Source organism: Belliella filtrata (genome assembly GCF_022549775.1).
GTDB classification, from domain to species: domain Bacteria; phylum Bacteroidota; class Bacteroidia; order Cytophagales; family Cyclobacteriaceae; genus Belliella; species Belliella filtrata.
In genome coordinates, this window is the sequence record NZ_JAKZGP010000010.1 from 1 (window position 1) to 98,331 (window position 98,331).

The following is a 98,331-nucleotide window of genomic DNA, read 5'->3' on the forward strand; positions in this document are numbered from 1 at the left end:
GATAAACCAACTTTAAAGCTGATTTTCGTACATTAACATACAAATACGCGTCAATACGCTACAAAGGAGCACAAGACTCCAAATACTTGAATATTGGTCAGTAAATAATGTACCTGAGTAGTTACAGAGTAGTAAATGTTTTCATAACATTTAATATTATTTATTGAGTAACCTAAAGTGTTTAGGTGCAATCTAACTAAAAAATAACTATAATAAATAGTTAAATCAAGATTGCATTTAAACATAGTTGGATTTAGTCAAGCTATGGCTATAATTAGAGGATGCAATCCCCTAACCAAAAACCTCCTAAATACAACTAAAAACTAAAACAACCACTTCATAAAATCCACCAATAAGCATACTTTTCCACCTACCACGCCCTTTATCCATTAGAGGTCTTCAACACCATAAATGCACAAGGCACCCACTGACCTCACGGTCACTATCGGCGACCCTAATAGGTGAATGCATCAATTAGGGCATACCGATAGTAATCGGAAGCATGGGATTTTGGCTAGTGGGCTAAATGTTACCTGCCTTTTTTTTGCTCGACTTTTTCAATACCCTATAATTACAAGCTCTATTTTCTCTATATTCAACTCTATGCTCGGAAAGAAGTTGAACAATTATTCCCATTGTTTCTTTTTCATTTAGACCAATTTTTTCTCCTAAGTCAATCTCATTATGTCGACCATTATCTACTTTAAGTAGGTTATAATATCTATTTTTATTTTCCATCATGTAGTTTGTTTTTTTACTGCAATCATCATGTGTGGGCTAAAGGGTAAAAGATAACTGTCATTTTCTGTAATTTGTATTAGTTCCAATAGTGGTCTTTGTTTTTTGTCATCCATCATATTGGTAAAGTAATCTTTGTCTAACCATGCCATACCTTCAACTGCATAAGTATTTAGATAGGTTAATTCCTGATTTAAAAACTCCTCTTTAAGCTGATCAGGTTTATGGTAATATGCCTCAGCCAAAAGCCATGGGAATTCATCTGGTGGGTTATGAACTCCTGTTGTTAATTCCTCTTTACACATTTCAAAAAATGGCTTCTTGTGAATTAATCCATTGAGAAGACCTACCAAAGTTGATGCGGTATAATTAATCGCAAAACCCAATATAATTCCGCCATTTTTTAAGACTCTTTTAGCTTCGGAGATGGTTAAATCTCTGTCTTCCACTTTTTGAAGGTGATAAAGAGGTCCGTGTAAAATAATGAGGTCTGCAAAATTGTTGGGAAATTCCAATTTTCGCGATTCCCCCATGTGTACAAAAAACTTGTTTTTCAATTTGTGCGCCCTCTTTTGAGCCAATGTAATATGTTTGACAACTGGTTCTACCAAATGAACCTGATGTCCTCTTTGGGCAAGCCATTCTGCGTATTTCTCTGTTCCACCTCCGATATCAATGATTTTTGAAGCTGGGAATGGGATATACTTATCAATGAGTAACTTAATTCTTTCAAACTCAAATACTCCCATTCCTTTATCAAGCCTAGTCTCTTCTGACGCTTTATTATAGAACAACTCAATGTTTCTGCTTATTAACTGTTTACTTTTCATTTTTAATCACTGTTGTATCATCACAGTAGAAATGCATAGCATTTTATACAATGACAAAGCAATCGATGTATAATCGATAACTATTGGTTAAAATTTTATGAAATAACTGGATATAATCATCTGCGCATTAAAAAATCGGATGATTTAATGCCTCATTTATTACTCGTTTTCAGAGTTTATCCTTAAGAGAAGGACACAGATAATATGTTGTATTAGTAAAACAGAGTTTAAAGATAGAAATAATTGACTGAAACTTTTCAAGATATTGGATTTAATTGAAGATTATAGGGCAAGAAAAGGGGGCTCTCACCTTCCCACAAAATTCACATAATTGGGAAAAGCTGCGCTTGAGTTCAATTGCAGTAGGTTAGACCTGCTTAATCTCTTTTCTTTTTATAGCATGATTGGAAAAGCAACTAAACTGATTTTCCTTTTCGGACCTGTTTTTATTTTATAGAAAGAAAATGCAAAAAGATCTATTCGGTTGCCATTCAACCTACCTATCCTGCAAAAAATGATTCTTTTGCCTTTTCAATTAATTTGTTAGGAATATGTTGTTGTGTACTTTGCCCTGTGAGAGCCCTCAACATATCACTTAAATAATTGAAGGAACATTCATTTTTTCTGCAAAATCGAGCCCCAACCAAACGTTTTCATTGATTTAAAAATTAACTTATAATTGGTTAACTGCCCTTCTTACCTATTCAATCAAAAAAGGTCAAGCTCTTCGATTTCTTAAAATTGCTTTTAAATAAGCCATCTGGATTTTATACTATTTTTAAATTCATTAAAAAGAGACCTATAGGTGCTTTGCTTGCTTAAACTAATAAGACTATAACATGAAAAAGACCTAGAATATGCCATAAATAAGCAGAAATAGAAACAAACAATTCCAATTTATTTTGATTTCATGGATTAATGCCTAATATTTAAACCCATAATTCAGTTAGTAGCCCATATTCATTGTATGTCAATTCAGGAAGAGAAAGGTAAGACGCTGTGGAGTGAGATAAAAAAGGGCAATAAAATTGCCTTGTCCACACTATATAATGACCATTTCCAAACGCTGTATGAATATGGATATAGGATTTATCATGACAAAGAACTGGTTGAGGATTGTATTCAGGAGCTTTTTATAAGACTATGGTCAAAGCGGGAAAGTATTCAAATAAGGGGCTCCATAAAATCCTATTTACTAGTATCTATCAGAAATGCCATATTCAATGAAGTCAAAAAGTCTGAAAAATTTTTCCCAATTTCTCAAGAAGAAGTTCAATTGAACTTTAAGGTAGATTATACTGTAGATAGCGAGTTTTTTAAAGATCATCTTCAAGATGATCAGATCACAAAACTTTTGGAAGGCTTTAATAAACTGACAGGTCGCCAAAAAGAGATGTTGTATCTCAAATTTTTTGAGGGAATGAGCCAAGAAGAGGTTGCCGATATCATGGGTATAACTGTAAAAGCATCCTATAAACTGTCTGCAAGGGCTTTGGCAAACCTAAAAGACCTGATGGGAATATCAGCACCACTCCTATTAAGCATTTTAGAATATTGGAAAAGAGTATAGATTAAAAAAACCTGTATTAAACAAATATTTTATTGTTTTTTACATTATTTAAAGAATAAATAACAAATAGAACTATTTCCAATTTTTAAACTAAAAATCTATCAAATTTCATTTTTCTGACCAAAAATAAAATAAATGATACCACATTAATTTACTTATATTAGAATTTATCAAAAAAAGCTACAAATTTTACCTCATAATAAGAATTATGAAAAAAATTTATTTTTTAAAAAATTAGAATTTTATTTTAAAACAGGACTCATAAAAGTATATAATATCTAATATTAATTAAAAACATTGAATATATACTGTTAAATAACCAATCAATGATTTTATATTTTACAATATTAAAAAAATATCAAATGATCATGGGGTAATTTCACGGAACTCAATGTCCTATTATTGATCATTAAATCAAATAAAAAGTGAGCAAACCCAAAGAAGCTTATTTGTTTCAAGACTTTATCGATGACCCTACATTCATAGCTTGGGTAAAAGAGGCATCCATACAAGTGCCAGACGCCTGGTCAAGTTATGCTCAAACTAATCCTGATAATATTAAGGAGCTAGAAAAAGCAAAAAGATACATCCAAGCAGCCAATGCTTTTAAGAGAATTGAGCCTGAACCTCATAGCAAGAAAAAGATATGGGAAGCTATAAATTACAAGACTTGGCAAAGTGATCAAAAAACACAACAACATAAATTGTTAAAAAGAAGCGTTTTAAAAATGGCTGCAATTTTTGTTGCTATTATAGGGAGTACGCTCTTAACATATAAAATAGCATCTCATTACAGTAAAGTTGAAGAGTATAGTGCATATGGTGAAATTCGTAAAATATATTTACCTGACTCATCCATTGTCACCTTAAGCGCCAACTCCAGCATAAACTATTACAAGCATTGGACTAAAGACAGAATAAGAGAAGTTTGGGTTGAAGGAGAAGTATTTTTTGATGTCAAGCACCTACACGATGGCCAGGGTGAGCCACAGTTATCAGAACAATTTAAAGTAAATCTTCAAAACCTTCAGATAGCCGTCTTAGGTACTTCATTTAATGTCAAATCGAGAAGAGATATCGAAGAGGTAACGCTAGCTTCTGGTTTAGTAGCTGTTAATGTTTCCCGCAAAGAAGAGCCTATACTACTTTCCAAACCTGGTGAATCCATCATTTTCCATGAAAAAACTAAAACCATGGAAATGATCGAAAAACCAGATACGGATATAGCATGGATAAACCGAATCATCAAATTAGATGACACTCCAGTAAAGGAGTTGCTTGAGGAGCTAGAGGATTTTTATGGCGTTACTTTCCATGTTTTGGATCAGCAAATATTAGATAAAAAAGTAGATGGAGAATTCCCTCTCACCAAAGCTAATGATGTGAGGTTCATCTTATCAAGCATTTTGGAAAAAGAGGTTACAGTCAATAAAAATCACATTACAATCAAATAACTTAATCAACCACCAACACAATTTACTATGAGGAAAATTTACAATTTATGGCTGCTCTTGCTTTGCTTCAGTCTGACAATAGGGTTAGCAGACGCACAAGTTAGAGACTTGCCACTGGAGTCAGCCCTAAAAGAGATCGGGGCACATTATGGCACCAGGTTCGTTTATGACAATGAATTATTGAAAGATAAAAAAGTCAGTCTACCCCAATTTACCAATAGAGATGTAGAAGAAGTTTTAAAGCAAATGCTCTATCCATTGGATTTGGTGTTTTTATATGTTGAAAAAAACCACTACACCATTGTGCGTAACAATGATCAGAGAAGGTTATCACCATCAAAAAATCAACGAGGCAACAACCTCAGTCAATTTCAGACAGTTGAAGCGACAGACTCAATTTTAGACGGTAAAATGTACATCAATGGAAGGGTCACAGATGAACTAGGAGAAGGTTTACCTGGCGCTACAGTTGTAATCAAAGATACAGGTAAAGGGATTGCAACTGACGTTAATGGGCATTTTGCTTTGGTTATCCCAAACAAAGAGGTTCAAATAATTGCTTCTTACATTGGCTTCAAATCTTATGAAACCAAAGTTGGAAATCAATCAAGTTTTGACATTCGCCTTCAACCTTCAGACAGTCAACTGGATGAAGTCTTAATCATTGGTTATGGTCAAAGTACAAAAAAGGAACTCACAGGATCTGTTGGGAAAGTCTCTGCTGAAGTTATTGGTCAACAGCCTATCTCCAACCCCTTAGAAGCACTTCAAGGAAGGGTTGCGGGTGTTTTGGTTACCCCAAGATCTGGTTTTGGAGGAGGTAATTTTGATGTGGTAATTCGAGGACAAAACTCATTACTATCTGGAAGCACCCCGCTATATGTTGTAGATGGAGTACCTTTTTCTCCAAGCACATTGAATCAGTTTGGTGTATTTGGGGCACTTCCACCTGCGGCTGGCTCAGAGAGTCCATTAAACAGTATCAACCCTTCTGATATTTTAAGCATTGAAATCCTCAAAGATGCTGATGCAACAGCCATCTATGGCTCAAGAGGAGCCAATGGTGTTGTACTCATCACTACCAAAAGAGGGAAAGTAGGAAAGACAACTTTTGAAGCAAATGTCTATCGAGGGGCTGGACAGGTAACCAGAAGATTCGATATGCTTAACACAGCACAGTATTTGGAACTAAGACGTGAAGCTTTTGAAAATGATGGGCTTACTCCTACTGCCGCAAATGCGCCAGATTTATTGACTTGGGATCAAAATCATTACACCGATTGGCAAGATTTATTAATCGGTGGAACTGCCAATATCACCGACGTTCAAGCAACCATAAGTGGAGGAACCTCTCAGACACAGTTTAACATCAATGGTGGCTATAGAAATGAAGGAACAGTGTACCCTGGAGATTTTGGAACGGTTAGATCAAGTGCTAGAATGGGTATTAACCACACCTCTGTCAATGAAAAGTTTAATATCAATGCCACAGGAGCTTATAACTTTTTAGTAAACACGCAGGTGCCTTCTGACATGACTACGAACATTTTCTTACCTCCAAATTACAATCCTTACAATGAGGATGGCTCTCTTAATTGGACTACAGGTGTTAGTAATCCTTTGGCTGTATTCAACCGTAGAATGACCAATACGACTAGAAACCTTATGGGTAATGCTGTTCTTAGCTATGAATTGCTTCCCGATCTGATTCTAAAATCAAGTATAGGTTACAATTACATGGATATGGATCAAGTATCCCTTAATCCACTCTCAGCAAGAAATCCCAATCTTCAAAACCAAAGAGGGAGTGCTGAGTTTGGAAACAGTTCTTTTGAAAGTTATATCATAGAGCCTCAAATCTCCTATGCCCGAAAAGTGGGTGATGGACAAATCCAAGTGTTATTAGGCAGCACGTTACAGCAAAATGTCAACCAAGGAACCTACATTAGTGCTACTGATTACTTCAGTGAGGAGTTATTGGAAAACTTATCTGCTGCTGCCACCCGTACTTTTTGGAGTGATGATTACAGTGAATACAGGTATAGTTCTGGCTTTGGAAGGGTCAACTATAATTTCAAAGGCAAATATATCCTTAACGGTACTTTCAGACGAGATGGGAGTTCTAAGTTTGGCCCAAACAACAGGTTTGGTAATTTTGGTGCTTTGGGTGCTGCATGGATTTTCTCGGATGAACCATTTATGTCTGGATTCAAAGCCTTAAGTTTTGGAAAACTTAGAGGTAGTTATGGTACAACAGGCAGTGACACGGGCATAGGTACTTACCAATACATGGCAAGATGGGCAAGTATTTCTCGCTTGACTTATGGAGGACAAAATGGAATTGCACCTTCAAATATTGGCAATCCTTCTTTTCAATGGGAAATGGTAAAAAAATCTGAAATTGCCTTAGAATTAGGTTTTTTAGAAGATAGATTAATGCTTGAAGTTGGTTTTTTTAGAAACATATCGGACAATCAGCTTGTAGGCTTTTCCCTAGCTTCGCAAACAGGGTTTACAAGTGTTACAGCAAACCTACCTGCAAAAGTTTTGAACAGGGGATATGAGATTGGTTTAACAAGTACCAATATTCAAAATAAAAATTTACGTTGGACTACTTCCCTTAACCTCACCTTACCTTATAATGAGCTTTTGGAGTTTCCTGACCTTGAAAATTCCTCGTACAGTGGAACTTATTTATTGGGTCAACCAGTAACTGTTATTCGAGGTTATAGTTACCAAGGGGTCGATCCAGAAACGGGATATGCACAATCTGACTATGTTAATTCTTCTGGTCAGTTTGTCGGGAATTTTGCAACTAGGCCAGCCATAGCTCCAGGGTACCCTAAATTATTTGGAGGAATAAATAATGCAATAAATTTTAAGAACTGGGACATCAATGCTTTCATACAGTTTACTGTACAAGAAAGAAGTCAAATCCCGATCTATACCATGCCTGGTGCACTTTCAAACCAAGGACTAGCGGTTCTAGACAGGTGGCAATCCCCAGGAGACATCACCAATTTCCCTAGGCTAAGTACCCAAAACTCTACTGTAGCTAGGATAACCTTCAACAACTTCACAGCATCAGACGCCATGATTTCTGATGCCTCCTTCCTAAGACTTAAAAATCTTTCTATAGGATATTCCTTTAATCAAGCTTTCACAAATAAGTTAAAGCTTCAGCGTTTGAGGTGGTATGTTCAAGGTCAAAACCTCTTTACCATTACAGGTTACTATGGTTTAGATCCTGAAGTGGGTAGTTTAATTCTTCCTCCAATGAGGGTAGTATCAACAGGTGTACAAGTATCATTCTAAATCCCTCTCAACATGAACAAAAATATCAACACATATAGCCTTAAGCAAGCGCTCTTACTATTGTGCTTTTCAACAACTTTCTTTGCTTGTGAATCATTTCTTGATTTGGATCCTCCCAGAACAAGTGTTGTAGATGAGAATGTATTCAAATCTGCTAATACTGCTGATGCCGCAGTAAGAGGAATTTATCTGCATATGTATAACAGTACCAACACCCCCAACCTTATCAATGGGGCTTACCTATCCCCTGTTCTTGGGATTGCTGCAGATGAATTAGATTACTTCGGTACCGAATTTGACAATTTCAAAAACAACAGGTTAATTGTTTCAGACATTAGTATACAGAATGTCTGGACATCAGGCTACAGGACAATTTACCAAACCAATGCCTGCGTAGAAGGCTTAAGAAATAACAATCAGATCAATGTATCTCAAAGAGATAGGATGTTAGGGGAATCCCTATTCCTAAGGGCTTTGAACTACTATTACCTTGTTAATCTTTGGGGAGCTGTACCATTGGTACTTTCCACAAATTATGAAGTTACAGGTAGTTTACCTAGAACTTCCGTGGATGTCATATATCAACAAATCATTGAAGATTTGACCGAATCTGAATCTCTGCTTGGCGAAGATTATTATGGTACAGGAAAAACACGTGTAAACAAACATGCTGCAAATGCTTTATTGGCAAGAATTTTCCTTTACAGAGGAAATTGGCAAGAAGCATACGACAAAGCTACTACTGTAATCAATGCCAATTATGCACTGCCTGAGACAGATGAGGTGTTTAAGGTAGAAAGTACAGAAGCCATTTGGCAGCTTCAAAACTCTGCTACTCCTACTTCCAATTCCATTGAGTCAAGTAGATTTCTACCAACCAATCAACCTTTGTTTTATGTAAATACTGCCCTAGTAGATTCATTCGAGGAAGGTGACGCTCGCTTATCATGGCTAGGTACTTTCGAACACTTAGGAGAGTCCTACATTTATCCTTTTAAGTATCAAGCAGCTGGTTCAACTCCTAATGGTATTCAAGAGCACTTGGTCATGCTAAGGCTTGCCGAACAATACTTGATTAGGGCAGAAGCTAGCGCACATTTAAACAATTTAAGCGGCGCGATAGGTGATCTCAACAAAGTCCGAGAGAGAGCAGGTATCCCTGCATATACAAGTCTTCCGAGTCAAGAAGTTATCCTTGATTGGATCGCCCTAGAACGTAGAAAGGAGCTTTTTTCTGAACAAGGCCATAGGTGGTTTGACCTGAAGCGAACTGGAAAAATTGCTCAGGTTTTAGGAGACTTTAAAAACACTTCTTGGGATGCAAACAATGAACTATGGCCAGTTCCTCAAAATCAACTGTTGGCTAACCCTAATTTAGACCAAAATCCAGGCTACGGTCAATAATTCAATAAGCATTTTAATTCAATTTAAATATGAAAAAATCAAAAGTAATATATCAATTTTGGGCAATATGCATTATACATTTATTAGGTATTTGTGTTTCATGCGAAGGTACTCACAGCCATCAGGAAGACATCCCTCCTACGCTATCAATAAAAGGCCAATTGAAAATTGAAGTGGATTCTATTCAAGTAACGTTGGTCAAATTCGGTAGTCAAATTGAGGTAATGGATTCTACTTGGGTAAAAGACGGTCAATTTCATTTTGAAAATGATTCCTTCCCTGCAGGAATTTATGCTTTACGAATCCCTAAAATCAACAAGTATCCTTTAATTGCACTATTTGATCAAGTTGAGATTGATATCGACTCAAGTCAAGTAATTATTAAAGGAGGTAACTATCAGGATCATTTGAACGAATGGACAGCTGCTTGGAAAAAGATTCAAAATAATGCTGGGGAAATTTATCGAAAATTGGATAAAGCTACCAATGATAAGAATGAAGAAGGGATAGCATCAGCTCAAGCTGAACTTCGGTCAATTGATAAAACCTTGAGTAAGGAGGTAGAAAGTTTCATAAAGAAATATCCCAATTCTCCGATCAGCTCTTTTGTAATTTACGACAGGTACAGCCAATACAGCAATATCGAAAAGGAAGGAGAATATTTCGCCCTGCTTGATGAAGAAGCCAAAGACGCTGAATTCGGAAAAATGATCTACGAAAGTCAAGCATTAGCTGCCAAATCTGCCATTGGCGTCACACCAGCCTTTGAGCTGGAAGATGCAAAAGGAGAATTGGTTTCTTTTAAAGATTTTAGAGGCAAATATGTATTAGTTGATTTTTGGGCTAGCTGGTGCGGTCCTTGTCGAAGAGAAAACCCTAATTTGGTTGCAGCCTATAACAAGTATCATGAGCATGGATTTGAAATCATAGGTATTTCCCTTGATGATAAAAAAGCGCCTTGGGAGACTGCAATAAAAAAGGATCAACTAAACTGGACCAACCTTTCGGACCTGAAGGGCTGGAACAGCATCGCTGTCAGCTCATTTGGAATCAAAGTGGTCCCTACAAGCTTTCTTTTAGATCCTGATGGAAAAATCATTGCCAAAAATTTACGAGGGGATGCTTTGGAGGAGAAGCTCGAGGAATTGATGGGTAGCGCTTCGTTATAAGCACAATTCAATTGTAAATTATATTGGATAAATCGGAAACATCAGCTAAAACAGCTGCCTAAGACATGCACTTAGGCAGCATATCTCCAAAACAGAAACTTAGTTTGGACTAAATATAGGCTTCAAAGCTGTAGCTGCCTAAATCAAAAAATATTCAAAAACATATCATTACAAAAACTGCATAGCACAAGCTGTAACTACGATACTTTAAAGCAACAATAAACATTGTTGCTTTAATAAACACCTCATCTCAAACTTTCATTTCATTTAAATCTAGTCTCTTGAGCGCAAATCAAGTAAGACTTAAAACACTATTGCCATGATTGTAGATCAACTGACTAATACCATCTGCCTTACCAACGAACTTCAAACAAAATTCAACTATCTCTGGCAATTAGTAGGCAATACGCCTATGCTCGAAATTCAATGTATTTATAAAGATAAACCAAGACGAGTATTTGTAAAATGTGAACAATACAACCTTACTGGGAGCATCAAAGACCGTATGGCCTTATACACATTGCATCAATCTTATAACAATTGTTTGATTAAGCCTAAAGACATCATAATTGAAGCTACTTCAGGCAATACAGGTATTGCATTTTCAGCCATTGGGCGGATACTTGGACATGAGGTGGAGATTATCATGCCCAACTGGCTGAGTAAAGAGCGAAAAGATATCATCAAAAGTCTGGGCGCAAACATCCGCTTGGTTTCAAAAGAAGAAGGAGGCTTTCTGGGTAGCATAGCCATGGCAGAATCAGCATATAACAGTAGGGAAAATGTTTTTCTTCCACGCCAATTTGAGAATGAGTTCAACATTGAAGCACATGAAGTAACTACAGGAGCTGAAATTTTGCAACAGCTAGAAAACCATGGATTGGTTCCAGATGCTTTTGTTGCGGGCGTAGGTACTGGTGGAACGGTAATGGGAATAGGTAAAAAGCTTAAATCCTTGAATCCAAGTATTAAAGTTCATCCATTGGAACCTTATGAGTCCCCTACTCTTTCAACGGGATTTAAAGTTGGAAGCCATCGAATCCAAGGAATATCTGATGAGTTCATTCCAAGCATTGTAAAATTATCGGCTCTCGATCCTGTTTTGAAAGCAAAAGATGGTGACGCCATTATTGTTGCCCAACAAATAGCATCATCTCTCGGCTTAGGTGTTGGCATATCATCAGGAGCCAATTTCATTGGGGCTTTGCAGTTATTAGAAGATTTGGGAAATGATGCTATAGTGGTAACCATTTTCCCTGACTGTAATAAAAAATATTTGAGCACAGACCTTATGAAAGCGGAACCTAAAGAAATGGACTATTTCTCAAACCATTTAAAATTTACTGGATTCAAAAGTATGGGCAGGTTATCAGCTTCAGCAGATAGTCATAAAAATGTCTTTTGAGCACTTTGATTTTACCAGATTAACAAAACATTCCAAATAAGATTCATGGAACAACTAACTACACGCAAGGCCAATCACCTAACGCTAATTATCCTCATTTTCTGCTTGATCACCCATACAGCGCCTAGCTTTGGTCAAATTCATGATCCCGTCAAATGGCATTTTTCAACGCAAAAAGTAGCAGGAGAACAAGATATTTATGAAATAAGCTTTCAAGCCACTATAGCTAAAGGATGGCACATTTACAGTCCTACCATACCTGAAGGAGGGCCAGTTCCTACTCGAATACATATTGAAAGCAACTCAAACTTCGAGTTGGTTGGCAATACAGAGAGTCTATCTAGTGCACTTGAAAAATTTGAAGCAATATTTGACATGAATATTTCCTATTATGACCATGAGGCAATCTTTTCCCAAAAGGTAAAATTAAATGCTGATGGAGCACAAGTTAATGGGTACATAGAATTTATGGCATGTAACGATGAAAACTGCTTGCCACCTGCAGAAACAAACTTTTCAATAGCTCTTGGTGAATCGAGTTTGGACAAGGAAGTACTACAAGACAATTCGTTCTCAACTTCAGGAGATGCTGGTAGTCAAGCACAAAGTGCTGCAAGTGGCGATGAAGAAATCACGGATTTAAAAAACTCCTTATGGGGAATTTTCATAGCGGGTTTCCTTGGGGGCTTAGCAGCACTTTTAATGCCTTGTATTTTCCCCATGCTACCCTTAACAATAAGTTACTTTACAAAAAGCAATGATCAAGGTTCAGCAATAGGCAAGGCTTTAATATATGGGTTTTCTATCATTGTTATCTATGTGTTTTTAGGTCTTGCCATTACGGTAATATTTGGCGCGGATGCAATGAATGCCTTATCTACTAATGGATTCTTCAATTTCTTTTTCTTTTTGTTATTAGTGATTTTTGCAGCTTCCTTTTTTGGTGCTTTTGAATTGACTTTACCATCCTCTTGGGCCAACAAGCTTGACAGAAAGTCTGATCAAGGCGGATTGTTAGGGATTTTCTTCATGGCTGCAACATTAGCCATTGTTTCCTTTTCTTGTACTGGGCCTATCATCGGCACCTTATTGGTTCAAGCCGCTAGTATGGGGGAATATTTAGGACCTTCAATTGGTATGCTTGGTTTCTCAATAGCCTTAGCAGCACCCTTTGCATTATTTGCTATGTTTCCTTCCTTGCTAAAATCCTTACCCAAATCAGGAGGTTGGCTAAACAGTGTAAAGGTTGTACTAGGTTTCTTGGAATTGGCTTTGGCGTTAAAGTTCCTATCCAATGTAGACTTAGCATATCATTGGAATTGGTTTGACCGGGAAGTATTTTTGGTCCTCTGGATTGCAATATTTGGTTTACTTGCCATGTACCTGTTAGGTAAAATCAAGTTCATCCATGATAGTCCTTCTTTAACAGTCTCAACCCCGAGAATATTTCTAAGTATACTTGTTCTGGCATTTACAATTTACCTCATCCCAGGACTTTGGGGAGCACCATTAAAAGCAGTATCTGCATTTCTTCCCCCTCAGCATACTCAAGATTTTGATTTATATACTAATGCTTTGTCATCAAGTCATCATGTTGAGCCTAAATCAAACATACCGAATCTAGAAAGGAAGTATGCTAAATACTTTCATGCTCCATTGAACTTGGATCCATTTTATGATTTTGAAGAAGGGATAGCCCATGCCGCAAAGGTGAATATGCCTGTCTTAATAGATTTCACTGGACATGCATGCGTGAACTGCAGAAAAATGGAAGCCTCTATTTGGTCCGTTCCAGATATTTTAAGGATCATTAAAGAAGAGTATGTATTGATTCAATTGTATGTAGATGACAAAACCATGTTACCCATTCCTGAACAGTTTATATCAGCATATAGTGGGAAAAAGATTAAAAACCTAGGACAAAAATGGAGTGATCTCCAAGCGCAATTATACAATTCTAATGCACAACCTTATTATGTGCTTCTCAACCCCAAAGTTGATAAATTACTTACTCAACCTGTAGGTGCAATTTATGATGCTACAAAATACAAGTCATTTCTAGAAAGTGGATTAGACGCTTTTCAGTAATATACACCCAAATAATGTTTAGCGATGATTAAAGACAGGTAGTGCTACTGCCTGTTTTTTCTTTTGATGTTTCAAGAAATTTCTCATAAATGTATCTTGTTTGAGGGGCTTGAATATTTAATTTTTTTCCTAATCGAATCAATGTTTCTCCAAACAAATCAAATTCATTTTTCTTTCCTTTTATTTCAACATCTCGTTGAAATGATGTTTTTGTTTCAAAGGGAAATTGCTTTGCTTTGTTAAAAGATTTTTCAACAATATCTGAACTTAAAGGTATTTCAAGCTTTTTTGTGATTTTTTCAATTTCAGCCATAACAGATTTTGTAAGCTTGCTTAGTTCGCTATCGGCTAAAATTTCACCTATTGTTTTGCTATATGTTGCTGTAACTAACCCAAATGCTGCAACAAACATATATTTTGACCATATTGAAACATATACATCATCCTCCCAACTATAATCAATATCGGATTCCATTAAAATATCAAGCAATTGTTCAGGATAAAATTCTGGAAACATAGGATCTCTCCCAATAGAAATTTTACAACTTCCTCCTTTTTGATAAATTATTCCAGGACTTTCAATATGAGTCCCGACATACACGCAGGATGGTAAAACAACTCCTATGTTTAAATGCTTCCTAATTCTTTCGTAGATATCAACCCCATTAAGTAAAGGAAGAATAATTGTGTTTTCGTTCGCAATTTTAGCAATATCTTTTGTTGCCTTTTCTAAATCATAACCCTTTACCGACAAAACAATGATATCACAAATTGGCAAGTTTTCGGTAGTGTCTGTACAAAGTTTTGGAACAATTGAAATTATTTCTTCCCCTCCTGCTTTTTTTAATGTTAATCCATTAGAACAAATGGCATCTTTATGACTTCCACGAGCTATAAAATAGACTTCATGTTCATTTTTGAACTTGTTTGAGACCAAGGCTCCGAAATATCCTCCGACACCACCCACACCAAAAAAACAAATTTTCATAATTGTTTAATTTTGTTTGATTAATATTATTGAAGCATTATCATTTCCAAAATTCTGACTAAGGCTAAGAAAATCACTTAATCTAAACTGATTTCGAAGCTTAAGCGCTGATTAGTCAACCCTAATTTACCCATTTCCTTTTTAATCTTCCCATCTAAGCCCAACTACCTTTTCTAAAACTTATCAAACCCAACCCCTCTCCTTATGGATCAGTTTACAGGATCTAGGAAATCAAGGGTTGAATCCAAGACATTATAGAAAATCAAATCTTCAGATATTGGGTTGAGGAATTTATACCTGAACCAAATCAAAATGTCTTAATTACAGGCAAAATACTAAACAACCATCTTCTAAAATCTACCAATTAGCTTATTACCTAACCTAGCACCACTTTCATCCTACGGATGTCTGGCGTAGCCAAACCATACACCTAGATACACACAGCAGCCTCTATTCCGATAATTTTCGCAACAATGATAGAACTTTAAATCAAACAGGTCTTACCGATAGGGATTGGTATTATGGGTTTTTGAAAAGTGGGCTAAATGTAAGCAGTTCATTGTTTCTGGTGTCTTTATACTGTGTCAAATTCTTGCGGATATTTCACCAATCCATTCGTGTTTTTAAGTCCATCAGTTACTAATTCAAGTGCCATAAAAACATTTGTCGGAACTTCGTAAGGTGATTTGATATAATACTTTTCTGCTGGTATAAAACCAAATTTCGGATAGTAATGTTCGTGTCCCAATACAATAACTGATTTGTGTTGCAGTTCTCTTGCTTTATCGAGTCCGTGTTTGATTAGTTGTCCGCCAATTCCTTTGTTTTGAAATTCTGGTCTAACAGCCATCGGTGCAAGTGCTAAACTGTCTGTTTCGCTTTTGTCGTCATTTATAATTTGGATTTTTGTAAACAAAATGTGTCCTACTATTTTATTGCCCAATGTCGCAACCAATGAGAGTTGAGGAATAAATGCCTCGCTCTGTCGTAATAATTCAACAAGATTAGCTTCGCTGTCTTGCCCGAAAGCAAGCTTATTCACTTCAAAAACTGCGTTAAAATCGTTTTTAGTTTCTTGTCTGATATTCATTACGTTCATTTCTTAGTTATTTTTGTGCTACAATGGTTCATCGTTTGACACCGTGTTTTTTTGCTAGCAGTTCTATTTCTTTTTCTGGCAAATCTACTTGACTTAATTGTATTCTACAATCTTCTACACGAGGCAAGTCATTTAGAACGTTGGCTAAATCCATCCGTATCAACAAGGCTTCGGCAATATCAGTAGGTGTTTCGTTCCCAGCCTTACTCAATGCCACATCCAATGTTTTAGCTGCTGCTTTTTCGTCCTCTTTATAGTCTCTAAACCTTATGGCAACTGCTATTGATTTCTGTAATGGTGTTTGGTTTTTGTCGTCAGCTTTCTCCCAAGTTTCCTGATCCTCTTCTCCATAATTAATGAAAATAATGCAATTGCCGGAAATATCGGTCAGTGTAAACCGTGTTGCTCCCGGCTTCATTCTCGAAATTCTCGGTAGTCCCGAATGCGGAATCCTTCCCATATTTTCCTTAAAGCGCTGCCTAAATTCCTCGTACACTTTTTCAGCATCGTGTACCATAATCAAGCAGCCATTGTATAAGTTACGTTCGGCTTCCATTCCTTTCACCCGACCAAAATGCAACTCGAAACCACCGCGCTCTACAACTCCATATTGATAGGGACGAGTTTGTTTATAAGTAATTTCAAAGCCTAATATTTCCCAGAACGAAAGTGATTCTTCGATATCTACACAAGGAAGCGAAGGTATCGTCATCCACTCTTTTTGCTGTTTCAATTGTTCCATTTTTATACTTTTTTGCTCAGTGCAAACCTAAGCACTTTGGCAGGAACGACCATTTTTATATACTTTTTCGTATATAACAAAAAATACCTAAAAGGCTTAAATAGTAATTATTATAAACAGGTATCAATATCAGCTTCTTCCATTAAAAAGATACCGTATTCGGTCAATTGATCTATGACAGGTAAGGCTTTTTCCGCTTTATCGGTTAGTTGATATTCTACACGAGGAGGTTTTTCTAAAAAGGCATGACGTTTAATCATATTTTTTTCTTCCAATTCCCGCAATTGCGTGTACAACATTTTATCCGAAATGTGTGTACAACATTTTATCCGAAATGTGTGGTATTGCTTTTTTCAAATCGCCATAGCGTACCGAACCGTTCCGAAGGCACAGCAAGATTGGAATTTTCCAAGTACCGCCTATATGTGCCATTGCAAACTCAATCGGGTTATAATAAATTCTGTTGTTGTGTAAAAATTCTTTCATAAGTATATCTACTACTGATGTTTAATTATGGTTTCAGTTTTTACAATTACGACTAAAGCGTGGTTAAGTACTAAAGAATTCTTTATTAAATACAATTTTTAAAGCGTTAGGAGACCAACCTATCTTTAATTATGAAAAAACTATTTATGAAAACTGGACAGATAATTAAAGGGCTAAGGTTAATGAAAGGCATCACGCAGGAGGAATTAGCTGCGAAGACGGATATCAAAGTACGAACCATTCAAGGTATTGAAAATGGCGATGTAGACCCACATGCGTACATACTTCAATCCTTTGCAGTAGCTATAGAGGTTGAATTTGCAGTTTTAGCCAACAGTGAGCATGAATTAGATACAGTTGATATAGAAGCCAACAGTAAATGGTTGCCTCTGCTGCACTTAAGCGGCTTGTTCCTTTAAATTCTTCCACCCATTCTGATATGGATATGTAAACGTGATGAGGTCAAAGATATTCGTAAACACGCCATTGATGTGATCAATTTTCAACTGAGCATATCGCTCGACATGTTTCCCTTCGTGATCTTTATCTCACCTTTAATTTTGTTAGCGCTATTCAGTCAGGTTGTTATTTCCATAAACGCTATGAAGGTAACAAGTCATCAGGATTATAAATACCTGTTGAGTATTCGTTTTCTCAAGCAGGAATAGTCTTATCTCCTGAGATTGTTTACATTAACTCACAAACCTTATTACTTATAATACTATGAAAAAACCTATATGTTATTCCTTATCGTGCTTTGCACACTTGCAATTAATTCAGTCAATGCACTTTAGGGCAGTAAACAGTTCGCTGCATTTGAAATAGCAACGCTAATTCAGCAGGAAAAGATTTCATTAATCGATATTTTCGGTAAGTTTCTTCCTGAATTTCCCGACTATGGAAAGTGTATTTTGATTGGAAATTTGCTCAGAACTAAAATAGAGGAATCCCTCAATCAGCGCTTACCGAAAGTGATCGGTACAAGGTCTTTTCTATTTAAGCTAAAAATGGACTGGTTTACTGTCTAACTATTGCCAAAAGATAATAAGACAGAATAGCACAATCCTTTTTAAACTGATTCCACCTTCGGGTTTAATCCCCATTTATTCTTACCATGTTGACCTTCTGTGCAGAATAAGACTAATAGCCAAATTGCACCCACAAGCGGTATTAAGACTACTAGGAACATTCACCCACTTTTCCCAACATCGTGAAGACGTCTAACAGCAACGGCTAACCCAAGAATAAACAATGCTAAGACGTAAAGCCCATACAAAGGTCCATACCCAACGCTTTGCACAGCAATACCCAATACATTGTCCAAAATCATTGCTACACTTGCGAAAATAATATTGAACAATGCAAACATCCAATATTCTGTCCTTCTTGCTCTTCCGGTAAAGTCAGCATACTGTTTTAATACCTTTAAATACCAATCCGACAAATCGGAACAAGTCATCCCAAATGATCACTGCAAGCTTTAATATTTTTCTGGTTCCAATTTCCTTGATTCTAAGTAAGGCAACAATCGTTTCTTCTTTCAATCAATGATTATCCATTGCTATTTGCAATAATTTCAATTTGTTTAGTAAGAACAAAATGGTAGAAATTTGAGTATGCTTCACTTATCAACTCATTTTCAATTTTTTGAATTTCAGTTTCAGTCTCTCTATCGGTTTTAATTCCGGTGGCAATTATAAATTGTTGTTTATCTGCCTCATTGATAAAATCATTATGAAGGAGTTTATATAAATCATCCATATAAGTTACTCTTTTATCTGATTGATAGTTCTTCAGAAACTGCACTAAAAATCCTTCCAAGTCCTCTTGAGGATTAGGAAGGGGAACAATATCAGTATTCCTGAATAAGTCACCAGGCTGTTCTTTGTATTTAAATCTAACAGGCTTCATTAGGATACTTATATCTTTAAGGGTTTTGGATATTGAATATCATTTATAATTGTACTTGAATGAATGCCCATTATTTAAATGCACTATCTATTTTGTGGAACCTCAAAATCATTCTCGTTTTCTGGATTTTTATAGATGCCTATGCGCTAAATTCTTAACATATATCATCTTAATTTCTAACAGGTGCTATATTCAATTTCAATTGAAACTTGTAGTTTATCTCAACATTGAAGTAAATTCAATTAATGGCTTCAACCTTATATCCAAAACAAGGCAAATTCATTCAATCAAAAAAATCATTTGACACCAGTTGTCAAGTATCTTGGTATATGCAAAAGCTTGAAGAGACCTTTTAGATATTGATTCTAGTTTAATGGATTGAAAAAAGTTGAAACAAATTAAAGCATTAAATGAAATTGCACAACAAAGAGGACAGACCTTGGCACAAATGGCGATAGCATGGGTGCTCAATAATGGAAGGATGACAACAGTACTGATTGGGGCTAGTATAGCTGATCAAGTAGTAGCTTGTTGGTGCTATTGAGAATTTTTTCTTTACTGAAGAGGAACCAGCTGCCATAGATCGCTATGCAACAGATGGAGGACTGATTATTTGGGCCAAGTCAGCGGAGTTGGAATGAGTTATGATCATCTCGAGTATAAAACTTACTAAAATTGATATTGAACACCTATAAGCATACCAAGATGCAAACCATAGTTTGTGTCTTGTGTATGCCGCTCGGCAAGTAGATAGCCAGGGATTCTTTTGTTTGGCGCATGATCTACAATGCTGAAATTCATCGAAGGGCCAACAAGAATGCTTAAATGATCATGAATTAATATGCCATGTAGCCACCTAAATGAGCTGATATGGTCATAATTCCCTGCAAAGTCGGTGACCAATTTATTTACCCATTCTAAGTCCATAGTGTAGATTTTTTTATCTATCAAGTGTATTCCGTACCCTAATTCAGGGGCAAATTTGGTTTCAGTAAACCATGGAGCGTATGCCATCCCTACTACGCCATAAGTTTTGCGCCCTCCTGATCGAAATGTTAGTTGAAGATGTGAAAATTCGTCTGTGCTGAGTGAAAGCCGCTTTTTACCATTCTTTATTAGGTTGACAATACCTATTGAATAATCACTTGAATCGGCTATGTTGAGAACACCTGAGAACTGTATTCCTTTTGCTACTTTTGTTCGATTGATAAGGCCACTTACTTGATGTCTAGAACGACCATAGGTTTGATTGTATAGGCCAGAGAGCTGAATTCCATTGGCATCTGATTTTGATACGTTCCCTAATCCTGAGATTTGAAGAACTTCAGACTTACCTGTCAGGTTGTAAAGTCCTGCTACTTGCGCTTGAGCGAGACTATCAGTATGATTAATTAAGCCAGCAACTTGAAAACCATCCACATTTTGTTTTACCCTATTGTAAATTCCTCCAACTTGAAAACCTTTGACGTCTTTATAGACCATATTGGAGATTCCACTTGACTGAAATCCTTGTACACTTCCTCCTGCTGCATTAAAAATTCCTGCCGTTTGGAAACCCATTACATCTCGCTGATTAATGTTAAAGAGGCCTGCTACTTCTGCTCCTTCTACTCCTGCAGTGTATCCTCCCAGCAGGTTTAAGGAAAAATGATTTATCATCTGACTACTGGACATCCCTTGTGAACTTAATCCAGGAGTTAGGGACATTTGAATTGGGCTTTCTGCAAATACGCCACCTAGGTTTATTCGCTGCATGCGTTGCCTAAAGCTGATAAACATCCTGCCAAAGTAGCTGTTTTCAAGTGCTTGTATAGCACTTTCATCTTCAGGAATGAATCGCAGCATTCTCCTGTTGTTGCTTAAGCTAACTTCGATCTCTGGCAATATTACAAATGTGGTATCTCTGTAATCTTCTCTACTTAGTGTCAGCCACACAGCAGGATGAGTGGCTTGTTTGACCTTAAGTTCAAAGTTTCCTTCATGGTCAGTAAGCGTAGAAACAAAACCATTTTTCTCATATACACTCGCAAAGGAAACACCTTTATTTGTTTGTAGATCTGAAACTTTTCCTTTGATACTAAGATGGTTCCTCCCTGTATTGATTGCAGCATCTAGGTCCAATTTCCCGGGGGCATAGCGTATGATGACATACCCAGGCAACTCTTTGAACTCATAAGCGCTACCAAACATCGCCAGAAGTAGGGACTCAAGTTTTACTTTGTTGACTTCATTGGGTAGATTGCTATGCGCTTCCAAGTTGATAAGATTACTTTGGTAAGAAAAATAGAAATTCTGGTCTTTGGCTATTTGGTCAAGCACAGTTCTTACTGTACTTTGTTCCTTTAAGGATAAGGAAATACTTTTTTGTAAGTACCCTTGGGCAAACAGTGGGCATACTGTCAGAAACAACCCAAGGCTGAGAAGGCAAACGACGCTTCCATATTTTGACAGCATGATTTTTCTATGCTTTACTTTATAGTTCAATGTAATATAATCTTACCATTTTCACGCGTGACCTTTATGTTCAAAGTCCTACTGATCACCTCTAGGTTTTCATCTAAAGAATCGTATTTAAGTACACTTGTAATGGTGAGGTTCTGCAACTTTTCTGATTGGATCATGATATTTGTTCCGTAGGCTTCATTCAATACTTCGATCAATCTTGTAAGGGGTAGATTATCGGCCTTAAAGATACGGCTTACATAGTACTGAAACAATTGATCCTCTTGTTTGGATTTTTTGATTTCGCCAGTTGTATGGAGCACAGTTGCTTTTTCTCCTGCCAAAAGGATAACTTCATTAATTCCTGATGCTATATTGACAGATCCCTCACTAACTGATATTGTAGTAAGTGTTTCTGTTTTTTTTACATTGAATGAAGTTCCTAGAACTTTGATTTCGACATCCTCAGTTTGAATAATAAAGGGTTTTTTAGCATTTCTTTTTACTTCAAAGTACGCTTCCCCTTTTTTCAAATCTACCAGTCTTTCTTTTCCAAGGAAGCTTTGTTTATAAGACATGTTTGAATTTTTATTGAGGGTTACGATGGATCCATCGAGTAAAGTCTCCCGAACAGTGTTTGAATCAGCAGTCAAGGCTACAGGAAGGATGCCAGCCCTTCCACCATGTGGTAATAGAGAAACTGCAAATACGCTGACTAGTAAGATGACAAATACAGCTGCTGCAATTTGGAAATAGGGTCGTATAAACTTCCTTGAGTTTCCTTTGGATGGTTTTATTGCCTCGCTCCTATTTATGGTGAATCTTTCCCAGGCTTCATTCACGTCTATTGTACTTTTTGTAGTGAGTTTGGCACTGATCTCCCAAACCTTGCGCATATCTTCAAATTGCTTGGTATGAGCGGGGTTTGATCTTATCCACGATTCAATTTCAGCATTTTGCTTGGGGGTCGTTTCTCTCAACAAATATTTTATTAATATATCCTCATTCATAACCTAGTTCCATTTTGAAATGATGACCAATAAAAGCATTAAGAAATCAGCGAGTTCTATACGGAGCGTTTTTAGCGCTTTAGACATATGTGCTTCCACTGTTTTGACTGAAATATCTAGCCTTTCGGCTATTTCTTGATACTTCAAGGTTTCGAATCGGCTTAACTGGAACACCTCACGACACTTTGCAGGCAATAGTTCTAAGGATTGCTCCAGTTTTTTCATAAGCTCTGTGTCTTGGCCTTCTGATGATTCCATGCCTACTGATGGATCAGACTCCCATTCTCTTTGTTTGATTTCTCTGTGTTTCATTTTGATTTTTTCATGCTTCAGATAATTCATGCAATCATGATATACTGACCTGAAGAGGTAGGATCTAACAGAAACATGAATCGAGACGGTTGCCCTTTTTTCCCATAGTTTCATCATAAGATTTTGTACTACTTCTTCAGCTGATTCAGAATCTTTGATCAAACTCCAAGCATAGGAATGAAGGGGTTGATAGTGGTCTTTGAAAATTTTTTCAAAGACCCCATCATCTGTCAAATCAATAGACTCAATGGGTAAGCGATGATCGTTATTCACAAGCTCTCTTTTTGTCACAGTGTCTAAATATAGGATATCTTTATAAAAATCATTAATGTTTCTGTTTTGTAACTTCTTTAGGGATACTTGAAATTTTGAAAAGGAAAGACATTAGTAAACCCTAATGTGAACCCCTGCAGATAGTCCTACGCTTACTGCATGATGTCCATGGCGACCATTATGCGACCAAATATTGACACCATTTAATGTTGCACCTTGGTTGAGGTGAGTCTGTGTGAAGTTCAAGGAAGGTCCTGCATAAGCCTGTACTTTGTGAGATAAGTTCCAGACTGGATGTATTCTAACACCAGATTTGAAATATTCTGATTGTCCAAAATTACCAGCGTAAAGGTTAAACGCTTCAAGCTCTAGGGTAAAGATAGGCGTAGAAACCCATCTATATCCAAAGCCTGCCTCTAAAACCACTGGTAAATCTTGTAGCCATACATTCGTTCCAATTCCTATGATTCCATAGAGTTTTTTACTTCCAGACCTAAAACTCACTGTTGTCGATAAGTTTTCATCAGTACCCAGACCGATTCTTCTTTCTCCGGATTTTATTATGTTGATGATCCCGAGAGGATAATCACTGCTGTCGGCAACATTTAGCAGACCTGCAAACTGTAGTCCACTTACTTTGTCTGCCTTGTTGATCAAGCCTGATATTTGTGAGCCTTTGACTTCCTTTGCTATATTGATAAGTCCTGCAAGTTGTAATCCTTTTATATTTCCAGTCTTATTTACCAGACCACTCACTTGAAGTCCTTGTACAGTACCAGAGACATTGGCAATACCTCCGATTTGAGTTCCTGCTGTATCTTGAGCTAGATTCACCACACCAGAAACTTGCAGGGGGCTATTAGTTGATGAGCTACTAAGTACGCCTGAAATCTGAGTGCCTTTATTTGCATTTTGAGCTCTTCCCATCACGCCAGCGATTTGTATTCCCTGCATCGTTCCAGAAACATCCGACCACACTCCGGCTATTTGTGCCCCTTTGGTGTTTCCTTTTACAATTCCTGCAATACCATAGATACCCAATCCTTGTTCACCAGCACTAAGTCCCGTCAAAGCATGTATGCTTAGGTTATTATAATAGTCTAGAGCATGTTTTCCATGAGTACTGATGGGATAAAAAATACCAAGATGAGCTGGGCTGTATTGTTGTGCAGTGATGGGTGAGCTAAATGATAGAAACCCTAGTAATGTTAGTGCTAGTAATTGTAAGTTTAAGTTTCTCATAGATTTTAACTTTAAGAGGTGTTTTAAATTGTTGTATGAAATAGTGTTTTAACTGTTTGCTGATGAGTGTATTTTGATGATTTTTGGGACGCTGTCTTTTCCTTGTTATTATGATGACAAGTGATCACCTGTTTACCCTTAGTCTAATTTTTATATTTTTTTACATAGGGTATATGCTGACTCGATTGTCATTATTGTGTATGGTCAAATTGGACGTAACAGAGATTCTTAAAAAATTTGAAGTTTTAACTAATACAAATGAGTAAAACAAGAAAAACAGCTCTTATCACAGGAGCAAGTAAGGGACTGGGCAGAGCCCTGGCAATTGAAGCTGCAGCAATCGGATTTGATCTGATTTTAGTTTCATTACCTCAATCAGGCACATACTTGCTAGCTGATCAAATCGAGCAAACCTACGATGTTTCAGTCAAGGTATTTGAGATAGACTTATTAGATGCTGAAAGTATAGACCTGTTGGCTTCTTATACAGATCAGCTTCCATCACTAGAAATGCTAATCAATAATGCTGGATGTGGAGGATCAGGAGCATTCGAAACCGCTTCTGTAGCATACATTGATAAAGTGCTTCAATTGAATGTTATCACCATGACATTATTGACAAGAAAACTGATTCCTGCATTAATGAGGTCTTCTAAGAGGTCTTACGTGATGAATATCTCGAGCATTGCGGCATTTGCACCTATTGGGTATAAGCATGTCTATCCTGCATCTAAAGCATTTGTCTATGCCTTTACACTTGGGCTAAGAGAAGAATATAGGAATGCTGGAGTTTCTTTTTCTACTGTTCATCCTGGACCAATGCTAACAAACTCAGATTCCTGTCGTAGAATTGTAAAGCAAGGAAATATTGCTCGATTCTGTTTAGAAAGTACCACTAAAGTAGCCCAGACCTCTCTTCAAGCCACTTTAAAAGGTAAAGCGGTAATAATACCAGGATTGGGGAATAAACTCACCTACTTATTTATGAAGTTGCTACCCAGTGGGATAGTCAAAAAGCTTATTACCCAGGGGGTGAAAAAGGAGATCGATATTGAAAATGAACCAATTAAAGGAAACTGGAACGCTCAAACAATTCCAACATGAAAAAAGTATTGGTAACTGGTGCGGCAGGCTTGTTGGGTTGTAATGTAGTCAGGGCATTAATAGCTGCTCAATATAAGCCCGTATGCTTGGTAAGGAAATCAACGGATGTCAGTGGACTCAATGGTCTGCCTTGTGATATGGTATATGGAAGTGTAGAAAATCATCATGAGATCCTCAGTGCAATGAGCGGTTGTGAGGCAGTGATTCATGCGGCATCTATTTATGTAGATCCAAAAAATGACTATTCAAATTTTGAAAAAATCAATATCGAAGGAACTAAAAACATGCTTAAAGTTGCTTCAGCGTTGAAGGTCTCTAAATTTATTTATATCAGCACAGCCAATACGCTTAGTCCGGGGGATAAAGTATCTCCAGGAACTGAATTGAATGATTTTAAGGACTTTCATCTTAGATCACATTATCTCAATAGCAAATACTTAGCAGAGCAGCTGGTCTTGGAGCATGTTGTGAGAGATGAACTGGATGCAGTGATCATACATCCTACTTTTATGTTAGGCAGCTATGATATCAAGCCTAGTTCTGGGAGGATTTTGAGTCATGGCTTGGGTAAAAAAATAATTTTCGCACCTCCAGGTGGGAAAAATTTTGTCCATGTGATGGATGTAGCTACAGTTGTTGTACGTTCACTTCATGAAACACTCGCAGGAGATAGGTTCCTTGTTGGTGGAGAAAACCTTAGCTATAAAGAGTTCTTTAATATTCTATCTCATCAGGCTCAGCAAACTAGCAGGATTGTCTGTATTCCGCGTTGGTTATTTTTAACTGCTGCATGGATTACTCAAATACTAAAAAACAATAAATCAGAATTTAACCTTTCTAGTGCTAGGGTTCTAGGGAGAGGAAATTACTACTCAAGTACAAAAGCAAGTAAATATTTCAAATATCAACCTACGCCAGTTACTTTGGCTGTCGGAGATGCTCTTGAATGGTTTTCAGGTAAACTTAAGAACTCTGAATAGCAAGGATGCTACTTTTGAGCAATCTTATTCAATACCAAGTTCTAAAGAAAAATGATGGCGCTATAGTTGCAAATTATCTTGTGAGATTGGTTAGTTCATGATATTCTTCGTGTTTCTTGATTTGGAATTCTAGTCAATGGTGGCCATTGTTCCAGAAAGTTGATGATTGATTTTATTCGTCTCTTAAAGAATGCACAGGGTTGTTAAGAGCTACTTTTAGCGTTTGAAAGGTAACGGTGAGTAAGGCTATCGCCATTAATCCCAGGGCAGTGAACAAATAAACGCCCAATTCAAGGTGGATGTGATAAGCAAATCCTGACAGGTAGCTTCTTGCTATATACCAAGCTATCGGGAGACCGATAAGCAAACCAATGGAGGTTAGTGTAGCGAAATCTTTGGAAAGTAGCACCCATAATTGACTAGTAGAAGCACCAAAGATTTTTCGTACTCCCATTTCCTTGATGCGTTTGGCTGCAGTAAAGGAAGCAAGACCAAAAAGCCCCAAGCATACAATGAGCATTGCTACGATGGTGAAGCCTACCGAGAGTTTACCCATAACTTTTTCCATGTGATACGAGCTTTCAAAAGCTTCATCTAAAAACCTATAGTTAAAGGGGTGATCAGGACTGATCTTCTTTAAGGTTTTATCGATGTGGTTTAGAATTTCATCAGTATCATATCCAGCAGTAGTCTTAATGTAATAATGAAAGCCCACATCTGTAGCATATAGGAATACCATAGGCTCTATATCTTCTCTTAAACTGTTGTTGTGAAAATCTTCAGTTACACCGATCACTTGTCCCGTACCTTGCCATACATCCAATTCCATTCCAATAGCGTCATCGGCATTTATACCCATCAATTCAGTGGCTTTTTGGTTAATGAGATACATTGATGTTTGAGGTGTTCCCATTGAAAAGTTCTTACCTGCTACCAAAGGGATATCCATTGTAGATAAGAAGTCACTGTCGCAGCGTAGAAGTTTGAAGAATGCAGTACTGCCTTCTGGTTTTCCTGCCCAAGAGATCTCATCAGTAGTAATTGGTACAGTTAAAATATCACTACCAGCGAAACCAGCACTTTGTATTCCTGGGAAGTTCAATAACTCCTGTTTGAAAATCTCAGGATTGCTCAGAACCTCTTGTTGAGGATCAATGATGATAATGTTTTCCTTAGTATACCCGAGGTCTTTTTTGGTAATGTAATCAAGCTGTTTGTATATGGTCAAGCTACAAACTATTAAAGTAACAGATGACACAAGTTGAAATATTACTAGAGATTTTCTCAGGTTTGCTCCTTTGAGTAAACTTGAATAGTTTCCTTTCATTATAGCCACAGGTTTGAAAGAGGAAAGGAAAAAGGCTGGGTATACTCCGGCAAGCAGTCCACAAAGTAAGGTAAGTAATACACTACCAAGCAGAAATAAGTGATCTAACGCTCTCCAAGTAATGTTTTTACCAGTGATCTCATTAAATGCAGGCAAGAGCAATTTGACTAGGACTAATGAAATAGCAAGTGCCATAAATGATAAGATAACTGCTTCTAATAAAAATTGGATAACTAATTTTGCCCTACCTGAACCTATTGCTTTCCGAACACCTATTTCTTTTCCTCTTGTAGAAGCTCTAGCCGTAGCGAGATTGGTAAAATTTATACTTGCCATCACCAATATGATCAATCCAATCAATCCGAATAGAACTAAATTTTCTACTTTTCCTCCTGCTTCATGACCATTTTTGAATTTGGAAAATAGTCTTGTTCGCGAATATTGAAACAAAAATGGGGTACTGTTACAGTCAGGACAATTTTTGGAAATCAAGTTGGAAAGCTTGAGGTTAGTGCTTACTGCATCATTTTCTGATTGCAGAGTCACGTAGGTCCGTGTTCCACCACTTTTCCAATGATCTGCCCAAGGATTCTCTGTAAGAAAGGATTCAAATGGAAGTACAAAGTCAAACTGCAAAGATGAATGAGTAGGAATGTTAGAAAATACTTTGTCGACAGTTAGGAGACTTTTATTTACTTCCACAAACTTCCCTATGGGGTTTTGATCACCAAAAAGCTTGTTTGCTAATTTTTCAGAGATGGCGATTGTACTTTGATTTTTACTTATGTCACTGTTGCCACCTTTGGAATAGGGAAAACTAAAGATGTCGAAGAAGCTGGGTTCAGCATAGATTCCATTTTCAAGGAACAAGTTTTCTTCGAACTTAATTTGTAAGTCCGTACTCATGCTAGTTCGGGCAATTAATTCAATTTCTGGGATCTCTTGCGAGATAGCTTCAGCCAATTTAGATGAGGTGGCTCCATGTGTTCTGATGTCTCCGTCAGGATAAGTGTTGTTGATCATTACGGCATATATTTGATCAGATTTGGAATGAAATCTATCAAACTTCCATTCATCAAGTATCCATAACATAATCAACATGCATGTCGCAAGTCCTATTCCAAGTCCTAAAGTGTTTATTAAAGTGTATCCTTTGTGTCGAACAAGGTTTCGAAAAGAAGTTTTAAGGTAGTTTTTTAACATATTACAAGCCCTATAGATAAGCAAATTATGAATTGGTGCCAAACTTTAACTAGCACATTGACTTGAAACTCCAATTCCATTCCTGTTTTAACATACTGATAATCAGTAAGAAATAGTTTTTTCTGTTTGTAAGGCCGTTCTGTGGTGAACAATAACGTCCGCAAAGGGGCATTTTTATTCTATTTTCAATATGCATTTTAAACTAGATATTATCATTAGGCTTTAAATGCAGGCTCTATTTTGTGGAACCTCAAAATCATTCACGTTCTTTGGATTTTTATAGATGTCTATATGCCAAACTCCTAACATACAACATTTCAACTTCTAATAGGTGCTATATTCAATTGAAACTTGTAGTTTATCTCAACATTGAAGCAAATTAATTAAATGGCTTCAACCTTATATTCAAAACAACTCAAATTCATTCAATCAAAATAATCATTTGAAACCAGTGGTCAAGTATCTAGGTATATGCAAAAGCTTGAAGAGCTATTTTAGTTATTGAATCTATTTTAATGGGTTGAAAAAATTAAAACACCTCTCTCCTACCAAGCAAGCCCTTTACGCTAATGATGTTAATCAACAAGCCTTAAACCTAAACGAATGCCACTACATACCTTTCATATTCCAAATTTTATTAATTTCCTGGTTTAAGATTCAAAATACTATTAATTATCGATTGGAAACTAGTTTTATCAATTGACAATCTAAAAGATCTATGCGACATTAATGGTAGAGCAGAGTTCTATGTCATTCTTGCTGGCGGATTGTGTCGTAGTTGAAAAGAAATCCATTATGATAAAATTTCCCGTAAATTCGAAATATACAATGAAATAGATGACACTTGGCAAAGCGAACTCTCTGAAATTGAATTGCATTCAAAAACAATAATTCCTGAGGCCATAGAAAAATCTTCCATGTTTTATTGCGGTCATCAACTGTTGGGCATATAATGAAAGGATTATTTTTCCTATTATCCATTTATAGGTATTTTTATGATAGTTGATTACGCTCTTCCAAGAACAGAAACGAGTTAAAAAATGAATCCATAATAAAATCAAAAACCATTATCCTCCAAACTTTAAACCAAAGGTACAGTTCCTAGGGCGCTTGAAACGGTTATTCTATGGTGCATGAGACCACAGCGTGTACACTTTATACGTTACCGGTGTATTCATGAATATAAGTCAAAAGTTGTCCGTCTCGACGGATGAAATTCAATTCAGCGCAGGGGTAACGGCCTAAAATCAAACAAGTTTACCGATGATTAGCAGGGGAAAAAGTAAAACAAACCTCCCCTATTTAACAACATCTCCTTTTATCTTTAGGTTGTGCGCTGTGGGAAAGTCATGCACCTAGATACACACAGCAGCAACTCATGTTGATTAAAACATTTTGAATTTTATTAATTCGCACATAATGATAGTTTTCAGGTGGTCAGCTTGGGGTGCAAAAGGGCAATTACACTATTCACAGGCTATGTTTATAGCGTTAGCTTGTCAAGCCTTGTAATGTTAATTGTAATTATAGGCTTGAATATTTTCTGATCTTATTTTTCATCAGTTCTGTCAGACTTATTGCATATGGAAACGAGGATGTCCTCCCTTTTGAATGGTTAGTAAGCTTCCTGAAATTCAAACTTACATTTTTCAATTCTGGGTCAGTAACTGGCTCTATTTGAATGACTAGATAATTGTCCTGCGACGGGGATATATATCCCATTTTTATCATGTCCTCTCTGGAATAAACTTTTGGCCCTTTGCTTACAATCTTCCATAAGTCACCAGATGCAGTGTCACCTGAAGTATGAAGCAATAAGTATTTTGAATTTACTGTTTTCTTGTCCAATATGAGTGAACCTGCTCCCGAGCCCATTCTGAAATTATAAAGTCCATGCTGTTTTATCCAATCATATTGGATCTGTGAGTGGTAATAACCCACCAAAACAAAAGTATCGTCTGGTATTAAGTCTCTGTTAGCATTGTAAGGTTCTGGCAGGGATTCATTGATAGTATTGTCAGATTCTGGAGGATTTTTATAGATATCGAATGTTCTATATGCAATTTTTTCCCGCTGTGATGCACGATTTATAAAGTGTTTAATTATTTCAAGAATAAATGCTTTTAATTCCCCTATACCGTTATCGGTTTTTGATGGTTTTACAGAAAATGCTCCAAGACCCGGAATAATTTCGTGAAACTCCTTTTTGTTGATAGATTTGTCACCTGGATATAAAACATAAGCACCCCCTGTTCTTCTAATCGCATCTTTGTAGGCGTGCATTTTAAGAAGATCTGCATTTTTGTATATGCCTTTTCTGTTTTCTGCCTTTACTTCGTTTAAGTCATTTTCTATGTTCTGTCTCAAGAAATCAGAAAGGTTAGCGATTTTGTATTTTGCATCAAAATGAACGTGGACTATAAGCTCTTGTATTTCAGCTTCATTTTCTGAAATACCAAAAGGCCAGAACGAAAGCGTATAGTCAGGTCGTAACGTGGTTGTCCAGCTGCCTGAATCGGGATAGGATTTCTTCCCGCTAAAAGAGCGGTTGTAATTGAAGCGAATATTCAGCTTTCTGTTACCTGAATCATATACTCCGCTTAGAGCAGCAAACTCCCCCTGTTTTAATTGAAGATTTAGACCGTCAGGCGTTTCTTGAATTAAATCTGAAATGTCCTTTGGTTCTATTTGAAATATGGATTGAAACAAATCGAGCAATTTGAAAAATAACCAATACTCATACAATGTGGCAATATCTTTTTTCCCTCCACTGTAAATATCGTCTCCACCTTTCCAAATAAGTTTGGCTGCAAGGTCAAACATAAGCCATACACGTAACACTTCTCGGTAACCTTCTTTTCGCTGAAGCACCGGACTGTTCAGCTTTAATGTTGTAGGTCTTGAAATGTCTTTAAAAACAGCATGGTGCAGCTGACTCTCCAGTTCACGAATCAGTAACGCTGATTCGCTTTCCATTTTTTTATGCCCGAACTTTTGTGCTTTGCTGTTTATGTCTGTGCAGAATTTTAGGAAATTTTGAAGAACATGTTTTATGAAACGATTCTCTGGAGTATCAACCGAATCTATTTTTCTGATGGCTGTAATTCGTTCTGGCAATGTATCTATGCCATAACTTCTCAAATAATGCCTTTCGGGCAATTTGCTTCGCCTACTACCTTTTAGTATTTCTTTTAAATTGGCGTTTGAAAACCGTCTCGCATTGCGAATATCTTTTTCCTCTGTGGCTTCTGTCCATTTTGTTACGGGTGCTGTCACAATGCGGTGAATAGCTTCGGCAAACTCATCACTTCCAATAACGGAATTAATGAAAGCAAATTTTTGATATAGTGTTTGACTATCTTTGGTGTAATCAATTTCAAGATGTTGCGAAACAGGTGAATTTGACTGTAATAAAAGGTTCGTGCACTTTTCAGTAATCAGTTCAAGCATATCGCGGTAGTCATCACGATATCCTGATTTTATAGATTGAACCTCTAATTCAACTTTGCAAAATTCAAGGGAAGACTCTTTATCCAATATTGGAATCGAAAGGGTTCCTACAAAAATATTAGGAGCAATTGTGCCAAGATTTGTGGTTCTCTTATGTTGTTGTATGATATTTTCGCCAACATCACCCAAAATAAAACTAGGGTCACTGATTTGATAATCATAGGAACAACCTTCAATCAGTTGAAAACGAGCTTCATTATGCTCTTTTGCGCTTTCTTGGGCATCAAACAACGAATCAGCCCTTCGTGCATCTATCCAAAGCCGCAAACCTTCCTGAATGGAATCTAGATTGATTTCTATGTTAGATACTGACTTCATCTACTACGCTTCAGCAAAACTTGCAAATCCGTTTTCAATTGCTCCTCGATACATCCGTGTTATTTTTTCAAGGGATAGTGGATATAGCACATTGGTTCCATTGAAATCAAAGTCGGCATTTTCAAAAACATCTTTAATGATTTTGGTATCACCGCTGATGCAAAAGGAACCGAGTGTTTCTAGGACAGGACAAAGCTTTCTGCGCGAACCATGGAGCTTGGGCAATAGTTTTTGTATGATGGCTATGTCAATCTTTTGAGGAGTAGTAAGGCTAACCTCCAAAATGGTGAGCTGATTTATCAATCTTAAAATTTCCGTTGCACTACGATAGCCAAATTCTGACCCTGTTTTCTTCAACTCACCAAAAAACTGAACCAATGCAGCATTGATTACATTTATATCTGTAGTGGCAAAATCTTTGATGGCAGCCATTTCCAAGAAACTACTAGCCATTCCGGCACCTTTGCCTGAAAGAACATCCATGTCAATTTCCTTGATATTACTCAGAAAATTTTTCATTTCATCTTGCGAAACTCTGAATTCAATAGTATTGGCCCTGTCAAGTACTTTGGGGCTAAACATGTTAGTAGTTTCGTCAATGTTAACAGTACCAATAATAAACAGGTTAGAAGGAACTCTCAGTTTTGAAGGAACGCCATTCTCCACAGTTCCTTCGGAATACAATGAGATTTCCTTTTTCGTCTCCATAACACTTAAGAAATCTGCAAAATACCTTTCCACATGGCTCAAGTTCATTTCATCAAGAATAAGAAAATGTGGCAATTCTGGTTGGTTATTAGCCTGAATGATTAAATCTAGGACACCACTATCGGGTTTTACATATTTTTCTGGCTTTAGTGCATTTGGATACCCTAAAAGAGGCTCACGGTTGGTCCAGTCAGCACCTACAGGAATAACTCGGTATTGTTCTTCATCCTGACAAATCCACTGCACAAATGCCTGTGCCAATTTAGTTTTACCAGAACCAGAAAGACCGGTAAGGATGACGAAGGGTTTTGAGAGAAGAGATGAGATGAATCTCGTTATTAGCGTATTAGAAAAAACTAAGCCAGAAATCTCTAGATTTTTTATGAAAGAACCATTGTCAAATAGAACTTTGGGAATATCTTCTAATCTAATCAAATAGTAAAATTCATCTATCCGTTTTATCAGATATTGAGGAAATTTTCTTTCAAAGTAATTTTTTAAATTAGAAAATGAAAGGCTATAGTCACCATCTCCATTCCATTGAGTAGTGAAATAGTAATATTTATTATTGTTAATAAATATAGGTTCATCAAAATAACGAATGGTATTAGAAGAACTTAGGGTTATTTTGGACTGAATTGACGAAAATTCACCTATAACCCTCTTAAATACCTCGTAATCATGAGAAATAAAATCAATATCATTGATAACAGAAGCATTTTGTCTTGTGGAGTTAATTAACTTTAACCAATCATTTCCATAGAAGTATGTAAAGATGTACTTTGCAAATTCTCGAATTGATTTTTCCTTATAGGCTATGTTTTCCTGAAGAATATTTGATTTTTCTGATTGTTTTTTTGGAGAAAATTCGTTGGATAAATCTTCTAGTTTAGCAATAGTATTTTTTAAGGCATTGTTTTCAAGAACAATATTCGCTTCTGGATTATTAGTATCATAATTTGGTGAATTTGCCCACATAATAATCTTGCTTAATGTAGTAAACATTGGCTTGGTTTGAACCGTACATTGAGCATTTGCGGCAGCATCAGTATAGAATTGGCTTCCTAAATCCCTCCACTCTTTTTCAACATATTTTTCATGTCCACTGAAACTAGCATGGTTATTTAAAATATCCTTCAAACACGCTAAAAATGATTCAAGACTTAGTGTAAAGTATTTTTTATTACCACCACTACTTGAATTACTGAAAGTAATATACCCTCCTTTATCTGATAGTTCCGCTTTGAACTTTGAGTTGCTATTTTCGTATTTTGAAAAATCTAACCATTCCATACTATTAGTCATTTAATAATTGTTTTATAATCTCTGAAGCAATTGTTTTTACCACTGGGATAGAAACACTATTTCCGAATTGTTTGTACGCTTGGTTGTCCGAAACGGGTATTTCAAACCAACTATCTATCGGATAACCCTGCAATCTAGCTGCTTCTTTTGGATGTAATTTCCTGGGCCTGTTTGGCCTTTCAGGTATATTATTTTGTTCAATTAAAATTTCACTTCCATCTTTATAATATCGAGCCGAGATGGTACTTGTATATGGAGACCCTTCATTAAAAGATGAATAACCAAAACCATTTCCTTTTTGTGCATGCTCAACCCTACGTCTTTGATGACCCGCCCATAATTTTTCTGAAATAGTATAAGTTTTTTTATCTCTTTTTTCAAGGGCTTCTAGTTCCTCCTGACTTAATAATATGGAACCTACATTAATAATTTTAGCCCTTTCATCTCTTTTTTCTCTTTCAAAAATGACTTCTCCATTATCATCTAATCCCCACGGAAACTTAAACTCTTTTGATTTCACACTATCCCGATGCCAAGCCACTATAAAAATACGTTCTCGGTTTTGAGGAACTCCAAAATGTTTGCTGTTTAAAACTTCTGCACTTACTTCATAACCCAAGTCATTCAATACCTCTTTTATTCGTTTAAAAGTATTTCCTTTATCATGATTTTTAAAACCTTTTACATTCTCTAATAAAAGGATTTTAGGTATTTTAACCTTTTTATTGAATTTGTTTGCTTCAATTTTAGACTTTACAATTTCTTTGATGTTAAAAAACAAGGTTCCTCTCGTGTCATCAAATCCCTTTTTTAGGCCTGCATGTGAAAATGGCTGGCATGGAAAGCCAGCACATAAAATATCAAAATCTGGAATCTTAGAATATTCAAGCTTTGGATCGGTAATATCTTCATTAAAGTTCTCGTTTTCAAAAATCTCAGGTGAAATTTTTATGAAGTTATGCTTATAAGTCTGACGTGCAAATTTGTCAATCTCCGAGGCAAAAACACATCTACCTCCATTTTCATGCATTGCAATGTGAAAGCCACCTATACCTGCGAAAAGATCGATAAATTTGAACGGTTTTAAGTCCTTGGACATTTTATTTTTTTTAATTTTCGCCATTTGTCTTCGTTGAAACAATTAAATCCTTGATCTCAAAATCAAGAATATTTGCAACATATTTGAGCTCTTAAAGCATCGATTGTTGTAGGCTATGAACATATTCCTTCACCACGTTATGGCTTTTTAAGAGTTATCAGCAAGCCAATTTTGTTTAAACCCTTTCTGCTCAAGCACTTCCTTTATTCGGTTCTTTTCCGTATAAATTTAAGCTGCTAAAATAGTCCAAAATTTGCTTTCATTTAGTTTCTAGATATACATTTCCACTGTTTTCTTATTAAGTAGGTCCAAGTATTGGTAAAAAAAGCTCTTTGGATTTTTCACTCTTGATTTGTGGGTGGGCAAAAACCAAATGCATCTATTTGTGAGTTGGATATTCCAGCATTTTCATTTACAAGAAGAAAATCGTTCAATTTGAGCTTATTTCGAGACCTAAATCCTCATTAGCAAGACAGAACTTATTGATTTGCTCTTTATATCTATTGATTTAACTCCAATTCTGATTTCGACAATAACTTTATTTCACCCAATAACAATAGATTTAGAATCAATGTCTTCCTACTACCTCAAATCCTGACTTGCAATATCATTTAGGTCGGAGCAACCTACATTCCATTGAATCTGCGCTCGATAAATCGGAAAGCCCCATACTGCTTCTCCCCTATTAAGAATACGTTGGTCTGATCTTCCTTCACTTATTGTGAAGACCGTGAGCTATGGAGAAGACGCACCTCGTCATCTTCTCGGTTGAGGAGACAATCTACTCGAGTGGCTGTTCATCTTTTATTAAATTCATTAAATCAGTATGTGTTTTAAATGTCATTTTGAAGTCATCTAAACTAATTGCTACATTACCAAGAATTATTAAATGCTTTTTTGTCTTTGGGTAATAATAATTTGCACTTGCATAACCTGGTGAGTAACCAAAGGCTCCGATTTGAATATTTTCTTCATTCTCTTTAAAAATTAATCCATAACCATATTCTAACGTTTCTAAAATTGGATGAACTCTTGTTGCATATCTCGTCTTCATCAGCTCCATGAAAGTTGGATTTAAGATTTTGCCCGAATGCAGTAAAATATTCCATTTCAGTAAATCATCAACATTAGATATAAAACCTCCTGCGGCAACGTATTCTACTGGATTTCCTTCAGCAAGGATAAGTTCTCTTAATTCATTCTCTTCATAGCTTTTTACTAAGTTTTGATAATTTTTATTGTCTGGATGAAAGGTATTCTGTAATCCCAATTCTTCAAAAAACTCGGTAGCTATTCTTTCAAAAGATTTTCCTTGAATTTTTTCTAAAATATTTGCCAATAAACCATAGCCTATTTGAGAATAACTGAATTTTGTTCCTAATTCAAATTCCAAAGGTTCATCAAGTTCAACAATTCCATGAGTATGGATTAAAAGATGATGAACAGTTACTTCATTAACCCAATCTTGTTCAATATCAATTAGAAACTTATTAATTGTATCGGTCAAATTCAGTTTCCCTTTTTCAATTTCTTTTAAAATTAGAACTGCTGTTATTTGTTTGCTAATAGACCCAATATAGAACTGGTCATCCTCTTTTAATTTTTGATTTTTTTCTAAATCAGAAAAGCCAAATGCTTTTCTGTAAACTATGTTATTGTTATCTGCTATTAAAACAACACCATTAAACTTATTTATATTGACTATGGAGTCAACTTGAGTTAATATCACATCATTCTCATTTGTATTCTTTCTTGAATTACAAGAAATTAATAAGATAGATATGATTAATAATTTTATGTTCTTCATTTTTATGGCATTGTTTTTAAAATGATATTCAACTGTGATTCTAATATTTACAAGCAGCGGCTTTAACCACTGAACTTCAAATTAAACACTTTTCTGAACTATTAAGTACGAATCCCCTACTTGCTTATAGCTGTGTAAGCATTAGCATTCTATATCCCTAAGGTTATCAAGTGTTTTACTTTGTGGTAGATTAAAGATGCCTTTATACATTCCTTTAATTCCATTTCAGGTATACTTTGGTTAAGCTGAAATACAATTGCTCGATTTCCTTCGTAATGGAATTTATGGTCAAAAACCATTCTGAAAGTACCAACAAGCCTGCTTGTACATTGGAAATACATGGCATACTGGTCAGGTGTCTTTTCTTTCCAATCCATTCGTAAGGTACTTCCGTTTTTGGTTACAAAACTCGGCTCTCCCCACTTCAATGTTTCTTCTAATTCATCAATACCTTCCTCTTCGGCTGTTTCTATAACCAAGGCTCTTAAATATTGCATTTTCTCCCGAACTTTTTTGGGATAAGCCGCAAATACTTCATTCACTTTCGGGTTTGTTTTCAGCTTTAACCTTCCCATAATTTAATCCTTAATGGCTACTTAAAAATCTACCTCGGCATCAGATGGGTTCTGGGCTTTTTCCCCGAACGCTTCAAAGTCTGCCGTATATGCCCTGTCCAAATTCATCTCCCAAATTTTCGCCCAGTGATTTAAAATCAGCCCTTTTATTAAATCCCCTTTTGAAGATGTTTTTATATAGGCCCCTCCATCAAATGATTTACCTATCATTCCTACAGGGATTTCATCAAGGCTATAGATAATCTTTTCTTCAAATGTACATATAACCTCATAGATTTATTAAAAATTATCAATTGTTTGATTTAACTCAATGGTTTTGGTGTTCCGGCCATTGGATTATAGTTAGTGGATTAATTAAAAGGTCCGCTGTAACCAAAACTATTAGTGGGACAGGTTATGATCCGGAGTTAGACTAAATGGGGCAACATGCTCCGGAATAATCCTTGAAATTTTTCCTGTCTTAGGTGGTAAACATCCCATGGAATATCCACCAAATCGAGCTCTATAGTTATCAAGCCTATTTTTGTAATATTCCGAACCAATAATTTGAAGTAATGTCTGCTTTCAGAACATAGTTTGACTTTTTTAATTTCTCCATATTTTCTTTTATCCAATTCATATTATATAGCAATTCCGAAATTCACTCTTAAAAATTCACCTACTATTTGCCTAGCCATACCAACATACTCCTCCTCTGGATTTAAAAACTTTTTTAAACCTTCCAGTTCTCTTTTTAAAATCCGTTCATAGTAAAATTTCTTTGTTGTGTCTGCAGATCCAATAACATCATTATAATTTTCAGTAGCTTCTTTCACTCTTTGTATTTGTGCCTGCATCTCTATAAGTTTCTTTTCCCGAGATTGAACAAGATACATTCTTTGTAAAACATATACATCTATGGATTTTTTACCCTTAATACTTTCGTTTCCACCTACAACTTTTTTAGGTCGAATAACACCTTCATCACCGTATTCTAAATGATCTTCTGGATTATCAATACATGGATTTAGTAAAAGTCTATATGGTTCTTCATCTGCAATCCCATTAACGCTGTCATGTTTACGTATGTATTTAGTGCCATCCGACAGAGGAAATTGATTCATTTTCCCCATAGTCTTTTTGGTACCTATTCCGTACATGGAATGAGATAATTTTTGATTACAGTTTCTGCAAGACAACAACAAATTATCCCAATCTGCTGCTAGCCAGTAATAACCGGGTTTCTTATTTGGGCTCGCTTCTTCAATTTCTCCTTTAGGGCGAAAATGCTCGACATCCCCAGAATAAACATGTAGAAATGTGCTTTCACAGTAGGCACATTTTCCTCTGAATAACTTTATTAAAGAGTCTTTTACCTCAGAATCTGAATATATTTTAAACTCGAAATTAGTCGTCCCATCAAAAGAAGTGTAATGTTCAATCGCTCTTTCTGTTTCTGTTTTACCCGTTTTATTTTTTTTATCTAATGCAGATGGTTTTGGCACTTGAGATCTATCAACTTTTATCATAATGATCTATTTTTTAATATCCAAAGTTTTCCATATACTTTCAACCCGTTTCAATGCCTCCTTTTCTAAATCCTTTTTAATTTTTAAACCATCTTCTCTTGTCTTACGGGCAAGCAATTCATCGATAACATAATAGGTAAGCTCTTCACGTTCTGTATCTCCCAAATGTTTAATCCGAGGTATAATCTGGCTTAGATCTAAAAGACGATTTTTTTGTTCTTCACTTCTGTCTTTTTCTTCCAAAGCTAGAATTACATAATATTCATCAAAAAGCCTTTCTGTTTCGGGGTCTATTGTGCTTTTTAATCCAAAAAAATCTGAAGTCAATATCTGATCCACTCGTAGTTCACTTGGGTCGGGCAATTCCGTTAATGCTATTACTTCATTTTCTTGATTTTTAGTAAGTACAACAGTTTCTCCAGCTCTTAATCCTCTCAGACAAAGTGGTTCATGTGTTGTTACTACAAAGCGAATTTTAGGAAAAGCTTTTCTTAGACGTGTAACTACTTCCATTCTCCAACGCGGATGCAAATGAGTACCTATTTCATCAATAAGTACCATTCCTTCTGCTAAATCAAATGTTACATTTTCTCCTGCTAAAGTAGCCATGATATCAACCGCTAAATAGAAGATCGATCTATATCCATCACTAAGTTCATCAATTAAAAAAACATCGCCATTTCTTTTTATTACTGGCTGATTTTTTACAATACTTATAGTGTCATCATTTTCCAGAAGCATTAAATCTTTTAGAGATATTGCTACTCGATCAAAAGCATCTTTATCTTTTTTGAATAATTTAACTAACCAACTATCAGCATCTATTAGAGAAAATGTATAGTCAAATAGATTTTTGGCTTTAGCTCCGTAAAAATCTCCTTTTTCAGGTTGAATTTTTCCTTCTTTTGGTTTTAAACGTATAGAATTATAAGCTACAATATTAACTATGGGTTGATATAGGGTGGTCTTAATTTCTGTTTTATTAAAAGTTACCTCTATAGGTCGAATTGCACCTACAAGATGTATTCGAATAAATCCGCTTCTTGCACCATGCTTTAAAAGGTCTTTACCTTCTAGCTCTAAACTTTTTATATATTCATCTCCTGTCAAGCCAATTACAAAAGCTTTCAATAGTGAGCTTTTTCCAACACCATTTTCGCCAAGAAATAATAACCAGGGTTCGTTTTCAATAGGAGAATCTGAATTATGATTAAATTCTATTGCTAAAGAAGAGAAGCACTTAAAGTTTTTCAACTCTATTTTTTCAACATATACATGCTTTATTGAACTTATAGATTGTTCAAAATTATATTTTTCAGTTTCGGTAAAAGTTTCTGATTTAAGAATTGAAAAATTTTTGATTAGTCTGATTTCTTTGTTTCTGGTTTTATGTCCAGCAATAGAAAAAAAATATTCCTGTATCTCAGGTCTATTTCCCAACCATTTAGAGAGCATAAATCGTTGTATTCCTAAATAAGATTCTTCAGAATGAATGGTATATTTGTATTGCCAAGCACTATATAACTTTTTAATGTTTTCTCGATTTGATTCTTCTTTTTTCAATAATTTCAAAAGTAATTCCCATTCCCCATATAGTACTTTTAAAACTTCTAGCCTTGCATTCACCAACTCAGAACGATCAAGCTTTAGTATTTCTATGGTGGTAGCACCCTTAGGAGAAATCGCTTCAATTCCTCCTTGCTCATTAAAAATTAAATGTTCTTCCGGCTTGTCTATGCATGGATCTATTAACAGAGCCTTTTCGTGATATATGACTTCTTTGTAAGGTGTATTTAACGGTATTCTTTTTCCTTCAACTGGAAACCATGTCGATTTATATTGATTACAGTGAGAGCAACTTAAATAAATGTTATTCCAATCATAGGTTAACCACCAATAATGATCTGTTGAGAATTCCTTGTCCAATCCTCTGGCTCCTCCTTTAGGACGGAAATGATCATATTCAGATTGAACTCGATTGAATGATATAGGTGATTCACAATAAGCACATTTCTCTTTAAATACTTCTCGTAGTGCTTCGAGGAATTTATCTCTTAATTCTTTTTCAAAAGGTTGTGAGTATTTTTGCTGAGATCTGCTTTCTTTTGATTTTAAATAGAACTCTTCCAGTCTTTTTTTTGCTATTTCGACTTCCTTTGAATAAAAGACCTCTGGCACAGGAATGATATTTCTTTCTACGTAAATCATTTTGTATGTTTTCTAGCAAATTTTTCCAAAATACTTGAACTCGGGTGGCTAGATAGTGAAATAAGCTTATTGGCTAAAGCTACCGGTACAATTGAATTATCATACATATCACATCTTAGCTTTTCTATATTCCAAAGTATTATATCCAGATTTTTAAAATCAGTCTTTTGTGGATTCAGTACTATGTTTTCATTTTCGACAGGAAGTGTAATAACATATACTCTTTCATCCCTTGACTTAAAAATAATCTTCGAACTATAATATGAAGTATGTGCATATGGTTCTGGGTTATCAGAAGGTCCTGGTAAAATATAAGAGTAAATGTGTTTATTGTTAAGCAGTAAAGCTTCTCCTGGTTCTAATAAGTTTTTGATTTCATCTGCATGTTCTACAAATGCCCCTGATTTTTCTAAACCGGCTAAAAATAAGTTATGATTTCTAAATAAGTAATTACATAATTTTCGAACGTGTTTATGCATATTGGCTGTTTGCCCAAAAAATGCCAGAGGTCCATCTTTAATAAAGAAAAATTTATCCAGAAATTTAGGCTGTGTTTCTTTGATATACTTGATTGTATGTATAATGTTTATCTGTTCGATTAGGTTAACAAGGTACCCAAGAATTCCACCTGCTCCGAGTTCATCATCAATCACTTCATGTAATCTGAAACAGTCTGTCAGATATAATATTCCATTACATTCCGGACAGTTTGTGGTGTATTCGCTATTGAAATTTGCACGTAAAATATTTTGATTTTTCTCTTCACAATTTGGACAAGTGGTTAAGTTAAAACTATCCACAGGTTGGTCAAACAAATTAAAAATTAGCCAATGTGTTGTAGAAAGCAAATTATTCTTTTCATCTCCTTTCCTTCTAAAGTAATCATAAATTGTTCGGCGAACGGAATGAGTTAAAGTAATACTGCTATTATATGAAACGTTTTTTGTTGGAAGTACTAATTTGCTTCTTTCTAAATCTTTAAGTGCTGAAATTGATTCCCTAGAAATAAATGGCATTTCGGAAATGTTATTTAAATCTTCGGTATTTAGAAAGATCTCTCCAAATTGAAAGAATGTTATCAATGAAGAAGGAAATGTTTTCTTAACTGGAATAGTAGCGTAACCACCGTCCATTGCTATAATATATTCAATTGGATTCTCATCGGGATATTGAACTTTGATAACAAGAGATTTATCCAATTCTACTTCTTCGGCGGATTTAGGATATTCGCAATTTTCCAAAAATGATCGAACCTCTTCATCATTTATTATAAATGAATGGGATGATTTACTGGCTAATTCATCAGGACGTTTACCTGTTCTACTACTGTATGCCATAATACTTATTTTGTAGAAGTTTCTACTGAAAATTTGTCAATCTGTACTGGTACAATGAAAGGATTAGAATAGGTTTTCATCCTCACAAAACCTTTATCGTTCTTTGCACTGAAACGAATTAATGCATCAGCAAAATCGTCAAAGTCATAATATTTTCTTAGTTCTTTTATCTCATCTTCGTTGTTTAAATGAGCAATGAACCAATTTTGGGTGTTTTTCAAAATATTAGAACTTATTGAACTCACTTCCTGCGTAGCGTAAATCATTCCCAGGTTTAGTTTTGCTCCTTCTTTGGCAATTCTATTATATATCTGACTTAAATCTTTATCATCTTTTTTAGGGAATAGATTATGAGCTTCTTCGAAATAGAATTGGATAAAATTATTAGGATCATTACTAATGAATCTATTCATAGAATGGTTAAATATTTTTTGACATAGAATCTCAGAGTACAGTTCTTGTATCTTAGGGTTTCCTTGCGACAAGTCAATAATAATAATTTTGCCTTCTCTTAGTTTTTCAATGATCTCTTCTTCAAATGCCTTTACTCCTGTATTTGTGTGCTGCTCTACAATACCTCTTAATTTCTGATAACCACTCACATTTACGACTCCTCCGGGAGTTCTTTTTCTAGTTAAAAACACAAGGAGTGCTTTTAAATCTTCATCAGCCCACTCTCTGCCTTTTTTTGATCTATAATCGGAAAAATGTTTATGAGAATTGTAATTCTCCCATATTGTGGTAAACCAATTCACGGCTTCATCAAAGGAAATACCATTATCAGGCTTTAAACTACCATCGCTTTTCACCAACTTATTTAGTTCATTATTGCCTGAGAATTTTATAGTCGTCATGTCGGTTGGCAGTGAGAATTTAGCAGCGTGAAGGCAACAAAAGTAAGCTGCTATTTTTCGTTCCCATCTAATATAAGCACTTTTATCCGATTTATCAGGTTCAGTCAAATCTATTGCCAAAAGACTTTTTACATAATCTCCATTCTCATCATAAAGAAAGCTTTTAACTAATTCAAATCCAGAGTGAATTTGTTTAAAGAAGTTTACTTTCATCACTTTAAATCCTTCCTTTTTTAAAACACTATACTTTGTTACATCATCTTTATATCGGTCTGAAATAGCGTTTCCATCTTGTAAGTTAGCATTTGCATATTCCCCATTAATATCAAAAATTATTTGTCCCACAGGAAATTTTGGCGCACTATTGTCCTCAAAACTTTTTAAAAACTCTTCCACATTCTCAGTCGAAACATCAGCTAGTTTTTTAGTAGCCTTTGAAGATATTTGTACAGTTGCTTCTATAACCTTTTTAACAGTGTTAGACTTACCTGTTCTTGTCATTCCGAAAAGAGCAGTTCTTTTTCCAAGGAGATCAGCTGGATGAATATAAACTTCTGCCTTGTCTTCTTCATGTTTGCTTTGAAATCTGAGACTTGAACTATATCGAACATGTCCAATAGAAAATTCATTATTATTACCATGAATAATGTCTGGAGAATCTCTCTGGTTAACAATATATCCTAAAACATCTTTATTGACTTTATAAACACTATAATGATGAGCAGAATAAAAATTTTCTAAATCTGCACCAAATTCTACATTCTTCCCACTCCTATAGAATGTTCCTAGCACACGACATTCCAACCCTGAAAAACTAAACTCATAACGTGTAAAATCATCTAGTTTAGAACTTTTTCCGGAAGTTGGTAAATTATCTTTGTAGTATTCTATCATAGAACTTATCATAGCACTATCTGTCGGTAATCTAGCTGGATCCAAAGCTCTTAGAAGAATTGCTTCTTCAACAGTTTCTTCATTATCATAAAATGCAAGTAAAAAAGTTCCTTGTGCTATTCCTTTTACTCTTTCCTTATCATCATCACATACAAGAATATTAGCTTTATTATAATCAAGAGAAAAAGGATGTCCCACAAAAAGTTTAGGCTGTTTTCCTTGTTTTAAAGGATCTACAGATACAAGTTGTTTTATTTTATCTGTCGTTTTCATGCTTTCATTTTTTTGAGAGGTGATTTTAATATGGGATCACTAAACCGAATACAAGCTTGCTCTATATAATCTTCCTTTATTTCAAAAGACACCCATTTCCTATTTAATTTTTCTGCACAATACCCTGTTGTATTACTTCCTGAAAATGGATCTAGTACCAAATCTCCTTCATCTGTTAAAAACTGAATAAAGAAATTTACCAACCCACCAGACATTCGAGCTGGGTGTGGTGTAATTCCTTTCTCCCTACAAGTTTTTAGAAAATAATCATTTGAATTAGTGTTTGAAAAACTCAGTACACTATGTGGTAATCTGACATCTCGCTTTTCATCTAAAGCCTCCATTTCAAAAAAGTTATGAGCAATACTACCGCCATTATCTTTAAGAAATCCTCCTTCACTTATTTGATGTTCCGATGGACGCTTACCTGAATTATAGGATTGACGTTTTAGCAACTGCTCCATACTCTTACTGTAAGGACGTAATACTTTGCTATTATCTGCTTTAGGGAAATCGTTTTTAGCAATCCACCAAACATGTGTATAACTATCTACCGTTCTTAATCTATTTACGGTTACCCACTGTGCTGGGGAAGGCAGCTTGGATGGATTATAACAAATGAACTCCTGAATTAACCTCAGGTTTGCATCAGGGTGTTTAACCATTCCTAGAAGACATTCCAAATGAAGTAATGATTGAACAGGTCTTTCAGGTTCCCAAGCATTACCAATTTCTATAACTAATGAACCATCATCTGCTAAAAGTTCAGAAAATATAGGTGCTAGTTTCGTAAACCAATTTTTATATTCTTCACCCTTTTCATTCCCGTATTTCTTTTTTTGATTTAGAGGGAATGGTGGTGAAGTGATAATCAAATTTACTTTACCCTTTAAATCTGAAAGATTTTCATCAGATTCTAATAGTTCTAAAGAATTGCCCTCGATAAGCATTCCTTGTTTTGAATTGAATATTTTGGTTGATTTTATTGACATTAATTACATAATTTATACGTATTCACCCCCTTTACACTTGTCTATATATGTCTATTTAATAAGTAGGTAGATCAAATAATTCTATTTTTTAAAAAGTAAACTCTTGATTTTCGATAAAACTTTTCTTCTTATGCTATCGCAAGGCTGATCTAAAACAATTGTCTGATCAATTGCGACTAACATATATGATTCTAGAGAATACCTTCTGTAAAACTTCATAAATCCCATAAAATATAGATAGGATATAAAAGAAGAAATTACAATAATACAGGTGAGTTGGAGATTAAGATCATGTATTGTGAATTGATATGACTCATACTTGCTTGTAAGATAAAAATAATCAGCTATCTCTCTTATTCCTTTTATAGCAAAAATCCAGAATAAAAAACAACAAATTAGTGATAATGCCCTTAAAAAACCATAGAGTGCGACATAGTTAGTCATTTTAAATTGATGGTTTTTTGAATTTTCGAACGTATAGTGTGAAATAATTCTATGGAAATCATAATTTCTCAACTCTTTGTAATCTGGGGGATAAATACTATCCAGTAATTTAAGGCACTTATCTTTAATTACATCAATTAAAAAATCATCTAGTTTTTTTGTATAAAAGTTTTTAAAGAGAAAATACTCACCTAAAATAAAATCTAAAATTGAAATTGGTAAAATTAAAAGGGCAATAAAAAACCTTATAAATATTGATTGCCATCTTAAATCTTTCTGAAAATACTTTTGCTCTCTGTTTATTCCAAGCAAATATTTTGAAGGGTAGTCATATTTCCAACATGCGAATCTTTCAACTGTTATGGAAGATAAGTAATTAATTAAATGTCCTAAGCAATAACTGATAATAATAAAAAACAAAACCTTGTCAAATTGAAACTCCATGTTTTCATTGATCAGGCGTATTACATCATTTACAGAATTAATGTCATCTATCTTTAATAGGAGCAAAATTATATAAAAAAGTACTGCACCAGGTATAAAATAACCAAGAAAATCATAAAGAGAAAATGGGTTTTGCTTTATCATTTTTTAATTACAAAGGTTTAGAAAATTATTCTAATTAAATAGGACTTCCCCAAACCTATCAATTCCCCCTCAAACAAAAAATACCCCGATCAAGGTATTTTTACTCAATTTCATATGATTTACTTCTACTTATCTAATGCGGACTGGACGACGGAGATTCAGAAATCCTTCTATGTGGGAGGCCAGCGTTGGCGATAGTTAATAGATGAACTTCCGTCCAGCGAATCACCTGAAGCCCTCTTTTGGCTATTGTCAATTTAATAAAAACCTTTAAAAATCACTTTGAATTTAAGACAGTACCTCGACTGGCTGTACGTGCTTTTATTCAATCGAAACTATTTTGTTTTTCCTTGTAGAATAAATCACTTTTGTTTTTCCTTTAAAATCTGAGTAATCAATTGTGTATATGTCTTTTGAAAAAATAATTTTCATACAATTCTGCGGAGTTAATCCTTTTTCAAGAGATGAGGTTGTTGTTGAAATATCTTTTAATATTTTATCTAAAGACTGTTCTTGTTCCGGTTGAATAGCTCCGATTAGTGCAATTCCAAGAATCATTGCACACACACTCAAATTAGTAAATAAAATAGCTTTCGCATTTGAAATTTCGGTTTTAATAGTCAATATGGATTTGCCAAATCCTATTAATGATAAAATAATAGTTATAACCAAAAACAGGGAACTAAAGTAATTCGTCCATATAAACGGGGTTTCTTGAAATACTAAAAATGCAATTTGACCAGCAAGAATAGTTGAAGCCAAAGAAATTACAACCTTATTGTAATCAATAACCATTTTATAGGCTTCTAAGACATTGTTTTTCGGTTCAGTCATAATTATACTTCTTTTGGTACAAAGCACCATTTTTCAATTGTTCTTGAAAGAGAGTGCCATATTTCCCAAGATGTGATTTTGCGGTCTCTTCTCCTTCTATAGCTTCTTAACCTTCCGTATGCAATTATGTCATTTAGTGCTTCAGGAACTAATGAGATTGCCCGTTCTTGAGATGCTTCGTAGTTAAAGTTTTCTCTTTGCCAAGTTGAAGATGGATCTTCTTGAATATTCTCAACAACTTCAACAACAAAGTCAATTGCTTTTGGCGAAATGGAATATTCTCCTCCAAGTTCATTCTGAAGTCTAATCCATTCTTTTATTTGTCTATTTACTTGCTCTCTTATGATTTCTTTCTTCATTGTTAATATTTTTTTCGGATCACTACCAACGATTTCTCTATGCCATAATGGCGTCTATATCCGAATTATCTCCAAACATAACAATTCCAATCACAACATAAAATACCAACAACAGGGTATTTTTCAAGTTAAAAACAAAAAAAAGCCCTATTCTAGAGGATTTCAAAAAATTCACGGTGATAATAACATCTTTTTGTTTCTTTCTCTTTTACTACAAATCGTTTCTTGCAGGCAGGAACGAATTTCGAGAGAGCCAACGATGACAATAGCGAGGGATCATTCACAATTCTTGATTTTTAGGTTACTTTTTTGTTCAAGTAAAAGGTAAAACACCCCATCCTCACATAACAAGTCCTTCACCCTCCAGTTGTCAGTTAACAGCCACTAGACAAAATCCCTGATAGATGAATGCATCAATCAGGGATTTTTTTGAGGGCTTTTGGCTAGTGGGCTAAATGTTATAGCCAGTTTTTTCTTCTATTTAAAATAGTTTTTTTAAATTGTCTATCCAGTCAGGAACAATATATTCATCATTCATTTTTGAAACATATTTATTCGCAAAATCAAATTTATTGTTTCCAGCATTGAAAAAATTCTCTAGTATCTTTTGCTTGCTTAATGAAAGGTCTAATGCATAATAGCTTGCATCTTCTGTTGGCTCGCTAATATCTTTAATGATATTTTCCAATTCAGGAAATGTTTCTCTAAATTCTAAAAGTGTCTCAAAAAAAAGGTTGCCATTTAGGGCATCTTCAATTTCTGTTTTAGGTGAAACTGGATTAGAATCTATTTTAACTAAAACCGTCTTTTTATCCTTCTCAATATTTACGATGCGAAAACAAAGTAGATTTTTTAATTCGTCTCTTGTAGGATACTGAACCAATTCCGCATCTGTATCCGACACCAAAATAACCTTGCCTTGAATTTCCTTTTTGAAATCTTCATAAGCCACCTGAAGATTATTATAGATTCGTTTGATTTCAGTAGCACCGCCAACTGGTATAATTCTTAGTTTTTTATCCTTCTTAATGTCAGCAAAATATTTTTCAAAATAAATTTTCTCAGATGAACCTTCACAAATAAGCCAATTAAAAGGTTCATTCGTCAAAATACTCGTCACAACTGACTGTGTAAAATCATTAATGCTTTTTAATCTTATATCATATGGTAGTTTACCTTTAGAACTTTTAACTGCTTGTTTAACTTCTTCACGATAACTACTCACACTAACAAGATCGAAAAGATGTCCCTTTTCATTTTTTGAAATTACGCAAACACTCCCTTCTTCAACGGTTGGGATAAATCCATACCAATGTGTTGTAAAGATAAGTTGTTTGCACAATAGGCTTAATTCAAAGAGTTTATTGAACTGGTCATAACAAGCTGACATATGAAGCGAGGATTCAGGTTCATCTATCGCAAGAATAATTTTGTTGGTATCCTTTCGATAACTTTTAAGAAAATGATATGCTAATTCAATTATTGCTTTTTGCTTTTCCCCTGAACTAAGTACAGACATTTCGAGCCAATGACCACTTTCACTTTTATGTAATTTCCGTATTTTGAAATATGCTTCAACTATAAGCTTATAAACATCGTGTTTTCTCAAGTTTACTTGTCTCTCTCCAACCGTGCGAAATGAGTAATCTTCTAGAACGGTCGTCAAGCTTTCTATAAAGGAGTTCAAATTTTGATTTATCTCTTGAATCTTTGACTGGGGTACACATTTTTCAACAATTTCTGTTAAAGTCTCACCCATAAGTGATTGTATTTCCTTTGTCTCTAACTGTGTGAAATTATCTGGGTCAATATCTTTAGGGATATAAATGTATTCTATTAAACCTTTAAGCTCAGTTAGTAATGGTTCAAATAATTTTATTTGTTCATCATTTATGCCATGTTGGACTTTATCAAAATCTTCTATAAAAAGTTCACCAAGTTTTTTTGTATTGAAAAAACTTAAACTCACGTTATTGTCGTGTGTAATACCTATAGGGAGTAACAAACAGTTTTCTTGATTATAGTTTCTTTTCAATATAGCTAATTGTTCAGAGAATGTTTTAAATTGGTCTCTATTTTGAGATAGAATATCAGATTCTTCTAAACCCCAAACATAATCACTTAGTTTTTTTGCAATGTCAATATTTTCAAAAAGGGCTTCTTCAATTTTAAACAAAAAAACGGGAACAATATGTGGTCTTGTCGTGACAACGCCACTTTTCTTTGTAACTATATTATAATTCCATTGTCTTAAATTAAAAAAACAATCGAGGGCTTCTAATATTGAGCTTTTTCCAATTCCATTATTACCGACAAGTCCATTAAACGTTTGTCCAAAAGTCAGAGGTAAATAGTTTATACCTGAGTATGTTTTAATATTTCTTACAATTGTTCCTATAATCATTCGGGTGTGTTTTTTAAAATTCTGACTAACGCAAAGAAAATCGCTTAATTTGGGCTCAATTCGAGGCCTAAATCCTCATTAGTCAGACCGAATTTATCGATTTGTTTTTTTATTCTCTTAACTAAGCCCAACTTTCTTTTTTGGTCTAAATAAAGGTATCCCTCTGGGTTTATATAGGGTACACCTTTCACTACCATATTCCATATAATCACTGCAAGCTTCCTTGCTGTGGCACTGATGGCTGAAACTCTCCCTTTTCTAAAGCTTATTCTCTGAAAGAAGTCCCTCAAGGGTATTGAGTCTTTCAGGTTTCCGATGGCATTGGCTGCATTCCTTAAGGCTATTTTAAGTCTGTTGCTTCCTTTCGGTATTTTGCTAGAAAGAACTTTACCACCACTTACTTTATTGTTTGGGGCAAGCCTAAGCCAAGAAGCAAAGTGCTTGGCTGTTTTAAACTTCTTGATCCCCTCCATGCCTACTTCACTCATCAATGCCAAAACTGTAGAAAAGCTCATCCCTTCAATCGCCAGAAGATCCGTGCCTTCAAACATCTGATAGGCTTTTAAATTCATATCGATATCTTTTGGTGTGTTTTTATTGACTCTTTTATGGGGCTTTGATTCTAGATAGTGCTCATGCTTATTACTATCTGAATCGATGATTTCATTCAGCTTTTTCTCTATCTCTTTATCGCAATCCTCTATCTTCTTTTGAATATGGTCATATGTATCCAATTCCTGTTGAAGGGCAAATAGATAGTCTCTTCTTCCATTGGAATGGAGCGCTTTGGCGATTTCTTCCTCACTCTTTCTGCAATTCTTATGGCGAAGTGATGCAAGTTTATTTGGATCTGTTTCCCCTTCACAAATCGCCCTGATAATTAATAAACCTGTAAGTCCACAAATGTCATTTACAACCACGTCTAACCTCAGATATAGTAGTCTCAAATTCTTCTGCATTTTTTTGGATGTTGAAGCTGCCAAGTGCATCAGATTTGCTCTCTGACGACAATATGTCCGAAGTTCTTCGGCTGATCCATCTGGCAAAAAACTACTTGTCAAAAGACCTAAGGTGTGCAATTTCTGAATCCATTGGCAGTCTTTAACATCTGTCTTTTTACCTTTGATATTTTTGGTGAACTTACCATTGCATAAAATCAAATGAAACCCTTTTGAAAGCAGTATAGCATAGAGGTTTTGCCAATAAGTACCTGTACTTTCAATAGCTATGGTTTTTGCACTCTTTTCCTTCAACCAGTCTGCCATCGCAAGTAAATCTTGATTGAATACCCCAAACTCCCGAACATCCTGTTCGGACTGACCCACTGCAACCCAGTGGGAACGACTACCAACATCACATGCGAAGCATTCATCGACACCAATTAAAAATATCACTAGGAGATAATTCCCGCAGCCTGTGGATTGATGACTTCCATTGAGATAGATTCCTGTTCCATATCCTTTTAATTTTAGGCTCTTTGGAGATGTGCTTTTGGCAAGGAAATATTTTGAACGGGGTATGTGACTTTTTAAAGACTGATCCGCAACTGAAATCATCGCAAGCATCCCAACCAGGATTCTGACCGTGCTTGCTGATTGCTCAGGAGCGACAGTTTAAAAATCGGCCTTTCAAAGAGCTTCACTAAGATAAAAAAAAGATGTGATGATGTGAATTCCACGTTAGCTCTGAAAGTAAATTTGTTTCATATATGGAGGATTCTGACTAACGTAAAGAAAATCGCTTAATTTAGGCTCAATTCGAGCCCTAAATCCTCATTAGTCAGACCTAATTTATCAATTTGTTTTTTTATTCTATTAACTAAGCCCAATTTTATTCATTAAGATTATATTTCAATGGTATTCATGAATGCTTTGCATTTGTTTTTTTGATCCAAGAAAAGATCCCAACCCTTCGGGATTTTCATAAGGAATACCTTTTACCACCATGTTCCTCAGACGGTTTTGCTTACATATCTTGCCTCCAATGTTTGTAAAAATCAGGCACTATGGCTTCCTCTCCCGAAGAAACAAAGAAGAACTCAGAGCTTTCCAGCAAGAGCAGGGTATCAACTCAGCATGTGTTCAAAAAGAAAAACATGGAGACCCACTCTATTTCCAGGAAGATTACAACATCACCATCTGTCCCTGCTGCCATATGGGAAAACTCATAACCATTCGTTACTTCCCCGCAAACGCACCCCCGCCAACCATCAACAACAAACTCAAAGCAAATGCAAAAACATAAAAAACAACTCATGAGAGCAAAGGAAAACTATTGGCTAAAAGACATTCAGACACTGAAAAAACAATAAACAACGGAGCAGAAGGCTCCCAAAAAAAGATAGCAGTCAATTACTGCTATCACAAACACCTCTAAGAAACCAGATTTTTTAACCATCAGGAACCACTCCAAACTTTTAATCCCCATAGCTAAATCTCCTCTCAACGCCGCGTAGTCCCGAGCTATCGGGATCAACAGGGGCTAATTCCGAAATTCCGCTGCGCTTCACTTCGGTTTAGCCCTTATATATTAGTGGCTGCCCTTATTTTCTCTTCAGTCTTCAAATGTTTCATCTGTTAAAATTAATGGCTTTCTAAAATATGGATGTCTAACCATCATAAACATTTCGTCTTCTCCGTCTTCGTCAATTATATATAAATCTGGATATTCGTATTTCCCGTCAATAAAGTCTGCAAATTGTTTTAATGTAATAGCTTTAAAATGTCCATTGAACATATAAAAAGTAGGTGTGTTTATAATAAATATACCTTCAACTTCATAATCCTTCAAATCAATATCCGACTTTTTATAAACGATACTTAAATGTTCTTCTAGAACGTTCAGATTCTTGGAAATCCAATCCGTTTTTTTATTAAGTTTTGTTTCATAAGATTTATTGGGCTTGTCTAAATTTATAAATAGCGAATAGTCCATTCTATAGCCAACTGCTTCATATCTTGCTCTATTGTATTTGGCGTCAGCAACGTATATTTTTTTATTGTTTGGGTTAATTACTATCAAGTCAATTTCACCAGCAATTTCATTGTCGATGTTAACATTATTCTTATTGCCAGTCTGCTTAAACGATTTTATGTTTCGGCAATATAGAAATCCCTTACTTTTTACGATTTCTTCAATTTTATCTTCCAGAATTTTATCGTGTTCATTACCTTTTTTCGTTATAAACGATTGAATGCACTTTAAACTCAACCATTCATCAAACATTGCATTCCAATGAATGGCATTTGTAGCTAAAACCATCATACTTTCAGCAAACTTTTGTTTGCCTACTAATGCTCTTTCAGAACCGCCAACATTGTAAACTAAAATCGGTCTAAACATATATCGTTTTGTTGAATGTGGTTTTAGTATAGCATCTTCGATAGTCAATTTATTAGCTCTTGATATTGTAAGTCCAGCATAAAAAGTTTCAGCCAAGTCACTACTAATGCCATAATTACCAACAAGATTTAATGGTAGGACGCTGGGTTCAATTGTTTGTAAATCGGGTGCTTGTGGGCTGTGGTGTTTTTGAATTTCAAAAATTATTCCACCCGCAAAGTCAATTTCAATTTTGAAACATTCTTCAATTTTGGCTCGAAGTTCATAAATCGCTTGTTCATCAAAAGTTCCACTTTTATAATCTTCAATAAGCATAGGAAACAACTGTTGATACGTTTTACCGTAATGGTATTGCCAATCTATTACAAGAAGTCTTTTTTCATCAAAAGAAATTTGGTGACATTCTTCTACCATTTTTTGGAATGCAATGTTATCTGCAAGGGCATAAATCCAAGTTCCCAAATAAATAAGTTCTTGGATTTTATCGTCCATTTCAAAAACTTCGCTACCACTTTTCGGAAATGTTCCCCAATCTAAATCAAAGTCACATCCTTGTTCGAGAATTAATTTTAAAATTCTCCGATACATTGCAAACTCACTTTCAGCAATTAAATCAAGTTTAAATCCACTTAAAGTCTTTATATAAATTTCAATTGATTGTTCGTGCAGCCAATGAACATATAGAAAAAATGTGAGTTTCTTTTCTGTTGAAATTAGTTGCCTAAAACTTTGTGTTAAAAAATTAAATCCGTCAAGAAGAATTTGTTCAACCTTGTTATGGTCACTGAAGTGTTCATTGCCGTGTTTTTCGATTAAATATGCAGACAACGCTCCCCAATGCTTGTCTCTTGCAGCATAGTCGAAACTGATTACTATTTTATTGTCAATCTTAATTCTTGGCATTTTATTGTCTGTTTATGCTGTCGCCATAGGGTTTTGACTAACGCAAAGAAAATCGCTTAATTTGGGCTCAATTCGAGGCCTAAATCCTCATTAGTCAGACCGAATTTATCAATTTGTTTTTTTATTCTCTTAACTAAGCCCAACTTTCTTTTTTGATCCAAGAAAAGATAGCCTTCGGGATTTTCATATGGAATTCCTTTTACGACCATTCCGATAAATCGGAACAGGTCATTCCAAATGATGACTGCAAGCTTTCTTTCTGTGGCGCTGATGGCAGATATTCTACCTTTTCTATAGCTTATCCTCTGAAAGAAGTCCCTCAACGGAGTTGAATCCTTCAAATTCCCAATGGCATTTGCAGCATTTCTCAAGGCTATTTTAAGTCTGTTGCTCCCTTTTGGCACTTTACTAGACAATACTTTGCCACCACTTACTTTATTGTTTGGGGCAAGCCTAAGCCATGAAGCAAAGTGCTTGGCTGTTTTAAACTTCTTGATCCCTTCCATCCCTACTTCACTCATCAATGCCAAAACCGTAGAAAAGCTTCCCGATCACGGGACAAGCTATCCCTTCAATCGCCAGAAGATCCGTGCCCTCAAACATCTGATAGGCTTTTAAATTCATATCAATATCTTTTGGCGTGTTTTTATTTACTCTTTTATGGGGCTTTGATTCGAGATAGTGCTCATGCTTATTACTATCTGAATCGATGATTTCATTCAGCTTTTTCTCTATCTCTTTATCGCAATCCTCTATCTTCTTTTGAATATGGTCATATGTATCCAATTCCTGTTGAAGGGCAAATAGATAGTCTTTTCTTCCATTGGAATGGAGCGCTTTGGCGATTTCTTCCTCACTCTTTCTGCAATTCTTGTGGCGAAGTGATGCAAGTTTATTTTGATCTGTTTCCCCTTCACAAATCGCCCTGATAATTAATAAACCTGTAAGTCCACAAATGTCATTTACAACTACATCCAATCGGAAGTTTAATAGCCTTAGATATTTCTGCATTTTCTTTGATGCTGCAGCAGCTGAATGAAGTAAATTTGATCAGTGTCTGCAGTGAGTCCTTAACTCCTCTGTCTGTCCATCAGGCAAAAAACTTCCAGTTAATAACCCCAATGTATGTAGTTTTTGGATCCACTGACAGTCCATGACATCACTCTTTTTTCCTTTGATATTCTTGGTGAACTTACCATTACAGAGTATCAGATGGAATCCCCGTGAAAGTAATACGGCATAGAGATTTTGCCAATAGGTACCAGTACTTTCCATTGCTATAGTCCTCACATTCCTTTCCTTCAACCAATCTGCCATAGCAAACAAATCCTGGTTGAATACCCCAAATTCCCGAACATCATGCTCGGTTTGACCTACTGCTACCCAGTGGGGGCGACTGCCGACGTCAATTCCCGCAGCCTGCGGTTTGACGACTTCCATGGAGATAGATTCTTGTTCCATTTGATTAAGAATTGATAGATCTCTCAGGGGATGTGCTTTTGGCTAGAAAATATTCTGAACGGGGTATCTGGCTTTTTAAAGACAAATCCGCCACTGAAATCATCGCAAGCAGACCAACCAGAATGACGCCCGTGCTCTTCGATTACTCGAGGGCAACATTTCTTAAATCGGCCTTGCTGAGAGGCTATTAATTTACAAAAAATCTTGCCATTATGCTCTCATACGTTTGCTTACGAAATCAACTTTTTAAAAGTAGGGAGAATTTCATACAACGTTTTGCTGCTTTGCGAAGGCGGGGATTTTTAGCACTAAACTTCATTAGATGCACAAAGTTTGAATTTAGCACTTCACTGTCATATAAGCACGAAGCCCCCGCTTTTGCAAAACGGCTGTTGGTGGCTGGTGTTCTTGTCATTTGAGTGCTTTGTTTATTTGTTGAACTAGATTCTTGAGATTCTTTTGTTCATCCCCTGTCAAGTCCTTCGCTTCGTGATTTCTTGTCCACCGTACAAATGCCTTAGCAAGTTTATACTTTGAAAAATTAGTTACTTCACTTGCAAAAATGTCAATTATTGGTCTATTTGGTTGGCTTGTTACTTTTGCGGATAAGTCAACTCCATACTCATCCTTAACAACCTTAACGAGTGTCTCTCTAAGTAAATCTTCTATTTCTGCTTTGGCAACTCCTGAAACAAAATCCTTTGTTCTTAAAATATTTTTGTTTCCTAAAGTGTGCACCAAGTTTTCTTGTTGGGCGGCTTGGTCTCCTGCTGCATCAGAGTCTAAAAGTGCTGCAACTTTTAAGTTATGAGCAAAAAGTATTGTTGCATAGTATACAACTTTACCTGCTGAATTAGCGAACACTAAAGCAATTTTATCATTAAGGCTTTCTATTCCGGCATCACTCAATAATTGGGCAGATGCGTCTAAATACCAATAATCAGTAATTCCTTCTAAAATTAAGTTTCTTTGTTGTGAAAAGAGACTTTGTGCAAGGTCATAACCCAATGCTTCTTGTAGTGGAAGAAGACCCGCTGGGTCACTTGATGAAATTGTCGTGTGAACTTTAGTTCCTTCTTTTCTATTTTTTAATTCCACAACCCTGACTAAATCTAATTCATCAGGCCCTACAAGAAAAGGTGAGTGAGTTGTATAAATTGTCTGATTATGCTCAGCAAGTCTCGTTATCGTATCTCGAAAATCCCTTTGTTTTAATCCGTGTAGACTCATTCCTGGTTCATCAAGGAGCAAAATTGCATTTTTATGCTTATCCATTGCTTCTGCAAAGAATACAACAAAGAAAGACACTAACCATTGAAAGCCTTCTGAACGCTGGTCTAATTCAATGTCAACACCAATATCATCTTCTACCACAACTTTTAAATATTGTCCATCTGCGGTAACCTTTAGTTTATCCGCTTCGGGTCTATCAGGGTTTGGCATCCAAACCTTTTTGATTTCTTCAGTCAAGCGAACACTTGCAGCATTTAATTTGTAGCTTCTAGTGTCAAGTTTGTCTTTATAGACTTTTAAAGCATCTGGGTTATTAATGTCTGGACTTTGTGTTTTACCAAGAGTTGAAAGTTCACGTGCTGTAAAACCTAGTAACTTTAATAAACATAGATTTCCATAATCATAATATTGGTCATCAAGTAATTTTTGTTCTGTTCTTGTTGCCAAGTGTTCCAAATGAACAGAAGGTTTTACCTTGAAGTAATTGTTAAATAAGATAAAAACTGGTTTCCTTTTACTCAAAGTAGCCAGGACTTCTTCATACTTACTGTTGAAGTCAATTTGCTCAATTAACTTATCATAACGACTCTCTTCTTTCTCATTACCTTCTTCTACTAGAGCATAGTTTTTCTCAAGGAAAGCCTTTAGGCTTTTACAATTTTCTGTTGATAGAGTTGTCGAATCTTCGAAGGTATCAGTAATTGGTTTAATTAAAATGCTAGGCTTCTTTGTTTCTTCTTCGGGATTCTCAATTGAGTATTGTTTATCTAAATGTGCAATAAGTCTCGAAAGGTCTGATTTGATGTCCTTGAAATTAAGTCGATTTGGAGCATCAATTAAATTGTGATAAGTTGAGTTATCTATGTTTTTATAGAATTTATATTTACAGTTTCTAAACTCTTCGGAGATTTCTGCTTTGTCGCTATCTTCAAGTTCAAAATAGCCTGTTACAACCGTTACGTTTTTTGGGTCAACTTTTCCTGTGTCAATATCATTGAATTTGGAGCGTGGATAATCACGTAAAACTTCAAAACCTTGCACATCTGCTGGTTTATTTAGTTGCTGTAAGGCTTTAAGCAAAACGGTCTTTCCTGCCTCATTTGGACCAACCATTATTGTCTTCAAATTTTCAATTTCAAATTCTCCGGTATCAATTATACTTCGGTAGTTTTGAACTCTTGCTTTTATTAGTCTCATATTTTTTGATTTTCTCGTTATGTTGTTTGTCGTCCGTTACACTTGCCACCAACGTGATTCAGCTTGGAGACGGCGGGCATTTGGAAACGTTTCCTTCCAACCTACTCCTATCTTCTTAAAGGTACTAAACTTTCAATTTACTCGGAACCGCCCGCTGTCTTCCAAGGTGATGTTGTGTCCTGCCCTTCCCTTTTACTTTCCTTAATCATTGATCTATATCTGGAATTTCTGGTGCTCTTATGCTTGGATAGCCAAACCAAATATTGTTCCCTCCCATACTGCTTCTGCTTGTTATTATTCCACAATTGAACATTATATGTGCAAAAGCCAGTTGATTAAAATATTCATCTTTATCAAACTCCATGAATTTCACATTTTCATTACTTCCAAAACTTTTAAAGTAATAATCTAAATCTATAGTTGCAGCAATTTCTTCAATCCTTTTTCTGGATGGATATTCTTCAAAACCTATATTTTTTAATGCCTCTTCATTCTCAAATTCAAAAATTCTTTCATGGTTGGCTAAAATCAAACTGTCAATAAATCCTGAACTTTTTAGGTCGTGACCCATTCCAAATTCATGATGCATTGCTCCCGATAAAAATGGAGCTTCAGTACAAATTTCTTTTATCTCTCCTGTATTTAGATTTTTTGCCTTGAATACAATGTAGCTAGGTGCTGTACTTTCATTATTGTAGGCAATCGTAAAAATCTTATTCCTTACAGAGTCATTCGCATATTTATCATTAAGATCTAAAAATCCACTTTCAATATTATTATTATTTGAGTCTTTACTTCCACAAGAAAAGAATATTACCAAAAACAAAAATCCCAATATTTTGGCTTTCGTATTCATGATTGTTGTTCAGGTTGTTTTCAGGGTTGGACACAACGATTTGCTATCAACAATTATTGATGATAGCATCCCAATCCGGATTGCTATCACTAATATTGTTCATATATCTCCTATAAAACTAAAGATATTTTTTAAATATCCAGACTATCCATAGGGCTTCTAATTTGATCAAATCCTTTTGTTGTGATGTGTGTGTAAATTTGCGTGGTCTTTGGACTCTCATGTCCTAATAAACTTTGAATATACCTCAAATCTGTTCCTCTTTCCAATAAATGAGTCGCAAAAGAATGTCTTAAAGTATGTACAGTGACATTCTTTGAAATGCCAACTTTTCTTACTGCCCTATTTAAGATAGCCGAAATGCTCGCTTTCGAGTATTTTACTGGAGTTTCTTTTGTGCTTTTCTGACCTTCAAACAAATACTCAAAGGGCTTCTCCTGCTTAATATATAGTCTCAATATTTCAAAAGTTCTTTGAGAAAGAATAGTATATCTATCCTTCTTGAATTTTGCCTGTTCAACCCTAATCTGCATTCGCTTAGAATCTATATCTTTGATTTTTAGCTTAACAAGTTCACCTATTCTAAGTCCTGCTGAGTGGATTGTCATCAGAACCGCTTTATGTTTTAAATTTTTTTTTCTTTAAATATGGCTGCCACCTCCTCCTCACTCAATACCTCAGGCAAAATTTTCTCCCGTATAGGTCTGTCTATATGATAATATTTCTCTTAACTAAGCCCAACTCTCTTTTTGATCTAAGAAAACCAAGACCTTTCAAATCTATCTCCTTCTTGATCAACTTACAGGATTCAAGAAATCAGAGTTGGTTCAAGACATGCCAAAATTCAAATGCCCAGATTTTGGGTGGGGAAGCCATGCCCAAAGCAAAGCAAAAACTCACAAAATCATACAAAAACCAAAACAACCGCTTCCTAAAATCCACCAACCAGCCTACTATTCCACCTAGAGAGCCCTTCACCCTGCGGATGTCAGTCAACAGCCACTAACCAAAATCCCTGATAGATGAATGCATCAATCAGGGATTTTTTCCAAGGGTTTTTGGCTAGTGGGTTAAATGTTAGCGGATAGTATTTAGTTAAAATCAATTTTCATTTGGTTTGGGTTTTGATAGTCTTCAATACCGTTTTCTTCAATTACCTTAAATTCATAATAATCTTCTTTGTTAGTCCACTCAAAATTGCAATTACATTTCCAAGAATCGTTCATTTTCATCATTACTTTGGCTCCACAAGATTGACAAATTATATGAAGAGTTTTACAGCTTCTGCATTTTCCACCTAACCACCAATTTATTTTCCCTTCAATTTCGATTGCTCCGTCAGAGTCCATAACTACACAATCATTTTGACAATCGTGACACATTAACCATTTTCCATCAACTATTAAATCGGTTGCTTCGTCTATGGTCAAAACTAAAAAATCTAATCCTTCGGGATTTGCAAACACTTCTGCAGGTGCTGTCCATTCGTTATTTGTAACTATAATGGCTTTGTCAGCTTTTACAGATTTAGCAAGTGCTAAAATTTCTTCAACATCTTTAACATCAAGCTTGGAAGTTCTCATTTTGGCATCAATGAGAATTTTAATTAGATGATTGCCTGCTGGGAATTCCCACCACACATCAATTTGCCTTGGTTGTCCTGTTATTCTGTCTGGAATTGTGATGTTCTTTTTGACCTCACCCATTTCAGACATTTGTTCATATAAAACTCCGACTGCTTCTTGGTATTCTTGCCATTTCATTTCTTATTGAATTATGTCGTTCAATGGTTCACGAGTTTCTGTTAGGCTTCTGACTAACGCAAACAAAATCCCTCAATTTGAGCTGATTTCGAGGCCTAAATCCTCATTAGTCAGACCGTCCCGATCATCGGGATGTTTTTTTATTCTCTTAACTAAGCCCAGCTTTCTTTTTTGATCTAAGAAAAAATAGCCTTCGAGATTTTCGCAAGGAATACCTTTTACTACTATTTCGACAAATCGGAACAAGTTATTTCAAATAATCACTGGAATTCCCCTTTACCTCAATTAAAGCACTTTTCTATTCTTCTCCTTGATTCCACCAGTCAATTTGGGTTCTGTTCTTTGCTTTCAAGAATTCAATCCCACAATTTTTCACAATGTCTGCACAGGTTTCTTTGGAACCTGACAGAATTGCATACGGGCAATCGAAATCTGGAATCAGAATTTTAACATTATTTTCCGCCAAAAGTGCTTTAGAATCTTTGAGCTCATTATAAATTTCAAATCGGTTCTTATTTTTAAATGAGACAAGTCTCGTTTCTGAATCAGGAAATCTGTCCATTTTCAGTATCCTAATTTCTACCATTCCAATATCTTGAAAGTATTCAATTAATGGTACTAGTATTGTTGGAGGAATTCGATCAGCTGCGTAATCTGGGAAATCCACTTTCTTCCATTCACTAAATTCTTTTAATTCAGTTTTAAAAGGCTCCTGAAGTTCCAATATTCCTTTAGCTAACTTGTTCAAAGAATTAAATCCAATTTCCTTGGACATTTCTTTCCATGAAATTGTCGATAGAAGTGGATAGGTTATTTTCAAATTAGCTTCCCAATCGAAATGATTAGCAAATACTTGTTTTTGAAATGGATACAAACAAATCAATACTTCCTCTTCATTTAAAAAGAGAGAATCAAATTTATAGGAGTATGATTTTGAATCTACTTTCATTCTTAAAATGTACTACAACCTATACTTTCCACAATAGTTGATATCATTCTATTCTAGTGTGAATTCAACTGTATTGCTGATATTTCACAATTCCCAAACATAACCATTCCGATCTTAACATAAAATACCAACAACAGGGTATTTTTCAAGTAAAAACAAAAAAAAGCCCCATTTAAGAGGCTTTCAAGAGAATACACAGTAGTTATAACTACATTATCCTCCTTCCTCTTTACAAATCGTCTGATACAGGCACAAAAGAATTTCGAGCGAGCTGGCGGTGGCGATAGCAGAGGTACTCGAAATTTTTGCCACGAAAGCTCGAGGTTGTTAGATTTTTGAGCAAAAAAAAAAGTAACAACAGCTCTTCTCCTACTTAGTGAGCCCTTCACCCTAAAGATGTCAGTCAATACACCATAAGCGCAAACAGCAACCACTAACCTCCCGATCACTATCGGAGACCCTGATAAATGAAGGCATCAATCAGGGATTTTTTGTAAGGGCTTTTCTCTAGTGGGCAAAATGTTTCCAGCTGGCGTTCTTGTCTCCCATATCTGCAAATCAATTTAAATATTAAGATTTACTTTCATTGAATTTCCTGGGCAAATGGCTTTAAAAATCTTGATATTGTTCTGTTCTTATAATCTCCCCACGGCATTAAACGCTTTTCAGGATAACTAACAAATAGGAAACGTTTTGCCCTAGTGAAGGCGACATAAGTATTGTTCTTTTCTTGCTGCAATTCTTCACCTCCCTTGTTTATTGCTCTATAATCAGGAAATGTACCGTCATCCATTCCAATTAAGAATACAATTTCACTTTCTTGCCCCTTCATTGTGTGAACAGTACTTAAACAAATCCCAGTTTCTTTATTTGTGGAATTATTAGTCAGACCGAGGGCTAAGGCAGACTTAAAGCCTCCTAATGATGGTTTAATGTTCTGTTTTTTGTATTGAGTCAGTTGATTTGAAAAATCGTTTAATTCATCGATTGTCATTTTTTTCTCATCATCCTCTAAACTGGCATTTTCAAATAATTTACTTAATTCATCAATCTTCAAATGAATATTATCCATTGATGCTCCATCCAAAACGGTTTTTATGTCCGAAGCAATTGGAAAGTTTGAAGATTTTAATTCTAGTAGATTATTAATATCATTAACTTTTAACATATCCTCTAAACGTTTTTGGTGCAATTTATCCAAGGGATTTATTTTCACTCTAAAAAACAAATCAAATACTTTCATTAAGGTTGAGCTAAATTTAGTTCCAGCGTTACCGGACTTGTAATAGAATGGTATGTTTTCACTGAAAAGTAATTCCTCGATCTGTTTGAATACAAACTTATTTCTGCCCAGTATTGAGATTTTGTCAAATGCGATTTCACCTTCTACATCCGGATGCGATTTAAGTTTAAGAAGTTTCTTTATTTCGTTGAGAACAAACAGAGCTTCATCATTTTCAGAAGAAGCTTGGTAAATCTTAAACAGACCTGGGATAACATAATTAAAAGCTTCTACTTTAAGATTCATTAAAGTGTTAGATGCCTCAATTACAGATTTTGAACACCTATAATTCTCATCAAGAGTTATTTCAGTTGCTTGGAAATCATTAACAAAATCCTTTTGCATATACGAGGATGCAGAACCATTAAATCCATAGATGGCTTGATTAGGGTCTCCAACCATCATAACGTTTTTAATTGCGTTACCACAAAATGATTTCAAAAGATAATATTGCAACTTATTTAGGTCTTGGCACTCATCAATGCATACATACGAGTAGGATTTTTGATAAAGATTTGCTACAGATTCATTATTTGTAAATAACTCATACACCAATCTAATAATATCATCAAAGTCAATTGCATTGTTTGATTTCAGTATGTCTTGATAAGTTTCAAACAAATATTGATACTCGTTATTTTCGGAATTTTCTGCAAGTTCCTCTGCGGTCAATACTTCCCTTTTTACGGTTGAAATAAATTGTAAGGCGTTATAAGTATATTCATTCCTTTTTTTTGGATCTAAGTCATTATAAATAGAATCAAAATAAGGTACAGATTTTATTGCCTGTTTTATTAATTCAATTCGGTCAGCGTCATCTTCAAAAATGTGTGGCATTTTGGTATAACCTAAAAGCTTAAATCTGAATTCGAGTATCGATTGACAGAAACTATGAAATGTACCAACGAAGACATTCTTTTTTATCTTGTCGTTTGTACCCAATCTCTCCCTAATTTCAGTAGCTGCTTTATTAGTGAAAGTAATCGCTAATATTTTTCCGTCAGGCGATTCGGAAATACGTTTAATTCTTTCAGTCAGAACTCTGGTTTTACCACTACCAGCACTGGCTAAAATGAGAAACGCCCCATCATTTAGTCCTACAATTTCTTGTTGCTTAGGTGATAAATTAATTTGCTGCATGATTAGTAGGATTTATGATTAAACGGACTTTCTCAAAAAGTTCAACAATCTTTGGAGGCAAAGGCTTTACAGATTTATATAACTCATATCCAATAACTGGGGCAAATTGAGTTTTTAACCCTGTAACAAGCTCATAAAAATTGGATTCAGGTATTTGATCTAATTCTGCTCTTTTAGCTACTCTGTGCTGCTCATTTGCACATTCGGATAAAATTAAATGATAATATGCCTTCTTTACTTCATCAATATAACCATTTACACAAAGTTCCTTTTCAAAGTCATTTCCTTCATTTAGAAAAACAACCTTATTAATGTCATTTAGCTTTGATTTTGATATTTGATTATTTACCGTTGCATTTGCCTCTGCTTCATTGTCACTAAAAATCAAATACGGAACATTAAAAGCCTCAAAGAATCTTATAAACGGAAGGTAATTGCCTGAGCCACCAACACCTATAAAGTCAACACCCAGCTCTATTGGATTTTTGTTAAGATATCGTTCAATTGTAATTGGTAGAGCTTGTTCTTCTGTTTCTCCCTCAAAGAGAATGACAAGTTTTGAAAAGAAAAGTTCCCCGCGAGTACTTATTACTTGGCGGTATATTTTCCGGATATCTTCACTTTCAAAGTCCGACTCTAAAAATTTACCGGTTGAAATATTTGCTGTAATTTTATTAATGCTCCTAACTTCCTTCAATTTAGCACTACCTGCAATATAACTTGAATGTGTTGCTATTATTTTTTGACCAACTATGGTGTTAATTTGAGAGTAAAGTTTCTTTTGTGCATTGGGATGCAAATGTGATTCAGGTTCCTCAATTGCTATTATTGGATAATAAGCCACTTGGCTATCTTCAGCCAATTTTTTGTTCTGTAATATAAATGCCTTTAAAATCAAAAGCGATGACCAACTACGAGTTCCCATGCCGTGGTATTCCATAGAAAATTGTGAGTAGTTGATTTTAACCCCCTTGTTTAAATCTCTTATTTTCTTTGTAAATGGAGTTATATCTACGGTATTTTGAGGATTATCCATAGCGGTATCTAACTCCTCTAAAGTTGTATGAAGATTTGTTAAGATTTCACTTCGTTCAATGGTTTGTTTATTGAGTTCTTTGATAAGGTCTTCAATTAACTCTCTGTCTTCAGGATTGTAATTAATTGAAGATAAAATTTTACCCAAAAAAGACGTCTTGTTTTTCAAATCATCAAGAATATCTCTATTGGCATCTAAATAGAAAAAAGGAATTTCATCAAAGTAAAAATTTAGTTCATTAAGGTATTCCTTTGAATACCAATAGCCGTCTGTTTCATTATGAAAGTCTCCCCACTCATCAATTACAAACTGTTTTTTCTTGTAGGTTTTTCTTATCAAATTCTCTTCCACTAAGGTTCTAAAAGCAAGAAATTGTGTACCATCGCTAGTAAGACTAATTCTATCGGTTGTAAAAACTGTTGCCCAATTATCCTCAAAATCTGCGACTTGTTCACCTGCTTCATTAATACTAATGAACAAGATGTCAACTATTATTTTATCCCTAATTATCGCATCTGAAAAATGAAAATCATCATCCGTAATTTGAAGTGTATTTGACAAGGCTAATTGTAAGGACTTTAACAGAGTTGTTTTACCGGCATTATTTGTTCCCACTAGAACAGTCGTCGGTTCGAAATCAATTTCAAGATTGTCCAATCCTCTAAATCCATGAACCCGTAGCTGTTTTAATTGTAATCCCATTCTGCTTTATATATTTATTCTGATTAATATTTGATTTTCAGTTATTTATTATTTGTTTTTTTTTCAAATTTATAACTTACTATTCTCTTAACTTTAGCCGACGAAACCCTCTTATTTATATAGTGGTAAATAGCCTATGATTTTGCCTTCCAATATACTTACCCTGCTTATTAAGTATACTTTCCGTGAAAGGAGATAACTTTTAATTTATCAAACCTACTAATTCCCCCTCAAACAAAAAATACCCCGATCAGGGTATTTTTACTCAAATTCATATGACTTACCTCTCCTTTTTTTACTTAGTATAAAAGAAGACTAAGATTTTCAACCACTGGTGAGGCCCTCTATTGCCTGTAGGTTAAATAAAATAAAGACGGTCCCAAATAAAGGAAAATCGAATTATTGATTAATAGTCAATGTTTTTAAAGAATTGTTGAAGAGTCATTCCATCGAATTTCCCTAAAATTTTTAATAATGTGGTTATTTGAATATCAACATTTCCAGCTTCATATTTTCCGTATTGAGATCTATTTATACCTTTTTCGAATGCAAAGTTTTCGTAGTTAGTGTAGCCCGAATTCTTTCTCAACTTTTCAAGTTCTGCGCCTATTGCTTTTAGCAGATCATTTTCTTTATCAGTAAGTTCTTTCTTTCTCTTCGCCATAATGGCAAATAGAAAAACTAAGTAAAAAAATATTACTCCTAATTAGGAGTATTTAAAAAGTTGTGTTATATTTAACATATCAAATTTTAGTATAACTATTATTTGTTGCGAATACTTCGAAAAATACGAAAGCATTTGCACTTAAAACGTCTCATCTAAGGAAACTGGTAATTTCAAATGGAGAATGAGATAAATAAGTGTAAATTGCTCACGCCTTTGGCGTGGGCTTTATACTTAATTGTTCTCCAAGGTATACCAGTACCTCTTAGACAATTGTGTAAAGATCCACGCCATATTTTTTGGTGTCGATTTTTATTATGACGTTCCATACATAAATCTTACACCAATGGAATATTTATCTTCAAATACCATCTTTTCTGGACTGATTTCTAAAATTGGTATTGCTGTTGATTTCCTTTTGGACCATCGTTTTGTCATCAATTCAGATTTAAAATCAAAGTCTGATTGCCCCACACCATTCGACATCCTCTTTGAGCGCAAGCCAAAGAACCCTATCTAAACCTATTTTAACCTAATGCCAGACAAGGCATCTACTCAGATACGTTTTTCCAAGGTCGATACGCCATGGATGTCCTTGCACCTTTCCGATCCCATCGCTACTGCAGGAGCTGCATCGGAAAGTATCTAACCCCATCTTCTTAGCCGCTAGGAGCATTTTGATGTTTCTGCATCCCTTTGGAAAAAACAGAGTCTTTTTCCTTGCTGGGAAGAGTATGTTCTTTATGTACGATGTATTAAGTACAATGTACAAAGTAACAGGAGCATGGTGAAAAGGATGATGGTTCGTCATTCTTGGAGAGATAAGAATTAAGAAGCAAAGCCTGCCTCGATGAATATCGGGGATACAAGATGGGGAAGTGTGAAGAATTAAGCGCTGTCCTATTGGATATAAGGGACTGAACCTTTAACGATTTAACGCTTAACGTATTATTCTTCAATCCACTCGAAGCACCAAATCCCGAGTATCAGGACAAGATCTCAAATCTAAAATTAAAAGCCTGCGCAGCTACGGGGTATATGTTTAACAATAAACCAAGTGATGCTAAACTGGGTTTGTGGCGAACCTCATACGCCATGCCCTTACTGCCAGGTTTTTTCATGAGAAAATAGATGCGAGAGATGAGAAGCTTAGACTGTCTAAGTTGATTACCTGATGTCTAAACGCTTAACGCTTAACACATATAAACCCCAATATGCTAATGGAGACAACTATTCCTATAGAGACTACTTGTGTCGATCGACCACTTGTAGAGATAATCATCATCAAAGGTGAATGTCTCACTACTGAATCAATTTCTCATGCTTTATAAGATCACTAACTCATCAATATGAAAAAGCAATTTACTTTACTGATTATACCGCTTTGTTCCTTGTTTTTCCTGCCTCTGCTGTATGGTCAGGAGAAAATGGATCCTGTCCTTTCCGAAGGTTTTGGCGAGCCAGCTGTCATCTATGTTGAAATCAAAAGCAGAAATCCTGTATCGGCCATAAAAATGACGATTTGGGAACATTACTTAGATAGAGATACAGGAATTCCAGAGCCTGAAGTCTTACTCGTAGAGCCATCAGAGGGGAATGTTTTTGCTGGGACCTTAGGATCATTTACCTACAACTTGACCACCCCTTCATTAAAAGAAAAAGCATACCTAAGTATAAGTGAGGGTAAGAGATTGCTTTGGGATAGATTCCATGTTTTCCCAGGAGATACTGTGAAGGTTGTCTTCGACATGGATCACCTGAAGGTTTTGTTCCTAGGTCCAGATGCAGCAAGTTACAGATGCCAACATGAACTTGCAGTGGCAAAAGACAGCTACCACAAATCATTACAGCCTGTAATGTTCACTGCGGATCAAACAGCTTTGTTATCGCATGGAAACAATGAAGAGCTTTACCATTCAGCCAAGGATAATGCTGATGAGGACTTGCACAAACTCATGAAGTTCATTCAGACTACCGAAGATAAATTGGACTTGGTGAAAGAAAAGTTTGACCAAAAAGTGCTTGACCATCCCGGATTTAGGGTGATAGAAAACTATAAGGACTTAATTCCACCTGACTTTTCCCTTCTTCTCCAAGCAGACCTGACTGGAGAAGTACAACAAATGAAATTAGCTGCATTCAATAGGTTAGCTACAAAACATGATGGTTTCAAAGAAATTTATGAAAATGATATCCAATCACTCAACAAGGACTTTTTTCCAGTCCCCATAGTAGTACAGTCATCAGAATACCTCAACTACTTGTTGGAAATTGTAAAATCAAATTACAAGATGAGGGAGGGACCACTAGATAGCTTGTTGTTAACTTATCCTTCACCAATAAAGGACATTTTAGTAGCCAAATTCTATGTTAAATATCACCGAAGCATAGAAGATATTGATGCCCGATTATCATCAGTTTTAGGACAATTGTCAGAACAATGGGTAATTGATGAATTGACAACATTGCTAAGAAGCAAGCAAAAAGGTGCTCCTTTTAAAGATGTATTGTTAGTAAATCAGCAAGGAGAACCATTTTTTATAAGTGAATTGAAAAACAAAGCGGTATTCATTGACTTTTGGTTCACAGGTTGTAAAGCATGCATAAATTTTTATGAAACCTCAATTAAACCGCTTGAGACCAAATTGAAGGATAATCAAGAGGTGGTATTTGTCTCTATCAATGTAGATAGAAACAAAAGTACCTGGGAGAAAAGTGTTGAAACTGGCAGATATACTTCACCTGAGGCAATCAACCTTTATATAGGTGAGCAACGAGAAGAACTGTTAAGCCATTACCACATCAATGCCTTTCCCTCCCAGATCCTATTAGATAAACAAGGAAATCTCTACAGAGCAGGTAACCTTCCAAAGTCAGTAGATGAATTAGAAGAGCTCATTAATAAAACCCTGATAGAAGGTGATCCAGAAAATAAATCCATGAAATAAATCGACAGTTATGAATAATAGAATTTTACAAATATTGATGTTATTATGTTTTATGACCTCATTTTCCACCTGGGCACAGCAGGAGGAAACTTTCTCCGTCAAAGGAGTTGTACTCACAGGAGAAAGTAAGCAGGTTCTTCCAGGAGCAATAATCCTGTTTGGTGATAAAGAAGAAGCTACCATCACTGATTCGGAAGGAAAGTTTGTCTTCAAACAACCAGCAGGGGAAGTTCGGTTAGAAATCAAGTACTTAGGCTATGAATCGAAGTTTCTTGACATCGTCGTACCCACAGCCGAAGATCTAATCATTACCATGAATGAAGATGGGATGTCACTCGATGCAGTAGAAATTGTATCTACAGGTTACCAGCAACTACCAAAAGAAAGGGCAACAGGTTCATTTGTGCAGATTGATAATGAATTAGTGAACCGAAGAATCAGTACAAACATTTTGGATAGACTAGAAGATGTTACACCTGGCTTGATTTTCAACAGGACTCCAAGTGATGGTTCTGATCCCATCAGTATAAGAGGAAGAGGAACCTTGTTTGCCAATACACAACCATTGATAATCATTGATAATTTCCCATATGATGGCCCATTAGAAAGCATCAATCCCAATGATGTAGAGTCTATCACAGTGCTTCGAGATGCAGCGGCAGCCTCTATCTGGGGAGCTAGAGCTGGCAATGGTGTGATTGTTATTACAACAAAACTAGGAAGAAATAATCAGCCGATTTCAGTTTCAGTCAACTCTAATATTACGGTAACAGAAGTTCCTGATTTATATTATCGTCCAAGAATGCCAATAGGTGACTTCATTGATGTGGAAAGGGATCTTTTTCAACAAGGATATTATAATAACCAGGAAAACGCTGCCACAAGACCACGATTATCTCCTATGGTTGAATCACTAATAGCCCATAGAGATGGATTACTTAGTGAAAATGAACTCAATGCAAGAATAGATGCCTTTCGAAATAGAGATTTAAGAAGGGATTTAGAGCACTATTATTATCAAAACAGTATTAACCAACAATATTCAGCAGAAGTTAGCGGAGGCTCTCAGCAACATCGCTATATTTTTTCGGCAGGATATGATAATAACACCTCTTCGATAAGAGATAATGGTAGCGATAGGATAACCCTTAATGCAAGAAATAACTGGAAGTTTCTTAACAATAAGCTTCAAGTTAATATTGGAGCTTACATTGTTCACGGGAGTACTTATTCGCATACAGGGACACCCAGTGGATATGCATATGATCAACTTGCAGATCAAGCAGGTAACCCTCTTCCGATAACAGGCATACATAGTCAAAGGTATATAGCATCTCAAGCAGGCATGGGGTTGCTGGATTGGAATTATGTTCCGCTACAAGAAATAGGTATCCTGGATAATACGTCCAAAAACACAGATTATCGAATCAATACTTCATTAGGATATGAAATCATCCCTGGACTAAATGCTGAAATACAACATCAGTATTGGCAAAATGATGCCTTAAATAGAAATCACCTGCCTTTAGCATCCTATGATATGCGGAACTTGATCAACACTTATACTCAAGTATTGCCAGATGGAACATTGTCCAGACCCATACCTGTTGGTGGAAGGTTGGGGCTAGGAGTTACAAATGCCTATAGCAATAATCTAAGAGGACAATTAAGGTATTCAAAAAATATCAAAGGTAGGCATGATATCAATGCTGTAGGTGGTTATGAAATCAAAGACGGTCAAACAGAAATCAATAATACAACCTATTACGGGTATGATGATGCCATAGGCATAAGCACGCCAGTGGATTACACTACCCTCTTCAGAAGTTATGTCAATCCATCTGCAACGAATGCTATACCAGCTGGGATGGGGCACAGTGGGATAATAGATCGGTTTTTATCCTACTATGTAAATGCAACATATTCCTTAGACAACACTTTTCAGTTATCCCTTAGTACCAGAAAAGACCAATCTAATCTATTTGGGGTGGAAACCAATATGAGAGGGGTTCCCCTTTGGTCTGCTGGTGCAGGTTGGACATTGAGTAATATGAAGTTCTATAATTTTGGCTCTCTACCCTACTTGAAGTTAAAATACACTTATGGTTATAATGGGAATATAGATAGAAGCTTAAGCGCATTTACTACGGCAGCTTTTGTAAGTAGAAATCTACTAATTCCAGGTTTGCCCTATGCTCAAATCATTAACCCCCCAAACCCTGATTTAAGATGGGAAAGAATGAAAATTTCAAACATCGCTTTAGATTTTGAGACCAAAGAAGGAAGACTTTATGGCAGTGTAGAAATGTATACAAAGACTGGAATTGATTTGATTGGGGACGCTCCTTTTCCAGCTGCATCAGGTCAATCAAGGGTACGTGGAAACTTTGCTGATACAAGAACAAAAGGTGTTGATGTGTCATTATCTAGTGTGAATGTTAAGAACAGAGATTTTGAATGGAAGTCAGACTTCATGTATAGTCATGTCAGTGATGAAGTAGTTTCATATCAGGTGACAACCTCCGTGGCTAATTACTTGGGTAGCTCATCTGGTACTATTGTACCCTTGGAAGGTAGACCGCTTATCTCTGTCTATTCATATGAATGGGCAGGATTAGATCCCACTAATGGGCAACCAATGGGTTTTTTGGATGGCGAACCTAGTACAAATTACAGTGGCATCATTGGAGCGACATCGGCAGATGACCTTGTTTTTCATGGTTCTGCAAGGCCGACACATTTTGGGGCATTGAGAAATACCTTTCGGTATAAAGAGTTCTCGCTTTCTATGAATATCAGTTACCGATTGGGATATCATTATAGAAGGGAGTCGATCAACTACAATTCTTTGCTTTCAGGAGTAATCGGCCATGGCGACTACATCAATAGATGGCAGAGTCCAGGAGATGAAACAGCAACCAATATCCCTGGGATTCCCAATGCAATCAATAACCAAAGACAAACCTTCTACCAGTTTTCAGCTGCACTTGTAGAGCCAGGAGACCATATCAGGTTTCAAGATGTTAGGATATCCTATGTTCTTGATAAAAAGACTTTCCCCAATCTACCCTTCAAAAGAGCTGAAGTCTATAGTTACATTAACAACATAGGCATACTGTGGAAAGCTAGTGATGATTTGCTAGACCCAGATTTCAGATCCAGTAGGCCCCTAAGAAGTATTGCTTTCGGACTTAGACTTGATTTATAAATGGCTCTTAGTATACCAAGTTTGTATTCAGTCATAAGCTTAAATCTATACTTTATAATCAAATATTTAATGCAATGAAAAAAAATCATCAGATCATAATCGCTATATCAGTCTTCCTTATTTTATCCCTAATGGGATGTGAAGGATTTCTGGATGAAAAGCCTACAAAAGATATTGTTGTGCCTAATTCTTTAGATGCACTAGAAGCAATTTTAGATAACCATGCAGATTTAAATAGAGGACTTACACTTCCTTTAATTTGTGCGGATGATTATGTAACAACCTTGGCAGGTCTTGCTGTATATACTCCTCAATGGCAAAGAAATGCTTATCTATGGCAAGAAAGCCCCTTCAGTCCAGATGAAACTGTTTCGGAATGGAGTTGGCCTTATAAGCAAGTCTTTTATGCTAATGTTGTTTTGGATGAACTTGAAAGAATTCAAGATAAGGACGCTCCCAGAGAGGCTGCAATTAGAGGAGCAGCCTACTTCTTTAGGGCTTGGGGATATTACAATTTATCACAAGTATTTTTACCTGGATATTCATCCCCATTAAGTGCAAATGAGGATTATAGCATCCCTATGAAACAGGTGCCGGGCATTGAAGTTCCTTTCACCATGGGCACTGTTAATGAAGTCTACGAGCAAATATTGGATGATTTAGCAATGGCAATGGAATTATTACCAGAAACCTCTCAGTACCCAACACGACCTACGAAACTTATGGTAAAATCGTTGCTGGCAAGGATTTATTTATCCATGGAAGAATATGAGCTTGCTTTGTTTTACGCTGATCAAGCTTTACAATATCCCCATAGCTTAATGGATTATAATGAGATTGAAAACCAAATTAATCCCTTTGCTCAATTTAATGAGGAGGTAATCTTTCATGCCGTAATGTTGCAGTACACCTTAAATGTTGTTCCAACTACATTAATAGAACCAACGCTTTATGGGTCCTATGCAGTTGATGATTTAAGAAAAGACCTGTTTTTCACCATTCGTGCGAATGGAAATGTCAATTTCACTGGAAGCTATGCAGGTAATTTCGAGACCTTCTGTGGTTTAGCTTTCAACGAGATTTACCTAATCAGCTCGGAAAGTAAGGCAAGACTTGGAGATATCCAAGGAGCGATTGCTGATCTCAACACACTTTTAATAAAAAGACATTTACCTGGATTCGAGGTATTTGAAACCAGTGAAATAGATGTTTTGCTTGGAAAAATTATTGATGAAAGAAGAAAAGAATTGGTATTTAGAGGTTTGAGATGGTCTGATCTTCGAAGGATAAATTTAGATGAAAGATTTCAAAAAGTATTGAAAAGAGAAATTGATGGAGTAGAATATACCCTTGATCCAAATTCATCAAGATACATTTTTCCAATCCCACCAAGAGAACAAGCATTCAATTAAGAAAGAAAGAGGCTGCAAAAATTGCAGCCTCTTTACTAAAACTAATAAAGTCATGAAAAACTACAATTCGATTGGTTCTAGATCTTCATTTAACAAAACAAATCTTCTCTCGATGTCTCCAATTGGATTGCTCATCGTTGAAGAAGGTTGGTCATAAGTACAATGTTGAGCTTCTTCATCTTCTACACATAAGTAGTCTTGACCAAGCTGAGCTGAAGTAACATCATACCACTCACTACCATCAGGAGACCCGAATTCGCTTTGAAATGGTGAATCGTGCGGCATATTAAATGCGAATGCCGCAAACGCTGTTAGTATAAAAACTAACAATGGTACTCTGTTTTTTAATGTATTCATAATGTTCTCCTTTTTTTGACAATCAAAAAAGACAGTAAAAACGTTTGAGGTTAAAGTGCCTACTCTTATAAGGGTTTTCGGCTTTCCCCTTTCTGCTGCCAGGTTGCGATGTGGATCCAAACACAGTTCATCACCTCCTTAGAATCAGACAGTATTTTTATAATATTTCTATTTTTGTTCTTTGTTTTTGTACTTCATTTTTCATTTGCTATCAGCAAGCCTATCATGGCTAGGAGCAATAAGCTCAGGTTAATATAGAAATGAGCTTCCCAGCCTACATACTCAAGGATACCAGCGCAACCACAAGGAACCCTTTCAAATGCCTCTACCCATACCAGTCCAACATAAGTAGTAAAGGCACTCATCAATGCTATCGATCCCATAAACCCCAATACTCGTGTCTTTAAGTTGATAAGTAAAATGGCTAAAAGCACTTCAACCAAGGGAACGATGATACTCACATACGCTCCTATCGCATTGGGAAATGGCTGGTTGAGGATTGCTCCTCTAAAGCTCTGGTAAGCCACCAACTTTCCTACCCCAGTATAAGTCCACATAACTATAAGTGTCCAAAGGATGATATGGGCTATCCATTTTCTTGAGATCATATAGTATCTGTAGCGCAACATTTTTGTGTTATCTTATCTAATTTTTTACCGGATTATTCACTTGATTTTTAATTGATTATTGATTGAAGTTAGGGGTAAATGAAATGGCTGAAAAATTATCGTGTGGTTAATTTCTATGATTTCCTACATAAGGTCTGTGGGAAGCTTATTTGGGAAATGGAAGAAATTAATTGGTTATTTATTTGGAAAAATCAATAATTATGATATGATTTTGAGGTTAAGAAGTGGGTTCTGGGGTTTGTTGCTATGAAATAGTTCTAAAAAAATGTGTGATTTATAGCAGGACTTTCTGTAAACTTATCATCAGTGGGAATGCTATTTTTTTCCAAATAAGGTCTTAATGGAGGTTTATACGGCAAATGATAGCAATTAATTGCCTGATTATTTGGATAATTCAATATTCAATTTGAATTTAAAACTTGGTTACAAGGACTGGTTATGAATTTTTGAGATGCTCTTGAACCATTTTATATGTATACACATGAGAAAATTTAAATGGACAAAAACATTGAAAAAGGACTTTGATCACCTGATAAGCCTGAAAGAGGAAGACTACGAATCACTCCTCCCCTATATCAACATAAGGAAATATAAGAAAGGTGAAATCATCAGGAGTATGGGGGAGTATGAGCTAAATGCACGTTATGTGAATAAAGGCTGGGTTGCAGAGCAATGGCCCGCAACTTCTGGAAGAGATTATAGGATTAGAATTTTTGGTCCAGGAAAAATAGCCTCTGACATGGATGCATTTTTCCATCAAAAGAAATCCCAATCATACATCAAAGCCATTACCTATGTGAGTACTTTTGAATTACCCAGAGAAAAAGAAAATACCTTACTTCAAGAACATCCTATTTTTTTAGAATTGGCTAGTAAAATCAATAGGATGATGTATGAAGACTCAGTGTCTTGGAGTAAATTGAAAGAGCTTCCTATTGATGAAGGTTTGAGAAAACTTAAATCAAACTATAGTGAGGAACGGACTTACCTATCCAACAAAGATTTAGCTTATATCTTTAAAACCAGTGTTGCAAATATTGTAAAAGTAAAAGGTGAGACTATTTGAAATTCTTTTGCCTCTTGTTTCTAGCAAGCGGGAAGTATGATTACTTTTTGATTGAGTTTTCATGTTTTGATAGAAAATATTTAAGCTAAATATGATGGATTTGACCTGTAAAAAAGGTTACTACCTGTTTTTCTTTTTGAGATGTTTTTGTCTTTATTCCATTGCCTAAATTAAATGGGTGATTTAAATGCGTTGATTTTAGTTCTTAAACTATATTAATATTACTAAATCTATATGTGATTGTGTTTTTATTAGTTAAGATGGGGGTAAATGTCCATATTTTTTATTGATTCAGTAATTAATTGTCTATTTTCTTGATTTATTGATTTTTATTATACTACTTATTTGAGAATTTATTTTTAACCACCCTGATTTGTAGACCATTAACAATCAGGCTTATAAGCTTGTTTGCTGATTTTTTATAACCATTAAAACATAAAAGATGCGTATGGAACAGAAAGACATTATTCGGCTATTAAAATCCAAGCTTGATCCATTGGATCAGGTTCCAATAGAAGCTTATGAGCAACTGTTGACACATTTGGAAGTATTGCGTTTTGACAAAAAACAGCTTGTTCGTCCCTCTCATACCTTGGAAAACAATGCCTATTACCTACTCAGTGGTTTGTTGGCATTTAAGCATGAAGGAAGGTTGAGCAGGTTGTTTCTCGAAGGACATGTGGTCTATGATCGCTTAGCCTATCAGTCAGGGAGACCCAGTCATTTTGAATTGAAGGCCATATCAAAAAGCATATTGGTCAAAGTATCCAGGCAACAAGAAAAACAGATTCTTAAAAACATTCCAGCATTTGAAAAACTGTCGGAAGTATTGTTGCAGAAAGCCAAAGAGGCAGATGAACTCTGGTTGATGATCTCTCAAAAACACTATCGTGATGCCTATGCTTTACTCAACAAATACTTCAAAGGCTTCTATGATGTGCTGAGCCATGACTTGCTCGCTCAACTGTTTCAGTTGGACAAAAGAACGATAAGCAGGTATAACAAATATATGTACCAAATCAAAGATTCTCCTTTGGCAAAGGTGAAAATGGGAGAAATATTGAACTATCCCTTTTATTCTGCTTTGCACCATGAGCCTGAATACATTACCAATAAGGTGATCAAGTGGCTCAAAGAGAATAAACTGCTGGAGAGTGCTGCTCATATCAAGAAGTTCAGGGCCTATAAAATGACTTATTTGGCATTGAGACTTTATCCAGAGGCTCCAATGCATAAAGCCATCTGGATTGGGGAATTATTTGCCTGGCTCTTCCTTATGGATGATTATACCGATCAGCTTGAGGGAGTGGAAAAACTGAAGTTTTGGAATGCTATACATGGATTTGTAAATGCCATCATGCATGAGGAGTCTTGGGATAATTCAGAGCACTTTAATCCCTTTCAAATAGCATTTATCTCCTTATGGGAGGAATTTGAAAAATTGCATGCATATGGATTCAAGCACGTTTTGATAGATCAGCTGCTTAAATACATAGAAAGCAACATCTGGGAAGCCAAAAACAAAGCCTACCAAATCATTCCCAGCTTAGATGAATACTTAAAGGAACGGCCTTACTTTTCTGGTGGGAACTTAGCCCTGGAGTTAATTCCATTAGGGGTGGAATGTGAGCAAGACAAGCTTTATGAGGCTTGGAAACAGCTTGCAGTACTTAGGAAGTTAGCCGCTGAAATGATCTATATCAGCAATGATATCCTGTCTTATCAAAAAGAACATGCCATCAGTGATTTTCACAATTGGGTTGCCCTACTGATGCATCACCAAAAATATACCAGAACCCAGGCCATAGACAGCCTGCTTCAAAGGCATAACCAAGTGCTTCAGACCTTTGAAATCAAAATGAGTAGCTACTTTGAGCAATACCGTCCAGAGAACAGGGTATTGCTTAGCTTGATTAAAAACTTGAAGTTTCAGGTCAGCGGTGCATTAACCTGGTCTGTAGAGGATACCAAAAGGTATTTGCCTGAAAAAGCCAAGCAAGTACTGTTTGAAGAACGATTGAATTAAAAACTAAGGCATGTTGAACTGATCGGTTTGATATGATTTGAAATATAAAGTGAATTTATGAACTAAAATCTACAATTATGTTACGGGAGTATACAGAAGATTTGATTAAAAATCTGGAAAAAGAATTGGACATGCTGTCTTTTGAAGATAGCAACAAATTGCAACAATTGGAACAAGCTTTTCACCTTTCTGAGGTGGCCGTAGTAAAGCTTAGGAATTACCTTGACAAGTACACCTTTGAAAGTGAAGCCGAAGAAATTGAGTTCTTCAAACACATTAATCCAAAACTACTTCAGAAAACGATATTCTATGCAGAGTACTTCTTTATAGAATCTAAGAAGCCTGTGGGGAGAAAAAAGAGCATCAAGCATCACTATAACAAGGCAATCCGACGGCTTTCTATGGCCCTGGATCAAAAAAGAGACATTTACCAATATGCCTTATTGCAAGAAAATAACATGGATAGCATTTATTTCTTGCGCAATGCTGACATGTCCAAGTTTCGGCCGTACAGGGATATCCTTTTGGTGAATCCTAAATACGATACCCTCCACAGCTATATGTTGGGAAAAGCCTATGCCTGGGTTCAATTGATTGACTTGCTTAAAGTAGAAATCAAAGAATTGGAAAAACAGGAAATACTTGGGGGTGAACGCAGCAGGAAGCTTCGTTGGACTGCTCCCAAAGTGCAGTTGATTGAATTGATCTATGCCCTTAAAGCTTCAGGGGTCTTTAACAATGGTACAGCTGATATCAAAGAAATAGCCAATACCATTGGCCTGCTTTTCGACAAACAACTTACAGACTATTACAGGACCTTTCAAGAGATCAGGTTTAGGAAAAAAAGCAGGACTGTCTTTCTGGATACCATGCAAGAAAGGCTTATCCAATGGATGGAAGAAAGTGAAGGGCTTTGAAGGCTTAGGCTCGCTAAATTGATTTTCATTTTTTTGATTTTGTTGTGGTTAAATTGGTATTCCCCCACCCTATTGGTTGAATAGTTTGGGGGTTTACTTTTTTTAGCCTTTGGTATTTAAGCTTAGGCTTCGTTTTTACATGTTGGGGTCTATATTTTTTCTTCACCAACTTGGGATAAAGTGGTGAATATTAAATTTTTATCCTTCCAATCTTTGAATCCTAGATTACAATATAATCAATCTATGGATATGAAGGAATTCTTGACTTACCATAACCTTTACCTGTTAATCTTGCTATTGACGCTTGGCTATTACATCATCTTGATTCCCCTTTGTTTTCGTGCGGAAGCCATGCATATCTGGCAGAAGAATTTTGCTGGAAGTAAAGGTGCTGTTTCAAACAACTTGACCCAGGCTTTTTTGGAATACCGGGAATGGTTGGCTTTGGTGGAAAAGCTTCGAGCTGACCAAAAGGTGCAAGCAGTAAATGCCTTGGACAACACGGTATGGCTAAAGCAAGAACCCTATCGAAGATCGGTGGATTTGGATCAAGTATGGAAAGACAAAACCCATAGGCAACAACTCCTGAAAATCAAAAATCAAACTAACATATCATGAAGACAAAAAATACAATAAGCTTTGGTTCTAATCGATTTAAAGGCTTTATCGGACTTTTGACCTTGGCATGCTTGCTCTTTTCCTATGGCCTATGGGCTCAGGATGGTAACTCTGGAATCAATGCGGCCACGCAGCAAGTTCGAAGTTACTTCCAATCTGGCGTTAACCTCATGTATGCCATTGGTGCAATCGTAGGATTGATAGGTGCTGTCAAGGTATTCAACAAATGGAATTCTGGGGAACCTGATACAGGAAAGGTTGCAGCTGCTTGGTTTGGTAGCTGTGTGTTTCTGGTGATCGTTGCCACCGTTTTGACAAGCTTCTTCGGATAAGCCATGAGCAAGTCATATCCAATCATTAAGGGCGTAAATAGACCACTGGAGTTCAAGGGCTTCCAAGCCCAGTATATCGCATACTTGGGCATTGGATTGCTCTTGGATCTTGCCCTTTTCACCTGTTTGTATTTCATCGGCATGCCCATGTTACTCAATGCAGGGCTTTGCATTGCCCTGATCATGGGTATCTATCAAAAGGTTTTTATACTCAACAAAACCTTTGGCCAGCATGGCTTGATGAAGCAACTCGCTGCAAAGCAAATTCCCATGGCTTTGAAAATTAGAGATAGACAGTTCCTTAAATCACTTAGAAGCATCAACGAAACATCATGATCAGTCAAAAAGAAAGTAGGGAAATGGAAGCGCTATTTCCGATCTATGCAGTAGCACAAGACCTGATTATTTCTAAGCAGGCAGACCTAACGGCCTGTTTTAGCTTATCGCTGCCAGAAGTGTTTACCCTTGGACAAGCCCAACATGATGCCATCCAAGAAGCATTTGTAAAAGCGATCAAGCTCCTGCCAAGTGGGTATATCTTTCACAAGCAAGATTGGTTTACCCACTTTAGCTATAAAGCATCTTTGACAGAGCAAAGCAACTTTTTGGATAATGCCAGTGAATTGTTTTTTCATGAAAGGCCAGGACTCAAACACCGGTCCCTGCTGATGCTGACCAAAAGAAATCCTGAAGCCAAACTGCTGGACTCTTCCTTGTCAAACCTGCTGAGGAAAAACCTTATCCCAAAAGAGCTGGGCATGCCTTCTGCCGTGGAAGAATTGGAAACGGTAATTGGTCAATGCTGTCAACTCTTAGAAGATGCAGGGATAGGCATCCAAAGGATAGGTGGTGAGGCACTTACTGGTGAGCAAAGTCCCATAGAGGCCGTGCTGAACCTTAACCAAAACAAAGGATCAAGCATGATCGCTGACTTGCAGTTTTATCCCGATTGGAACATTGCAGGAAAGCATCCTATCATGTTCTCCATTGCTGATTCCCAAGTGCTCCCCAATCAAATTGCCAGCAGTGCTACCCATGAGGCTTACAGTACAGACAACAGCAATTTTTTGGTAGGGTATACCGCTCCCATTGCCAGTCTATTGCCTTGCAGCCATTGTTTCAATCAATACCTATTTGTCCAAGATAGGCTGGAAATGATGAAGCAATTGGAGGCCAAAAGATTGCGCCTGTTTTCACTTTCTGCCTATAGTAGAGAGAATGCGCTGGCAGCCGATGATATCCAAGCCTACTTGAACCATGCCATCAAAGCAGGCAGCACACCCGTAAAAGCCCATTTTAACCTGATCTGCTGGACCAGTGATAAAAACAAGGTTCCCCAACTGCGTAACCTTGCCGCAGCAGCCCTGTCTAAAATGGATGTTTTACCCAAACTAGAAAGCATTGGAGCACCCCAATTGTATTGGGCTTCCATGCCAGGCAATGAGGCAGCATTCCCCATGAATGAATCCTTTGTGACTTTTGCTGAACCTGCCAGCTGCTTGCTGATCACAGAAACACAATACAAAGCTCCTGCAGGAAGGTTCGGCGTGCGCTTGGGAGATAGAATTACAGGCTTTCCCATCCAAGTAGACCTTTCGGATGAACCCATCAAAAAAGGATGGATCACCAATAGGAATAAATTTATCCTTGGCCCTTCAGGGTCTGGCAAAAGCTTTTTTACCAACCACATGATCAGGAGCTACTACCAACAAGGCGCACATGTGGTGTTGGTCGATGTGGGACATTCCTACAAAGGGCTTTGTGACCTGGTGGGAGGCTTTTACTTTACCTATCAAGAAGACAAACCCATCAATTTCAATCCATTTTTTTTGGCTGGACAACAGTTGGACACCGAAAAGAAGGAAAGCTTGAAAACACTCTTGTTGGCACTTTGGAAAAAGGATGATGAGCTGTTTACTAGAAGTGAATACGTAGCCATTTCCAATGCCTTGAAGTCTTATTATGATTACTTGACTAAGCAGCCTTCAGTGTTTCCCTGCTTTGATACTTTTTATGAGTTCCTGCTAGAAGAGTTTGCTTTACAACTAGCCAATGAGAAAGTGCATGACAAGGACTTTGACTTGAATAACTTTTTGTATGTGCTTAAGCCTTACTACAAAGGAGGTGAGTTTGATTACTTGCTCAATGCCAAGGAGAACCTGGATTTATTGAAACAGCCCTTCATTGTCTTTGAGCTGGATAACATCAAGGATCACCCTATCCTTTTTCCTGTGGTTACTTTGATCATCATGGAAATTTTTATCTCTAAAATGAGAAAGCTCAAGGGCATTAGAAAGATCATCCTGATTGAAGAAGCTTGGAAAGCCATTGCCAAGGAAGGCATGGCTGAATACATCAAGTACCTCTTTAAGACCGTTCGGAAATTCTTTGGAGAGGCCATTGTCGTGACCCAAGAAGTGGATGACATCATCAGTTCCCCAGTAGTCAAAGACGCCATCATCAACAATTCTGATTGTAAAATCCTACTGGATCAAGCCAAATACCAAAACAAGTTCCAACAGATCCAAACGCTATTGGGCCTAACAGACAAAGAACGCATGCAGATCTTATCGATCAACAAGGCCAATGAACCTGGGAAGAAATACAAGGAGGTATTCATTGGACTTGGCCCAGTGAGTAAGGTGTATAGGACTGAGGTGAGCCTGGAAGAATACCTGACCTACAGCACCGAAGAAAGTGAGAAGCATAAGCTTGACACCTTGACGGCCCAATATGCAGGGGATCGTGAAAAAGCCATCAAACAAATGGCTATGGACATGAGGCATGAGGCAGATAAGAAACAAAGCCATGGATAACCCTAAAAACTAAAGCGCCATGAAAATCAACCCAAACTTGCGACAGTATGTCCTGTCCAAAACTTTATGCTTGCTCTTACTCAGCTTGATGGTTTGCGCTGAACCCAAGCCAGCTCAGGCAGCTCCCTTAGTGATTGCCGAAGTGATCAAGCAGGGAATCAAAAGGGTCATCATAGCGGTAGACCTTAGGATCCAACGCTTACAGAATGAAAGCATATGGCTTCAAAACACCCAGAAAACCATAGAAAATGCACTTTCCAAATTGCGCTTGGAAGAAATAGCGGATTGGACCAATAGACAGCAAATCCTATATCAGGATTATTATCAAGGGTTGTGGCGCGTTAAATCCATCATTTCCCAATACCAAAGGCTCAAGGACATTGCCCAAACACAAGCTGCTTTGGTTGCCGCCTATCAAGATACTTGGCGCTTGCTGTCAAGCTCTGGGAATTTCACGGCACTAGAACTTAACCGCAAGCAGCAAATCTATGGCGGTATCCTTGAGGAATCCATCAAACACTTAGACCAATTGGCCTTCTTGATGAAAGACCAACTCAGCAACATGGGAGATGCTTCAAGGCTTGAACAGATTCACCAATTGGGCTTGGCCATACAGCTCAATTACGATGAGCTCAGAAGATACAATAGGCACAACCTGTTGATCAGCCAATACAGAAACAACCTGAGAAAGGAACACCAGACCCTGCAAAACTTACAACCATGAGGACTAATTTGATGCTTGCTTTGCTTTGCCTGTTATGCCTGTCTTTGCCTTCAGGCAATAAGCTATGGGCACAGAATGCCAATGAATGGCTGAGGCCTAAACGTACACAACGCAATTACCTGATAACCCAAATTGCAGCTTTGCAACTCTATGGTAATGCTTTGAAAAGGGGCTATGAAACCTTTCAGGCTGGAAGTGGACTCATCAGGGATGTGAAAGCAGGAGAATTTAGCTTGCACAACCAGCAGCTTCAAACCTTGCTGGGCTTCAGTCCTCGAATAAGCCCTTTGGCAAATGCCACAGCCTTCACGACCACCTACCTTTCCCTAACCCAGCAAATCAACAGGGCAAGGCAAAGCCTTGCAGGCATGTCCCTTAAAACTTCCGATCACTTGGTATTGGCGGAAGTCTATGCAGGCATGCTTGAAAAGGTATTGGCTAATGCTTCCCAAATGAAAATGTTGCTTAGAAGCAATGCATTTCAGATGAACGAGGCGGAAAGGGTCGAGGCCTTTGTGGCTCTGGAAGCGGAACTTCAAGACATCAGGGAAGACCTGGTGGCATTGAACAACATGCTTTCGTTCTATGCTGCCTATGGGACAGCCATTCGACGCGAAAATCAAGTCATTCAAAACATCCTAAACCAATGAAACTCAAATGAAACTCACAACAACCATACTGCTTTGTATCAACTTGGGCTGTGGCACGGGCTTTAAGCTGCAAGCACAGGATCAAGAGGTGGTGCAACTGCTCCTAAACGTAGAGAAATTGGAGCAATTCCGTGGCATCTACCGCAACATGCTGAGTGGCTATCAGGTATTGACCCAAGGCTATAACAGCATCAGGGACTTAAGCCAAGGCAATTTCAGCTTGCATAAGGCATTTATGGATGGCCTAAGTCAAGTGAATCCTCAGGTAAGAAACTACCGCAAGGTTGGAGACATTGTCCAACTCCAGTCAGCCATTGTACAGACTTACAGGAGAAGCTTTCAAGATTTTGTTTACACGGGGGTCTACAGCATGCAGGAACTGGATTACCTCACTGCAGTATATCAAAACCTGTTTAGACTTTCCCTCAGGAACCTCGATGAGGTGATTCAAATCATCACTGCGGGAAACTTGACCATGTCAGACAAGGAAAGGCTGCAGGCCATTGATAAAATACATGCTGAAACACAGTCCATGTTTCGCTTCCTGCTGACTTTTAATACTGACATCAAAGTATTGGGCCATAAGCGCAGTACCCAAAAAGCTTCACTCAGCACCTTAGAACAGCTTCAACCATGAAAGGACGAATGTACATGCCTATTGCAAGGAAGGGGATCTTAAGGCGTAAATGTTTACTTTCTTGCTTTCTATGGCTGCTTTGCGGGCTCATGCCATTGGCAAGTTATGGGCAGCACAGCCATACTGAAATGGACAGTTTCCATCAGGTATTGGATGGGCTGTACCTGGAGATGATCCCGCTAAGCAGCCAGTTGATTGGGGTTTCAAGAGCCATAGCAGGATTTGCAGCCATATTCTATATTGGTTCAAGGGTCTGGAAACACATCGCTCAAGCCGAACCGGTGGATCTTTATCCTTTGTTGCGGCCTTTTGTCATGGGCATGCTGATCCTACTTTTCCCTGCCGTACTTGCCCTCATTAATGGGATCATGAACCCAGTCATTCAAGTGACTGAGCACATGGTCAAAGACACCAACCTGACCGTTTCCAAACTGTTGGAAGAAAAAAAGCGCATTCAGGACGAAGGTTTTTATGGCGAACTGTATGGAACCTCCAGCCAGGTGGATGAAAGTGAACTTTGGTTCAAATACGCCAACCCAGAACAGGAAGAGCCTGTTAGTGAAGGCGGTTTTTGGAATTCAATAAGCGCAGGGTTTCGCATGAGCATGGAAAGGGCTGCCTATGAGTTTCAATCCTCTATCAAAAGATGGATGAGCGAGGTGTTGCAAGTCCTGTTTATGGCGGCTTCATTGGCCATCAATACCATCAGGACTTTCTACTTGATTGTGCTTTCTATCCTGGGCCCTTTGGTTTTTGGCCTGTCTGTCTTCGACGGTTTCCAGCAAACCTTGCAGCATTGGATAGCCAAGTACATCAATGTCTTTATGTGGTTGCCCATAGCCAATATCTTCGGAGCCATCATTTCTAAAATACAAGAAAACATGCTTAGGATAGACCTTGCCCAAATCGGCAATGAGGGAAAGACCTTCTTTTCTCAAGCAGATACCGCCTACCTCATCTTCTTGGTCATTGCCATCATAGGCTATTTCACCGTGCCTTCTGTAGCCAATTACATCATCAACCCTGGAGGAAGGGATAGCCTCTTGCAAAAGGCTACAGCCATGGCCATAGGCACCCCTTTTTTAGTCAAAAAACTTATCAAGTAAGCCTTATGTACAAGCCTATCAAACAATTGGGAAACATCAATTCAGCTTTCAGCATGGTAAAAAGTGTTGCCATTGTTACCTGTGTCGGAGCTTTTATGATGACTGTCCTTATTTATTTTCTGCACCGCAATGAGGTCCATAAAATCAATCAACAGGTCTATATCATGGCCCATGATCAGGTCTTTCAGGCCATCGCCAGCAACAGGGATGCGCAGCTTCAGGTAGAGGCTAAAAACCATGTACGCATGTTTCACCATTACTTCTTTAGCTTTTCCCCAGATGAGGAATACATCCATAAACAAATAAAACGGGCCTTTTACCTAGCAGATCAGTCTGCTAAAAAGGCCTATGATAACCTCCAAGAGAAAGGCTTCTACAACCAGGTATTGGCTGGGAATGTCTCCCAAGAAATAGAGATGGATTCCTTAAAACTTCAAATGGACAGCCACCCTTACCATTTTACCTATTATGGAAAGCAGAAAATTGTCAGAACCACTTCTGAAGTGCTTCGCCTCCTGGTGACGCAAGGGAAACTTAGAGCAGTTAACAGGTCTGAAAATAACCCGCATGGTTTCCTGATCGAACACTGGGAAACCATAAACAATCAAGACATCAAGGTCAGCAAAAGATAATCATTTAAGGCAATGGAAAACAAGGGGATCATAGCATGGAAAAACTGGATAGGAATAGGTTCTGGTACTTCAAGCGATCTTGCTTGCTTTCAGAAGGTTATCGGATTTGCTGGATTAACTGAATTTGCTGGAATTGATAAAGGTGTTGAGTGCTTGTTTAAAGCGCAAACTGAAGGATCAAACTTAAGCTTGCTTTTATTGGCTTCTATAGGGCTTTACCTTTTGGTGTATGCGCATCAAAACCCTGCTGATTTACCAACATATCCCCCACTTCTACCATTCCAATGCAAATTCAAATCCAAGGTCAAAGTCCTTGAGTAGATACTACCATGATTTACACGATTTACAACCAAAAACAATAGAACGATGGAAAATCAACAAATGAAAAAACACAAACTATTTCTCTTGGGCTTGCCCATCATTGTCATTCCCATGATGCTGCTGGCCATGCCATTCCTTCATGAAGGGCAGCTGCTAGCTGAAGATGCCTCCTCAGGCATCAACAGTTCCCTACCAGATGTCATGTTGGAAGAAACGCCATTGAGTAAATGGACCACCTATGACTTGGATCAGCTCCATAAGCGAAAAGTCAAGGAAGAAAAAAGATTGGATCCTTATGCAGATTTCCTTCAAGAGGAATTGGAGGTAGAAGACCTCCACATTACCGACCTGCTTGAGACCAATAGGCCCTTGAAAGCACAAGAAGAGCAGCTCCAAGAAAAGCTTCAGCACATCGTCGCCTTGATGAGTCAAGAGGACTTGTATCAAATGCCCAAGTTCCCTGGGCAAGCAAAACCAAGCCTTGCCCCTAGCCTAGGCAAAGTTCAATCTCAAGTTCATTCCCATGAACAGCACGGCATGAGCGCAGAAATTGATCGCTTGGAATATTTGATGCATAGCATGCAACAAAGCCAACAAGAGCCTGATCCTGAACTCAGGCAATTAGAAGTATTAATGGATAAGGTACTGGCCTTACAATATCCTGATCGCTACTTGCCAGAGGTAACTGCTACGCCTAGTAGAGAAACACCGCCCGTTTTTGCAGCCAAGCAAGTAAAGCCTGAGAATCACCTGCCTGACATGGATGTTGAGCAGGAACAAAATGGATTTTTTGGCCTGAGCAGTGAAGTGATCATGGAAGTGCCCATCCCCGCAGCCTTTCCAGCTATAGTAGCAGAAGACAAACAGATTGTATCTGGAAGTAGCCTCATGCTTCAGCTTTCTGAAGACCTGGAAATCAATGGCATTCAACTTCAAGAGGGTACTCAGGTACATGGGATTTGTAAACTGGACGGAGAAAGGCTCAAGATTCAAATTGAACACATCAGGCATGAAAACTACCTCATCCCTGTCAAAATGGAAGTGTACAGCCTAGATGCCCTACCTGGCATAGCCATCCCCGGCGCTATTGGTCGGGAAGCCAGTAAGGAAGGGATGGCTCAGGGCATTCAAGGGTATAATCCCATTCAAGCAGGGATGGGATTAGAAGCACAATTGGCAGCCACAGGCGTGGAAACAGCTAGAGGCTTTTTAGGAAAAAAGACCAAACTTAAGAAAGTAAATGTCAAGCATGGTCACCCTATCCTACTTGTTGACAAAGCATAAGGCCATGAGAATTCTAACGATAAAATTGAGCTGTTTGCTCCTCATTTCCTTTTGGGTTTGTAATGGCTTGTGGGCGCAGGAACAACCTTTCCCATTAGAAGTAACTTGGGACAAAACTACCGTACTGGTATTTCCTGGAGAAGTGCTTTCCATAGATCGAGGAAGCAGGTCCTTGCTGGCTCAAAAAGATGAGGTTGCTGGAAATGTACTCAAGCTCAAAGGTGGTGTAAGGTACTTTCCAATTACCAACCTGCATGTGATTACTGACCAGGGCATACTCTACCAATTTGAGGTTCGCTATGCTGAAAGACCTATAAAGACGACCTACCACATGCTGGAAACGGCACGGGCAAACCTCCTCTTGAACAATGAACATAACAAAGTAAGCTTTCACTATGCGGTTCATCAGATCATCGGAAACAAAATAAAAGTCGAGAAAAGGGTAAATAAATACCAGATGCGGATGTCACTGCTAGGAATTTATCAGCAAGAAGGCATGATCTATTTTCACTTAGGACTGGAGAACAAAGCTCCCTTACCTTTTGAAATCAAGGAGCTGAAAGCTACGATCAAAGACAAAAGGCAGGTCAAAAGAACCAGCAGTCAAACAACACCATTGGAGCATACCTACAGCTACTATGAAAATGGCAAGCAAGTCATTTCCCAAAAGCCTCAAGTAGTCATACTGGCATTTCCCCAGTTTACCATTGCTGACAAAAAGCAATTGCACCTTCAGCTCAATGAAAAACATGGGGACAGAACACTCATATTAAAATTAAAAGGCAAGCATGTGCTCAAAGCAAAACGCTTAGCCGATGTTCAACTATAAACAAATACCATCATGGATCAAGAAAATTTAGAATACCTCAAAGAGCGGTTAAAGTACGCTGGTTTTGAAGAAAAGCTGAATTCAGCCCTGGAAAACCAAATCAAAAAAGGAGAAACGGCCTTTGAATTGCCGATTCGAATGAATTTTGAAGATAAAAACATGGATTTTAACCTTCATTTCAGTCAATCCAGTCAGAATGAACGGTTTTTCTTCAATAAAATGGATGTGATGTTGCACAATCCAAACCCTTCCATTCCCTACAAGGCACACACCTTTTACCAAAATCAAGGGGTAACGGCCAAAGAAGCTTTTAACCTGATCGAAGGAAGAGCCGTAGAGAAAAGTTTACTCAATGCAGAAAATGAGCCTTACAAAGCATGGCTTCAACTTGATTTGTCGGTGAAAGAGGAAAATGGCAATTTTAAGCTTAACCAATACCATGAAAACTATGGTTTTGACCTTAAAAAGGTACTCCATGAGTTACCCATAAAAGAGCTTCATGATGAAAACAAAATGGAATGGATGCTCAAAGCCGTGGCTAAGGGAAATGTCTATCCAGTAACCATGGAAAAGGACGGCAAAGAAGAGATCATGTTTATTGAAGCCAACCCCAAGTTTAAAGCAGTGAATGTTTATGACAGTCAAATGAGGACGGTAAAGACCAATACACTCAAACTTGAGCAAGCAGGGAATGGCTTGGAAGATTCAAAAAGAAAAGCGCTGAACAAGCAGGAAAAGCAAGACAATAAGGTGGCGCCTAAACTTCCTACTACGCCTAGAGCTCCTAAAGCAAGCAAGGGTAGAAAAGTTTAATGGATTGAATTCGGATTATTTGATGTTGGGGAATCTCCTTGGTTTTTGACCAAGGAGATTTTTTTGCTTTGGATGATATCTCCTTACTAAGCTATTTTTTAGTGTGTTAAAAAAAATTTGATAAGTGAGGTTTTCTTAGCCCTTGGGTTTCTTTTGAGTGCTTACATGAAAATTGCTATGTGCTGAATAATTCTATTGAAAAAATCAATGCAATTTTTTCAATCAAACTTTGTCAATGAAACAAATTAAAACCTAGATTTGCCTTTAATTAAATTAAGTCTAAATAAAAATAGATTAATATAATGAGCTAAAAAGAAAGGTCCTGTAGCGCTAACTACAAGACCTTGGTATTTACTTCCTAAACGTCACATTTAAAAAGCTATGCAAATTAAAACATTATGCATTGCCTTGGCAATCTATGGCCTAAATATTTTGGCAAGCCAGGCACAAAACACCGTATTGCTGGAGGGTAAAGTGCTAAGTCCTAGTCTCCAACCTTTGGAAAATGTAGGGGTTTATATTAAAGAGTTGGGTACGGGGCTTTTAAGTAATCAGGATGGTTCATTTTCCTTTACATTTCCCAGAAACAACAATTATTCACTAAAAATCTCTCACTTAGGTTATCGGGAGCATGAAATTAATTTTTCCACTGGAACTGACTTTTCTCCATTCTTAGAAATCATACTGGAAGAAGCTGAAATGAGCCTTGAACAGGTGGTGGTTAATGGAAAAAACATGGTTAGGGAAGTCAAGGAGACAGCATTTCCAGTAGAGGTTGTAGATGGAAAGGGCCTGCACCACACAACCTTGGATTTGGCCCATGCCCTGGATCGGGTATCTGGTGTTAGAATTAGAGAAAATGGAGGATTGGGTTCTGGCATGAACCTTTCTCTTAATGGTTTCTCTGGGAGACAGGTAAAAGTCTTTATGGATGGTATCCCAATGGATAACATGGGAACCTCTTTTCAATTGAATAATATACCTATCAACCTGGCCAGTCGCATCGAAGTTTATAAGGGAGTGGTTCCTGTTGGCTTAGGTGCTGATGCACTGGGAGGTGCCATAAATATTGTAACCCAAACATTTGAGAAAAGCCATATAGATGCATCTTACGCTTTTGGATCTTTTAATACTCACCGCACAGCCATAAATGCTGTACACGTTGGTAAAGGTGGCTTTGTGGCTCAAGTGAATGCTTTTCAGAACTACTCTGCTAACAATTATAAAGTCAATGTTGATGTGGCGGACATCAATACGGGGCAATATTTCCCAGATCAATGGGTAAGAAGGTTTCATGATACTTACCACAATGAAACTGTTATAACGCAATTGGGCTGGGTTAATAAACCATTTGCGGACAGGTTGCTCGTGGGGGCAACTTTAGGGAAAAACTATTCCGAAATTCAAACTGGTGCGAGGATGGTTACTGTATTTGGTTCTTGGCATAGAAGAGGAACCATAGTCATGCCCACCTTTCGGTATGAAAAAAAGGGCCTGTTCTCTTCAAAGCTTGACATGAGCTTTAATGCCAACTATAACCTGGGCACCGAGCAAAACATTGATACGCTAAATAGAAGGTACAATTGGTTTGGCCAATACAAAACCTATGAAGGACCTGGTGGGGAAAGGTCCAGGACATTGTACAAGTTCAGCAATAACAATGGCTTAACCAATACCACGCTTAACTACCGAATCGATGACAAAAGCAGTTTGACATTTAACCATGTGCTCAATACATTCAATAGAAAAGGAAGTGATGAACTTTTTCCCGATGATGCCAAATATGATCAACCCCAAGTAAATACCAAAAACATCCTGGGTTTGAGCTATCAGTTTAGAAACAATGAAAAATGGGGAACAACTGTATTTGCTAAGTCTTATAATCAAGTAACAAACTATACCCAATCCTTTAACCCTACTGGACAATGGGGAGATGTAGCATATCAAGATGTCGAAAACGCTTTTAACCATTTGGGCTACGGTACAGCGTTAACTTATTTCCCAAAAGAAAGATTTCAAGTAAAAGCAAGTTTTGAAAAAAGCTACCGGTTACCAGAAACGGAAGAATTGTTTGGGGATTTAATAAACCTTGCGGCCAACATAGACCTCAAACCTGAAAGTAGTTACAATTACAATTTGGGATTTAACTATTGGTCTGATAGCAGGAGAAACAAAAGAATAAACGCCTCCACCAATTTTTTTTATAGAGATGCCAGAGACTTTATCCGTGCAAGGCTCAACAATAACCAAGTCATGCAGGTGATGGAAAACTTGGGCTTTGTGTTAACCAAAGGAGTGGAAGCTGATGTAAGGGTATTTTTAAAAGAGCAATGGCAAGCTGGCATAACCATGACATACCAGGATTTGCGAAACAATACTCAATATGAGGCTGGACAGCAAACTGTCAGTATCCTTTACAAAGACAGGATCCCCAATATGCCTTATCTATTTGGGAATATTGACCTATCCTATGGTTTGGATAATGTGAAGTTTCAGGAAGACAGGTGGAACATCGGTATGAACATGAGATATGTCCATGAATTTTATTTATACTGGCCAAGCCTAGGCAGTGATAAGTTAACCGTGCCCCAACAAGTCTCCATAGATCTGGAGAGTTCCTACACTTTCGGAAAAAAGAGTAAATACCAATTTACCTTCGAATGCCGAAATCTTTTGGATACCCTACTCTATGACAATTTCAGCCTCCAAAAACCAGGGAGGAATTTTACTGGAAAAATAAGGTATTTCTTTCTGTGATACACTCAATAACTAATTAATACATATTTAATATTAAATTCTAACAAAATGAATAACAAAACCAAATTTGTTGCTTTGGCAATTTGTGCCATGTTCTCTGTGTTTTTTGCTTGCGAAAACAATGAACTGCCAGGTCCAGATAATCCTGCAAGTGAACAAGATTACAGGTATGTCGTGACTTCTACACCTATTTCTTCGGATGGGGTCGCTGATTATCTATTGACCGTCGATGACCTTGATAAAGGTACGGTAAGTACGCTAGGGAATGGAATAGAGCAAGATGGAACATACCGGTACTATGTATCTCACAAAAACAAGTTCTTTTCCCTACTCTATGGTCAAGGCAATCCTGGAGCAGTGACCACTTATACCCTCGATGCCACGGGGAAACTTCAGAAACTATCGGACTTTCAAGCCGAAACAGTTCAAGCTTTTGCCATCGTAAAAGATGATTTACTCATGGTGAGAATTCCAAGAAATATCAATACGCCTACAGCTTCTTGGTATAGGATGGATACAGAGTTGCTTCAAATTGTTGATGAAGGACAGATTGATTTGAAAGCACTTAAATCAGACGAAGAAATGGGATTCTTCACCTGGGTAACCCAAGTAGGCGATAAAGTCTATGCACCTTATATGAGTATAAAAGGTTGTTGCAGTGATTCATTTGGAACAAATGATCCAGACAAAGCATGGATAGCCATTTATGCTTACCCATCCATGGAGCTAGAAAAAATAATTACCGATGATAGAATCAGCTCAATAGGTAGGTATTTCAATGAAGGACTTGCCGTTGTTGAGAATGGTGACGTTTATGCCTTTTCACCAGCGAATACCTCCAACAATAGTGAGATGAACTCCTCTAAGCCATCTGCGATTGTTAGGGTTAAAGCTGGTCAGGACGAGTTTGATCAAGATTTTTTTATGGATATCGAAAGCCTTACTAATGGACATTACCTCCATTCTTGGATCTATATAGGTAATGGCAAATTTGTATTGATGCTTGGAAACCCCAAAGAAGTCTGGGGGGCAGCTAAGTTTTTTGCCATTGCAGATGTAAATACCAAAAACGTGTCTTGGGTATCTGGCATTCCCAATGCCGAAGACATAATCAGTGTTACTTCAAATAATTATTCTCCTCTTGATGGGAAAAGCGCATACATTGGGATCACGACTACAGAAGGAAGTTATGTGTACCATTTTGATGCTGAAAGTAATACAGCTGCTAAGGGTTTGGAGGTTGAAGGAGGTACGATAACAGCAATTAGAAAATTGGAAAAGAATAATTGACAGTAACTTCTTATGAATGGATGGTTTTTCTCCTTTGTCGAAGGAGAAACCATCCATTGATTTTTAGGATCCTTCTCAAAACCTATATCACTTTTAAACTTTAGCATTTTTTTGACTAAGCCAAAGAGAACTCCTGTAAAAAACAAACATAAATCCACTAGCATGAGCACAATCAAACCCAAGAAGGGGATTTTTGGGTTGGGAAAAGATACCCAACAAGCTTGCTCAGAAAAAAAATGGACATCAGATAGACAAAGGTGAACATTGATCATTTTTATAGCTACAAGTTCTACTTAAAGATGGATTCCAAGGTCAAGCACCTTCTTTCTTGAAACAAGGTACAGCTGTGATTTTTATAAAGACTCTGGATTGAGGGATTGAGCCTGCTTTAACTTCAAACAATGTGAGCTTTGCGTGACAATTGCAATTGATTTAAATCAGGTGATCTTTTTTACACCAATACTATATTGTCTAAAATATCCAAAAATTGCCCCAAGTTTGTTAATCAGCACAATCAAAGTATTTTCTAGTGAATTGACTATAAGGATCTGCGAATATTGTATTACAGTGATATTCAAAAGTTTACCTAGTTTTAAAAAATTCAAAAAAGCAACCTGAAAGCGCTATTCCCCTTAAGTTTTATCTCTTTTAGGCCAACTGCAAGTATTGATTAAATCATTCAATAACCCAAATTCATTTAAACATTTATACTTATGAGAAAAAATAGTTACTCAGATCTAAAGGAAAGAATGCATTTGTTATTGTGCGTTATCCTTACTGTATTTTGGACATCCAGTTGCTCGGAAAAGGAGCTGATTGGTCCAGAAGTAGAAATTATCGAGCACAGTGAACTTGAAATTTATATCCCTAATGAGTTCGCAGAAATGGACATGTCAAATAACGCGAGCACATGGAGCTTTCAGAGAAGCAGGCAGTCCGATCACTTTATTGTATTTTGGGATAAAAGGTATGGGGAGCATGACCCCAACTCAACAGAAGTACCAGAGTTTTTCCGTGTGGACATAGACAATTTACTGGAAAAAGCAGAGTCTTATTATGAGCTTAATGTATATGATTTTGAATTTGCTAAAAAAGGTATTGGCGAGTCAAACCTAGACAAATATAAAATGATGATATTTTTGTATTATGAAGAGGGTTGGATGGCTTATGGGGCTGGTTATGATGATGTAATTGGAGCCCTATGGGTTAATCCTGCCACATGTAAACCTGTCGGAGCTGTCATTGCACATGAAATTGGTCACAGTTTTCAATACCAAGTTTACTGTGATTTGAAAGGTGGAAGTGGGTTTCGTTATGGTTTTGGAGGAAATGGTGGAAATACTTTCTGGGAACAGACAGCGCAATGGCAAGCCCTACAATCCTATCCAGAGCAAATTTTTACCACACATGATTTTCAAGTTTATATTGAAAACTACCATAGACACCTGGGTCATGAGTGGTACAGGTATGCAAGCTATTTTATCCATTATTATTGGGCTGAGAAACACGGAAAGGAATTTATTGGTAACCTCTGGAGAATGGCAAACGAACCAGAAGATCCATATCAGGCTTACATGAGATTGCAGGGCATTTCTGTAGAACAATTCAATGATGAAATTTATGAAGCAGCGAGTAAAAATGTCACTTGGGATATTGAAGGACTAAGAGCATATGGTACCAGTCGCATAGGAGATCAGAAATTTAACTTTCAAACTTTGGAAGATGGAAGTCACCAAGTGACCTATAATTTTGCGCCAGGAACAACTGGCTACAACGTCATTCCTCTCAATGTACCCGAAAGTAGCAATACGGTAACAGCCACCTTTACTGGAATGGTCAATGCTCCTGGATTCAACACGGTAGCAGATGTTAGTAGGGCTGGATGGAGATACGGCTATGTGGCACTACTTGAAAACGGACAACGTGTTTATGGAACAATGAGTCAAGGAACTACTGGCACAGTCAGTTTCGAAGTTCCTCAAAATTGTAGCAAGCTTTGGTTTGTGGTTACAGGTGCTCCCAACAGCTACCTGCCTCATGCTTGGGATGAAGATGAGTCCAATGATGACCAATGGCCTTACAAAGTCAAGTTTACCAATACTAATATTGCAGGCTTGGTAGACTTTCCAGATGATGCAATGCCAAGTGATAAAACCTTAAGCATAGCTGTAAATTTTCCAGCCAGTGAGACTTCCTATGAAGGAGCCACCATCACTTTAGACATGACTGAACTAGCAGAAGCTTTTGTGATCCAACCCAATGAAATTATTTCCAAATTCGGTGAAAGCATCCAATTTTTTGGGGTTGAAATCGACGGGACACTTAATGGCACAAGCACTGCTAATGGTTATGGACATTGGTTTGATACAAATGGAAATATTTGCAATTGGGGGAATGATGCTGTAGTCTATTCAGAGTTTAATGAAAATAATTTCACCTTTACTATCGGTCAATATCCTGGACACAGCCAAGCAGGTGATATCTATACGGTGAGCCAAGCTTTTGTTTACACTTACCAGCCTGGTCAAACAGTACAGGCTACGGTAACCTTCAACATAACAATGGATTAAGGTTTAACTATTATTACTACTTACTATTAACTGGCTCAGGTTTCTTGGGCCAGTTTTTTTTGCCTCAAAGTGCTGCATGTCCAATTTAGAACAGTTCCCGAAAACCAAATAAAAGTGTGAGAAGGAAAGACAAAAAGGTAGTGCCTAAACTTCCTACTACACCTAGAGCCCCTAAAGCAAGCAAGGGTAGAAAGTTTTAATGGATTGAATTCAGATTGTTTGATGTTGAGGAATCTCCTTGGTTTTTGACCAAGGAGATTTTTGTTTTGCTTTGGATGATATCCAGTGCATTTGATAATAAAATCAGTTAAACCCTTCCTTAGTCTCCTGCGCTGTGATGCTTGATGCCTTTTCATCGATATGGTCAACCATGTTTTTTTCAAGCAAACTGGCTTGGAAGATCAAAAGGTTTTTCTTGAGCAAGAAATACTTCCTTGAAAGTAAATAGTAGTAATTGTTTATCGCCCCATACAGGATGTTCAATGACTTGTCAATGTAAGAGGTTCCATTAAAGTAAGAGCGTTCTTTTGACGTGTATTCTAAAAACACTTGGGCTATTTCATCGTCTATCTCTGAAGCGTACATACTTTCTGGTTTTAACATGTCTGAGATTTCTGCCTTTAGCCAGCAATTCCGAGCATAAATTTTCAAGTTGATTGTTAGGTTGTTACAACTATGCTTAAGAATTAATCTTCGGGCTATTCAAAAGGAACGTAAAAAATCCTATATAACTGAACCTGAGTCACATGCAT

At 36.7% G+C, this 98,331-nt stretch carries 78 protein-coding genes and 2 pseudogenes; 35 read left to right on the top strand and 45 right to left on the bottom strand.

What is annotated here, in order from left to right; all coding sequences use genetic code 11:
• Positions 1-522: 522 nt before the first annotated feature.
• Both MM239_RS05895 and MM239_RS05900 read right to left on the bottom strand, forming a co-directional pair.
• Positions 523-741: a hypothetical protein gene (locus MM239_RS05895; protein WP_241347278.1), complete on the bottom strand. Its 219-nt coding sequence runs from the start codon at positions 739-741 to the stop codon at positions 523-525.
• Positions 738-1,568: a class I SAM-dependent methyltransferase gene (locus tag MM239_RS05900; RefSeq protein WP_241347279.1), complete on the bottom strand. Its 831-nt coding sequence runs from the start codon at positions 1,566-1,568 to the stop codon at positions 738-740. Before MM239_RS05900 ends, MM239_RS05895 begins: the two co-directional genes overlap by 4 nt.
• Before the next feature lie 967 nt (positions 1,569-2,535).
• Here MM239_RS05900 and MM239_RS05910 point away from each other — a divergent pair.
• The 7 genes from MM239_RS05910 (at position 2,536) to MM239_RS05940 (ending at position 13,973) form a co-directional block, all read left to right on the top strand.
• Complete coding sequence (locus MM239_RS05910; RefSeq protein ID WP_241347280.1) at positions 2,536-3,138, top strand: RNA polymerase sigma factor; 603 nt, start codon at positions 2,536-2,538, stop codon at positions 3,136-3,138.
• 425 nt (positions 3,139-3,563) lie between these two features.
• Positions 3,564-4,592, top strand: a complete 1,029-nt coding sequence (locus MM239_RS05915; protein ID WP_241347281.1) for a FecR family protein — start codon at positions 3,564-3,566, stop codon at positions 4,590-4,592.
• Between the two features lie 27 nt (positions 4,593-4,619).
• Positions 4,620-7,907, top strand: coding sequence for a SusC/RagA family TonB-linked outer membrane protein (locus tag MM239_RS05920; RefSeq protein ID WP_241347282.1), 3,288 nt, complete (start codon positions 4,620-4,622; stop codon positions 7,905-7,907).
• A gap of 12 nt (positions 7,908-7,919) precedes the next feature.
• Entirely contained in the window at positions 7,920-9,311 is a 1,392-nt protein-coding gene (locus MM239_RS05925) for a RagB/SusD family nutrient uptake outer membrane protein (protein ID WP_241347283.1), read from the top strand.
• A gap of 29 nt (positions 9,312-9,340) precedes the next feature.
• Entirely contained in the window at positions 9,341-10,480 is a 1,140-nt protein-coding gene (locus tag MM239_RS05930) for a TlpA disulfide reductase family protein (protein WP_241347284.1), read from the top strand.
• Positions 10,481-10,799: 319 nt separating this feature from the next.
• The gene (locus tag MM239_RS05935) at positions 10,800-11,885 is read left to right on the top strand and encodes a PLP-dependent cysteine synthase family protein (RefSeq protein ID WP_241347285.1); all 1,086 of its coding nucleotides are present in this window, start codon (positions 10,800-10,802) and stop codon (positions 11,883-11,885) included.
• A 45-nt stretch (positions 11,886-11,930) separates the two neighbouring features.
• Complete coding sequence (locus MM239_RS05940) at positions 11,931-13,973, top strand: protein-disulfide reductase DsbD family protein (RefSeq protein ID WP_241347286.1); 2,043 nt, start codon at positions 11,931-11,933, stop codon at positions 13,971-13,973.
• 28 nt (positions 13,974-14,001) lie between these two features.
• Here MM239_RS05940 and MM239_RS05945 read toward each other — a convergent pair whose 3' ends face one another.
• The 5 genes from MM239_RS05945 to MM239_RS21150 form a co-directional block, all read right to left on the bottom strand.
• Positions 14,002-14,961 carry a ketopantoate reductase family protein gene (locus MM239_RS05945; protein ID WP_241347287.1) on the bottom strand — a complete coding sequence of 320 codons (960 nt, stop codon included), beginning with the start codon at positions 14,959-14,961 and terminating at the stop codon, positions 14,002-14,004.
• 574 nt (positions 14,962-15,535) lie between these two features.
• Positions 15,536-16,051 carry a GNAT family N-acetyltransferase gene (locus tag MM239_RS05950; protein WP_241347288.1) on the bottom strand — a complete coding sequence of 172 codons (516 nt, stop codon included), beginning with the start codon at positions 16,049-16,051 and terminating at the stop codon, positions 15,536-15,538.
• 37 nt (positions 16,052-16,088) lie between these two features.
• The gene (locus tag MM239_RS05955; protein ID WP_241347289.1) at positions 16,089-16,802 is read right to left on the bottom strand and encodes a VOC family protein; all 714 of its coding nucleotides are present in this window, start codon (positions 16,800-16,802) and stop codon (positions 16,089-16,091) included.
• 110 nt (positions 16,803-16,912) lie between these two features.
• The gene (locus tag MM239_RS05960; RefSeq protein ID WP_241347290.1) at positions 16,913-17,086 is read right to left on the bottom strand and encodes a winged helix-turn-helix transcriptional regulator; all 174 of its coding nucleotides are present in this window, start codon (positions 17,084-17,086) and stop codon (positions 16,913-16,915) included.
• A 16-nt stretch (positions 17,087-17,102) separates the two neighbouring features.
• Positions 17,103-17,288, bottom strand: coding sequence for a winged helix-turn-helix transcriptional regulator (locus tag MM239_RS21150; RefSeq protein WP_394801485.1), 186 nt, complete (start codon positions 17,286-17,288; stop codon positions 17,103-17,105).
• A 131-nt stretch (positions 17,289-17,419) separates the two neighbouring features.
• On the opposite strand from MM239_RS21150, the gene MM239_RS05965 reads away from it, so the two are divergent.
• The gene (locus MM239_RS05965; RefSeq protein WP_241347291.1) at positions 17,420-17,707 is read left to right on the top strand and encodes a helix-turn-helix domain-containing protein; all 288 of its coding nucleotides are present in this window, start codon (positions 17,420-17,422) and stop codon (positions 17,705-17,707) included.
• A gap of 12 nt (positions 17,708-17,719) precedes the next feature.
• Entirely contained in the window at positions 17,720-17,956 is a 237-nt protein-coding gene (locus tag MM239_RS21155; protein ID WP_394801487.1) for a DUF4870 domain-containing protein, read from the top strand.
• Between the two features lie 401 nt (positions 17,957-18,357).
• Here MM239_RS21155 and MM239_RS05970 read toward each other — a convergent pair.
• Positions 18,358-18,747 (bottom strand): annotated as a pseudogene (locus MM239_RS05970) (DUF805 domain-containing protein).
• 92 nt (positions 18,748-18,839) lie between these two features.
• Positions 18,840-19,199, bottom strand: coding sequence for a hypothetical protein (locus tag MM239_RS05975; protein WP_241347293.1), 360 nt, complete (start codon positions 19,197-19,199; stop codon positions 18,840-18,842).
• Between the two features lie 388 nt (positions 19,200-19,587).
• On the opposite strand from MM239_RS05975, the gene MM239_RS05980 reads away from it, so the two are divergent.
• On the top strand, positions 19,588-19,743 hold the full coding sequence (locus tag MM239_RS05980; protein ID WP_241347294.1) for an aldo/keto reductase: 156 nt from the start codon (positions 19,588-19,590) through the stop codon (positions 19,741-19,743).
• A 125-nt stretch (positions 19,744-19,868) separates the two neighbouring features.
• Here the strand turns inward: MM239_RS05980 and MM239_RS05985 are convergent, their stop codons facing one another.
• The 4 genes from MM239_RS05985 to MM239_RS06000 all read right to left on the bottom strand — a co-directional run bounded on the left by MM239_RS05985 (position 19,869) and on the right by MM239_RS06000 (position 24,478).
• Positions 19,869-21,653 (bottom strand): carboxypeptidase-like regulatory domain-containing protein, encoded by a 1,785-nt coding sequence (locus tag MM239_RS05985; protein WP_241347295.1) that lies wholly within the window; start codon positions 21,651-21,653, stop codon positions 19,869-19,871.
• A gap of 26 nt (positions 21,654-21,679) precedes the next feature.
• Complete coding sequence (locus tag MM239_RS05990; RefSeq protein WP_241347296.1) at positions 21,680-22,651, bottom strand: FecR family protein; 972 nt, start codon at positions 22,649-22,651, stop codon at positions 21,680-21,682.
• 3 nt (positions 22,652-22,654) lie between these two features.
• Positions 22,655-23,236 carry an RNA polymerase sigma-70 factor gene (locus tag MM239_RS05995; protein ID WP_241347297.1) on the bottom strand — a complete coding sequence of 194 codons (582 nt, stop codon included), beginning with the start codon at positions 23,234-23,236 and terminating at the stop codon, positions 22,655-22,657.
• 111 nt (positions 23,237-23,347) lie between these two features.
• Positions 23,348-24,478 (bottom strand): hypothetical protein, encoded by a 1,131-nt coding sequence (locus MM239_RS06000; RefSeq protein ID WP_241347298.1) that lies wholly within the window; start codon positions 24,476-24,478, stop codon positions 23,348-23,350.
• Between the two features lie 258 nt (positions 24,479-24,736).
• Between MM239_RS06000 and MM239_RS06005 the strand changes: the two genes are divergently transcribed.
• Entirely contained in the window at positions 24,737-25,582 is an 846-nt protein-coding gene (locus MM239_RS06005; protein WP_241347299.1) for an SDR family NAD(P)-dependent oxidoreductase, read from the top strand.
• Entirely contained in the window at positions 25,579-26,562 is a 984-nt protein-coding gene (locus tag MM239_RS06010) for an NAD-dependent epimerase/dehydratase family protein (RefSeq protein WP_241347300.1), read from the top strand. Before MM239_RS06005 ends, MM239_RS06010 begins: the two co-directional genes overlap by 4 nt.
• Positions 26,563-26,734: 172 nt before the next feature.
• On the opposite strand, the gene MM239_RS06015 is transcribed toward MM239_RS06010, so the two are convergent.
• The 17 genes from MM239_RS06015 to MM239_RS06095 form a co-directional block, all read right to left on the bottom strand.
• A complete protein-coding gene (locus tag MM239_RS06015) occupies positions 26,735-29,092 on the bottom strand; it encodes an ABC transporter permease (RefSeq protein WP_241347301.1) in 2,358 nt (785 codons plus the stop codon).
• A gap of 1,524 nt (positions 29,093-30,616) precedes the next feature.
• Positions 30,617-32,833, bottom strand: a complete 2,217-nt coding sequence (locus tag MM239_RS06020; RefSeq protein WP_241347302.1) for a DUF2357 domain-containing protein — start codon at positions 32,831-32,833, stop codon at positions 30,617-30,619.
• 90 nt (positions 32,834-32,923) lie between these two features.
• A complete protein-coding gene (locus MM239_RS06025; protein ID WP_241347303.1) occupies positions 32,924-34,933 on the bottom strand; it encodes an McrB family protein in 2,010 nt (669 codons plus the stop codon).
• Positions 34,926-36,056 carry a DNA cytosine methyltransferase gene (locus MM239_RS06030; RefSeq protein WP_241347304.1) on the bottom strand — a complete coding sequence of 377 codons (1,131 nt, stop codon included), beginning with the start codon at positions 36,054-36,056 and terminating at the stop codon, positions 34,926-34,928. The genes MM239_RS06025 and MM239_RS06030 overlap by 8 nt, the downstream gene beginning before the upstream one ends.
• Before the next feature lie 757 nt (positions 36,057-36,813).
• Positions 36,814-37,839, bottom strand: coding sequence for a serine hydrolase domain-containing protein (locus MM239_RS06035; RefSeq protein ID WP_241347305.1), 1,026 nt, complete (start codon positions 37,837-37,839; stop codon positions 36,814-36,816).
• Between the two features lie 149 nt (positions 37,840-37,988).
• Positions 37,989-38,414 (bottom strand): DUF1801 domain-containing protein, encoded by a 426-nt coding sequence (locus tag MM239_RS06040; RefSeq protein ID WP_241347306.1) that lies wholly within the window; start codon positions 38,412-38,414, stop codon positions 37,989-37,991.
• A gap of 21 nt (positions 38,415-38,435) precedes the next feature.
• The gene (locus tag MM239_RS06045) at positions 38,436-38,624 is read right to left on the bottom strand and encodes a DeoR family transcriptional regulator (protein ID WP_241347307.1); all 189 of its coding nucleotides are present in this window, start codon (positions 38,622-38,624) and stop codon (positions 38,436-38,438) included.
• A gap of 410 nt (positions 38,625-39,034) precedes the next feature.
• Positions 39,035-39,922 (bottom strand): HNH endonuclease family protein, encoded by an 888-nt coding sequence (locus MM239_RS06050; protein WP_241347308.1) that lies wholly within the window; start codon positions 39,920-39,922, stop codon positions 39,035-39,037.
• A 6-nt stretch (positions 39,923-39,928) separates the two neighbouring features.
• Positions 39,929-42,130 (bottom strand): AAA family ATPase, encoded by a 2,202-nt coding sequence (locus MM239_RS06055; protein WP_241347309.1) that lies wholly within the window; start codon positions 42,128-42,130, stop codon positions 39,929-39,931.
• Positions 42,127-43,467 (bottom strand): DNA double-strand break repair nuclease NurA, encoded by a 1,341-nt coding sequence (locus MM239_RS06060; protein ID WP_241347310.1) that lies wholly within the window; start codon positions 43,465-43,467, stop codon positions 42,127-42,129. Before MM239_RS06060 ends, MM239_RS06055 begins: the two co-directional genes overlap by 4 nt.
• 5 nt (positions 43,468-43,472) lie before the next feature.
• Entirely contained in the window at positions 43,473-45,488 is a 2,016-nt protein-coding gene (locus MM239_RS06065; protein WP_241347311.1) for an ATP-binding protein, read from the bottom strand.
• The gene (locus MM239_RS06070) at positions 45,485-46,480 is read right to left on the bottom strand and encodes a DNA-methyltransferase (RefSeq protein WP_241347312.1); all 996 of its coding nucleotides are present in this window, start codon (positions 46,478-46,480) and stop codon (positions 45,485-45,487) included. The genes MM239_RS06065 and MM239_RS06070 overlap by 4 nt, the downstream gene beginning before the upstream one ends.
• Positions 46,481-46,561: 81 nt before the next feature.
• The gene (locus MM239_RS06075; protein ID WP_241347313.1) at positions 46,562-47,512 is read right to left on the bottom strand and encodes a hypothetical protein; all 951 of its coding nucleotides are present in this window, start codon (positions 47,510-47,512) and stop codon (positions 46,562-46,564) included.
• A gap of 321 nt (positions 47,513-47,833) precedes the next feature.
• Positions 47,834-48,346 carry a hypothetical protein gene (locus MM239_RS06080; protein WP_241347314.1) on the bottom strand — a complete coding sequence of 171 codons (513 nt, stop codon included), beginning with the start codon at positions 48,344-48,346 and terminating at the stop codon, positions 47,834-47,836.
• 2 nt (positions 48,347-48,348) lie between these two features.
• Positions 48,349-48,705 carry a hypothetical protein gene (locus tag MM239_RS06085; RefSeq protein WP_241347315.1) on the bottom strand — a complete coding sequence of 119 codons (357 nt, stop codon included), beginning with the start codon at positions 48,703-48,705 and terminating at the stop codon, positions 48,349-48,351.
• A 481-nt stretch (positions 48,706-49,186) separates the two neighbouring features.
• Positions 49,187-51,109, bottom strand: a complete 1,923-nt coding sequence (locus MM239_RS06090) for an AAA family ATPase (protein WP_241347316.1) — start codon at positions 51,107-51,109, stop codon at positions 49,187-49,189.
• 44 nt (positions 51,110-51,153) lie between these two features.
• Positions 51,154-52,674, bottom strand: coding sequence for an IS110 family RNA-guided transposase (locus tag MM239_RS06095; RefSeq protein ID WP_241347317.1), 1,521 nt, complete (start codon positions 52,672-52,674; stop codon positions 51,154-51,156).
• Positions 52,675-53,056: 382 nt separating this feature from the next.
• On the opposite strand from MM239_RS06095, the pseudogene MM239_RS21160 reads away from it, so the two are divergent.
• Positions 53,057-53,353, top strand: a pseudogene (locus MM239_RS21160) (transposase); the annotation flags it as partial.
• 309 nt (positions 53,354-53,662) lie between these two features.
• Here MM239_RS21160 and MM239_RS06105 read toward each other — a convergent pair.
• The 12 genes from MM239_RS06105 to MM239_RS06160 all read right to left on the bottom strand — a co-directional run bounded on the left by MM239_RS06105 (position 53,663) and on the right by MM239_RS06160 (position 67,637).
• A complete protein-coding gene (locus MM239_RS06105; RefSeq protein WP_241347318.1) occupies positions 53,663-55,354 on the bottom strand; it encodes a hypothetical protein in 1,692 nt (563 codons plus the stop codon).
• A 56-nt stretch (positions 55,355-55,410) separates the two neighbouring features.
• Positions 55,411-55,875, bottom strand: coding sequence for a transposase (locus tag MM239_RS06110; RefSeq protein ID WP_241347319.1), 465 nt, complete (start codon positions 55,873-55,875; stop codon positions 55,411-55,413).
• Positions 55,868-56,365 (bottom strand): hypothetical protein, encoded by a 498-nt coding sequence (locus tag MM239_RS06115; protein ID WP_241347320.1) that lies wholly within the window; start codon positions 56,363-56,365, stop codon positions 55,868-55,870. Before MM239_RS06115 ends, MM239_RS06110 begins: the two co-directional genes overlap by 8 nt.
• Before the next feature lie 39 nt (positions 56,366-56,404).
• Positions 56,405-56,815 carry an IS110 family transposase gene (locus tag MM239_RS06120; RefSeq protein ID WP_241347321.1) on the bottom strand — a complete coding sequence of 137 codons (411 nt, stop codon included), beginning with the start codon at positions 56,813-56,815 and terminating at the stop codon, positions 56,405-56,407.
• Between the two features lie 411 nt (positions 56,816-57,226).
• Positions 57,227-59,245, bottom strand: a complete 2,019-nt coding sequence (locus MM239_RS06125) for an AAA family ATPase (protein WP_241347322.1) — start codon at positions 59,243-59,245, stop codon at positions 57,227-57,229.
• A 205-nt stretch (positions 59,246-59,450) separates the two neighbouring features.
• Positions 59,451-60,101: a hypothetical protein gene (locus MM239_RS06130; protein ID WP_241347323.1), complete on the bottom strand. Its 651-nt coding sequence runs from the start codon at positions 60,099-60,101 to the stop codon at positions 59,451-59,453.
• 131 nt (positions 60,102-60,232) lie between these two features.
• A complete protein-coding gene (locus MM239_RS06135; RefSeq protein WP_241347324.1) occupies positions 60,233-60,709 on the bottom strand; it encodes a tyrosine-type recombinase/integrase in 477 nt (158 codons plus the stop codon).
• 483 nt (positions 60,710-61,192) lie between these two features.
• Positions 61,193-61,864, bottom strand: coding sequence for a restriction endonuclease (locus tag MM239_RS06140; RefSeq protein ID WP_241347325.1), 672 nt, complete (start codon positions 61,862-61,864; stop codon positions 61,193-61,195).
• A gap of 298 nt (positions 61,865-62,162) precedes the next feature.
• On the bottom strand, positions 62,163-62,813 hold the full coding sequence (locus tag MM239_RS06145; RefSeq protein ID WP_241347326.1) for a hypothetical protein: 651 nt from the start codon (positions 62,811-62,813) through the stop codon (positions 62,163-62,165).
• Positions 62,814-63,396: 583 nt separating this feature from the next.
• Positions 63,397-65,235 (bottom strand): ATP-dependent helicase, encoded by a 1,839-nt coding sequence (locus tag MM239_RS06150; RefSeq protein WP_241347327.1) that lies wholly within the window; start codon positions 65,233-65,235, stop codon positions 63,397-63,399.
• Positions 65,222-66,973, bottom strand: coding sequence for an AAA family ATPase (locus tag MM239_RS06155; protein WP_241347328.1), 1,752 nt, complete (start codon positions 66,971-66,973; stop codon positions 65,222-65,224). Before MM239_RS06155 ends, MM239_RS06150 begins: the two co-directional genes overlap by 14 nt.
• Positions 66,974-67,379: 406 nt before the next feature.
• Entirely contained in the window at positions 67,380-67,637 is a 258-nt protein-coding gene (locus MM239_RS06160; RefSeq protein WP_241347329.1) for a helix-turn-helix domain-containing protein, read from the bottom strand.
• 1,349 nt (positions 67,638-68,986) lie between these two features.
• Between MM239_RS06160 and MM239_RS06165 the strand changes: the two genes are divergently transcribed.
• From MM239_RS06165 to MM239_RS06175, 3 genes are all read left to right on the top strand, one after another.
• Entirely contained in the window at positions 68,987-70,585 is a 1,599-nt protein-coding gene (locus MM239_RS06165) for a TlpA family protein disulfide reductase (RefSeq protein ID WP_241347330.1), read from the top strand.
• Between the two features lie 10 nt (positions 70,586-70,595).
• Positions 70,596-73,793: a SusC/RagA family TonB-linked outer membrane protein gene (locus tag MM239_RS06170; RefSeq protein WP_241347331.1), complete on the top strand. Its 3,198-nt coding sequence runs from the start codon at positions 70,596-70,598 to the stop codon at positions 73,791-73,793.
• Between the two features lie 74 nt (positions 73,794-73,867).
• A complete protein-coding gene (locus MM239_RS06175) occupies positions 73,868-75,205 on the top strand; it encodes a RagB/SusD family nutrient uptake outer membrane protein (protein WP_241347332.1) in 1,338 nt (445 codons plus the stop codon).
• A gap of 60 nt (positions 75,206-75,265) precedes the next feature.
• Here MM239_RS06175 and MM239_RS06180 read toward each other — a convergent pair whose 3' ends face one another.
• Together MM239_RS06180 and MM239_RS06185 are read right to left on the bottom strand one after the other, a co-directional pair.
• Entirely contained in the window at positions 75,266-75,562 is a 297-nt protein-coding gene (locus MM239_RS06180) for a hypothetical protein (RefSeq protein WP_241347333.1), read from the bottom strand.
• Between the two features lie 194 nt (positions 75,563-75,756).
• On the bottom strand, positions 75,757-76,191 hold the full coding sequence (locus tag MM239_RS06185) for a MauE/DoxX family redox-associated membrane protein (RefSeq protein ID WP_241347334.1): 435 nt from the start codon (positions 76,189-76,191) through the stop codon (positions 75,757-75,759).
• A 481-nt stretch (positions 76,192-76,672) separates the two neighbouring features.
• Here MM239_RS06185 and MM239_RS06190 point away from each other — a divergent pair, with 481 nt between their 5' ends.
• From MM239_RS06190 to MM239_RS06280, 19 genes are all read left to right on the top strand, one after another.
• The gene (locus MM239_RS06190; protein ID WP_241347335.1) at positions 76,673-77,257 is read left to right on the top strand and encodes a Crp/Fnr family transcriptional regulator; all 585 of its coding nucleotides are present in this window, start codon (positions 76,673-76,675) and stop codon (positions 77,255-77,257) included.
• 448 nt (positions 77,258-77,705) lie between these two features.
• Positions 77,706-79,283: a terpene synthase family protein gene (locus MM239_RS06195; RefSeq protein WP_241347336.1), complete on the top strand. Its 1,578-nt coding sequence runs from the start codon at positions 77,706-77,708 to the stop codon at positions 79,281-79,283.
• 77 nt (positions 79,284-79,360) lie between these two features.
• Positions 79,361-80,200, top strand: a complete 840-nt coding sequence (locus MM239_RS06200; protein ID WP_241347337.1) for an RteC domain-containing protein — start codon at positions 79,361-79,363, stop codon at positions 80,198-80,200.
• 249 nt (positions 80,201-80,449) lie between these two features.
• Positions 80,450-80,818 carry a hypothetical protein gene (locus MM239_RS06205; protein WP_241347338.1) on the top strand — a complete coding sequence of 123 codons (369 nt, stop codon included), beginning with the start codon at positions 80,450-80,452 and terminating at the stop codon, positions 80,816-80,818.
• Positions 80,815-81,150: a DUF4134 domain-containing protein gene (locus MM239_RS06210; RefSeq protein WP_241347339.1), complete on the top strand. Its 336-nt coding sequence runs from the start codon at positions 80,815-80,817 to the stop codon at positions 81,148-81,150. Before MM239_RS06205 ends, MM239_RS06210 begins: the two co-directional genes overlap by 4 nt.
• A gap of 3 nt (positions 81,151-81,153) precedes the next feature.
• The gene (locus MM239_RS06215) at positions 81,154-81,486 is read left to right on the top strand and encodes a DUF4133 domain-containing protein (protein WP_241347340.1); all 333 of its coding nucleotides are present in this window, start codon (positions 81,154-81,156) and stop codon (positions 81,484-81,486) included.
• On the top strand, positions 81,483-83,966 hold the full coding sequence (locus tag MM239_RS06220; protein WP_241347341.1) for a TraG family conjugative transposon ATPase: 2,484 nt from the start codon (positions 81,483-81,485) through the stop codon (positions 83,964-83,966). The genes MM239_RS06215 and MM239_RS06220 overlap by 4 nt, the downstream gene beginning before the upstream one ends.
• A 19-nt stretch (positions 83,967-83,985) precedes the next feature.
• Positions 83,986-84,690 (top strand): conjugal transfer protein TraI, encoded by a 705-nt coding sequence (locus MM239_RS06225; RefSeq protein WP_241347342.1) that lies wholly within the window; start codon positions 83,986-83,988, stop codon positions 84,688-84,690.
• Complete coding sequence (locus tag MM239_RS06230) at positions 84,687-85,340, top strand: hypothetical protein (protein WP_241347343.1); 654 nt, start codon at positions 84,687-84,689, stop codon at positions 85,338-85,340. The genes MM239_RS06225 and MM239_RS06230 overlap by 4 nt, the downstream gene beginning before the upstream one ends.
• 7 nt (positions 85,341-85,347) lie before the next feature.
• Complete coding sequence (locus MM239_RS06235) at positions 85,348-85,977, top strand: TerB family tellurite resistance protein (RefSeq protein ID WP_241347344.1); 630 nt, start codon at positions 85,348-85,350, stop codon at positions 85,975-85,977.
• An 89-nt stretch (positions 85,978-86,066) separates the two neighbouring features.
• On the top strand, positions 86,067-87,083 hold the full coding sequence (traJ, locus tag MM239_RS06240; protein ID WP_394801488.1) for a conjugative transposon protein TraJ: 1,017 nt from the start codon (positions 86,067-86,069) through the stop codon (positions 87,081-87,083).
• Positions 87,084-87,088: 5 nt separating this feature from the next.
• Positions 87,089-87,715 carry a conjugative transposon protein TraK gene (traK, locus tag MM239_RS06245; RefSeq protein WP_241347346.1) on the top strand — a complete coding sequence of 209 codons (627 nt, stop codon included), beginning with the start codon at positions 87,089-87,091 and terminating at the stop codon, positions 87,713-87,715.
• Positions 87,716-87,727: 12 nt separating this feature from the next.
• Positions 87,728-88,036, top strand: coding sequence for a hypothetical protein (locus MM239_RS06250; RefSeq protein ID WP_241347347.1), 309 nt, complete (start codon positions 87,728-87,730; stop codon positions 88,034-88,036).
• A gap of 60 nt (positions 88,037-88,096) precedes the next feature.
• On the top strand, positions 88,097-89,320 hold the full coding sequence (gene traM / locus MM239_RS06255) for a conjugative transposon protein TraM (protein WP_241347348.1): 1,224 nt from the start codon (positions 88,097-88,099) through the stop codon (positions 89,318-89,320).
• A 4-nt stretch (positions 89,321-89,324) separates the two neighbouring features.
• The gene (gene traN / locus MM239_RS06260) at positions 89,325-90,149 is read left to right on the top strand and encodes a conjugative transposon protein TraN (protein WP_241347349.1); all 825 of its coding nucleotides are present in this window, start codon (positions 89,325-89,327) and stop codon (positions 90,147-90,149) included.
• A 12-nt stretch (positions 90,150-90,161) separates the two neighbouring features.
• Positions 90,162-90,962 (top strand): hypothetical protein, encoded by an 801-nt coding sequence (locus MM239_RS06265; protein ID WP_241347350.1) that lies wholly within the window; start codon positions 90,162-90,164, stop codon positions 90,960-90,962.
• A 381-nt stretch (positions 90,963-91,343) separates the two neighbouring features.
• Entirely contained in the window at positions 91,344-93,719 is a 2,376-nt protein-coding gene (locus tag MM239_RS06270; RefSeq protein WP_241347351.1) for a TonB-dependent receptor, read from the top strand.
• Positions 93,720-93,767: 48 nt separating this feature from the next.
• The gene (locus tag MM239_RS06275; RefSeq protein ID WP_241347352.1) at positions 93,768-95,009 is read left to right on the top strand and encodes a DUF4374 domain-containing protein; all 1,242 of its coding nucleotides are present in this window, start codon (positions 93,768-93,770) and stop codon (positions 95,007-95,009) included.
• 713 nt (positions 95,010-95,722) lie between these two features.
• Positions 95,723-97,579 (top strand): DUF4859 domain-containing protein, encoded by a 1,857-nt coding sequence (locus tag MM239_RS06280; protein WP_241347353.1) that lies wholly within the window; start codon positions 95,723-95,725, stop codon positions 97,577-97,579.
• A 303-nt stretch (positions 97,580-97,882) separates the two neighbouring features.
• On the opposite strand, the gene MM239_RS06285 is transcribed toward MM239_RS06280, so the two are convergent.
• Complete coding sequence (locus MM239_RS06285; RefSeq protein WP_241347354.1) at positions 97,883-98,182, bottom strand: hypothetical protein; 300 nt, start codon at positions 98,180-98,182, stop codon at positions 97,883-97,885.
• Positions 98,183-98,331: the final 149 nt, after the last annotated feature.

Excerpts from the sequence above, each read along its gene's own strand:
- MM239_RS05895 (WP_241347278.1), bottom strand. The coding sequence starts at position 741 with ATGATGGAAAATAAAAATAGATATTATAACCTACTTAAAGTAGATAAT.
- MM239_RS05900 (WP_241347279.1), bottom strand. The coding sequence starts at position 1,568 with ATGAAAAGTAAACAGTTAATAAGCAGAAACATTGAGTTGTTCTATAAT.
- MM239_RS05910 (WP_241347280.1), top strand. The coding sequence starts at position 2,536 with ATGTCAATTCAGGAAGAGAAAGGTAAGACGCTGTGGAGTGAGATAAAA.
- MM239_RS05920 (WP_241347282.1), top strand. The coding sequence starts at position 4,620 with ATGAGGAAAATTTACAATTTATGGCTGCTCTTGCTTTGCTTCAGTCTG.
- MM239_RS05925 (WP_241347283.1), top strand. The coding sequence starts at position 7,920 with ATGAACAAAAATATCAACACATATAGCCTTAAGCAAGCGCTCTTACTA.
- MM239_RS05930 (WP_241347284.1), top strand. The coding sequence starts at position 9,341 with ATGAAAAAATCAAAAGTAATATATCAATTTTGGGCAATATGCATTATA.
- MM239_RS05935 (WP_241347285.1), top strand. The coding sequence starts at position 10,800 with ATGATTGTAGATCAACTGACTAATACCATCTGCCTTACCAACGAACTT.
- MM239_RS05940 (WP_241347286.1), top strand. The coding sequence starts at position 11,931 with ATGGAACAACTAACTACACGCAAGGCCAATCACCTAACGCTAATTATC.
- MM239_RS05945 (WP_241347287.1), bottom strand. The coding sequence starts at position 14,961 with ATGAAAATTTGTTTTTTTGGTGTGGGTGGTGTCGGAGGATATTTCGGA.
- MM239_RS05950 (WP_241347288.1), bottom strand. The coding sequence starts at position 16,051 with ATGAATATCAGACAAGAAACTAAAAACGATTTTAACGCAGTTTTTGAA.
- MM239_RS05955 (WP_241347289.1), bottom strand. The coding sequence starts at position 16,802 with ATGGAACAATTGAAACAGCAAAAAGAGTGGATGACGATACCTTCGCTT.
- MM239_RS21150 (WP_394801485.1), bottom strand. The coding sequence starts at position 17,288 with ATGAAAGAATTTTTACACAACAACAGAATTTATTATAACCCGATTGAG.
- MM239_RS05965 (WP_241347291.1), top strand. The coding sequence starts at position 17,420 with ATGAAAAAACTATTTATGAAAACTGGACAGATAATTAAAGGGCTAAGG.
- MM239_RS05975 (WP_241347293.1), bottom strand. The coding sequence starts at position 19,199 with ATGAAGCCTGTTAGATTTAAATACAAAGAACAGCCTGGTGACTTATTC.
- MM239_RS05985 (WP_241347295.1), bottom strand. The coding sequence starts at position 21,653 with ATGCTGTCAAAATATGGAAGCGTCGTTTGCCTTCTCAGCCTTGGGTTG.
- MM239_RS05990 (WP_241347296.1), bottom strand. The coding sequence starts at position 22,651 with ATGAATGAGGATATATTAATAAAATATTTGTTGAGAGAAACGACCCCC.
- MM239_RS06000 (WP_241347298.1), bottom strand. The coding sequence starts at position 24,478 with ATGAGAAACTTAAACTTACAATTACTAGCACTAACATTACTAGGGTTT.
- MM239_RS06005 (WP_241347299.1), top strand. The coding sequence starts at position 24,737 with ATGAGTAAAACAAGAAAAACAGCTCTTATCACAGGAGCAAGTAAGGGA.
- MM239_RS06010 (WP_241347300.1), top strand. The coding sequence starts at position 25,579 with ATGAAAAAAGTATTGGTAACTGGTGCGGCAGGCTTGTTGGGTTGTAAT.
- MM239_RS06015 (WP_241347301.1), bottom strand. The coding sequence starts at position 29,092 with ATGTTAAAAAACTACCTTAAAACTTCTTTTCGAAACCTTGTTCGACAC.
- MM239_RS06025 (WP_241347303.1), bottom strand. The coding sequence starts at position 34,933 with ATGACTAATAGTATGGAATGGTTAGATTTTTCAAAATACGAAAATAGC.
- MM239_RS06030 (WP_241347304.1), bottom strand. The coding sequence starts at position 36,056 with ATGGCGAAAATTAAAAAAAATAAAATGTCCAAGGACTTAAAACCGTTC.
- MM239_RS06035 (WP_241347305.1), bottom strand. The coding sequence starts at position 37,839 with ATGAAGAACATAAAATTATTAATCATATCTATCTTATTAATTTCTTGT.
- MM239_RS06040 (WP_241347306.1), bottom strand. The coding sequence starts at position 38,414 with ATGGGAAGGTTAAAGCTGAAAACAAACCCGAAAGTGAATGAAGTATTT.
- MM239_RS06045 (WP_241347307.1), bottom strand. The coding sequence starts at position 38,624 with ATGATAGGTAAATCATTTGATGGAGGGGCCTATATAAAAACATCTTCA.
- MM239_RS06050 (WP_241347308.1), bottom strand. The coding sequence starts at position 39,922 with ATGATAAAAGTTGATAGATCTCAAGTGCCAAAACCATCTGCATTAGAT.
- MM239_RS06055 (WP_241347309.1), bottom strand. The coding sequence starts at position 42,130 with ATGATTTACGTAGAAAGAAATATCATTCCTGTGCCAGAGGTCTTTTAT.
- MM239_RS06060 (WP_241347310.1), bottom strand. The coding sequence starts at position 43,467 with ATGGCATACAGTAGTAGAACAGGTAAACGTCCTGATGAATTAGCCAGT.
- MM239_RS06065 (WP_241347311.1), bottom strand. The coding sequence starts at position 45,488 with ATGAAAACGACAGATAAAATAAAACAACTTGTATCTGTAGATCCTTTA.
- MM239_RS06070 (WP_241347312.1), bottom strand. The coding sequence starts at position 46,480 with ATGTCAATAAAATCAACCAAAATATTCAATTCAAAACAAGGAATGCTT.
- MM239_RS06075 (WP_241347313.1), bottom strand. The coding sequence starts at position 47,512 with ATGATAAAGCAAAACCCATTTTCTCTTTATGATTTTCTTGGTTATTTT.
- MM239_RS06080 (WP_241347314.1), bottom strand. The coding sequence starts at position 48,346 with ATGACTGAACCGAAAAACAATGTCTTAGAAGCCTATAAAATGGTTATT.
- MM239_RS06085 (WP_241347315.1), bottom strand. The coding sequence starts at position 48,705 with ATGAAGAAAGAAATCATAAGAGAGCAAGTAAATAGACAAATAAAAGAA.
- MM239_RS06090 (WP_241347316.1), bottom strand. The coding sequence starts at position 51,109 with ATGATTATAGGAACAATTGTAAGAAATATTAAAACATACTCAGGTATA.
- MM239_RS06095 (WP_241347317.1), bottom strand. The coding sequence starts at position 52,674 with ATGCTTGCGATGATTTCAGTTGCGGATCAGTCTTTAAAAAGTCACATA.
- MM239_RS06105 (WP_241347318.1), bottom strand. The coding sequence starts at position 55,354 with ATGCCAAGAATTAAGATTGACAATAAAATAGTAATCAGTTTCGACTAT.
- MM239_RS06110 (WP_241347319.1), bottom strand. The coding sequence starts at position 55,875 with ATGAGTGAAGTAGGGATGGAAGGGATCAAGAAGTTTAAAACAGCCAAG.
- MM239_RS06115 (WP_241347320.1), bottom strand. The coding sequence starts at position 56,365 with ATGCAGAAATATCTAAGGCTATTAAACTTCCGATTGGATGTAGTTGTA.
- MM239_RS06120 (WP_241347321.1), bottom strand. The coding sequence starts at position 56,815 with ATGGAACAAGAATCTATCTCCATGGAAGTCGTCAAACCGCAGGCTGCG.
- MM239_RS06125 (WP_241347322.1), bottom strand. The coding sequence starts at position 59,245 with ATGAGACTAATAAAAGCAAGAGTTCAAAACTACCGAAGTATAATTGAT.
- MM239_RS06130 (WP_241347323.1), bottom strand. The coding sequence starts at position 60,101 with ATGAATACGAAAGCCAAAATATTGGGATTTTTGTTTTTGGTAATATTC.
- MM239_RS06135 (WP_241347324.1), bottom strand. The coding sequence starts at position 60,709 with ATGACAATCCACTCAGCAGGACTTAGAATAGGTGAACTTGTTAAGCTA.
- MM239_RS06140 (WP_241347325.1), bottom strand. The coding sequence starts at position 61,864 with ATGAAATGGCAAGAATACCAAGAAGCAGTCGGAGTTTTATATGAACAA.
- MM239_RS06145 (WP_241347326.1), bottom strand. The coding sequence starts at position 62,813 with ATGAAAGTAGATTCAAAATCATACTCCTATAAATTTGATTCTCTCTTT.
- MM239_RS06150 (WP_241347327.1), bottom strand. The coding sequence starts at position 65,235 with ATGCAGCAAATTAATTTATCACCTAAGCAACAAGAAATTGTAGGACTA.
- MM239_RS06155 (WP_241347328.1), bottom strand. The coding sequence starts at position 66,973 with ATGGGATTACAATTAAAACAGCTACGGGTTCATGGATTTAGAGGATTG.
- MM239_RS06160 (WP_241347329.1), bottom strand. The coding sequence starts at position 67,637 with ATGGCGAAGAGAAAGAAAGAACTTACTGATAAAGAAAATGATCTGCTA.
- MM239_RS06165 (WP_241347330.1), top strand. The coding sequence starts at position 68,987 with ATGAAAAAGCAATTTACTTTACTGATTATACCGCTTTGTTCCTTGTTT.
- MM239_RS06170 (WP_241347331.1), top strand. The coding sequence starts at position 70,596 with ATGAATAATAGAATTTTACAAATATTGATGTTATTATGTTTTATGACC.
- MM239_RS06175 (WP_241347332.1), top strand. The coding sequence starts at position 73,868 with ATGAAAAAAAATCATCAGATCATAATCGCTATATCAGTCTTCCTTATT.
- MM239_RS06180 (WP_241347333.1), bottom strand. The coding sequence starts at position 75,562 with ATGAATACATTAAAAAACAGAGTACCATTGTTAGTTTTTATACTAACA.
- MM239_RS06185 (WP_241347334.1), bottom strand. The coding sequence starts at position 76,191 with ATGTTGCGCTACAGATACTATATGATCTCAAGAAAATGGATAGCCCAT.
- MM239_RS06190 (WP_241347335.1), top strand. The coding sequence starts at position 76,673 with ATGAGAAAATTTAAATGGACAAAAACATTGAAAAAGGACTTTGATCAC.
- MM239_RS06195 (WP_241347336.1), top strand. The coding sequence starts at position 77,706 with ATGGAACAGAAAGACATTATTCGGCTATTAAAATCCAAGCTTGATCCA.
- MM239_RS06200 (WP_241347337.1), top strand. The coding sequence starts at position 79,361 with ATGTTACGGGAGTATACAGAAGATTTGATTAAAAATCTGGAAAAAGAA.
- MM239_RS06205 (WP_241347338.1), top strand. The coding sequence starts at position 80,450 with ATGAAGGAATTCTTGACTTACCATAACCTTTACCTGTTAATCTTGCTA.
- MM239_RS06210 (WP_241347339.1), top strand. The coding sequence starts at position 80,815 with ATGAAGACAAAAAATACAATAAGCTTTGGTTCTAATCGATTTAAAGGC.
- MM239_RS06215 (WP_241347340.1), top strand. The coding sequence starts at position 81,154 with ATGAGCAAGTCATATCCAATCATTAAGGGCGTAAATAGACCACTGGAG.
- MM239_RS06220 (WP_241347341.1), top strand. The coding sequence starts at position 81,483 with ATGATCAGTCAAAAAGAAAGTAGGGAAATGGAAGCGCTATTTCCGATC.
- MM239_RS06225 (WP_241347342.1), top strand. The coding sequence starts at position 83,986 with ATGAAAATCAACCCAAACTTGCGACAGTATGTCCTGTCCAAAACTTTA.
- MM239_RS06230 (WP_241347343.1), top strand. The coding sequence starts at position 84,687 with ATGAGGACTAATTTGATGCTTGCTTTGCTTTGCCTGTTATGCCTGTCT.
- MM239_RS06235 (WP_241347344.1), top strand. The coding sequence starts at position 85,348 with ATGAAACTCACAACAACCATACTGCTTTGTATCAACTTGGGCTGTGGC.
- traJ (WP_394801488.1), top strand. The coding sequence starts at position 86,067 with ATGCCATTGGCAAGTTATGGGCAGCACAGCCATACTGAAATGGACAGT.
- traK (WP_241347346.1), top strand. The coding sequence starts at position 87,089 with ATGTACAAGCCTATCAAACAATTGGGAAACATCAATTCAGCTTTCAGC.
- MM239_RS06250 (WP_241347347.1), top strand. The coding sequence starts at position 87,728 with ATGGAAAACAAGGGGATCATAGCATGGAAAAACTGGATAGGAATAGGT.
- traM (WP_241347348.1), top strand. The coding sequence starts at position 88,097 with ATGAAAAAACACAAACTATTTCTCTTGGGCTTGCCCATCATTGTCATT.
- traN (WP_241347349.1), top strand. The coding sequence starts at position 89,325 with ATGAGAATTCTAACGATAAAATTGAGCTGTTTGCTCCTCATTTCCTTT.
- MM239_RS06265 (WP_241347350.1), top strand. The coding sequence starts at position 90,162 with ATGGATCAAGAAAATTTAGAATACCTCAAAGAGCGGTTAAAGTACGCT.
- MM239_RS06270 (WP_241347351.1), top strand. The coding sequence starts at position 91,344 with ATGCAAATTAAAACATTATGCATTGCCTTGGCAATCTATGGCCTAAAT.
- MM239_RS06275 (WP_241347352.1), top strand. The coding sequence starts at position 93,768 with ATGAATAACAAAACCAAATTTGTTGCTTTGGCAATTTGTGCCATGTTC.
- MM239_RS06280 (WP_241347353.1), top strand. The coding sequence starts at position 95,723 with ATGAGAAAAAATAGTTACTCAGATCTAAAGGAAAGAATGCATTTGTTA.
- MM239_RS06285 (WP_241347354.1), bottom strand. The coding sequence starts at position 98,182 with ATGTTAAAACCAGAAAGTATGTACGCTTCAGAGATAGACGATGAAATA.